The following is a 115343-nucleotide window of genomic DNA, read 5'->3' on the forward strand; positions in this document are numbered from 1 at the left end:
CGATTGTTGTGTAGAGGTAACTTGTTTAGCTGATAGAAATGGTGTTACACCTTGCTTTGTAGGAGATTTACCTATACAGCTTGCAGCACTTAATAGAACTAATATAAATGTACAACAACTTACAGTAGAAGCGGCATTAACAGGAAAGAAAGAATATATATATCATGCTGCAATGTTAGACCCACATACTTCATCAGAACTTAGCCTTGATGAGATAAGAAATTTAGTAGACGATTTAATAGAAGTACATGGAGATTGGATACCTAAGTTTAATTAAAACTAGAATATACAAGTTTTATACATGTAAATGGAGTTAAATCTACAAATAAATAGGTTTATTGGGGGGAGCTAAATGGCTTTAAAGAAAAAGTTAGTGTCAGCACTTATGGCAGTTACATTGTGTTTTGCAACGGGATGTAGTTCAACAGGTAAAGAGGAAGATGGAAAAGTAAGCTTAAGATATTCAATATGGGATACAGGGCATAAAGAAGCAATAGAGACATTAATACAAGACTATGAAAAAGAAAACCCTAATGTAGATATAAATTTAGAAATATATTCATGGGCAGATTATTGGACTAAATTAGAAACTGCAGCAGCAGGAGATTCAGCACCAGATATATTCTGGATTACATCAGGTTATTTTAGACAATATGCAAATGCAGATAAGTTAGTAGATTTAGAACCTTATATAAAAGAAAGTTCTATGGATATGAATAATTACCTACCTAGATTAGTGAATATGTATAACTATAAAAATATTCAATATGCTATACCGACATTTTGGGATGTCGGAGTAGTGTTAGTAAATGAAGAGTTGATAAAAGAACACGGATTAGAAATGCCACCCAAAGATTGGACTTGGGAAGAGATGCTAGCTTGGGCTGAAGATGCTAAAACGAAGCTTCCAGAAGGTGTATCACCTATAACGTCACCGCTTAATAGTGACTTACAGGTAGGATTTCATAATGCAATAGCATCATCAGGAACTCAAATGATAAGTGAGGACGGAAAAACAGCACTTATAGATACACCAGAAGCTAAAGATGGTATAAAGAAATTCTTTGAGTTAGGGCAAAGTGATTTACACACTTCACCAAATGAAACTATAGAAGTTGGAGCAGGGCCATTATTTAGATCAAGCAAAGCTGCTGCAGTTGAAACTATATCTTGCTATTTATTAATATATAATGATGAAGAACAATCTGATGTAGCAGGTAAATTTGCAGTATATCCATTCCCTAAAATGTCAGAAGTAGATAAGAGTAAAAGTGTTATAAGTGGATTAGGAAATGCTATAGCATCAAACTCTGAGCATAAAGAAGAAGCATGGGATTTTATAAACTATATGTCTAGTGAAGAAGCTATGAGAAAGTACACTGAAATAGCATTAGTTCCACAAGCGCATAAAAATGTTCAAGCAGATTACCCTAAGGTTGTTAAGGAAAAAATTGGCTTAGATGTATCTGTAATACCTGAACTTGCTAAAAATGCTGTACCTATACCATCAACTGTAAATACTATGGCTTGGGAAAGAGTTATATTTGACACATTAGATGAACATATGCAAGGAAAGATAACTTTTGATGAAGCTATAAAGAAGATGCAAGATGGAGTACAAGAAGTACTAGATAAGGAAAATAAATAAATCAAAAGGGAGTTTACTTTGAGTAAGCTCCCTTATTTAGCGTTATTAACAGATTTTAAATACTCCCTAGGAGAAAATCCATAGGTAGATTTAAATTTCTTTGAAAAGTAATGTATAGAATTAAAACCTAAAAGGTTAGATATTTCGCTAATTGTGTAATTAGATTCCATCATTAAATCCTTACTTTTTTTCAATTTCATATCATTTATATAAGCTTTAATAGTAGTATCAATATTTAACTTGAATAATTGTTGTAATTTAGAACTACTAATTCCAAATTCAATACAAATATCATTTATATCTATATACTCATAAATATTATCATCTATAAATTTTAATATATTATTTAGTATCGTATCGTCAAAGTATTGTTGAACTCTGTTTAAAGGCTTAGAAATATTTGAATCGGTACTAATAGTTTTTAGTATAAGCTCTTTTAAATAACAAATAGACAATTGTAAACTATAAGCATTATCGTTATTTAGTTCTTTTATAAGGTTTGACATTATATATAAAATATCTTTATTACAAGTAAACACCTTATTTTCAATAAGTGATGAATGCTTAAAATCAAGAGAAAAACATACAGTTAGATAAGAACAAGGCTTTTTATCATCTGTATATTGACTATGATATTGAAAAGGAGAGTAAAACATAAAATCTCCTTGAGTTAACTTATATTCAACACCATCAACATTAGTATATAATAATCCCCTATCTACAAATGTAAGCTCCCAAAAGTAATGCTTTTCACCATCAAAGTTATAATTGACACCTTTTTCCTGATACAATCTAATATACATAGTATCTATATTTATATTTGGAGTAATGTCTATATACTCATAAGGAGTATCAAGAACTATATATTTTTCAAAGTTTATTTCACCATATATATTCACCTGGCAACCATTTGATATAGGTATAAAATTAAAGTAAGTACCTTTATTTAACTTAACTTTTTCACTTATTAAAAAGGCATCTATATTATTAGAATCACTATCTTTAGAAACTATCAATAAAACAGATCCAGATTTACTAATATATAAATCTTCATTACAAATATATAATTTATCAATAGACTTATCTAAAGGACTAATTGAAGTTTTATTACTATTTAAAATTGAATCCACAGGCAATTTAGATATACTTAAACCATAACTTTTAAAATCTACACTAGTAGTTTGATTTAACACAGTTACTTCCCCCTTGTATATTAAATAAGTATACAAAGTAAATATAGCACACTGAAATATATGTAAACAACAAAGATAAAAAATTTATTGTGAAAATTTAATGTATATTAAAATAATTTAAGTATTTAATCAATACTACAACTAATCCAGATATAATTATTAAATATTCAGGGGTTATAAGTGGGAGATAAGTCAACTTAAATGGTCTATTATTAACTACGGCTATAATTCTAGTTAAAGCATAGGTAACAGTCAGTGCTATAAATATAAACAAAGCATTATTTCGATATTCATTTAAGAATAGAAAAGCCTATCAATGAAATTTTTATGAATGAACTGAATAAAATAATAAACATATATTAATTAATTTATATTATTTTATTTTAAATATAAAAAACATATTTATAATATAGCAAAAAAATAGAAAAGTTTAGGGTGTATTGGGAGGGGTTTTATGCATATAAAAAATAAGTTGAGTGTTCTAAGTAGTGTTTTAGTTATGGGAGTATTACTTACGACTGGGTGTGGGGGCTCAAGTGAGGGAGGATCTAACTCTAAAGGTGGTCAAGCTGAGCCTAGTGATGTTATGAAAAATCATAGTGCTAGAAAAGCTATAACTATGGCTATTGATAAAGAAAATTTTGTTGATGTAATTTTAAATAATGGTTCTGTGCCTGCGAATTATTTTGTGCCAAAAAATTTGGCACATGATGAAAGTAAGAAAGATTATAGAGATATAGTAGGAGATTTAGGTTATAGTCAGGATGATGAGAAGGCAGTTGAAGAATGGGAAAAAGCCAAAGAAGAGATCGGTTTTGATACGGTTACATTAGAGATGGTTTTATCAGATACGGAAAGTAATAGAAAGTTGGGTGAGTATGTTCAGTCAGAGCTTTCTATATTAGAAGGGTTAAACGTAGAGATAAAACAAATGCCATATAAACAAGTTACGCAAGCACATTCCAAAGGAGATTTTCATATAAGTTTTAATGGATGGGGACCGGATTATCCAGATCCACTAACTTATCTTGCTACTTTTACAGAAGGTCAAATGTATGCAGTTGCAACAGGATATGAAAGTGATGAGTACAATAATCTTATAAATAAAGCTAAAAATAGTAATTCAACGAAAGAAGCTTGGGATATATATAAAGAGGCTGAAAAGGTATTATTAGAAGATGCATATTTAGCTCCTATGTATCAAAGAGGAGTGTCATTTTTACAAAAGGATTATGTAAAAGATATAACTATTGCAAACTTTGGTCCTAAATATTCTTATAAATGGGCTGATATAGATAAGGCTGAAAAGGTATATAATACAGTAAATACAGCGGATATAACTAGTTTGGATGCTGCAAAAATAAGAGATACCTTATCTAGAGAAGTAACATTAAATGTTATGGAAGGTTTAGTTAGGATGGATAAAGATTTAAATACAGTACCTGGGGTTGCAACAGAGTGGGAAAGTTCAGAAGATGGCAAAACATGGACTTTTAAGTTAAGAGAAGATTCTTATTGGAATAATGGTAAAAGAGTCACTGCACATGACTTTGAATATTCATTCAAAAGAACTTTAACGCCTGCAACTGCTTGTGAAAATTCAAGTGTATTTTATGATATAGTAGGAGCACAAGATTATAATATGGGAAAAAATGATGATATGGATAGTGTAGGAGTTAAAGCACTAGACGATAATACTTTAGAGATAAAACTTGTAAGACCTGTTCCTTATTTTGATAAATTAATGTGTCATCCGATATTCTCTCCTCAAAATAAAGAGTTTGTAGAAGAAAAAGGAGATGCTTTTGGAACTAGCATAGAAGATACTTTGTTTAATGGTCCATTTATATTAGATACTTGGAAGTTAGAAGATCAATATAGCATGAGTAAAAATCCTAATTATTGGGATAAAGATGCTGTTAAGTTAGAAAAAGTTCATACTAAGATCGTAAAGGATAATAATACACTTTTAAATTTATATGAAACAGGAAACATAGATAGAGTAGGATTAACATCTGAAAATGTTGATAAGTATAAAGTCAGTAATGAGTTTGGGGTAGAGATGGATAGTATAACGTATTTCTTGATGTTAAATGGAAACAATTATGATGAATAAAATTTAAGAAAGAATAAAAAAGAGTAACATTTAGACTTTAAGCTAAATGTTACTCTTTTTTTATTTAAAGAACTGAGCTTAGAAAAAATTAAGAATAGTTGAAAAAATTTCTTGCAAAAAATTTGTTAGAAATTAAACTTAGCGGGTATATTTATGTACGTAAATATATAAATATTACAAATTTCGAATATATTTGACATAAATATTCAAATGTTGTAATATCTTATACTTGAAGAGAATATATAATGAAAAAGGTGGGATAATATGAATTTAGAAACAGTAGTTAACAATTTCATAACATGGATCACTACTAGTGGAGTAAGACTAGTAATCGGTTTAATCCTTCTGTGGATAGGGCTAAAATTAGTAAAGAAATTTGAAAAGCACTTTTCTAATTTTTTAGAAAATAAAAAAGTTGATACAACTTTAGTTAGATTTTTAGATTCACTTGTAGGTTATGGATTAAAAATACTTTTATTTATAACTGTATTAGGATACTGGAAGATAGAGTTAACAGGATTTGCGGCACTTGTAGCTTCAGGAGGGGTTGCGATTGGTTTAGCTCTTCAAGGAAGTTTATCTAACTTCGCAGGAGGATTCATAATATTATTACTTAGACCATTTAAAGTTGGAGACTATATAGAAACTGGTTCTTATCAAGGAACTGTTGAAGAGATAGGATTATTTTATACAAAATTAGCTACAGTAGATAATAAGTTAATACTTATACCAAATGGTGGATTATCAAATGGTAGTTTAGTAAATTATTCTGCTAAACCAAAGAGAAGAGTGGATTTAACATTTGGTGTAGGATATGAAAGTGACTTAACTCATGTAAAAGCTGTATTAACTGATATATTAAGTAAGCACAAGTTAATAATAGATGATCCAGCAGCACCGTTTGTTGGAGTAAGTGCTCACTCTGCAAGTTCAGTAGATTTTGTTGTTAGAGCATGGTGTAAGTCTGAGGATTACTTTACTATATACTTTGATTTATTAGAAGAAGTTAAGATAAGATTTGACCAAGAAGGAATTAGTATACCTTATCCTCAAATGGACCTTCATTTAAAGAAAGAAGATTTAAAATAATAATTTACAATTAATAATTTATAATATACAAAAACAAGCTATACCGATATGTCAAACTTTCACTAGACAGATAGGTATAGCTTATTTTTTATTAAAATAAATTATATACATAAAGTCTAAATCACATATAAGTCATAGCTATATATAATGTAGAGATCTTTATAAAAGTTTATACTTATGAAATAAGAATAAGTATCTAAGATGTTTTAAAGTTAAATAAAAATATAAATTTATATATTGATAAAGTATTTGATTATAGTAATACAGTGATTGAAAAATATGGATAAATATCAAAAAATACGAACTAAAATTAAATAAAAATTTAAAAAGTATTGAATATTACGAATTAATATGATATAAATATGAATATAACGTACGAAAAAATAAAAATTATAATAATCGTTCGTTAAATGACAGAAAAGGGTGGAATCATATTTATGAAAAAATTATTAGCGTTATTTTCAGTTTTAATATTATCCGTTACTATGCTAGTAGGATGTACTCAAACAAAGGCTGAAGAAAGTGACGAAAAGGTATTAGGTGTAATTGGGGCTATGGAAGAGGAAGTAGAAATTTTAAAGGGAAAAATGAACATACAAGAAACTAAGAAGAAAGCTGGTATGGAATTTTATAAAGGGGAAATGGACGGTAAAAATATAGTTTTAGTTCAATCTGGAGTTGGAAAGGTAAATATGGCAGCATGTACTCAGATTTTAATTGATGAGTTTGGTGTAGATGCACTTGTTAACTCTGGAGTTGCAGGAACTATGGATCCTAAGTTAAACCAAGGAGATATAGTTATATCAACAGATGCAGTACAACATGATTTTGATACAACAGTGTTTGGAGATCCATTAGGAGAGATATCAAGATTAGGAGTTACATTCTTTGAAGCTGATAAAGGTATGATAGATACTGCAAAGAAAGCAGCTGAGAATGTAGAAGGAATACATATAAAAGAAGGTCGTGTTGCCTCAGGAGATCAGTTTGTTGCTGGTGGAGAGGTAGCAAATAGAATAAAGGAAAACTTTGGGGAAGTAGCTGCGGTAGAGATGGAAGGTGCTTCAATGGCTCAAGTTGCTTATTTAAATGATGTGCCATTTGTAATACTTCGTTCTATATCAGATAAGGCAAATGGGGAAGCTGATTTATCATATGATGAATTTTTACCAATAGCTGCTAAGAATGCTAGTACGTTAGTTGAAGAGTTTATAAAGTTATATTAATCGGGAAATTGAATATATAAGGCTGTCTCTTGTGGGCGCTCGGATATCAGGATAAGTTTTACTCCATACAAGCTGAAAAGATGCTTGTAAATGTCGTTAAAACTTATCCTGATATCCTTCGCTAAGCATTAAGAGACAGCCTTTTTGTGAGTATCTTTAACAAATATATGTGAATAACTTATAGAGTATATTAATAGTAAAATCTTGTTGAAAGTAAAAAATAACATTTTGAGCAATGGATGAAGTCCTTGATGATATAAAGTAGTAGCTAAAGCAAAGTGAATTTTTTATATTTGAGGAAATCTATATATACAAAGATATGGTAAGGTTAAAATTCAAAAATATTTTAAGTAACATATTAATTTATTATGGACATGATTAGGTTGGATAAAAGAGTTTTTAGTTATAAAGTTTTTGTAAAAATATTTATATATGTTGAAACTATTTTGTTATAATATACATCTTATATATGTAATTAAAAATATTAAGGAGATTGAAATGATAAATGGAGATTTTATAAAAAGGGTCAGGGGATTTAATAAAAGTCAAAAGCTTTCTAATGAGGAAGTTTTGATAAGAAAATCTCAAGAGGGGGATGATGAGTCTTTTGAAAAGTTAATAGATATGTATGAGACTTATCTTTATAAAATGGCATTTTTACATGTTAAGAATGAACAAGACGCTATGGATATATATCAAGATACAGTATTAAAGGCGTATTTAAATATATCTAAATTGAAAAGCATAAGTTCATTTAAAACTTGGATAACAAAGATATTAGTAAATAATGTGTATGAAAGAGGTAGATATTTAAATAAATTTAGTGATGAAGAGACAAAAGATTATATAGGTGATTATTCATATCTAAAATTAGAAGAGAAGATAGATCTATATGATGCAATTGATGTATTAGAAGAAAAATATAGAACTCCTATTATACTACAGTACTTCTATGACTTAACTATTGCAGAAATTTCTAAAATAACAAACTGCAATGAAAATACGGTTAAAACAAATATAAGAAGAGCTAAGAAGAAAATGTACGATATATTGAAGGAGGAAGAACATGACTAAGTTTGAAGATATAAAAATACCTAAAAATATAAAAGAAGAAACTAAAAAAACTATTCAAAAAGGAAAGTTAATAAAAAGAAAAAATAAGAAAAAAACTTTAAAAATTGCATCCATATTAATAATATCATTTGGAATATGTTTAGGAAGTTTAAACTCTTCTGTAGCGGATAATATACCTTTTTTAAATAATCTATTTAGAGAGGGCAGTATTCCTGGTACAAAAAATGATTATACAAAATATATTCAAAAAATAAATGTATCAAAAGTTGTAAATGGAGTTAGTTTTACTATAAATGAAATTGTTTGTGATGGTCATAAATTGAAAATATCTTATACTATACACTCTGAAAATAAATTGCCTAGATATAATAAAGGATTTTATAAAGACAATTTAATTATGAATGAAAAACTTACTGTTAAAAATGGAACTGTAAAAAAGACTGGGAGCTTAATTGGTGGATATGAAGATGATTATACCTATACAGGTATAGAGTATTACAATTTATACTTTAAAGGTAAAAAAGCACCAGATAAAATTAAAATAAATTTTTCAGTAGAAAATATATACACTTATTCAGAATCTGAAGAAATTGTTGATAATATAGATGGACCATTTGATTTTAAATTTGAGGTTTTAAAAAGTAAAGATACCAGAGTGATAGATGTAAATGAATATAAAGATGGATTTACAGTTGATTCTATAGAAATAGGTACTTATAGCACAAGTGTAAATGTAAGATTTCCTAAAAAATTTATATTAAATAATAATCGTTCTAAATATCCGTCTATAAGTATTTCCACTCAATATGTAGATGATTTTTCAAGCATATATTATACAAGCGAATTAGATGAGAATCATTATAAAATAAAAGGAAACATGGTATATGATAGTGTAGTTGATGAAAATATATACAAGATAGGTTATCATGATGAAAATGAATATCTTATAGTTAAATTTGAAAATTTCAACAATGAAAGTGAAAATGATATTATAGAGTTTAAAATTAATATAAGTAATAGTCAGTAGTTTTAAACATGAATAATTAGTAGTGGTAGAGATATAATAATATTAACTATTAAAAAGACTAAAAGTAGGTGACTTGATGAAAAAGATAGTGATTTCGATACTTATATTAAGTTTTATGACATTATCTATTAATATTGATGATAGATATACTGTGTATGCGAACGTTAAGCCTAGTAACCAACAGAAAATGGAACAATATTATTTAAATCAGTTAAAAAGTATTTCGGACCAGTTGTATATATTGAGTTCGAATGTTTTAAAAAGTGTTATTGATAAATCTGATAAATCTAAATTATTTCAAGATATTGAGTATATAAAAACTCAGATAAAAAGTATGATAATGGAAGTACCTAAGTATTACAAGGAAAAAGATTCTGATATATATCAAAATATTGGATTGTTAGCTTTTTTAAATGCATTAAACTATTATAGCATGGCACTTACTTATTTAAATGAATTTTTAAATTCAGGTTCAGAGTCGGATCAGTCTATACTTTTAGAAAATTACTATTTTAATAAGTCAATGGGGGACCAGACGTATCTATGGCTAAAAGATAATCTAAAAGACAATTAATTATATCAATTGTCTTTTAGATTAATTTCTAATAAAGTTATAACTGGGACAATTAAAACTATATAAGTTTTATTACATTTTAATTAGCAAGTGTTTAGTTTATGTATAGTATACCTAATAACATAGTTAATGGAAATACAATATTAACAAACAAGCAAAACAATAATAAAAATTGTTAAAGTTATATTAATATCAAATTTAAAAGACTAAGATATATCTATTTTATATAAATTTATAATACTTATTTTATATAAAAACTAAAAAAGGAAGTAATATTAAATAGGTATGAATTATATATGTTATTTTTATGAAAGCTATTGAAGCTATAAATAAACCTTTATATAATTAATAAAAAATACAATATCATACATTCTATTCTAATAGGATTGGTAGGCTTGCCAATCCTTTTTACATTGTATAAAATTATTTTTAAAACTATTAACCAATTAATAAATCATAAAAATATAATTAGTCATAAATATATATTTACTTATTAAAGGTGAGTAAGCTAATTTCCAAGGAAATGTTTTTACATAATATGTTAAAATTATAAATAAAGCAACATAGATTTATTTATAAAGGGGTTTTAGAGATGAGATATTTTTCATAATGAATTAAAAAACAAGTACGGTGATGAAAAAGGAAGAAAAACTGTTTATAAATTACAAATATACAGAAGGGATTATCATACAATAGTGATAATCCTTTTTATGTTTAAAAAATTATAAATATTAAAAAGTAAATATACATTATAGTATATATAAATATGAATGACTTTAGTTTTGAGGAATATAAGGATCAGATTGCTTATAATTAGGATATGAAAATGATGATAAAAAAATAACATATATACCTTAATATAAAATAGAAAATCAAATATAAACTGAGTATTTGTTAAAAAAATGCACGAAATTTAAAAAAAATCAGATTTTTTGTACAAAAATGAATTTTTATGTATAAAAAATATTGAGTATAAATATATATTATGGTAACATTGTCCTAGGGAATAAATAAAGGCGCTCAGGAAACCGATATTTTGACCGTTTAATATTTATTATCATAATTAGGAGAGGGGAATAAATTTATGAGCACAATGGCAGAAAAGAAAAGCAAGAAATTCCCAATAGGGTTTTACTTCTGTGCTACAACTTTCTCATTTGAGAGAGCAGCATACTATGCTTCAAAATTCTTAATTTACGTATTCTTAAGTGCAAGTATAGTTACAGGTGGACTTGGGTTAGGAGCTGGAGAAGCAGCTATGATGCAAGCAAACCTTGTTGCATTTACTTATCTAGCACCAGTAATCGGGGGATATATATCTGATAGATACATAGGTGCAAGATATACAATTCCACTAGGAATGTTTATTATGGCAGCTGGATATTATTTAGGATCTATAGCTACAAATACTATGATGGTAAGCTTAATGATACTTTTAGTTTCAATAGGAACAGCTTTCTTCAAAGGAAATGTATCAGCTGTAGCAGGTCAATTATTTGACGACCAAGAAGAACTAGATTCAGCATTCTCGGTATTATATTCTTTTATAAACATAGGAGCATTTATAGGAACTACAGCAGTAGGTGTACTTTATGCTAAAACATTTGCACACAATGGTGTATTAGGATTCTCTCAATGTTTCTTAATAGCAGCAATATTATGTGCAATAGGTGGAGTATGGTTCATATTTGGATGGAGATTCTTAGGTGAAGCAGGAAAGAGACCATTCAAAGAAGGTTTAAATGAAGAAAAAACTGATGATTCAAAATCAAACGCACCTTTAGATAAGAAAGAGAAAAAGAGAGTATTAGCTATAGTACTAGTATCTTGTTTCTCAGTAATATTCTGGGTGTTCTGGTACTTATCATATCTAGCAGTTTATGATTATGGTGAAGTATTTGTTAACATGACTGTTGGTGGATTTGATGTACCATTATCATGGTTTGACTCTTTAAACTCTTTAACTTGTATAGCTTTAGGACCAGTTTTAGCTGCATTATGGTTAAAATTATCTAAGAGACCTCAAGGTGATTTAAGTTTATTTAAAAAGACTGGACTAGGATTAACATTTTTAGGACTTTCATTCTTAACACTTATAGGGGCTGAGTTATCAAGAGGAGTTGGAGCTCCTGAAACAGCTAAGGCAAGTTTACTTTGGATAGTAGCATTTGGAGTTTTACTAAGTTTAGGAGAGATGTGTTTCTCACCACTTGGAAACTCATTTGTAAGTAAGTATGCTCCTAAGAAAATGTTAGCAGTATTAATGGGAGTTTGGACTTTTGCAACTTTCGTTGCTGGTAAATCATATGGATATATATACAACTTTACTCTTCAATTTGATATGATGAAGGTATACACTATAATACCTGTTATATTATTTATTGCAGCAGTATTACTGTTTGTATTCGATAAGAAGTTAAACTCTCTTGTTGAAGATGAAAAAGAAGAGGCTAAAAAAGTTGCTTAATTAAATAAATGAAATTTAAAAGGCTGTCTATTTTAAGACAGCCTTTTTTTACGCTTAAGGAATGTATGTTTAACCAATATATGTTGATAACTTATATAGTATGGTTATATCAACACTTGCTGAAAGTAAAAAAGGACATTTTTGAGCAATGGACGAAGTCGTTGGCGATATGAAGTGATTCGCACACGTAGTGGCTCAAGCGAAGCGAATTTTTTATGCTTAAAGGAAATTGTAAAATATACATATGCTAATATATTGGATTTTGAATGAAGGTAATATATTATTAAAGTATAAATTATAGAAATTTATTAGGAGAAAAATATGAAATTTAATAAAATACATCATGTAGCTATAATAAGCTCAAATTATCAAGTATCTAAAGATTTTTACGTTAACAAACTAGGGTTAGAAGTAATAAATGAAACTTATAGAAAAGAAAGAGGTTCTTATAAGCTAGATTTAAAATTAGGAGATAGTCAAATAGAATTATTTTCATTTTTAAATCCACCTAAAAGAGTAACAAATCCAGAAGCTTGTGGACTAAGACATTTATGTATAGAAGTAGATTATATAGAAGAAGCAGTGAATGAATTAAATAGTATGGGAATAGATGTAGAGCCTATAAGAATAGATGAAATTACATCTAAAAGATATACTTTTTTTAGAGACCCAGATGATTTACCATTAGAATTATATGAAAAGTAAAATTTATTACAATTAATAAGTAATTAAAAGGGGGATACAATTATGAATTTGGCAACTCATGTAGTTGGAGCTGGAGGAGTTATTTTTAATGAAGAAGGTAAAGTTCTTTTAGTTAAAAATCCTAGAAAGGGATGGGAATATCCTGGTGGAATGGTAGAACAAGGAGAAACGGTAGCTCAAGGGCTTATTAGAGAGATCAAGGAAGAATCTGGAGTAGATGTAGATATTGTAAACCTTGTAGGTGTTTATTCTAATACAAAGAAGAAAAAAGGGTATAATGGGGTTAAAGAAATTCCTACAATTGTAACTATAGATTTTATTTGTAAATATATAGGTGGAAAATTAATTACAAGTGAAGAAAGCTTAGAAGTTAAGTGGTTTTCTATAGAAGAAGCATTAAAAATTATAAATCAAAAACAAATTTATAGATTTAAAAATGCTTTAGAATATAAAAAGCATTTATATTTAAGTGGATATGAAGTTAATTCAGATAATGAACTTGAAGTAAAAGAAGAATACATTTTTATTAGGTAGGATACTAACAGAATTTTAATTATGCAATTATTTCATAATTTTTATTTTAACTTAAAATAAAATTGCAAAATATGAAAAATAAGGTATAATTATAAACTAGTGTTAAAGGGTTGTAATTTGAGAGGACAAAAGGCGAATATAAAGGAGGAATTAAATTTTTATGAAAACTTGTATTTTGAAATTTTCTAATAAAATATTTCATCCTATATTTTTTTTAGACAGCGAAGGTAATACAAACTTTATGAATGAAACAGGGTCTAGATTTTTAAAACATATAAATGAAGAAAAAATTGAGACTATTATAAACACAAAAGACTTAATAGAAGAATGTGGGTATATAGAAAAAGATAAAGTTTACACTAAGACAATTACACTAGATAGATTAAAGTTAGATATCGAAATATATGTATTAAAGGTAAACTATATAGAGGGAGTATCACATATTATATATTTTGGAGAATCTATTTATACATCTGGTGCAGTAAAAGATATTTTAAATAGTATTGATAATGTAATAACTATATACGATAAGTATGGGAATTTACTAAATTATAATAATGCAGCAGAAATTATGGCATATAAAGAATTCAAACTTAATATAGAAAACTTTATAGGAACAAATTCAAACTACATAGTTGAATCTGGATTAAGTAAAGAAACTGTTGTAGGAAATGTAATTGAGTTAAAAGAAAAAGTAGTTAAAAACATAGAGTTTGCAAATGGAAAAGTTATGACTTATACAGGGTTACCGATATTTGACGAAGAGGGAGATGTAAAGAATGTAATGGTAACTGGAAGAGATGTAGAAAAGCTAGTTGAGATAAGAAATAAGCTATTTAATTTAAAAAAGGAAAAAAGCTTAATAAATATTTCTTATGAAAGTACTGGTGAAGAACATCCATTAGTATACTCTAGTAAAGAGATGAAAAAAGTTATGCAAATAGCTAAAAGAGTATCAAAAACAGAATCTCCAGTTTTTATTACAGGTTCATCAGGAGTTGGAAAAGAAGAAATTGCTAGATATATATATGCACATAGTGATAGATATAAAAAAACTTTTATAGCTATGAACTGTGCGGCTATACCATCAGATTTGTTAGAAATGGAATTGTTTGGATATGAAGAAGGTTCTTTTACAGGAGCTAAAAAAGGCGGAAAAAAAGGATTATTAGAAAAGGCAAATGGGGGAACTGTATTTTTAGATGAAATAGGAGAACTTCCTATGGATATGCAAAGTAAGTTACTTAGGGTAATACAAGAAAATAAGTTTATTAAAACAGGCGGAACTGAATATATAGAGGTTGATATTAGATATATAAGTGCGACTAATTTAAGTCAAAAAGATTTAATGGATAATTCTAAGTTTAGGCAAGATTTATATTATAGATTAAGCATTGTACCTATACACATACTAGATTTAAAAGATAGAAAGGAAGATATAATACCTCTTACTTTATATTTTATAGATCAATTTAATCAAAAATATAATAGAAAAACACAAATAAAAGATAGTGTACTTGAAATATTTAAACAATATGAATGGCCAGGTAATGTAAGAGAGTTAAAGAACGTTATAGAGAGAATAATGATACTTGGAGACGGAGAAGAAATAAAAAGTGGTGACTTTTATGACGCTATAAATTTAGATTTTGGACATGAAAAAGGGTTAAAAGAAAATGACTTAAATCTTCAAATTAAAGAAGAAATGACATTAGAAGAAGCTCACCTTATGCTAGACAAGCTTTTAATTGAAAATAGTATGAAGAAATATAAAGATGTAAAGAAAGTTTCACAAGTGTTAGGAGTAAATAAATCTACTATATATCGAAAATTAGAAAAAATAAAAGATAATACTGAATAGTTTAAAACTAATAAAAAAGATTATGATTTGAGTCATAATCTTTTTTATTATGGATGGAATTATTTGAGATATTATTACAAGAAAGTTTTATATCAAAAATTAAGTTGCAAAAATGAGAAAAAAACGCAAAAATGAGAAAAAAATGTCATTATATACATTTTTAAAATTATATAGAAACAAATTAATTATAAAATTAAATGTCTTTATTTCAACTAATACATAATGTTTTTTTAAAAAAATATATATGAAAAACAAACTTGGCATAAAAATTGCTATATATATCTTAGCAATAGATTTTGAAAAAGAAAATAAATTATAACAATTGGTTAGTTTGACATAGGAATAATACAAGAACTCATAATAATCAATAGGTGGTGAATAAAATGGAAGTTTTAGGAAGGGTGGTAAGTTTTACGATAGACTGTACTGATATAAATAAATTAAATAAGAGAATGTCATTAATGTAAAAGATGAAGGCTTATGTATTTATAAAGAATATTTAAAGGAGAATTAAATGAATAGGTTATTATTGACAACCATATTTTTTTTAGCAAATAACATACTATTTTCTAACCCCCCTATATCAGGTGCTCAAACAACAGGTAATGAGCTATTTAGTATTAGAAAAATAAATCTTAGAGATATTCCTCAAGAATACAATATTAATAATGATATTAATGTTGATTTGAAAACAGAAAATGGAATAGATATAGGTGATTTCAATATAAATAAAGATGGGGAAATAGAAGTGTACTTTAAGAGTGGAAAAGGGATAAGTACAGATATAGAAATTTAGGAAAACATGAAATAGAAAGAAAGAGGTTGATAATATGAATAAGAATTTATACTACAATGCATTTAATGATGATTTAACTATTAGAAATTATTTGGCACTAATGGCATGCATACTAAATCCGAGATTAAGAAAAACAGATGCCTTAAAGATTTTTGGAATTAAAGATAATGATAAATTAGAAATTGATCCTGCTGATGGAAAGCTAAAGAAGATGTCAGTTAGAAATAAAAGATATAAAAATAAAATTAGAGTTGTGGATGTTTTATCAGGTGAAGAAAAAATATGTGATTCTATAAGAGAAGCTGAAGTTTACACAAAAGTTGACAGAAATTATATATACACTTATATGAAAAAAGATATTGCTTATAAGAAAAGATATAAATTTTATGTTTACAAAGAGGCTTAAGATTTATATATAAATTAAGAAAGAAGTGGAAAATTGACATGAAGTTAATCGGGACATCAATAAGTTTAGCAATAGATTCTAAAGAAATTAAAAAATTAATATTAAAAGAAGATGGGACAAGCAGGCTTATCATAAAATCCAAAAAGATAGATGATAAGAAAGAATCAATTATAGCTATTGATTTTAATTACGATCATACAAATGATTTAATTACAAGAAGGTTTAATAAAGAGATTATATTTATTTATGGAATATATGAATCGATTAAAGCTAAAAATTATAAACCATTTATAGATATAAGTGTAAAAAAAATAATAATAAAAGATAAAAAAGAAATTATTAAAACTATGAACTATGAAGAAAATTCAGATGAAGAATTTGAGATAAATGATTTAAAATATCTAAGAGATAGGTATAAAGAAATATGTTCTCATGAAAGAAAAGCAGCTTATAAACAGTAGACTCTTATTAGAGAGATGCTGTTTATAGGCTTTCTTTTTATTTAAATTTAGAGAAAATGAATATCTGAGCATATATAGAAGAAAATATAACCAAACTATACATTTTGAAGGGAGTGTTTGTTATTAATAAGTTTAGAAAAATTATATTTATAAGTTTTATAATGATATTTATATCTACATTTTTAGTATGTGCAAGTTCCAAAGATAATAGTTGCTTGGTTATAACAGATAAGAAGATTCAATCAGAAAGTGAGTTTCTAAAAGTAAATATAAAATACCCTGTTTTAAGTTTAAAAGAGACTTGTAAAAATGATGTAGCCAGTGATAATATTGAAAAAATTAATAAAGATATAGCTAGCACAATAAATGATTTTAAAAACAATGTAGAAGTAGCTAGTAAAGAGTATGAAAAAAATAAAGATAATACAGGGATGAAGTATCAGTACGAAGCATTTGCTGATTATAATTATATATACAATAAAGATAATATAGTAAGCATTCCTATAACAATGTATGAATTTACAGGTGGAGCCCATGGGTTCACAACATTAAAGTCATTTAACTATGATATTAAAAATGGAGTTGAAATAAAATTAGGTGATTTATTTAGCGAAGATTGTAATTATACAGAGATAATAAACGGTTATATAGCAAAAGAAATAAGTAAGGATAAGAGTATATACTTTACTGGTGAAGAAGGATTTAAAGGAATAAGTGATAATCAAAACTTTTATATAGAAGAAGACGGAGTAGTTGTGTATTTTGGACTATATGAAATAGCACCGTATAGTAGTGGAATTCCTAAATTTAAGATTAGTTGGGATTTATTTGATGAATGTAGTAAAAAATAAAAATGTATCTCGTTATGGGGGGCGAGATACATAAAAGAACAACGAAAAAATTTATTAATTCTTACAAGTTAAGTATAGCTATATTAATACAGTTTCGCAACCAAAGTTTTAATATTCTACAGCAAATGATAAAATTTAAAGCAAATTTCGAGTTGAAATATTGACGATAGTTACAGTTAATACAAGTTTATTTTATTTATAGCTATTTATAAATTATCCTGATACTATATATTAAAGTACTTTAAAAAGGGAGATAGAAATGGATAAGTATGAAAAAATAGTATATGGAATTATAGTAGCTATGGGTATAGCTTTTATAGTATTTATAAATATGGATTTTACAGGACATAAGATGAAGTTTGAGGAAAATATTATAAAAATAGATGGAGAAGTTATAAAGGTTGAAGATATTGAAAGTATTGAACTTTTAGATGATGTTTATATAGGCAATAAAATAAGTGGAGCAAATACTTTTACTTATTCAAGAGGAAGTTTTAAAGTAGGTGGAAATAAAGAAGGCAGAGTTTATATTTACAATGATAGTAAACCCTATATACAAATAATAACTAAAGACAAACTTTATATATATAATGACAAAGAAGGTAGCGAGACTGAAAAAACTTATGGAGAATTGATTATTAGATACAATATAAAAAGTAATAGTAATGTTGAGATAGGTAAATTTGTAAAGTAATGTAAAATGCTCCCTATGTTTAATAGTTTTATTTGAGAAACTATTAAAATAGGGAGCATTTTATTTTGAGATTGGCAATAACTATTATAGCATATTTTAATATACTTGAGGTTGTAGTAAAAAAATTTAACAATTATAATGAAAATATATACATTAAGGGGATATCACAAGATGATGCTATATAGATTTATGATATAAGAGGGGTTAGCTGCAAGACGAGCTTGTCTTAATATAACTAGATTAGAAGATTAAATGAGATTATAGGTATAATGGAAGAGTGTATAAAAAGTGATGATTAAAAAGAAGCTGAGATAGTCGCTCGAGATCATGTAAAAAATGCAAAAGAGGCTTTTATTGAAGCTTATGAGTTGCCTAAACTTTAGTGGCTCGGTGGTTTAGTATATACGTCGCTGCAACGTATATACTAAACCACCTTCACTAACTAATTTTAGTAAATTTGGGGGGAATTATATATGAAGATTGGTTATGATGTGTTTGGAAAAGCTTATGGGGTGATGCTTAGAAATGATTTACATGAAATTGATTCTGTAGATCATAAGTTTTTAAAGGATATGATTTTAGTTGATGAAGAATCAGTAGAGATACTTTATGGGAATGATACTAAAATTTCTTATGATGTAAGTAAACATGAGATATTTGAATTTGCACAACAGTTTAAAGGAGATAATGATTTTGATACCATAAAGAATGTTTTGAAGTTTACATCTAATATTGCTTTAAACTATGATGTTGATTTTTCGGATATGATTTTTGGTGGAAGAGAAAAGGATATTATAGATAGAGGGACTGATTGGTGTGCAGATATGGCAAGGGTAGGTTGTGTGTTATTACAATGTAATAATATTCCTTGCAGGATAGTACATATTGTTAATACTGAAAAAGCATATTACGGGCATGTTGTTTGTGAAGCTTATTTTGAAGGTAAATATAGTATGTGTGATTTTATACATAATGCCTTTGGATATGATAAAGAACCTATATCTGCTTGGGAAATGAAAAATAATAAAGATTTAGTTACTAAAATTTACTCTAGAGATTGTAAAGATTATTCAAGGGATAATGATTTTGAAGGATTATTTTCAGAAATAGCTATAAATGAATATAATATTGTGGATGAAAATAATAAATATACAGAGTCAAAGCCAAATGAATATACTACAAGGATAATAAATGAAAACCATAGTGGAAGATGGTTTATGGGAGAAGATAATTAACTATAATAAAATGAACAATTATTATTAGAAGGAGAAACTATGAATATAACAATAAGAAATGAAAATAAACAAGATTATAGAAAAGTTGAAGAAGTTGCAAGAGAAGCATTTTGGAATTTGTATTTTCCAGGGTGCAGTGAACATATGGTAATTCATAATATGAGAAATCATCCAGATTTTATACCTGAACTTTCATTTGTAATAGAAGTAGATGGTGAAATCGTGGGAAGTATATTCTATACTCATTCAAAGGTAGTATCAAGTGATGGGACACAACATAAAACTATTACTTTTGGACCAGTAAGCATATTACCAAGTATGCATAGAAAAGGACTTGGGCGTAAGCTTATTACACATTCTATAGAGGAAGCAAAAAAGCTTGGTTATAATGCAATATTAACTTTAGGATACCCATATCACTATGAAACTTATGGATTTGTTGGAGGAAAAAAATATAAAATATCTATGCCTGATGGAAAGTATTATAAAGGATTATTAGTATTGCCTCTTTATGAAGGTGCACTTGATAACATTTCAGGTTATGCAGTTTTCTCAGATGCACTAGAGACTAATGAAGAGGAAGTTGAAATATTTGACAAGTCTTTTGAACCAAAGGAAAAAGGAATACAAGATAGTCAAAAAGAGTATGAAATTGCTTGTTGTATGCTTGATGAAGATTAATAAATAAATTAGGATAATTATTTTGAAGGGTAGCGTAAAAATGGCAGGATATGAGAATAGAAAAGAATTAATTTTAGAGATTTCTAAGAGAGCAAATTTATTTATAGAAGAGTTTAAAGATATTAATGAAGAAGATAAAGATAAATTAATTGATGGGGTTGATAGAACGCCTGATCAAATGATTGCCTACCAGTTAGGATGGATGAAGCTTATACTTGATTGGGAGAAGCAAGAACAAAATGGTAATAAGGTTATAACTCCAACACCAGATTATAAATGGAACAAGCTTGGTGGTTTATATGAAAGCTTTTACAAGGAGTATGAAAATTATAGCCTTGAAGAATTGAGTACTATGTTTATAGATACAAAAGAAGATATTATTGATTTGATTAATAGCTATACAGATAAAGAATTATTTGAAGTAGGTGGTAGAAAGTGGGCATCATCTACTCCATCTAATTGGGCTATATGGAAATGGATTCATATTAATACAGTTGCACCTTTTAAGTCATTTAGAACTAAGATACACAAGTGGAAAAAGTTAAAATAAATGAATGAGATTAAAATAAGATTAGATTGCTAAAAGGGGTATATTATGAAACATAATTTAGTTTTTTCGGATGGATTAGTAACTTTAAAACCTTTAAATATTGAAAGGGACTTCAGTGGTATTATGGATGTGTTTAAAGATGAGAAAATGCATTTATATATTGGGAATAACATTTTAAGAACATCGGATGAAGCAAAAAAACAATTAAAAATATATATTGAAAGCGAATTTATATATTCTTGGGGCATATTTTTAAATGATAAAGAATTTATAGGTACATACTGGATATGCATTCCATCAGAAAATGAAGATAAAAAATTAATAATTACAGATGAAGCACAACGTATATCTGTTAAATATTGGCGTAAAGGGATAACTAAAAGAGCTAGAAATTTAATTTATGATTATTGTTTTAACACATTAAATGTTTATGAAATAAGAGCTCATGCATTTAATAATAATAAAAATTCATGTATTTCTATGGAAAAGAGCGGATTTAAATTACTTGAACAATATAGAGAATACTTTAAAAAGCAAGAAAAAGAATTAACTATGAATCATTACTATTTAAATAAAGAAAATTGGATAAATCATAACAACTAAAAATATTAGTTAGAGGATTGAAGTTCATGGAATAATAAGAAAAGATTTTGGTTTGTAAATTATGGTAAAAATTGTATAAAATATATGTTAGTGGTATAATTTCTATAAAATTAAGTATTTAAGGGAGAAATTTATGGACAATATAGAAGAGTTAAAAAGTAAAAGTATAAAGAAAGATTTAATATTTTTAATTTTATTTACTTTACTTTTGATTGATAAGACAAGTGCTGTATATGAAAGTCATATGAGGATTAGTTTAAATATGTTTCTTTTTATTGTAGATTTGTTCGGAGTTATATTTTATACAAAAGAGATAGTGACTAAGATTAAGTTTAATAAAGAATTACAAAAAAATAATATTAATTAAAATATTAAGGCTAGGTAGATACCTAGTCTTTTTTACGCTTAAAATTATAAAAAAACTAGATAAAAAATAGATACAACTTAGTGATTATACGTTTTTTATACTAAATTGTATCTATTAATTAAATTTCTATATTCGAGTTTTATTATATATAATATATGTAACAATATTAAGCACAATAGTAGCTAAAACTAGTATTGTTGAAACGTTTGCTACTGTACCTAATAAATCCATAAGTGCTGACCAATCTTCTATATTTACTAGATGATTAGCATAATGTATTTGCATACACAAAGATATAGCACATGAACTAATACTAATTATTGAAAATAATCCTAAGTTGTTTTTAGAAGTATTATCTTTACACATAATAGCTATTATAGGCATTATAACTGAAATTAATCCAAATAATATACTTCCCTTATTCAACCAAACATAATCCATAATATCATTCTCCTTTCAAATTTCTAGATTAAAACAATATCTTTGATTATACCACATACTTTATGGAATAAATTTACAATTTTGTATTAGTATATAGCTGTATTAAATTACTTTAAAAAACTTTTCTAAGGTTAAAATTTCTAGTTAGTTATAAAATATACAGTCGAAAAAAGTAGGACGATTTTTAATACTTAATCATAATCTCTTTACTATAATTTAATTAAGAAAAGATGTTTTATTATAGTAAATGGAGGGAGTATATGAAGTTGTTTAAAAATTGGAATCTAAAAAAGCACTTATTTTACTCGTTGATAGCTAGTGTATTATTTGGAATAATAATTTATATTACAATGAGGGTAGAAGGTACATATTTACAAGCATTAGGAGGCTATTCAAGTAATGGCGGATTTTCTATATCATATACTTCAGGAACATACTCTATAGGGATAAGCTGTTTAAGTTTTATAGTTATGACAATACTTTATGCTCCTATAAATTATGTAGTTAATAAAAAGTAAATAAGAATATAAAAAATTCGCTTCGCTCATGTCGCCAACGACTTCGTCCGTTGCTCAAAAATGTCATTTTTTACTTTCAGCAAAATTTTGATATAACTATACTATATAAGTTATCAACATATATTTGTTAAGTATAAATTCCTTAAGCGTAAAAAAAGAGATATGTTAAACATATCTCTAGAAATTAGAATTTTTAAATTCTAGTCGAATATCACCATAATAATTTGCTGGAACCTCAAAAATAAGCTCTTGGGAAAAACTACTATGAGGGCTTAAATCACTTGAAGTACCTAACTGACTCTCTAAATTAATAGGCTTAAAAGTAGATCCATCATCGCACTTTAAAGTAAAGTATTTGCAATCTACATGCTGATTTATATTAGATAAATTCTCTAAAGTTGTATATACATAAAAAAACTTATTACCATCTTTAGGCTTAAGTTTGTCGTTTCCTAAATCATCTCTTGTGTTGTTTATAACTAGCTTAAAAGTTTGTAAATTACTATCAGAATTGATTAATGCTAGGCTATTGTTGTCAGGGTTTGATGTGAAATCTATAAACCATATTACAAAAAATACTGCAAATACACATAGCACATGAATAACCTTGACACTATATTGTTTTTTTACAGGTTTTCTTCTACGTAGTCGAGTATCTCCATTTAATCTTTTTTTCCATTCTTCACTAGATCCCTCAAATCTACGCTCAGGAGCTACACGGTAACTACCATTATACTTAGGCATTCCGTCTTTTCCTATTTTATAATTCTTATACATAAAATCCTCCCCTTGTATAAAAAAGAAATATACAAATGAATTTTACCACAAAAACAAGCTTAAATAAAATGAGAAAATATTTAAAAGTTTGTAATAAATAGAAAATATGCATAATTTCAATCTATAAACACTGTTTATAATTCTAAAAATTTAATATTTTGAAAATAACAAATAAAAAATAAATGAAAATAATTATCATTTTCTATAGACAAATAAGAAAACTTACTATATATTACAAATTAAGGAAAAAATAGAAATTATTACTGGGAGGGATTAATTTTGAATAAAAAAGTAGTAGGAATGGTTGTAACATCAGTGGTAGCAATTTCATCTATAACAATAATTCCAAGTCTTGCATCACAAGATGAAAATAATAAAGCCAAGGAAAATAATGTTTCGATAGAAGAAAGAGTAGAAACTGCAAATACAAAAGTAGATGCAAAAGATAAATCTGTTGAGGGTGAAAATTTAGAACTTGCAAAAGGAGAAACAACAAGTAGTGAAAGTAAAAGTACATATAAAAGTGCTAAAAGAGTAGAATCTAAAAATACTTCAGTAGCACAAAGTAAAAATAGGGTTGTAACAGAGTCGAGTAATACATCGAGTAATAAAAATACACAAAGTTATGTAGTTGAAAGTAAATATAAAAACGAAACAAATAAATCAAACATTACATCAAGTAAGAACATAGAAAGTAATAAAATAGAAAACAAAGATACAAACAAGCAAAATAATAAATTTATAGAATTAAATGAAGATACAAACAAAATAAATAATACACAAAGCAATAAAAGTAATGAAACTTCTAATATAGAAAAGCCTAAAACAGAAAACAAGGACACTAATGAAAATAATAATTTTATAGAATTAAATACAGATACAAATAAAACAAATAATACACAAAGTAATAAAAATAATGAAACTTCTAAAATGGAAGAGCCTAAAACAGAAGATAAAATTACAAATAAAAATGACAATAATACTTCAACTGATAAAAATAAACCTAACACAGGGAATAAAGATAAAATAGAAAAAAGAAGTAGTTTAAAAGCAAGTGATTTAAGAATCTCACCTGCAGAGTTTATTGAAAGTGAAAAAGAACCAGGAAAAGTAGAAAACAAAGTAAAAGTAACTATATCAAATGATACAAAAGCTACTTTTGCAAAAGACATAGATGGTGATGTGGATGCATTGGCATCAGCTAGTGCAATGGGGCTTAACAAAGGATACAAGCTTAATGTAAAAAGAGAGAATGACAAAAATATTACTTTATCGTTAATTGGAAAAGCAGAAAATCATAATGCTAATATAAACAAAGATAAGAGTAAAAATGACTATAATAAAAACGATATTTATGGAGACTTTAAACTTCTAATGCTACCAGAATTCTTTGAAAACAAGAGCGGTGTAGAAAATGGGGGATTATATGCAATTGCAGATATAATATATAAAGACTCAGAACAAGTAAAAGAAAACAATATAGTAAACTTAAGTAAAACTAAGCTAATAAAAGTAGAAGAAACAGGATATGCGGTAGTTACATTAGCTAAAGGAAATATTGACAATACTAAAATAACTATTAACTCTAAAGTGGTAAAACCAACAAGAGTAAATAGTGAAGGAACTATTGTTAAGTTTGAAGTTAACCCAAATGAAATAGCAAAAATAGAGGTAACACAAGGAAATAATAGTGAAGATTTTGTATTAAACGAAAAAGGAAAAGCATTTACTAGAGTTATTGAAAATGAAGCACCAGACAAAATATTAGTATCTGGTCCAATGAGTAAGTTTGATTATCATCAAGCTAACTTTGATTCAAAAGGTAATATAAGATTAAAACCAAACAAAACTACTTTCTCTACATCAAAAGAAGTTGTAGTTAAAGATGAGACATTACCTCAACTTGATATATCAAAAACTAAATTAGGTAATGATGTAGTTATAAATATAGATGAAAATACAGACAATGCTAAGAAGTGGCAAAAGAATATATACAGTATAGAAACTGTAGCAGATAATAATCCTAATATGGCTTCTAAATTACAATACTCTTTAGAAAATGGTAAGATAGTAATTGATAAAAACTCAGCAGCTATAAATGGCAGAAATGGAATACATAATATTAGAATCAAGTCAGAAGGATATAATGATTTAAATACTAAAATAGAAATTGTAAAATCTGCAGGAAAGATATTGTTATCAGGAGATTATAATTTCTATGCAAACAATGAATTACTATTTGAATTAGAAGGATTTAATTATGCAGTAGTAAATCCAATATATGAAGTAAGATTAGATGGAAAAGTACTAGAAGGTAATTGTGAAGATTATCATGTAGTATCTCATTTAATAAGACTGGAGAACAATTGCATAGATAAACTTACAAAAGGTAAACATGAATTAACAGTAAAAGCTCATGGATTTGAAGATTTTAATAGAACTTTCTACTTAGAAGAAGCGCCTAAAGGACTTGAAAATCCTTCAATGGGACATAATGAAAAAATTGAACTTGATAAAATAGAGAATATGCAAATGATAAGTTCAGGTAATAAAAAAGCTGAAAGTAAAGTAGAAGTAGATGCTATAGGAAGTGCAAGTGATAAAGGTAGTTCAAGTGAAACTCCAGATGCAGTAGGCGGAGCAAGTGGAGGTAGTACAATAATAAGAGGAAACATAGTTTATGATTTTGATCTATTATCAAATGCTATGATACTTAATAATTTAGGAATGTCGACTAAAAACTCTAGTGAAGTATTATCTTGGTGGCACGCTATGACTAAGGATGCAGTTTTAACAAACGAATCTACTAAAGTTATAGATTATAAGAAATATAAAAATGCAGTTAATGAAGCTAAGGGTAATGGAGAATATATAACATTTAAAAATTATTATGACAAGATTGAAAAGAGTGATTATTTAAATAAACCATATCAAGTTAAGTACATACTAGAAGATGGATTATTTGGAGTTGCACAAACATATTCTCAAGAAAACTTAAAAATAGCTCCTAAGATAGCTATTAGCGGAAATAAAGAAGATAAAATTTACCTAAGCGTTGAGAATGACACTCAATATCTAAAAGAGCTAGAGAATGTATCAATAGGAATGAATATACTACCTAAAGATGCTTATAAAGTAGAAGAAAATAAAATAACTATAACTGATACATCTTTATTAAAACATGGAGACAACACTATAAAACTACAAGCTAAGGGATATAAAGAAGCCAGTGTAGATATAAATCTATTAAAGAATAGTTCTAAGTTAGAGTTAAGTAAAGATGAAAACAACAACATTATTGTTAAATTAGATAAAAACTATAAAAATGAGATAGAATCTATAACATTAAATGGAAAAGCATTACTGGATGATACTCAACTTGGTGGAAATAGTGGAGATTACGAATATAAAGGTGATAGCCTAGTATTAAGAAGCAAACTATTTGATACTAATAAAGATAGTCAATACACATTAGTTATAAAAGCTAATGGATATAAAGATTCGAAAGCTATGTTTAACTTAAATGATTTAAGTACAAAGGAAGTTGATAAAATTAAAGTTCCAGACTATGTAAAATTAAGTAATGAAAACAAATACTACAAAAACGAAAGCGTTTTAGTTGATGTTGAAAGAATGTTTGATACTAAATACAGAGATGATATAAAAGAAGTATTACTAGATGGTAAAAAAGTAATGTATTCAAATCCAATTGGTAATTTTTATTCTATAGAATTAGGAAGTAAGAACTTTAAGGAAGAAAAAACTTACAAACTTACTATAAAAACAAATAAATATGAAGATTTTAATACTGATATAAAAATAGTAAATAAAGTTGAAAAGAAAGAAGCACCAAAATTAGAGGTTAAAACTGAAAATAATAAAACTATATTTACTTCAAAGGATGATAAATATATAGATACTGTATCAACAGTTAAGGTAGATTATAAAACTATTGATAAAAAAGACTATAGTGTAGAAAATAATAAGTTAACTATATTAGATAAATTATCAGAAGGAACTAAAGTCACTTTTGAATCTGATAAGTATGAAAACTATGTATATGTAGTTCCTAAAGCTGTAGATACATCAAAAGAAAATGATAAAAGTGGAAAAATAAATGTTCCAAATTATGTAGCATTAAATAACGGAAACACTTACAAAGTAAATAAAGATGTTGTAGTTGACCTTAAACATCCTTTTAATAATGAATACTTAAAAGATATAAAAGAAGTATTATTAGATGGCAAAAAGGTAGATTACAAAGAATCAAATAATTATTTTAACTCTATAGTATTAGGAAGTGAAAATTTCAAAGAAGAAAAAACTTATAAGCTTACTATAAAAACAAATAAATATAAAGATTTTAATGCTGATATAAAAATAGGGGAAAAAACTGGTGAAGTAGATAAAACAGAGAAAGAAGATAAAAATAAGCAAGAGCAAAATAAAAAAGATGAAGAAAAACAAGTTATAAAAAAACAAGTTCCGAATGTAGATGAAGATGTACAGGGTGGACTACTTAACAAAGCTAGGTTTACTGCAGACGCTGAGTATATAAAATCTATATCAAAAGTTAAATTAAACAATGAAAATCTTGAGAGAAAAGGTAGTTTAAGTCCAAATGAAGGTTACAATATGGAAAATGGTACTTTAACTATTTTAAATAAGTTAATAGGTGGAGATAAGATTACTTTTGAGTCTGATAAGTATGAGAATTATACATATGTAGTTCCTAAAAAGTCAGTAAATATAGATGTAAGTAGAAATTCAAATAATAAATTTGTATTTAATTCTAATGAGCAAGCTTGGACTAAGTCTGTAGAAGTTCTAGTTAATGGATCTAAGATTAATGCAGGAGAGTTTGAAGCTGATTTTGGAAAGGTAACTGTATTAAAGGATTTACAACCAGGTGATAAGGTGGTTATACAATCACAAGGATTTAATGATTTTGATTACGAAGTATCTTTATTAAAAGCAAATGTTAATGTTAAGAAGAATACTTGGTTTAATAAGAGCTATTCATTTACAACAATTGATAATAGTTGGAAGGAAAATATAACTTCTATTAAGGTAAATGGTGCTGAGATTAGTAAGACTAGTGATTATAGCCCAACTGAAGGATATAAGGAAAACTACAATGGTGGAGTTGATGTGTACAATTCTTTAAATAGTGGAGATACTGTGAGTATTGAAGCTAATGGATATGAAACATTTACTTATGTGGTAAGTTAGGTAACCAAGGTGGGGACGCGAAGGGGGTGTATACAAGTTTTGCTCCATACAAGCTGTAATTCATGCTTGTAAATGTCGCTGCAACTTATATACACCCCCTTCGCTAATTATTCTTGGTTATAATTTGAGGTAAGGATGAAGAGGAAGATATGAAAAAGAGTTTTTTTATAATACCAATTGTATTTGTACTTATGTTAGTTGGATGTAAGAAGAAGGAGTATGAGGCTTATAGTATGGATACTTATGCTATGGGGTCTTATATGAATGTAGTTATATATTCAGATGAGGTTGTTAAGGATGGTGTGTTTGATGAGATTGAGAGCACTATTCATGATATAGATAAGAGGATGTCTATTAATAGTAAGGATATTGTCAGTGAAGTTGATAAGGTTAATGATAGTGCTGGTAAGAGTTTTGAGAAGGTTAGTGAGGATACTTTTTATCTTATAAAGGAAGGTAAGAAGTATACTAAAGAAACTGATAATAATTTAGATATTGCTATAGGCTCTACTGTCAAGCTTTGGAATGTTGGGTTTGATAATGCAAGTGTTCCAAGTGATAAGGCGATTAAAGAGTCTTTAGATCATATAGATATAGATGGTGTTTTATTAGACGAGAAGAGTAGTTCTGTTAAGTTAGCAAAGGAAGGTATGATGATTGATTTAGGTTCTATTGCTAAGGGATATGTTGCAGATAAAGTTAAGGATATTATAGTTGATAATGGATATGAACATGCTGTTTTAAATATAGGTGGAAATATAATGTGTTTAGGAGAAAAGTATGATTTAAAGCCATATAAGATAGGTATTAGAGATGGTAATAAGTCTAGTAAGGACTATCTTGGCACTCTTGAGATTGTAGATAAGTCTGTTGTAACTTCAGGTATTTATGAGCGTAATTTTATTCAAGATGGTAAGTTATATCATCATATATTAGATAGTAAAACTGGATATCCAGTTGAGAATAATATTTTAGGAGTTTCTATAATTTCAGAAAACTCAACTAAGTGTGATGCATTATCAACTGCTGTATTTTCTATGGGATTAGAAGATGGACTTAAGTATGTAAATAATAAAGATGGTATAGAAGCTATTTTTGTAACTAAGGATAATAAGATTTATCTAAGTGATAATATAAAAAATGATTTTAACCTTACATCACAGGATTATGTTATTGCCAATTTATAAAAGAAATTTTATAGGATAAAAAAGCTTTAATAGAAGAAAATAATACCATGAGAATTATTAAAAATAATAAGGTGGTATTTAATATGAAATTAAAAAAATTAGCATCACTTGTTGTTATAGGTATGTTGAGTTTAAGCACGGTTGGTTGCTTTGATGAGCAAGAAGAGAAACAAGATGTTGAAAATGAAGATACTAAAATTAATCAAGGTGTAAGTAATATAGATTACCAGGTTGCATCTATTGATAACATGGAGGAAGACGGAATAGTCCAAGAAACTATAAATATAGTTGTTGAAAGTGAAGACTACAATAGTGGTCAGCTGTATCAAATTGCACAAACAGAAGTGTTAAAGTACACAGAGGATAATGATGTGAACTCTATAACTGTTGAATTTTACACAGATAAAGAACACATACATAAAGGGCATGATTTAGGTGAGGTTATATATGCGCCTAATGGGAAACTAGAAGACGCAGACAAAGTTAAATCAGGAGATTACACTAACTTTAAATTTGTTGATAATTTAAAAATTGTAAAACCTAGTAATTAAAATTAAAAAAACTATCTTGAAATATGTGGCGCTCATCGGCGAATATATAAGTTTTGCTCCATACAAGCTGAAAAGATGCTTGTAAATGTCGCTAAAACTTATATATTCACCATTCGCTAGCTATATTTTAAGATAGTTTTTTTGTGTAAATAATGAGCGACAAAACTTAGGGATAGCTTTTCATGTTACCAAATAGTTTGTTGATTTACCAAGTATTGTAAGGTAAGCTAAATATATATAATAAAAGATTAAGGGATGATTGGATGAAAAAATTATATTTACTGCTAACAATAATAATGTTTAGTTTGGTAGGGTGTTCTCAAGAAGATGATAGTATTCAGACCAAGAGTTACACATCTAAAGAACAAGTTAACTCTATTAAAATTAGTGAAGTAGATGCAAATACTAAACTAACAGTATCAAATGACAATGATATACATGTAAAATACTGGGAAGGAGATCATGATAAATATAAAATTGAAGTTGAAAATAATAAATTACTTGTTGAAAAAGTAGAGTCAAATAATGAAGATTTAAATTTAACTGATAAAACTACAGAAATACAAATTCCAAGCAAAATTTATAAAAATATAGATATAAAAAATTTAAATGGAGATATAGATGTAGAGTCAATTAAAGGGGAAAGTATGATTTTATATAGTACTAATGGAAATATAGAAGTTGAAAAAACAAATAATGATAAATTAGATATTAAAAGTGAAAATGGAGATATAAGTATAGATTCAATTGAAGGTAAAGATATTAATCTATACGATAATAATGGAAACATATCTGGAGATATAAATGCTAAAGAAGATGAATTTGATATACGAAGTAAAGTTGAAAATGGGGAGAATAACTTAGTTAATCAGATAAACAACAAAGATAAAAAATTAACTGTTCAAAATAACTGTGGGGATGTGGAAATACAATTTAATTTTTCTTAAATTATTAAATACAATTAATTAAATTTATTAAACAAGCACATGGGGAAAATGTTTTTGAAGTATAATTGTATATTTAAAAAAATATAATATTATAAAATTAAAATATATGCAATAAATTACAAAATTCGACAAGTAAAAAGTATATAATAAAAGTGCTTGATATATAAATCAAAGAAAAATTAAATAGCAACAAGGAGATAAGTAATGAAGTTAAATCAAAAAGTGTTATTAGTATTTTTTATAATACTTAGCATAGGGGTAATAGGGTGTTCAAAAAAAGTAGACGATGAAATTGGCAAAGTGGAATTTGGTAAATTAGCGCAAAAGTCAGAGGAACAAGATATTGATGTATATGAAGAAATTAACCAAGAAGATCATATAGATGAAAGTGAAATTATTGCAGACCTTAAGGCAAAAGAAGCTAATATAGATAATAAAGAGAATAGCAATGAGAGTAGTAAAAAAGAATATTTAGAAAATGATAAAAAATATAAAGAAGAAAACTATGAAGATAATAATGAAGATAATAATGAAGAAGAATATGTAGACGATCCAAAAGAAGAAGTGATAGACAATAATATAAGTCATAAAATTAAGCGTTTAAAAAATGTATATTATTATACAGAAGAAAATAAAAGTGAAAGTATTGGAAAGCAAGTATATGTAGCAGAAGGTAATAGTTATTACCATGCTATACCTAACTGTCAATACTTAGAAGGTGCAGAAACAAAATTAGTAACTCTTACAAAAAATACGGATAAATATGAATGTAATTGCTGTACTAATCCTGTTGAATATGATCCAAGCAGTAAAACAAGTTATGAAAAAAATATTGAAAAGAGTGAACCAACTAAAGGTCGTATCGTATATATAACTGATGGAAATAGTTATTATCATAGTTCACCAAGTTGTAAGTTTTTAGGTGGATCACATGCAAGAGCAGTTGGGATAAATGAAGTAGGTGAAAAATATCCTTGTAACTGTGTAGAATATTAATTAGTAGGGACTCGTATTTTAACGAGTCCCTTTATTTATGTAAAGATAGAAATTAAATCTTTTAGTGCTAAAAATAACCATCTTAGTCCAAGTTTATTGATTTTAGAAAACTAATATAGTATAGTTACAAAAAATATTCAAAATCAATAGCAATAGTAATAGGATTTATCGTAATAATTTTAAATGTAGTTATTAACTTGGATAATATATAAAGTAGATCATAGTTTTTTAGATAAGAAGAGTTATTATCAAAATAGTATAAACTATTCTTATCTAAAAAATAAATTATAGGTTGTATAATAACAGAGTAGTAAATTTTATATTTAAAAATATAAAGATTTTCAGGAGGAATTAATTAGTGAGTATTTTGAGAAGCATAAATGACATAAACTCTATAGTTCAATATATTGAAAGTAAAACTATAGAAGATATTATAATAGATTTATCTAATTTATATAATATGAAAACAGAAGAAGTAATAAATTGTCCTATGGGGTTATATTCAAAAGAAAAAACACAAGCAAACTATTACTTAGTAATATCAGATATAAAAAACAATATATATAAATATGAATGGCTATATCATCGATTAGGAGACATAGAATCAAAAAATGCACTTCTTAACTTATTGAGATATAGAATAGTTGCAAATATAGAGTTTTTAACAGAAATACATAATGAAAATAATGATAAAAACTTTGAAAATAATATAATAAACTGTGAGGCAAATGCAATAATTGAATCTCAAGACTATATAAAAAATGATTTTCCTAAACTTGCAATTAACATCGATAACATAGTATCAGATATATGGGAGATACCGTTAGTAATAGATTCGATAAATGATAACTATGAATTTTATATAAGAACTAATAAACAAACAAATTTCTTTGAATCAGTTCTATATACCTTACCCAAGGATACAAAAACAAATCATGAAAAAAACAAAGGACTTTATATGATACCTTATATAGATGATTACATAACTAACGTTCGATTAACAAAGGATGTTTGTTTAATACCTTATTTCATGCATAAATTAAGAGGATATAACTCTGTTATAGTATCTGAAAAAGAAGAAGAAAGACCGTATTTAGATAAATATCTAAAAGGGTTAAAAATAGAAGTAACTAATTCGAAACTACCATTTTATGATGGAATATTAAATTATATAGCTACTAACTATAAAAAAATGGATGTATTGATGCTGTTTGGAGCATACCATACTTACTTTGATAAATTAGATTTTTATAGAAAACTAAGACCAGATGGTAAAGTATATTTAAAACTTGATGCAAACTCTGGATGGATGGACTCTATGAACTTTGAAGATTATAAATTAAAAACTTTTTTAGAAAAAGTAGATGTAATCAGTGTTGAAAGTAAAGCAATGAAGAAATATTTAAGCACTAAAATACCATATAAAAAAATAGAGTATATTCCAAATGGATATTATGATTATTTAAAATGTGAAGAAGTAAAATACGAAGAAAAAGAAAATAACATTATAACTGTTGGGAGAATTGGAACAAAAGAAAAAAATAATGAAATTTTGCTAGAAGCCTTTAAATTAGTATCAGAGGAAATACCTAATTGGAATTTAAAACTTATAGGAGAGATAGAGCCAAGCTTTTATGAATATATAGAAAATTATTTTATAGAAAATCCAAACTTAAAAAATAGAGTAATATTTACTGGAAACATAGAATCTAAAGAAGAACTTTTTAATGAGTATAGAAAGTCTAAGATATTTGTACTAACTTCTCCTAAAGAAGGTGGAAGTCCGAATGTATATAGTGAAGCTGCGTTAAATGGAAACTATATAATTACGTCTAACATAGATGCAGCAATAGATATGACAGATAATCAAAATATAGGGGACATATTTAACCTAAATGACACTATGGAATTAAGCAGTATATTATTAAAAAGATGTAAAAATGAAAAATATATTGAATCTAAATGTTCATATATACAAAATTATATAAAAACATATTTTAATTATGAAAAAACAGTTTTAAAGATAGATTATTTACTTAATATGTAGGAGGCGTTATGGCAAACTTAAATTTTCAAAGATTAAAAGTTAAATTAGTAGAAATGTGTAAGACAGATGAGATATTAATAGATTTTCAAGATTATAAATCTAATATATCATCTATGTCTTTGACTAATAAAAATAATTCAAGCACAGTAATAGACAAATACATAGAAATATTTGGAAAAGTTAAATATGAAGGTGGAGAAGATGCGGATTCAATACTTTTTATATTAACCTTGATATTTAAAAACCTTATGAGTACTAATAAGCCAATAAAAGTACTTGAAGTTGGAAGTAGAGATGGATTCATAAGTAAATATATATTAGAAATATTAAATTATTTCAATGAAGAAAATGAATTGACTTGCATAGATACTTTTAATGAACCGGCAAATAATTATGGAATGTTTAACTGTACAAATTCATTTGAATTATATAGAAATAATATAGGTTCTGTTGGAACTGTAGAAAATATAAATACTATAATTGGTCACCCAATACGTGTTTGTGAACAACTTAAGAATGATTGTTACGATATTATATATATAAATTATAAATATAGTGATAGCATATTTATTGAAAAATATATAAATAAGTTAAAAGAAAATGGATTATTGCTAATAGGTTTAAATAATGATATGAACAAACTAAATGATTATAAATATAAGTATTCATGGAAAGATGTTAATATAAATCAAAACATTATTGTATATAACACTATTACAAAAAATGAAAAAGAATATTTTGAGATGGAGTCAGCGGATTATCAATATAAAGCAGTTTTTAAAAATATATATGAAGCTAAGAACTATTTAATAGATGATATAAAATACATAGTAAATAATATTGATGATTTATCTATAGAAAATAAGATTGATAGCTGTATAAATCTAGTTAATAATATGGAAGAAATACTTATACAAGTTAATGAAAAATTAATTAATATAGATTTAAAATATTTTGCTAATGAGGTTAAAAACTCATTATTAGATGTGAAAATTTCACTACAAGATAAAGGTTTAGTTCAAATATTTGAAAAAGACTTGATAGAAGCTACAAATGAACTAGATAATTTAATAGATATTGAATTTAAAAACAGATTTTAGACAAAGAGGGAAAATTTAAATGAGGTTAAAAGAAAAGAAAGATTTATTAAATATATTAGATGATATACTTAATAAAATTGAATATTACGGAGTAAATTATTTAAAAGAAAACATAGATTATATCAATCAAAATCTTAATAAGATTAATGTATTATCTAACAATAAAATAAATGCTGAGAATATAGATATACAAAAGTTTGAAAGTTTAAATATAGATGATGAACATAGTATTATAGAGCTTATAAATTGTATAGAAGAATTTAATTACAAATTAAAAGAATATGATGATATAAAAATAGAAATTGTATTTTTACCATACAAAGTATCTATGTGGGATTCTTTTGAAAGTGTATATAAAGCTGCAAAAAATGATAATAGATGTAATTGCAGTGTAGTTCCAATACCATATTATGAATTAGGTGAGAATAGAAAACCTATAAAACTTTGTTATGAAGGTAGTATGTTTCCTAAGGATGTAGAAATAACTCCTTATGAAATGTACAACATTGAAGAATTAAAACCAGATATAATATATATTCATAATCCATATGATGATCTAAATAAGTTAACATGTATTGATCCAAGATATTTTTCAGATAAACTTTGTAATTATACAGATATGCTAGTTTATATTCCTTATTATATAGATGGAAGCTACATAAATTCTGAAGAACATTTACATTTTTCATCAAATCCAGGACCTATAAATGCTACAAAAATTATAGCTCAATCTGAAGTTCATAGAAAGTTATTTATAGAAAATGGTTTTAGTGAATCTAAGGTACTTAACTTGGGAATTCCTAAATTTGATAAAATAATAGAAGTTTGCAAAAATGAGTGGCCTATTGATGATGAATGGGAAGAAAAATTAGAAAATAAAAAGGTGTTTTTATTAAACTTAACAATAGATGATGTTTTAAATAATGTTAACTGGGGGAATGAGTTAATAAATTTCATTAAAGAATTTGAAAATGATAATAGCATAGGTCTTATTTTAAGAAGCCATCCTCTTATGGAAGTTACTTTAAAAACAATGGTACCTGAGTATCATGATTTATATGAAAGAATTATAAATATTGCTAAGACGTTTGAAAATATAATAATAGATAATACCCCAGATACTTTTATGGCTATTAAAAAATCTGATGCATTGATAAGTGGATATAGTTCTATATTATTCCAATATTTAGCTACAGAAAAACCAATTTTATCATTTATGAAAGATGATAAGATAGATGAAAATAGAGAATACTGTCTAGATTATTTAGGTGTATATTTTGAAAATAAAGAAGTAACTGCAAAGAAGTTTATAGATATGGTAAAACAGGGGATAGACTATAAAAAAGAAATTAGAATGAATAAGTTTAAAAATAGTTCAACTAATATAGATGGAAGTTGTGGACAAAAGGTTCATGAATATATAAAAATGGAAGTATTAAATAAATAATGTTAAAACAAAAGGGACTTGTATTTACGAGTCCCTTATTTATTAGTAATTTATTAAGTTTTATTTAAAAAAATGAATTAGGTTCAGTTTCTGGAGCATCTTTAGGAAGACCTTGTTCTTTTTTAGGTGAACCATCTCTTAAATGCCACTCATACCAACCACCATCATAAACACATGTATCATCATAACCCATAGCTAAAGAATAAAAATATGTTTCACTAGCACGCCATCCTGTACCACAGTGGAAAGATATTTTCTTGTCTGGAGTAATACCCCATTTATCCCATCTAGCTTTCACAAGATTATAATTAAACATAGTATCATCTATATTTCTATAATCCTCCATATTATAAGGATCAGAACCTGCATAAGCAAATCTAGCATTTTTTATTTCACCAGCATCATTTATGTAAGTATATCCACTTTTTATACCTTTATATTCAATGAAACTTCTAACCGAAGCTACAACAGAATTCTTAGTATCATTAACATACTTTAACTCATCATCATAGTCTATTAAAACGTCTGGGTTTTGAGGAACACTAGCTTTAAAATCATCTACAGGAGAGTATTCAACAACACCTGTATCTAGTGGCATATTCATAGATTTAACCAAGTTTTTACCACCATTTAAAAGTCTAACATCTTCAACACCAGCATACTTTAAAACAGTACCAAGTCTAGCCGCAGCTGTTGTATTTGCACCATAAACAACAACAGTAGTATCCTTAGTAATTCCCATATCTTCTAATTTCTTCTTTATAACATCATCTTTAGGTTTATTCCAATAACTAAACTTTTCTTCATCGCTCATTTTATCGTAATTAGGAAAAATTCTTTCTCCTTCAACATGATTTAAACTATCATCTATAGTTATAGCTGATGGAATATGTCCTTTTTCATAATCACCTTTACTTTTTCCAAAATCTATTTCAATTACTTTAAAATCTCCACCTTTAAAGCTCTCAGGATTTTTATTATTTACCAAATCATAAACCCATTCTGGATGAACTAAAACTTCATAGTTTTTCATTTTCTCAATAGGTAAATTTTCGTTTGAATAACTACTAAAACCACCATCTAGTGAGTACAAATTAGTAAAGCCTAGTTCTGAAAACTTATCATAGGTAGCTTTATCAATATTACTATCTGAGTATATTATAGTTTTTTTTGACTTATCAATTTCTCGTCTTTTTAACTCAGTGTTTAACTTTACTGGATCTTCTTCAATATCAAGCCAAGTTACTGGAAAATCAATAGCACCTTTTATATGACCACCTGGACTATCATCAGTATCCCAACCAATATATTGATGTGACTGTCTTGTATCTATTATTTGAACATTACTATCAAGTTTAGACTTTAACTTTGCTACCTTAATACTTTGCATATCATTATCACTTACAGAATCCCCGTTAGAGCAAGCTACAAATAACATTGATATTGTAAGTATTGATAATAGTTTGATTGTTTTGACAAATTTATTCATATTAACCCCCTAATAATTTAAATATCCCCTAAGTCAAAATTATACCAAGGTTTATAATTGACTTCTAATATGTAAAAACTATAGTAATACTAACTGTTATAGAAAATATCTATAACAAGGAAATTAATGATTTTAGTGCGTGTAAAGCCTATGATAGTCCACTTTTATTGATTTTATAATTTATTTAATATACTATGTTTACAAATAATTTACTCAAGGGGAGATATAAATGAAAAAGGTTTTTAAGGAAATTATATTTTGTATGGTTTTTATAATAATGAGCATCCGGATAGTTATAATATCTGAAGATACAATAAGAACATTAATTGCCTTAATTTCAGGAATTGGATTTACATGTATTTTAATTAATAAGATAAAGCAAAGCAGAGTGGAAAATTAAAATAGTAATTTATAAATTCTAAATTTAGCAATTAGTAGCAAGGGGAGATATTATGGATAAAGCAATATGTATAAAAGACTTAAAGATGAGTTTTGAAGGAAAAGAAGTCTTAAAAGGAATAAACTTAGAAGTAGATAAGGGAAGTATAGTGGGGTACATAGGAGCAAATGGAGCTGGAAAAAGTACAACTGTAAAGATAATATTAGGATTAATTGAAGGCTATAGTGGAGTAGTTGAAATATTTGGTGAAGATATATCAAAAATAAATACTGAATATAAAAAGAGAATTGGATATGTTCCAGAAATAGCAGAAACTTATGAGAGTTTAACTGCTAGAGAATATTTGACATTTATAGGACAACTTTATGGACTAGAATATGATTTAGCTGATAAAAAAGCTTATGAACTAATGGAAGTTTTAGGGATAGAAGAAGCTTATGACTTAAGAATCGGTTCTTTTTCTAAAGGAATGAAACAAAAGACTGTTATAATATCTAGCTTAATGCACAATCCAGATATAATATTTTTAGATGAACCCCTAAGTGGATTAGATGCAAATAGTGTAATGATATTAAAAGAAATTATAACAAGTTTAAAAGAAGAAGGTAAAACTATTTTTTACTCATCACATATAATGGAAGTTGTTGAAAAAATAAGCGATAGAATAGTGCTTTTAAATGATGGGAATATAGTTGCAGATGGTAAGTTTGAGGATTTAAAAGAAAGTGTACATCAGAAATCTCTAGAGGAAATCTTTAACCAACTAACAGGATTTAGTGAACATAAAGAACTTGCTCAAAAGTTTATAGATGTAATAAAAGAGGTGTAGATTATGAATATTATCTCGCTAAAAACACTTGATAAAATTAGATTTTTATATGAAAAGTTAGGAATTGATTATGATACTTTAAGGCTGATAGTAAGCACAAAGTTAACTATGGATAGCAGAAAAGTTTCTAATTTATTAGGAAGTAACCAAGATGATGAATCTTCAAATCAATATAAAAAAATGATGATTCTATATTCAATAATAGGACTTTTAATGATAGTTATTATAGTATTAGGTAAAAATCTTTTTATATCAATGTCCATATATTTTGGGATGTTTATGTTTTTTATGATTACAATAGTTGTATCAGATTTCTCAACTGTAATACTAGATGTTAAAGATAAAGCTATACTAGCTACTAGAGGGATAGATTCAAAAACTTTGAATGCATCTAAAATAACACATGTTATGATATACATGATAAATATAAGTATAGCGTTAAGTGGATTTTCAGCAATTGCATCAATAGTAAAGTATGGAGTTATATTTTCAGTGGTATTCTTAATAGAAATATTTCTTATAGATATATTTATGATAGTTGTATCAGGTCTAGCTTACTTACTTATATTAAAACTATTTGATGGTGAAAAGTTAAAAGATGCAATAAGCACTATACAAATATTAGTGACAATATTATTTAGTATGGCGTATATGTTTATAATTAATATATCTGATAGTATGGATATGTTTAACAATATAGACTTAGGTATAGGAACTTACTTTTTACCACCTTTTTGGTTTTCAGCAGTACTTGAAATAATAGCTACAAGAAATGTAAGCAAAAACTTGATGATACTTTCGGCTTTAGCTTTAGTAGTACCTATAGTTTCAGTTTTAATATATATAAAACTTACTCCAGTGTTTGAAAAGAAACTTCAAAAACTTAATAATGAAGGTTCTAGCAAAAATGTTAAAAAGCACAATTTAACAATGAAGCTAAGTAAGATTGTGTGCAGAGATAAAGAAGAAAGAATCTTTTTTAATTTTGTTTCTAAAATAATAAGAAAAGATAGAGATTTTAAAACAACAGTATATACAACTATGGGAGCTAACATGGCACTTTCTATTTATGTTATTTTTGATAGAGACCCAGAGAATATTAGTGCTTATAGTTATTTATTCTTATACTTTTATGTGCTTTCAATACCTACAATAATAATAGCATTAAAAAATTCTAGAAATTTCAAAGCATCATATATATACACGACAACACCTATAAAAAATAAGATGAATGTACATAAAGCATCTATTAAAGCATGTTTAATTAATATAATAATACCTCTTTACTTAGTTCAAAGCCTAGTTTTTATATGTCTTTATAAGATGAGTATAATAAAACATATAGTAGTTATATTTTTAATTACTATTCTTATAACTATATCTACATTTAAGGTAATAGATAAAAGTATGCCTTTTTCTAAGCAAATTAATGTACTTAAGAAAAATGAATATATATCTGAAAATTATTTAATGATGTTTTTAATACTTATTGTTGGAGTAATTCACTTTGTTAGTTCCAGTATAGGTAATCAAGTTTTAGCTATTTATATAATAGTTTTATTAATAGCTAATATATATCTATTTAAAACAGCTTTTAAAGAAAAAATTTAAAAAATTATATATAAAATAAATAAGTAACTACCTTAGCTGTTTTATAATCTAAAGTAGTTACTTTTGGTGTGAAAATGATTATCAATAATGTTTTGGTGCCCAAAAAGCTTATCTTAGTCCAATTATATTGATTTTACAAGGTTATTGATATTTAATAAAAATATATCAGATATATATAAGGAGAGTTTTATATGAGTAGAATTTTAAAAACAGCAGGTTTATTATTTAAGTTATTAATATTAACCTTCTTAAGTGGGATTATTGCAAGTTTATTTACAATGATTTTACCTGGGGGATATGAACAAAATGAAATGTTAGCTTTAGTTTTATCATATTGTATTGCAATACCTATATTATACAAGTACTATGGGAAAGAAGATTGTTTAATGAGTAAGTGTAATTTTAAGAAAATAAGTTCTAAAGATTTATTTTATATAATATTGCTAGGAATAGGATTAAGTAGTGTTATATCTTTAATAATAGATCCATTAGTAAGCATATTTCCAAGTTATATAGAAGTATCAAATGAAATGTCGAGTAAAATAAATTCAGTTGTGAGTGTACTTTGCGTAGTAATATTAGTTCCTATATTTGAAGAAATAGTATTTAGAGGAATAATATTTGACCATTTAAAAAGAAATTATAGTCTTGTAACTGCAATAATTGTACAAGCATTATTATTTGGACTAGTTCATGGAAATATAGTTCAAGGTATATATACATTCCTAGCAGGTATAGTTTTTGTTTTAGCAAATATATACTGCGGATCAATACTTGGAAGCATAATTTTACATATAATATTTAATTCAGGAATTGAAGAATTATTAGGCTTTAATGATACAATATATAATATGGAATTAATTTTAGGAGTTATTCTATTTGTATATGCATCATATAAGATGATAAAAAATTATAAAAAACAAATTTATGATTGTAAGGTTAATTAAGCATATAGTTTAAATAATTAAGTATTGGAAAGATTTATATTGATTTTAATGGGATGAGGAGGAGAAACAATGATTCAGTCAGTTGTACATATTGCTTTAATTGTAGATGATTATGATGAGGCAATTGATTTTTATACAAAAAAACTTCACTTTACATTAGTAGAAGATACATATCAACCTGAACAAGATAAAAGATGGGTAGTGGTATCACCACCTGGTTCAAATGGAACAACGATATTACTTGCAAGAGCATCTAAGCTAGAACAAGAGCCTTTTATAGGAAATCAAGCAGGAGGAAGAGTTTTTCTTTTTCTAGGAACTGATGATTTTTGGCGTGATTATAACGAAATGAAAAGTATAGGGATAGAATTTGTTAGAGATCCTAAAGAGCAGGACTATGGAACAGTTGCTGTATTTAAAGATTTATACGGAAATTTATGGGACTTAGTTGAGTTTAAAGAAGGGCATCCAATGTCTAAAAGAGTAAAATAATTTGTTAAGTTTTTACATAAAAACACTAATATACTTAAATTATATTAAAAACAGAGGAGGCTAAAATTATAGCCTCCTTTAATTTTATTATTTAGTTTTAGATTAAACCTAAGTATGGTGCTATAGATAATATTAAAGCGCCTAATACGATTAAAGGAACAAGGCTCTTTAACATAAACTTAAGATATCTATCATAAGGAACATTTACAAGTTCTAATGTACCCATTACTGTAGCACCAGGATAAACCCCTGACATAAAGTTAAGTCCTAACGTAAAGGCAGAGATAAGAAGAATTTGTCCACCTTCAGCACCAATACTAGACGTTGCAAATAGTCCCATTGCAACAGAACCTAATATAGGCATTGTTATTCCAGAAACTCCACTTGTAGATTGAAGGAATAATCCGATTCCCATATAAGCTAAAATACATGCTATAGCAAATGCAAATGTAGGAACACCTTGTAGGGCTCCTTGAATCCAATAAACAAATGTAACACTCATTCCAGAAGTACTAGAACCCATTAAAACAGATATACCTTTAGCAATACTTAAAACTAAAACAACTCCTAAAAGATCAGCAGCTCCTTTAGAAAACTCAGAAACAAATTCATCTGACGAAAGCTTATTAATCCATGCTATAATAACGGCACCGATTAAGAATAAAATTGAAAACTCATCAAAATACCAATCACCAAAAGGAGTTATATTACCAGCTCCTATAAAATCACCTATAAATAGTATATTTGCTAAGAATGTAAATGGATAATTAATAATTTCATACATAGTAGTATCACCAATATTTATAGAATGCCATGGAACATATCCCATAACTAAAGCTAATATCATAATTATAAATACTACTAATGACCACATTCTTCTCTTTGTAAGTTCTTTTAATTCAGATGTACCATCTGTCAAAGTTTTTACATCACTTAAGTCACTTAATATAGATGAAGATCTATCATTTTTAACCTTAGTAGCATAGCGTATTACTTGAATTGTACCAACAGCATAAAGAACTATAAAAATTAATAATCTAAGTTCAATACCTGAACCTAAAGATAAAGCATCATTTCCAATTGCAGCTACTGCAGCTCCAGTAGAATAAGGATTAACAACACTAGCCATATTTCCAATACTAGCACCTACAAATAAAACTGCAAGCCCTGTCATAACATCGTAACCTGCTGTTACAAACAATGGAACTACAACAAGTGCATAAGCTGGGATTTCTTCCCAAGTACCATAAACAGTTCCCATAAGTGCAAACATCAACATTAGTAATGCTATTAATGATTTACCAGTAAACTTTTTTAATAGTCTACCAATTCCTGCATCAAGAGCACCTACATAACCCATAACCCCTAAAAATCCACCAGAAATAAGAATGGTAGCAGCTACATTACTAGCTTCAGCAAAACCTTTGATAGGAGCCATAAATACATCCCATATTCCAGCAGGATTTGTACCTGCATTTTCAACTAAATTTCCACTATCATCAAGAATAGCATTATAAACTACCTCGCTAACACCATTGTTTTCAACTACGGCAGATGTTGGAACTACCCACGTTAGACCAGCAACTATAACCAAACATATAAATACTATAACCATAGCTCCTGGAATTTTAAATTTTTTAAGCATAAAATAAGTCCCCCTAAAAAGTTGTTAGTTAATTTTTTATTTAAGTTAAAATTCTACATGAAAAACTTAAATCCTCCATAAAAAAATAAATATTTTGAAAAAAATAAATATTTTGTAAATATCATAGACATAAAAAAATTTTTAGATATAATAAATCTTAAATAGCTTTTTTAAGGGGGATTTTTGAGAATGAGAGAAAAAATATTAAATAGCATAGACAACTTACAAAGTTCTATGATTGAGTCTATAGTAGAAAGTATATCGATACCTAGTGTTATAGGAGAAGCTGAAGAAGGATGCCCATTTGGTAAAGATATAAATGATGTACTAGATCATACACTAAACTTATGTGAGAAATTAGGATTTAAAACATATAAAGATAAAGAAGGTTATTATGGATATGCAGAAATAGGGAATGGAGAAGAATTAGTTGGGATATTAGGACATTTAGATGTAGTACCAGCAGGGGATATTAATGCATGGAATACAGACCCATTTAAAGGAACAATAGATGATGGGAAGATATTTGGAAGAGGAACACAAGATGATAAAGGACCTATAATTTCTACTATATACGCAGTAAAAGCATTGATGGACTGTGGGATAGATTTAAATAAAAGAGTTAGATTTATATTTGGAACAGATGAAGAAACTTTATGGAGAGATATGGCTAAGTACAATGAAAATAACGAGGAAATACCTAGCTTTGGATTTACACCAGATAGTCAATTTCCATGTATAAATGCAGAAAAAGGATTATTACAATGTATATTAAGCTCAAGTGAAAGTTGTTCTATGGTTTTAAAAGGTGGGGATGCATTTAACGCTGTTCCAAGTAGTATAAAGTATAGCGGTGAAAAACAAGATGAGCTTAAAGTTGAACTTGATAGATTAGGATTTGAATACAAAGAAGAAGAAGGTTCTATAACAGTTATTGGTAAAAGTGTACATTCTCAAAAATGTAATGAAGGTGTAAATGCTATAGTTCGTTTATGTATAGCTTTAAATAATATAAATATAAAATCTCCTGCTATAGAGTTTATAGCAAAGGTTATCGGAGAAGACGCACACGCTAATAATATAATTGAAAATTGTGAAGATGTATCAGGAAAGTTAACATGCAATATTGGAAAGATAGATTTTAATTTAGATGAACAAAAAATATTCTTAGATGTTAGAATTCCTGTTACAGTTGAGAAAGAAGAGTTTGTAGGAAATTTACAAAAAGTAGCTAAGGAATACTCTTTAGGTTATGAAGAGTATGACTGGGCTAAGTCGATATATTTAAGTGAGGACCATTTCTTAATAAAAACATTGAGAAAAGTATATGAAGAAGAAACTAAATTAGATTCTAAGCCTTTATCATCTGGAGGAGCTACTTATGCAAGAGCAATAGACAACTGTGTTGCTTTTGGAATAGTATTTCCGTGGAGTAAAAAAACTGAGCATCAACCAAATGAGTATATATCAATTGATGACTTAGTTAAAGCTACACAAATATATGCTTTAACTATATATGAGTTAACTAGATAATAAAATAAATAAAAAGGGACTATCATAAAATGGTAGTCCTTTTTTATTTATAACTATTACCTAAATGAAACTTTTAAGGATAGTTATTCTTCATCTAAAAATTCAAATAAATCTTCGACCGTTACACAAAATACTTTGGCAATATCCATAGCTAGTTTTAAAGACGGATTGTATTTACCATTTTCTAAGTGAACGATAGTCTCACGTCTTACACCTACTAACTTTGCCAATTCATTTTGCTTCATAAGGGATTTTTCTCTGTATTCTTTAATGTTTGTTTTTAAAATAGTCAATGATTAATATATCCCCTTTCTTTCATAATGTATATATAGTATCACTCTTAAGACTGAAAGTATAAACATTGAGGCTATTATCATTATACCAATAACTGATCTAGAAAATAATATATTTTTTTGTATAGTAAATATTCCAATAATAGTTATTACAGGTATCATCCATTCTATACATACGCCATTTACTTTGGACATTATCTTTTCAGTTAATTCATCATTTATATCCTCAAATTTAGAGCTGAAAACGAAAAGTATCATTGAAGCTACTACAAATAAAAGTAGTACAATTTCTGAAATATCAGAGCTTATATAACTATCAATTATTGCTACAATTAAAACAAATAATAGATTGATTGTATCTAATATAAGCATAGACTTTTTCTTGTAATCATTTATTCCCAATAATCTAAACATTTTAAAACCCTCCTATAATAGTGATATATTTATAACTTTATATGTTATAAATATATCACTATTATAGTTTGAAGTCTAGTTAAATGTTAAATATTTATAACTTATTCCTAAAAACATGTTTCAAAATGTAGTAATAAAAATATATTTAAAAATTATTAATAATCATTTTTATAAATAAAAGTGATTATTAATAATATTTCAGTGCTAAAAAAGCCTATCTTGGTGCAAGTTTATTGATTTTATAAGATTATTGATATTTAATAAAACATATCAGATTTATAAGAAAGAAGGTACCACTATTGGAATTTTTAAGTATTTTTTAGTAAGGCATTAGCTAAAAATGTTATATTAATGGCTATAGATGTATTTAAATATACTAGGTAAAAAGGCGGGAGAAATTTATATGAACAGAATTTTAAAGACTATAGGTACGGTTTTTGGGTTACTTGCAGTTAATGTAATTTGTACTGGAATAGCAAGTATACTTACTGGTGCATTACCTGAAGAAAATATAATGTTAACTGTTACTATTGGTAACTGGCTTACGTTAGGCGTTTTATACATCTTTTTAAAAGATGAAAAACTTAGTTTTAAAAAAGAGCTGAACTTAAATAAAATAAGTGCTAAAGCTGTTTTATATAATATATTACTAGGTGTGGGACTTATTTGTGTTTCGCTTATAATAGCAAGAGTTTTAATAAATATATTCCCAGAATATAGTGAAATAGAGAAAGATATGGAGTATATGACGACTTCTATAATAGCTATAATTTGTGCGTCAGTATTTATTCCTATATTTGAAGAAATAATGTTTAGGGGAATAATCTTTAACCATTTAAAAGCAAATTATACTATTAAAACAGCTATTATAGTACAAGCTATATTATTTGGATTAGCACATGGAAATAGACTTCAAGGCGTTTATACATTTGTATCAGCTATAGTATTTGTATTAGTTAATATCTATTATGACTCAATAATACCTAGCATGATTTTACATATGGTACATAACTTTATTGGGATAACTGATATAGAGGACATATTATTTTTCAATGACTTTTTATATTCTATATTTATAGCAGGTGGGTTGGTAATTTTTGTATATATATCTTTTAAAATGATATCAAATTATAAAAAGCGAAATATTAAATGTAAATATAATTAAATAGATATAATGGACTATCTTAAAATAGATAGTTCTTTTTTATTTTTTTAAAAATTAGTGTAACGATATTAAAATGTTTATTTATAATTATAAAAAGAGTTTGAGGTGGGATATTCTGATTAAGTTAGTAATGGTTACACACTATGATTTATCAGTGATGGATATAAAATAGAATAGGAGTTTAAAGTAAGAAATATAGATGGAATTGAGTGCTGATAATATTTTAGTGCTAAAAAAGCCTATCTTAGTACATAGTTGTTGATTTTTGGATAGTATAGTTGTTCAATTATAGTAAACAGTGTCAAAGAGTATGTGAATTATATGTATTTATAGATACAAAACGACTCAAAAATAGAATATACACAAAAGGTGATTTTATTATTTAATTTACAACTCTATGATATTAAAAATATATAGATTGGAGATTGAAAATGGAATTTAAAATATTATTTCAAAAAAATTTTATTATTTTAATGATTGCAAAAGCTATTTCCTTTTTAGGAATAAATGTTTTAAACTTTGCATTATCTTTATATGTTTTGAATAAAACAGGATCAGCAACAGCCTTTGCAAGTGTAGTATCTATAGCAATACTTCCTAGAATATTTTTAGGACCTTTTGCAGGAGTCTTTATAGATATGTTTGACAAAAAAAGTATATTGATTTTTTTAGAAATAATTAATATTTGTATATTAATTGTAAGCCTGTTAGTTTACATAAAAACTGGTATGTTTAGTATGATTCATATTTTTTTATTAGTTATTTCAATTTCAAGCATAAATGTATTCATAGATCCATGTATTACATCGATAATTCCTCAAATAGTGAGCCAATCAGAAATTATTAACGCAAACGGAATAAATTCTTTACTTTCAAGCATTATGATTTTAATTTATCCATTAATAGGAAGTATCCTAATTAGTTTAGACGGATTATACATAGTATATTTATTAACTATTGCATTGATGATTGTATCATTGATTTTTAAATCAATAGTTAAAATCCCAAGACAAAAATCAAGTAAAATAAATAGTAGTAAATTTAAAAAAGAATTTATAGAAGGTATTACATTTATCAAAACAAATGATTTTATTAAGTTAACTTTATTTATTTTAGTTATAACAAATTTATTAATCAATCCTTTATTAACAGTTGGGTTGCCGTATATTATTAAAGAATTTTTTGAATTTAGTAATACTCAGTATGGAACTGTAGAATCTATAATAGGATTTAGTATGATAATAGCTCCATTTATAAGTTCATTTTTAATGCCTAAATGGAGTTTTGGAAAAAGTTTAAGTTACATATCTATTGGAATAGGATTAATTTGTATTACTTTATCAGGTGTATTATATTTTTATATAGAAAACAAAAATATAGTATATTATAGTATCATTTTTGCAGGATGTTTAATTACTGTTTTGGGAGTAGTAATTAATATTATTATACAGACATATGTCCAAAAAATCGTACCTTTTAATATGTTGGGAAGGGTTTACTCAACAAGTATGGCAATATGTTTGTCAATCACACCTATAGGGCAACTAATATTTGGATTAGCAGTAGATAAAATTAATCCTATTGTTTGTATGTGCATTACAGGTGGACTATTAATAATAAGTATTTTATCAGTAATGAAAAGTATATTTAGTGTTTTAAATGTTGAGTTAGAGGCTAATTAAAGTAAAAAAGAGTACAAAAAATTAAGAAGTAATACATGTAACTGAAAAAAATTATTATTAACATTTTAGTGCGTAAAAACTATATATTAGTCCAATTTTATTGGCTTTAAAAATATATTAAAAAGTTATAAGAAACGAATTAGAGATTGCAAAAGTAGACAAATAGAAATTTAAGAACTCTTACTATGAAAGCAAGGGGGAGGATATAAATGTATAAGATAAACATTAAAAGTAAAGATGATTATTATACAATAATAAATTATTTATTTGAAATATGTGATAAATTTAAAGTTGTAAGTATGTATGGTGATGCAAAAAATATTGAAAAATCAAAGTTTGATGATGAATTAAATTCATTTTGTATAGAAGAAAAGAAAGTTAAAAAATGGCCTGGTATGGCAAAATCACCTAAATCTAAAATGAGAGTATATTCATGCAATAAAACAACTTTGAAGCTATTTAAAAGACAGGAAAATTTCTTTGAATACAAACTAGATGATGGTATTGGATATTACAATACTTTTGATATTGATGAACAGTTTGATATATCATTTTACAATAATAATGAATGCCTTTTATATACAATAGGACATGAGGGACTTTGTCTTAGTGAAAATAGAAAACTTAAAGAATTTTTAATTGAAAAAAGTATAGACTTTGAAAAATAGGAAATAAGACGTATAAGCATAGAATTATATAGCTAATTTTTGATCTAAGTAAAAAGTTATTTACAAATGCCTATAAAACAATTACCATTAAATGGAAAATAATTTTATATATAAGGAGAAATTTATATGGGGATGAGGAAAAGAAATTTTAAAGTAGCTTTAACATTAAGTCTAGGACTAGCTTTATTAGCAGGGGGAACTAATACTACACTAGCTCTTGAAAAGAATAATTCAAAAACGTCATTAGAACAAAAGGCAACTAATGCCAATATAGAAAAGGTTCAATTAGACAATGGATTAATAATAAACTCAAAAGAAATGGGTAATGGTGAAGCTACAATTGTATTTGATACTGGATATGGAGAAAGCTTAGACAACTTTTCATATATACAAGAACAATTATCTAAAACAGCAAAAACTTTATCATATGATAGAGCTGGGTTAGGTGGAAGCAGTGATGCAGGAAACTTAGCACCATTAAGCGAGGAAAATAAAGAAATACTTATGAATGGTGGAACAATAGATTACAATGAGAATGACTTTAATGGGCTTACAAAAACAGCGAAAGATAAGGCTATAAATTTATATAAATTATTAAAAGCTAAAAATATTCCAGGACCTTATATACTAGTAGGGCATTCTTTAGGTGGGCATACGGCTATAGAATTTGCAAAAATGTACACTGAAGAAGTAGAAGGAGTAGTATTTTTAGATGGTTCTGCAAGAAGTGTAACAGGTGAAGGATATAGATTCTTTAATGAATTTGTACCAGGAATGGGAGATGACTTCATAGCAGGATATACAAAAGCAGATGGAACTCTAGATGATGTATTAATGAGTGAAAATCAAGTTAAAGACGATAAAAATGCATTAAGAAATACACCTTTATTTTATATAGAGTGTGATCCTTATGCTATGGCGCAAGGACCTATGGGAGATGCATTTGCAAAGTTAAAAACTAATCAAATTGCAGATATACTATCAATGTCTGATGATACACAACATATTCAACTTAAAGGTGCTACACATTATGTTCACATAGACAAGCCAGAAGAAACTCTAAAAGCAATAACAGAGTTTGTAGATTATTGTAAAGCTAAAAATTAATCTGAAAGTTTTAATAGATCTAGGATATATTCATATAAAAAAAGCCCTTAAAATCCAGTTATTTGGATTCTGAGGGTATCTTTTATTTTCTAAACATTTAATTGTAAAATCCCTTTCTATCATAATAAACAAATAAGCATAATCTAAAAATTGTAAGTAACAGTAAAGTTGATAGAATTACTACTCCAAGAATATTAGTAGATTTAAATATAAAAGAAGTAACAGGTGTTGTAGCAAGCATACCAACTGCGATTAAAGCTCCAACTATAACTTCTATACTTACTTTGTTTACTTTTGATAATATAGATTCGGATAATTCATCATTAAGTCCATTTAATTTAAAGTGATAAGTGATTGCAATGAAAATTATCCATGCCCAAAATGCTAATGATACATATTCTGTATATTGTCCTTTTGAGTAAAGGTCAAATGTTGAAATTAGCAAAATAAAAAGTGCATTGAAAATATTAGTGGTAAGTTGTGCCTTAATAGTAAATTGGCTATTAAACATATAGTTATCCCCCTTTGATAAGTGATATATTTATAACTTGTTGTGTTATAAATATATCACTTATCAAAGAGCTTTGCAAGCGTTTATGTTATAAATACTTCACATTTAAACTTTGTAATATAGACTATGGTAGATATTAAATAATGAAAATAAAAACAAAAAAATATATAAAATCAGAGGATTTTACAAAATAAGACAAAGCATATGTGTATAATGAGTAATGTAGGAATTCCAAATGGTAATAAAATGAAAATTATTATCAAAATAACGTTAATACATAATTGAAATTCAAATCAAAGGATAATAGTAAATAATTTAAAATTCTTAATGCATATAGTAGCTACATATTTTAATTAAAAATTTAAACAACATCTTAATATACAATTGGACTATTTAATAAATTATATATAAACAAGGAGATGCTTCATGGAAAAAATAAGTAGAGATACTGTATTTTGTTCAGCGTGTGGAACTAAAAATACCAGCATAAGCTCATTTTGCTCAAATTGCGGTAGTGAATTAGTTTCAAATAAACAAAATATAGACTACAAAAAAGACAACACCAACATACAAAGTAATGTAAGTAGCAACACAAACAATTATAGTGACTTAGACGATATAATGAAATTTGTAGGTAAGAATACTGGGTATTATCAAAACAAATTTGACACTATAACAAAAACAGGAAGCAAGACAACTTGGAACTGGGCAGCATTTTTCTTAAACATATACTGGTTACTTTATAGAAAAATGTACCTTCAAGCAGGTGGACTATTCTTAATAACAGTAGTATTAAACTGTATTCCTTATATAGGATGGATAGTATCTATAGGAGTATCAATAGCATTTGGTATGTACGCAAACTATATATACCTAGACCATATACAAAAGAAACTTAGCGAAATAAATATCTTAGATTATAGCCAAAGAGAATTTGCTATGCAAAAAAAAGGTGGAACAAACCTTGTTTTACCACTAGCAATAGTTATAGGTATGGCTGTACTTACACTTATAGCAATAGTAGGATTTATAATTTTATTCGGCATGGGTGCTATGTATTATTATTAAAAATATATATTAAATATATAAAAACAAAGAGGCTGACTCGAAATATGTATTTGTATACTTATATTTTGACAGTCTCTTTTTTCTGTGAGGAGGATTATATGCAAAATACAATAGAAAATGGAATATCTAAAATAGAAAAAGGATTTGAAAAGGGAAAAAATAAAATGGATTCAAGAAAAGAAATATCACAATTAAACAAAAAACTAAACGAATTAGACTCAAGAAAACAACAAAGCTTACAAGAACTAGGAAGCATGGTTTACAACTTAGTATCAAAAGGGCTTATCGAAAATGAAGAAATAAAGGAAAAATGCAACAACATAGCAGGATATCAACATTTAATATATGAAAACAAAAAGGAAGTAGAAGATATAAAAATACTAAAAGAAGGATTTAAATGTGGATGTGGAAACACTTTATACAGTGATGATAAGTTCTGTGGAAATTGTGGCAAGAAAGTTGAAATACAGGAAGAGGAAGTTACATATATAACATGTAGAAGATGTGAAACAGAAATTAATGAAGAAGCAAACTTCTGTCCATGTTGTGGAATAAAATTAAGCTTATTAGGGGAGTAGATATGAGTAAAAAAATCATATGCATAATTACAATATTATGTACCTTGTTAGTTTTAGGTGGTTGTAGTAACAAAGAAGAAAAAGATGTAAAAACTACAAAAGTAACTTTAAATACCATAGATGACGATGAAAAAACTATTGTTATAGATCCAGGACACTCATCTGTTGGAGATTTTGAAAAAGAGCCAATGGCACCAGGTTCCGATAAATTAAAATATAAAGATGTACTAGGTGCTAAAGGCGCATATACAAATATTTATGAAAATGAAACAACAGTATCTATAGGTAAACTTTTAAGAGATATACTAGCTGAAAAAGGATATAATGTCATTATGACAAAAGAAGATGTAGAGGATTCTATAAGTAATGTAGAAAGAGCTAAGGTAGGTAATGACAATAATGCCGATTTAGTGATAAGGATACATGCAGATTCAGCAGAAAGTAGTAGTGCAAAAGGCGCATCAGTACTTGTGCCTGCTAAAAATCAACACACAGAAGATATATACGAAACAAGTGCTACTTATGGAGAAAAATTAATAAATAATTATATTAAAGAATTAAACATACATAACAGGGGTGTTATAGAAAGAGATGATATGACTGGATTTAATTGGTCGGATGTTCCAGTTGTTTTAATAGAAATGGGATTTTTATCAAATAAAGAAGATGACAACTTTATAAGTGATGTATCTAATCATGAAAAAATAGCAAATGCTATAGCAAATGGTATAGATAATTGCTTTAGTGAGTAATTACGGAGGGGAAATTTAATGAACAAGTGCCAAAATTGTGGGAATCCACTAAAGCCAGGTATGACATTTTGCAACAACTGTGGAAGTAAAGTTGAGGTACAAAAAGAGACTAAACCTATAGATAATAACTATGGTAATGGAAATAATAATAAGAAAAAAGTATTTATAATAGCAGGGATAGTATGTGTATTAGTAGTTGTAGGGATTTTAATTGGTGGAAAAAGCTTAATGAATAAACCACAAGATGTTGAAGCTTATAATCAATCAGAAAAAGAAAATACTAATAAAGAAAATACTAATAACGATAGCAAAGATTACATAATAGAAGATAGTAGCACAAGATATTTAACAAAAGAAGATTTAAGTAAATATAGTAAAAAGCAATTAGCATACATAAGAAATGAGATATTTGCTAGAAATGGATATATATTTGATACAGAAGCATATTCTAATTATTTCTATGATAAGAGTTGGTATAAACCTAATCCAGAATTTAGTGGAAATGAATCAGAGTTAAACGATGTAGAAAAATCTAATGTAGCATTGATAAAAAAACTTGAAGGAAATAATAAAGATGAAAGTACTAGTACTAGCAGTAAAAGTAGTTCACAAGATAAAAAACAAATATATTTTGATAAACTAGCACAGTTAGAAAAGGAAGAAGAAAGTGTTCATAATGAATATAACTATGGTGAATTATGCGATGCTGATTATGTAACTGAAACTACTAAAGTTTATGAAGATTATGATAAAGTTTTAAATGAGATATATCAAGATTTAAATGCTACCTTACCTAGTGACACAATGAATGATTTAAGGGATATACAAAGAAACTGGGTAAAAGATAAGGAAGCTAAGCAAAAAGAGATTGAAAAAAATGAAACAGGAATGCATGTAAACTGGATGATAATAGGACGTAATGGAGCTTTAACACAAATGGTAAAAGAGCGTTGTTATGAACTGTTAAACTATTTCAATTAATATATGAATTATTAAAAAGACTATTGTGAAAACAATAGTCTCTTTTTATATAAATAACAAAGTCATTAGATTTATAAAGTGAATTTTATATGTTCGAAATAGTTAGAAAACATAATAATATAGAAAAATATGGTAAAATATAGGATAAGGATAATTTGAAAAAAGGGGTAAAATCATGTTAAATAGATTCATAAAAGTGGTAACAAACAAGCCAACAAACATAACTAAACCAGTATTTACAAAAGAATTTACTAAAAATAATAAACAAATAAAAGAACTTGAAAATTTATTGGACTCAGCTAATCAAAATTCGAAATCACTTATAGAAAATGATATAAAAAGATTAAAGTACGGATTAGTAGGAGAGAACAACATCTACTATGAACTAAAAAATAGCTTTATGCCAATGGTATGCCTACATGATATAAGAATAGAATACGATGGATTAACTGCACAAATAGACTTTATAGTAATAACTACTAAAAACATATTTGTAATAGAATGTAAAAACCTAATAGGAGATATATCTATAACTGATAAAGGTGAATTTATAAGATACAAGAAAAATAGCTACAAAAAACTAATATCTAAAGAGGGGATGTATAGCCCTATAGTTCAAAATGAAAGACATATAAATTTATTAAAAGAACTACTAAAAGATAAACTAGGCTATAAAAATAAATTAAAAAGAATAGAATCTTTAATCGTAACTGCAAATCCAAAAACTGTTATAAATAAAAAATATGCACCAAAAGATATAAAAGATAAAATAATAAGACACGACCAGCTAATAGAATATATATCAAATATAGAAAATAACAAAAAGATAGAATGGGTGTTTATAGAAGAAGATATGATGAATATATCAAATTGTTTAAAACAACAGCATAAAGAGTTAAACATAGATTACAAAGCTAAATACTCACTAGATAATGAAGTTCCTATCAAGGAAGTAACTATTAAAAAGGAAGCCCAAATTAATGAAAATATAAATTTAAAAACAGATGATGATATAAGAAATGATTTAAAAGAGTACAGATTATCAAAAAGCAAAGAAGAAGAAATAAAAGCTTATATGGTATTTAATAATGAAACTATGGAAGAATTAATAACTAATAAACCTAAGAATCTAAAAGAACTAGAAAATATAAAAGGATTTGGACCTGTTAAGATTCAAAAGTACGGAGAAGACTTAATAAATATTATAGGATAGTAATTTTCAAGGGGAGATATAATGAGCCGACAAAATAAATTAAAATACATAAGTGATAAAATAAAAGTAATAGAAGATGAAAGAACTAAACTTATAAATAACATTACAATAGGGGAACAATACCTAGACAAAAATTACAAAGACAAAATAGAAAACAACCTAAACAAAGATACAGGAAAAGTAATAGAATATAAAAATCAAATATCATTTATAGACAAGTTCTTAGATAAACTTATATATAGAAATAACTTGAACAAAAGAATAAAAAACTTAACAAGTGAAAATAACCATGAACTAGAAAATAAGCTACTAGAAAACAACAATATATTTATAAATAGAAAAAAAGAAGAATTAAAAGACTTTCTAGATAACGTAGAAGGTAAATGTCTAGATGAAAATCAAAGAGAAATAATCCTAAAAGATGAAATAAACAATTTAGTAGTAGCAGGAGCAGGGTCAGGAAAAACAACAGTAATAGTAGGTAAAGTTGAATACTTAATAAAACACTGTGGATATAACAGTAAAGATATATTAGTACTTTCGTTCACAAATAAATCAGCAAAAGAAATGCAAGAAAGAATAGTAAAAAGCTCTAACTGCCAAGTAGATGCAATGACATTTCATAAACTAGGCTTAAAGATAATAGAAGAAGTAGATAAAAAAGAACCAGAGATAACTGATAAAAACATAAATGATTCAATAGAAGAAATAATAAATGAACTACTTAAAGACAACAGTTATTTAAGCGTATTTAATAAATTCTTCTCAGAGCATATGCATGAATATAAAAGTAAATTTGACTTTAAAAACTTAAATGAATATGTAAATTACTTAAAAAGTTCTAATATAAAAAGTATAAAGGGAGAGAAATTAAAAAGCTTAGAAGAAGTATATATAGCAAACTTTTTCTATATGTACAATATAAACTACACATACGAAAGACAATACCCATACGTAAAAACTAAATACAAACCAGACTTTTATCTACCAGACTACAATATATACATAGAACACTTTGGTATAGATAAAAACGGAAATGTACCAGATTTCTTTGAAGGCAAAGATGGAAAAAGTGCAAAAGAAGTATATAACGAAGGGATAGCTTGGAAAAGAGAATTACACGAAGAAAAACACACTAAACTTATAGAAAGTTATTCTTATGAACAAAGAGATGGTGTTTTATTAGATAACCTTAAAAAGAAGCTTAGAAAAGAAGGGGTACAATTTAAACCTAGAGGGCAAAAAGAAATATTTGAAGATTTATTAAAACAAAATGACAACGAAATAAAATCTCTTATAAAATTAATAAGTGGATTTGTAAGTTATATGAGAGCCAACAACATAGAAATATCAACAGTACGTAAGAAAACTAAAGATGAAAGAAACAAAGCTAAAAGAGATAGAAAAATAGCTTTTGTAGAACTTATAATACCTATACTTGAAAGATATGAAAACTCTTTAAGAGAAAATAATAAGATAGACTTTTCAGATATGATAAACCTAGCTTTAAAATATGTAAAACAAAATAAATACACATCTGTATACAAATATATAATAGTTGATGAATATCAAGATATATCTTTAAATAGATTAAACTTGATAAAATCATTAAGAGATCAAAATAAAGCAAAACTATTTTGTGTAGGTGATGACTGGCAAAGCATATATAAATTTACTGGAAGTGAAGTAGCTTTATTTACAAACTTTAAAGATTATGTAGGATACACAGAATGTAGCAAGATTGAAAAAACTTATAGATACAATCAAAGTATAGTTGATATAAGTAGTAGATTTGTAGAGAAAAACCCAGAGCAGATAAAAAAAGATATACAAGGTAGAGGATATAAGCCTAATAGAAGTAAAACGGATATTATAAATGGAATAAAATCATCTGTATTTTTAAAATATGGATTTGATAATAAATCACTAAAAGCTAAATTAATAGATACACTTAGAAGTTTACCAAAGGATAGCGGTGTATTATTAATAGGAAGATACAATTTTGACATGAGAAACTTTTATGATGAAGTTGATATAATTCAAGTTGGAGAAAAAGTAATATTTAGAGAAAGAAGAGATTTAGATATAAAGTTTATGACAGTACACAAGTCTAAAGGTCTAGAAAGTGATAATGTAATTATAATAAATACGAGAAGTGGACAATTGGGATTCCCTAGTAATATAGAAGATGATTACGTTTATGAACTTTTAAATGATAATAAAAATGAATATGACTATGCAGAAGAAAGAAGACTGTTTTATGTAGCACTTACTAGAACTAAAAATAATGTGTATTTACTTGTAAATGATTTTGATAAATCCGATTTTATAGTTGAATTAGAAAAAGAGTATGGATATGCTAATGAAAAAAGGGATGTAGTATGTCCAAAGTGTTCTAGTAAATTAAAAGCAGATAAGTTTAATAATAAAGTTGTTATGAGATGTAGTAATGTTAATTGTGACTTCAAGGATTATAGTGTTAATGAGTATGATGTAGGTATTAATGGAAAATGTGAGATATGTGGCAGTGATACTGTTATAAGATCAGGGCCATATGGAATTTTTTATGGTTGTTCTAGTTATCCTTATTGTGATTGTACCAAACCTATAAGAGATTAAGTTAAACATAGACACATGCTATTTAAATCGATATAATGATTTATAAAGAAAAAACTAATATATAAAGGTGATTTGATGTTGGAAGAAAAATTAAAAAATGAACTTCAATTAATATTTTCTAAATACAAAGAGATAGAAAAAGTAATATTATTTGGATCAAGAGCAAGACAAGATAATAGATACAATTCAGATGTAGATATATGTTTATTTGGTAAAAACATAACACATTTGATACAAGCAAAGGTAAGTATGGACATAGATGAAATAAATACACCTTTAAGTTTCGATATATTAAACTTTAATGAGTTAAATAAAAAAGAACTTATAGACAATATATTAAGAGAAGGGATTGATATATATAATGGGTAAAAAATTAGATGAAAGAAAGCAAGATTTTTTCAAAGCTTTAAAGAGACTTGAAGAAGCATTAACAAAAGACTTAAGTGATGATATTATAGTTGATGGAATAATACAAAGATTTGAATTTACTTTTGAACAATCATGGAAAGTTATGAAATTATATTTAGAAGACCAAGGAATATTAGACGAAGCATTAGCACCAAGAAGTACTATAAGATGCGCATATAAACATAAACTAATAAGCGATGGAGATATATGGATTGAGATGATGTTGGATAGAAATAGAACATCGCATATGTATGATGAAACAACTGCACTTAACATAGTTAAATTAGTAAAAGAAAAGTATGTATATGAATTTAACAAATTAAAGGATTTTCTTGAACATTAAATTTGATTATAAGATAATGAAAAAATAAGTCTGTAGAAAATATTATATCTATAGACTTATTTTATATAATTTATTTTTCTAAAGATTTGAAAGGATTAAATTAAATGAAAAAACACATTAAAACTGCTATAAATGTAATATTAGTATTAATTTTGATATATAGCGGATATAAAATATATTCAAAATTAGCAGATTACAAAAAAGCTGATGAAACATATACTCAATTACAAGAAATACATAATAATCAAATTGCTAACAGCAATATTAATAACGAAGATAATAAGAAAAATGAACCTAGCGATGAAAATAAAGTAAATAATAAATCAAATGATGATAAAATTGGAAACAACGATAAAACTGAAAATAATAAGTCTTTAAGTGAAATAAATCCTGATTATAAATTTTGGTTAAACGTGGACAACACTAATATAAACTATCCTGTTGTTCAATGTGATAACAACAGTTTTTACTTAAAACACGACTTCTACAAACAAAATAGTAGCTCAGGAGCTATTTTTATGGACTACAGAGATAATCAAGAATCTCAAAATGTAATACTTTATGGACATAATATGAGAAACAAAACAATGTTTAACAACTTACTAAAATTTAAAGATGAAGCATTCTTTAATCAAAATAACAAAATAAAAGTTATGAAAGACAACCAAGAGTACATATATGAAGTATTTTCAGTTTATACAACAGAAGGTAATGATGATTACTTAACAACTAACTTTTCAAGTAATCAAGAATACCAAGACTATATAAATGATATTAAAAGTAAATCATTATTTAAATCTAATATAAACGTATCAGAAAAAGATAAAATAATTACATTATCTACTTGTAGTTATGAATTTGATGATGCTAGAACAGTAGTTCATGGAAAATTGGTTACACTATCTTAACTTGTACACTAACCCAAACTGGGTTACAATTGGATTGGGTGATTGTTATGGAAAATATAGGTATGAAAATAAAGACAGCTAGAAAAAAACATGGGTTAACTCAAGATGAGCTAGCAAAGCGGGTAGGTTTATCAAAATATGCAATAGCTAAGTATGAGCAAGGTCAAAGAGAACCAAATCTTGCTACATTAACTAAGATAATAGATGAATTAGAATTAGATTTTTGGGAAGTATGTTCTCATAAAAATTTAAATATAGAAGCAGCTAAGCCTTACGAAGAAGGTATAAAATTTGCAGAAGAAGTATGCTATAGAGTAAATAGAAAAAAACTTGCTAAAGAATGGTTAGATGTAACCCCAAAAGAAGAAATAATTTACGAACTTTTAAAAGAGAGTTCTGATTTGAATATACCTAAGAAATTAATGAAAATACAAAAGAAAGAATATGCTAAAAAACATGGTATAGTAGATCAAAATGAATGGCATAAAGTTCATTTGCACTATATGGAAATAAGAGAAGCTATATATATTGATATGGTAGAATCCATACTAGAAACTATAGAATTTAAAATGAAAGTTGCAGAGGAATTTATAAAAAGATATGAAGAGTAAAGTACTAAGTGAAATTAGTACTTTATTTTTATTGTAAAATAACTTTTAGTACATAAAAAATTTTCGAAATATATATAAAATATGTAAAAATACAAAAATTTACCTGATTGTACAAAATAAGAGTGTATAATAGAAAGTAATAAATATCTTAGTATAATTGAAAATGGAATTATTATTATATTTATAATTTGAAAGATATACTACAGATATGAAAATCAAACGGAGGAGATGAATTATGGATAAAAAGAAGATATTTGCAATGATAGGAATTGTTTGTTTAGTAGTTGTTATAGGTCTTATACTTGGAAGAAAAAGTTTAATGTATAATTATTATGTATTTAAAGGTGATAAACAAATACATATATCAAAAGCTATGGATTATTATGAAAAAGCTCTTAAAATAAAATATGATGAAGATGTAATAAATAAAATAGATGATAAAATTGTAAAGAACAAAGATTTTGAACATATATTATACGATTTACAAGATGTACTTAATGTAAAAGATTCAAATAAACTATATGCTAATGCTTATGCATTTAGAGCTAAAGAAAACTTTGAAAGTAACAATTATGAGACTGCTTTAAATTATTTGAAAAAAGCTGAGGAACATGATTATAATATAAAAGATTTTGAGTATTACAATGAAATAAAAGGTAATTACAAGGAAGATAGCAAAACAGATGATAAAATAGATAATAAAGATAAAGAAGAAAATAAAAAAGAAGATGAAAAAGATAAGGATGAGGATAAAAATAAAGACTCAGAAAAAACTGGAGGCTATATAATAGGTGATAGTAGTTCTAGAGCTTTAAATGAAGCTGAGTTAAGCAAATATAGTAAGAGTGAGTTAGCATATATAAGAAATGAGATCTTTGCAAGAAATGGATATGTGTTTAATAATCCAACGTACGCTAATTATTTCTCAGGAAAAAGTTGGTACAATCCAAATCCAAACTTTGGAGGCAATGAAGGTAATTTAAGTGCTGTAGAAAGATCTAATGTAGAGTTAATAAGAAAAGTTGAGGCTAGTAAGTAGATATATATTAGGATTTCAAAAATAATATGATGCTATTTTAAGAAAAAATGTGTATAATAGTAAAAAGACACTTGTAATTTAATGTTCAAGTGTCTTTTTTGTTAACACAAGAGATAAATACAAATCGAAGGAGCAAATATGTTATTTGAAAATTTAGATATAATAAAGCCTATACAAAAGGCATTAAAAGAAGAAGGGTATAAAAGTCCGACTCCAATACAAGAAAAATCAATCCCAGAATTATTAAAAGGAAAAGACTTATTTGGATGTGCTCAAACTGGTACAGGAAAAACTGCATCTTTTGCTATTCCAATACTTCAAAATATATATAATGAAAAAAGTAATTCAAAAGAAAGAAAAAGAAATATTAAAGCTGTAATATTAGCACCTACTAGAGAGTTAGCTATACAAATAGGTGAAAGTTTTGATAGTTACTCTAGACATATGAATATAAGAACTACAGTTATATTTGGAGGTGTATCACAAAATCCTCAAGTTTTGGCACTTCATGATGGTGTAGATATAGTAGTTGCAACTCCAGGTAGAATGCTTGATTTATACAAGCAAAAGTTTTTAAATTTAAAGAATGTAAAATATTTTGTATTAGACGAAGCTGATAGCATGTTAGATATGGGTATGATACATGATGTAAAAAGAATAATAGGATATCTTCCAAAAGTTCGTCAAAATATATTTTTCTCAGCAACTATGCCAAAAGAAATTTTAAAATTGGTAAACTCTATATGTAAGAATCCAACAAAAGTAGAAGTTGCACCAGTGTCATCTACAACAGAAACTGTTTCTCAGGGAATATATTTTGTAGGCAATAAAAAGCAGAAAATAGAACTACTTACACATGTTTTAAAAGATAAAGATATTAAGTCTTTATTAGTATTTTCAAGAACAAAGCATGGTGCTAACAAGATAGTAAAAGAGCTTGATAAGATAGGAATAGAATCTAGTGCAATACATGGAAACAAGTCACAAAATGCTAGACAAATGGCTTTAAATGATTTTAAACAAGGTAAGATTAAAATTTTAGTGGCTACAGATATTGCTGCTAGAGGTATTGATATAGATGGATTATCTCATGTAATAAACTTTGATTTACCTGAGTGTGCTGAAAACTATGTTCATAGAATCGGAAGAACTGGAAGAGCAGGACGTAGCGGAATAGCTATATCTTTCTGTGCACCAGATGAGCTAGATAGATATAAGAATATCGAGAAACTTATAAATAAAAAGATAGATGTTAAAGAGACACCTAAGTTAAAAGTTATTGAAGAAGTAGTTGTTAATAAACCTTCTAGAAATAATAATAGAAACAATAATAGAAATAATAATAGAAGAAGTAGGGAAGATAGATTTAGCAAAAATAATAAAAATAAATCTAATAATAGAAAAAAATCTAACAATAGAAATAAACCTAATAAAAAGTAAAATATTTATTATGATGCCGACGTATTTACAAAGCAAAGTTATTTTTATACGAATAATATAGATTGTATTTGTTTTGCCGAGGCTTAAGAGAAGGTGGATATATAGGTTTTGCTCCATACAAGCTGAGAAGAGCTTGTAAATGTCGCTGCAACCTATATATCCACCTTCTCTGTTTTTTATTTGTAAGTTTAAATATAGTATTATAGATATAGTATAGTTAATATAAATTACTACTAAATCCTATATCTATTTTTATATAGGCAAATTACTAAATATAGTCAGCATTAATCTTATATTAAGTATAGTATAATATGTGATAGATAAGTACAAACTAAGCAAGAATAAGGTGAACTAAAGACGAAAGTACAGGAAGTAAAATTGGACAATAACCAAAGAAGGTATTTATTACTTGATGATAACTATCTTAAGGAAGTTACTAAATCATATAACTTATAAAACTTTTCTTTAGGAACTTCATGAACCTCATTATAGTCAGGTGCTAGAAATATATGTGCAGTAGCACTATAAGAAGAATCTAAAAGCTCATTAATATCTGTCTTAGTAATAAAAGTATTAACTTGATTTTCATCACTAAATATAAACTCATTAGTTGTACCTAATAAAATAGAATGGTCAATACCTGAGCTAATAGCATTAAGTTGAAGATACATATCTATAACAACATCCTCATAAGCAGTAATAGTATATCCTTTTTCTTTATAAATTTTCCAGTATCCAAACTTGTAACTACCTGTCATATCTACTGTATCATCAATAGTATCCAGTTTTAAACCAAGTACATTTCTACAACTATCAAGGGTAAGATATCCATCGCTTTCTAATATTTCTAATAATAAAAGATAAGAATCAATAGTTTCCTTATTAAGTTCTATAAATTCAATATCAAAAGAAGAATCTATGGAGTTTAGTAGTTTTTTATGTGTATTTATAGAGCTGGATGTGACATGAGCACTAGCGCTATAAGTCTCATATAATTGTATTGATTTATTTAGATTATTAATATTTGTTTCTAATCTCAGGTCATGAAGAGAATTTTCAACAAAAGATATATCAAGTACCTTATCCTCATATTCAAAATCTAAAGATTGTACGCTAGAGGAATCGGTCTTATATGAGTCACGTCCAGTTAAATCTTTTACTATATCGTGAGTGGTTAGAGTTTCATCGCTGTATAAAATCTCAACATATTCTAAAAATGCACTTTCTAAATTATCATATTTAGATTTCGTGCTATCATACTTAGGCTCTGGATTTGGATTGATTGTAGCAATAAGGTATAATATAGGCAATATTATAATTAAAGGTATAATAAATTTTATTTTTTTCAAAATATCCTCCCTTAAAATTGAATATATTATATTTATATGATAGTAGATATATTTAGTTGATATTTTATCTTTTCCAATTAATTTTTCATCATTTGAATATGAGTACAAAGTATGTATAGTAGGAGAGGGAAGTGAAGTATCACAGAGGTTTTATTTAGAGGAGTCTGCTTATGGACCAAGAACAATAGAATATAGTTCAACATGGAATGAACGTGATTTTGAAATTTTGCAGGAGAATAATAATTATACTTTACGTATAACTGATAAAGACATGTTAGCTCCAGGAACTAAGATATATTTAGTAGCGATTTACGGATATGAAGCTAATGAGTTGCATCAAAAGTAACGATATAGATATGTATAATAGAGTAAATGAAAAAATCACATAAACTAATAGAAAACTCACTAAGTATAATAGACCCAATATAATTGCAAAGGTGAGGCACTTAAAGTTTGTTGAAGTAGCACTTAAAGTCTGCTTTTTAGACTTTGTGCGAATGAAACAACTTTAAGTACCTCACCGAAGCCTTGCCAAGTAAAACTATTTTGTATTTCTATTTCTTAAATAATCCTCAAACTTTTCTATAGCAATAATATCTTCCTTAGATAAATCTGAATATTTATTTTGATCAGCACAACTTAAATTATCACAAGTATTTTTAACATCTGAAAATCCAACTAAATAATCTACTGAAACATTAAAAAACTTTGCAAACTCCTTTAACCTATCAAAACTAGGCTCTTTCCCCTGAGACTCATATCCAGCAATAGTTGCTCTACTTATATCTAAAGTTTCAGCAAAATCCTTCTGAGTAAGTCCTTTTTCCTCTCTCAATTCCTTTAATCTATTACAAAAATCCATCACACAACACCTCCTACAAAAGTAATTATAGCAGAAGAGTTCTTAAAAGTAACAATTACAAATGAAATAGTTTTCTTTGATTTACAAAACTACACAAATATAAGCATTAAAATAAATGATAATTTATAATAAAAAATTCGAGTTCCTAAAGGTAACTTTTTTTAAAATTAATTGAATAAATTTAAAATGTAAAAAAGTGTTCGATTTAATTATGTTGAAAAATCAAATAAAAATAATTTATGTTCGATTAAAAAATAAATTTCGATACGAAACGTTGATAAATGAACGCTTTCCATAAAAAATAAATTTTATATAATAAAATGTTCTTTAAAAAAACGTTGACTATGCTATGAAAAATAAATAACATTTAAGTGTAATGATTCAAAAGTAAACTTAACTAGTTTAAGAATAACTTTTAAAAAGTAGGGGGATAGATATGAGAAAAAAATTAAAATCTATAAGAGTAGAAAAAGGATTAACACAAGAAGAATTAGCTTTAAAGGTAGGGATATCTAGAGCTCATTGTACAAAAATAGAAATAGGAATGAGCAATCCTTCACTAGCAGTAGCTATGAAACTTAAACAAGTACTAGAATATAGAAATGATGATTTGTTTACAGTAAGCTAATTTAAAATTAAGGAGAGAAAACCATGGATATAAAAATTGATGTTAACTTAAACTTAAATAATATAGAAAATATAATAGATAAAATATCTAACATGATAAATTTAAACAAAGCTATAAATATAGATAATAAAAATCAAAAAATAAAAGTAGAAGATAAACAAGAAAATAATGAAACTAAAGCTACTAAGCTTGATGAAAAAGAAGATATAAGTACAGATACGCTTAGATACTTATTAGTAGAGTTATCGAAACAAGGAAAAGCAGAAGATGCTAAAAATGTACTTAAAAAGTTCAACTGCACTAAAATACCACAGTTAAAACAAAGCGATTATAAAAAAGTATACGATGAACTTAAAAAAGTACTTAACTAAAAATTAGGGGAAATAGGGGGATAAAGATGACTAAGGTAATAACGGGAAAAGTAAGAATGAATTACACAAATCTATTCACACCAAAAGCACAAGAAATATTTGACGAACCAAAATATTCATTATCAATACTAATACCAAAAGAAGATAAAACTACAATAGAAAATATAAATGAAGCAATAGAAAAAGCAAAGAAAAAAGGTCAAAACATATGGGGCGAAAGTATACCAAATGATTTTAAAATTCCATTAAGAGATGGAGATATAGAACGCTCAGATTCAAAAGACTACGAAGATCACTTCTTTATAAATGCAAGCAGTAAATACAAACCAGGAGTAGTAGATAAAAAACTAAATGAAATAACAGATTCAAAAGAAATATACCCAGGCTGTTATGGAAGAGTAAGTTTAAACTTTTTTCCATTTAGTAAAAACGGACAAGTAGGAATAGGATGTGGAATAAATAACGTACAAAAAATATGTGATGGAGAAGTAATAGCTATAAACTCTAGACCAGAAGATGATTTTAGCGTAATAGATGACTTTGAGGAAATTTTATGATTTTGTCCATCGATATAGAGACCAGAAGTAATATAGACCTTACAAAATGTGGGGTCTATAAATATTGTGAAGACAAATCCTTTGAAATATTATTAATAGCCTACGCCTTTGATAATGAAGAAGTAAGTATAATAGATATGAAAAAAACAAAAGAAATACCCAGTAGGGTTAAAGTAGCAATCCTAAACCCAAAAATAACAAAAATTGCATTCAACGCAAACTTTGAAAGAATATGCTTATCAAAGCACCTAAACACCTACTTATCACCACAAAGCTTTGAATGTACCCAAGCAAAAGCACTAAGACTAGGACTAGTACCAGGCCTAGACAAACTAGGGCAAATACTAAACTTAGAAACTAAAAAAGATAAAGAAGGAAAAAGCTTAATAAAATACTTTCAAAACCACGAACCACAAGAAGACTTAAAAAAATGGGAAAGCTTTAAAAGCTACTGTAAAACAGATGTAATAGTAGAAAGAAACATAAGAAGAAAATTAGAAAAATACAAAACCACAGAATTTGAAAAACAAATCTATAACTTAGATCAAAAGATAAACGATACAGGAATAAAAGTAGAAAACTCTTTAATAGAAAGTGCAATAAAACTAGATTTACATTATGAAAATGAATTAAAAGAAAAAATAACAAAATTAACAAACATACAAAATATCAAAAGTCCAATACAAGTAAAAAAATATCTACAACAAGAATTCAATCTTCAAGTAGATAGCTTATCAAAAGAAAATGTATCAAAAATAATAAAAAACACAACCAATGAAAATCTAAAAGAAATACTATGTCTTAGACAAGAACTAAACAAAACCTCAATAAAAAAATACGAAGCAATGAAAAGAACAGCTTGTAGTGATAATCGTATAAAAGGATTATTTAGATACTATGGAGCAAACAAAACTGGAAGATGGGCTGGTAGATTAGTACAAGTACAAAACCTACCACAAAACAAAATAGATTTAAATCTACCAAGAGAAATTCTAATAAAAAGTCATATAAAAAACACACACCAAGAAAACATAAACTTATTAGAAATATTATATGAAAGTCCTAAAAACATACTATCCCAACTTATAAGAACAGCATTTATACCAGATAAAAATAAAAAGTTTATAATATCAGACTTTAGTGCAATAGAAGCAAGGATAATAGCATATATTTCCAAGGAAAAATGGCGTAATGAAGTATTTAATACACATGGAAAGATATATGAAGCAAGTGCAGCCAAGATGTTTAAAGTACCAATAGAAACTATAACAAAAGAAAGTGAACTAAGACAAAAAGGTAAAATAGCAGAACTAGCACTAGGTTATCAAGGTGGAAAAAATGCACTACTAAAAATGGGAGCAGAAAGTATGGGACTTTGTGATGAAGAGATATTAAATCTTGTTAAAGCTTTTAGAAGTTCTAATGCTAATATAGTTGATTTGTGGAGAAGTATTGAAAAAGGATGTATTAAAAGTGTACGAGATAAGGTTAGTGTGAAAGTTAATGAGTATGTTGAGGTTATAAGTGATAAGGATTTTATGTTTATAAAATTGCCTTCAAAAAGGAAGCTTGCATATTTTAATCCAGAGATAGAAATAGATAGTACTTATGGTAAAGAGGTACTTGTTTATAAGAGTTTGAACCAGACTACTAAAAATTTTGAGAAGACTTATACCTATGGAGGAAAGCTTACTGAAAATATAGTTCAGGCTATTGCAAGAGATGTGTTGGCTTTTAAGATGCTAGAACTAGATAGAGCTGGGTTTAAGATTGTTATGCATGTTCATGATGAGGTGGTTTTAGAGGTTGATGAAGATGTAGGTGAGTATAAGGTTACTGAAATTATGGAAAGGGAGATACCTTATCTTAAAAACTTAAGATTAAAATCAGACACATACACAAGTAAGTATTACAGGAAATGATGAAGCTTGGGGATTTGGGACATTTGTAGTTGTAAATGCCCCAAATCCCACTGAGTCTCATATATTTTTCTGAGGGGGAGGAGAGAAAGAGATGAGAGATCGATTATTTAATATATATGTAGCAAGTAGTAGAAAGGATGTTGTTTATAAGGGTTATGAGTTGCCTTTTTCTAAGTTTGTTAAGAGGTTAGAAAAGAGTAGTTATACTGATGAGTGTTATGAGGATTATTTGAAGATGGAGAAGAGTTTGCAGGATGATGTTAAGGATGTCGGTGGGTTTGTTGGCGGTAGTTTGAAGGATGGGAAGAGAAGGAAAGATTCAGTTTTGAGTAGGAGTTTGATTACTTTGGATGTGGATTTTGGTTATAGGGGTATGTGGGATTTTATTACTATGACTGCTGATTATTGTTTGGCTATGTATACTACTCATAAGCATAGTAAGGATAATGAGAGGTTTAGGTTGGTTATTCCAACTAGCAGGGATTTAAGTCCATTAGAGTATGAGGCTGTTGCTAGGATGGTTGCTAGTGATATCGGAATTGATTATTTTGATGATAGTACTTATGAGCCTTCAAGGCTTATGTATTTTCCTTCTACTAGTAAGGATGGAGAGTTTAGGTTTGATTATTTAAAGGATGATTTTTTAGATGTTGATGAGTATTTAGCTAGGTATGAGGATTATACTGATACTTCTTCTTGGCCCGTTTCAAGTAGGGTGGATAAGATTGAAGTGTGTGATAAGGATAAGCAGCAAAATCCTTTGGAGAAAGATGGTGTTATAGGAGCGTTTTGTAGGACTTATGATATTCATCAAGCTATAAATAAGTATTTAGGTGATGTTTATGAATCTACAACAGATCCTAATAGATATACATATATAAATGGTAGTACTTGTGGTGGGTTAGTTGTGTATGAGGATGGTTTGTTTGCATATTCACATCATAGTAGTGATCCTTGTTTTTCAAAGATGTGTAATGCTTATGATTTGGTTAAGAACCATAAGTTTAAGGATGTTGAGGAAGATAAAAGTTATGCTTTGATGTTAGAGATGTTAATAGAAGATGAAGAGGTTATGAAAAGATTAGGTGAAGAAAAGATAGAAACTGCTAAGAGTGAGTTTAGTGAAATTTATGAAGAAGTTGAAGTTGATAATAATGAAAATAAAAATACATCAGATAATGGATTTATAACTAGATTGGAAGTTGATAAAAACGGAAGATATAAAAACACTATAAATAATATAGTTATAATACTTGAAAATGATCCTATCTTAAAAGGAAAGATAGCTTTAAATGAGTTTTCACATCAAATAACTATAAAAGAAAATTTACCTTGGATAAAAATAAAGAACAAGAAATACGGAGATATATGGACAGATGCTGATGATAGTAATTTAAGGCATTATTTAGAAAAAGCTTATAATATAAAATCACAACAAGCTATATTTGATGCAATAACTGTAGTAGCTAGGAAAAATACCTTCCACCCAATAAAAGATTATTTAAACTCTACAACTTGGGACAAGACTCCTAGAGTAGATAAATTATTTATAAACTATCTAGGAGCAGAAAATAACGAATATACAAAAGCAGTATGTAGAAAAATGTTAACAGCAGCCGTAGCTAGGATATTTAATCCAGGAGTTAAGTTTGATTATATGGCTGTATTTGTAGGTCCTCAGGGTATTGGTAAAAGTCATCTTATAAACTTATTAGGTCGAGATTGGTATTCGGATTCTATAAATACGGTACAAGGTAAGGAAGCTTATGAACAGTTACAAGAAGCTTGGATAGTGGAAATGGCAGAGCTTACTGCTACTAAAAAAGCTGAATCAGAAGCTGTTAAACACTTTATATCTAAAAGAGAAGATATTTATAGGGTTGCTTATGGAAGAAGGGTAGAAAAGTTTCCAAGACAGTGTGTGTTCTTTGGGACTACTAATGAAGTTGAGTTTTTAAAAGATAGAACAGGTAATAGAAGATTTTGGCCTGTAAAAGTTGGAGTTTCAAAGATTAGAAAATCTATGTTTAAGGATTTGGATGAAAATGAGATAAAGCAAATCTGGGCAGAGGCAGTAGAGATATACAAAGGTGGAGAGAAATTAATATTAGAAGGAAAGATACTTAAAACGGCTGTAGAAAATCAAGAGATGCATTTAGATATAAGTCCAAAGGAAGGTATGATTAGAGAGTATCTAAAAGTATTATTACCGCCTTCTTGGGATGATATGGATATAAGTGCTAGAAGAAGATATATATCAGGAGGAGATTTTTCAGACTTTGAAAAAGGAACAGAAAAAAGAACAAGGATATGTGCTATGGAGATATGGGTGGAGCTGTTTAATGGAGATCCTAAGCAGTTAAGTCCTATGCAATCAAGGGAGATTAATGGCATACTTAGAAAAATTCCAAACTGGAATCCTCATCAAAAAGGATCTGGAAAATTAAAATTTGGTAAGTTATATGGCTATCAAAAAGCCTTTGTATTAACTGAAAATGATGAACTTGAAGTGTAAAATTGATGTCTGTGATGTCCTTGGAATGGTGTTAAATGTCTATGAAAGTGCTAAAAATGTCCTTGAAATAGCAAAAAAAGTTATAAAAATAGGTGTTAAAAATTTAAAGATGAAGCTATAAAAAGAGCAGAAAAATTAAAATTTAAGATATAAAAAGAAAAATGAGCAAAATTGATGTCTGTGATGTCCTTGGAAATTTCCCATAGACATCACCAAGGACATCGGCTTAAGGCAGTAGTGCCAAGGGTTATAATGCTATGATGTCTATGATGTCCTTGGAATTTACTATAAATATAAAAATAGAAAAACATAAAAAAAGTATACATATATAAATACATATACATGTATACGAGTAGGGGGAGTAAGAACATCATATAGTCGCTCTATGACATCCTTAAAATAATTATATTAACTTTGGACTTGTTTTGTGCAATAAACAAGTTAAAAAAAGGAGGAAACTTTTTATGGGGAAAAATATTTTAGATAGTGTTCAAAAAGAGGACTTGCCAGAGGGAGTAAAAGATTTAGCTGAGATTTTTGGAATAGATACGGTTATGGAGCTTATTGACTATTGTGGGGGTAGTTGTTTGTATTTTCCAAGTAAAGGATCGATTATAAAAAGTGCTAGAAATAGGGTTATAAAGCAAGAGTTTGATGGAGGTAATTATAAAGAGTTGGCTCGAAGATATGGAATTAGTGATATCCAGATACGAAAGATTATCAAATTTAAATAAGGGCGAGGCTTGGACGCGAAAGGGGCGATATATAAGTTTTGCTCCATACAAGCGGTAGATCATGCTTGTAAATGTCGCTGCTCCTTATATATCGCCCCTTTCGCTAAGCTATTGGTGGGATTATAATACTAAGTCGTATTCTTTTGTGTCTGTTGATACTACTTTGGCTTCTACAGCAGATGTGAAGTGACTTCCATGTGGAGCGAAGATGTTTTTTTCAACTATTAAGTTCATAGCATTTACTACTTCTTCCTCTGTAAGGTTTTCTCTTGGATCATCTATTGATATGGATACCTTTCTACCTACTGCTGTTAAGAATGTCATTACTAGTTTTTTAGTGAATATCATAATTTACTACCTCCTTTAAAATTAGTTAAGTATTGTGTTGTCTTGTTTTAAGACTTCTAAAGCTGGGTGTTCACAAAGACCTATTAAGGCATTGGCTACGTCTAATATGTTTTGTGATGAAGCATCACTTTTTACGTTTGATAGTGTACGGTTTTTAACTATTGTTTTTCCGTTTTCGTCAAGGCCACAGTCGAATTTGATTTTTAAAGCTGATGGGTTTTTAGTTTCTTGTACTGGCATTTTGTACCTCCTTAAGTTTTTTAGAGAAGTTGTTCTCTTTGATAATAATTGTATAAGGATTTTAGGGATGGTTATATTAAATTAGTTTTAGAATGTTTGTTGTAAAAGGATGAATGTAGAAATATGGAGATGATGCTGTAGTAAATAGTAACAATTTGGTTATAATTTAACAAATTTGTTAAAAAACTTACTAATATGAGTTAAGGTGTACTACAATATATATTGGCAGAGATAAATTACAAGGGGGAAAATTTTATGAAAATTTTAAAGGGTTATTATGAACATATGAGAGAGAGTTTAAGCGATAGAGAGTTAGTTTATGTTGAGGAGATTACTGATAATAGTATGAGTAGTATTGTTAGTAAGGAAGAGGCTGAGTTTGGGTGTTGTAGGTTTGATGAGAAAGAGCTTTTAGGTATGAGGGATGAGATGAGAATGTATGTTACTTATTTGATTTATAAAAAGGGTAGGGATATCAAGTAGGTAGAGTTTACCGAGGCTTAAGAGAAGGTGGGATATATAGGTTTTGCTCCATACAAGCTGAGAAGCGCTTGTAAATGTCGCTGCAACCTATATATCCCCCTTCACTGATTTGTAGAAAAATTTAAAGTGTTATAAAGTTCAACTATTTCTTTTTTTATTTTTTCCAATTTCAATACCTATAAACATACCGATAGGAGTATATATAAGTGCATTTAGTATATAATAACTAGAGATTACACCGATTATAAATCCAATTATCATACCTTCAGATTTGTAAGTTTTCTTGTCATTTTCTTTTATAACTTTGATCATTGTAAAAAGGATTATACATACCACTATAACTGTGAAGAGTATTTGTATTATGTGATTCATATCCATAAATCTAACTCCCAACCTAAATTTAAAAAACTATATTTAAAGAAAGAAAAAATTCGCTAATGATTTTTAAATGCTTTATACTATTATTATAATACATAACTTATGGAATAGAATTTTAATGGGGGGGATTTTATGGAACTGAGAGAAAAAACTAGACGTTATACACCAGTACTAGTTTCAATTGTATATATGGTGTATTTTTATGTTTTCTGTATTTTGAGCTATGAAAATGGATGGTTGATTTCAACTAAGGATATATCATTTTCAAATGTTGGAGTAGGTTTGATTAATGATTTAGGTAGTATGTGGGTTCTTCCTTTTATTTTACTTTTAGTATATCGTAAGAGGTTAGGGGAGCTTGGGTTTAGAAAGTCTAAGGTAAGTGTTGTTTTGTTGTTAATATATGTTTTGTTTTTTATGTTGCATGGAGATTATTCAATTAGAGGTTTTTATCGTGCGTTTTTTTATTTGTTTATTGTGGCATTGCCTGAGGAGATTATATATAGAGGGTATGTTTATAATGAATTGAAGAAGTATGGTCGTGTGAGTGCAGTTATAATAAGTGGAGTTGTGTTTGGTATTATACATGCTATATTGCCTAGTGTTATGGCAGGAGATGGTATTGGATTTCTGGTTATGGAGATGTTTAATAATATTGGCTTTGGTATAATGGCTAGTTTTATTTTTGTTTACTATTTGGATAAGGGTAAGAGTATATTTGTTCCAGTTATGGTGCATGCACTGTTAGATTATTCATATGGTGCATGGGGGATTATAGTTGCTGTTATTACTTTTGGATTTTTATTTGTTTCAAATAGGAACAATGAAGAAAGTGTTAGTGTTGATTGATAAATGGTATTTGTTTTACCGAAGCTTATGAGAAGGGGGATATATAGGTTTTGCTCCATACAAGCTAAAGTACGCGCTTGTAAATGTCGCTGCAACCTATATATCCCCCTTCTCTGTTTGTATAACTTTAAATAAATTTATTTTAACTATTTAGCTCTCCTAGTTACATACTAAGAAGCTTTTCTTCTATATATTCATTAAATGGTTTACCTGCTATTGTTACTGGGCCGTCACCAAATAAATCTACTGCAATATTAAAGAAATTGATTATTAATTTATTATCATCAATATAATATTCATCCATATGTCCTGGGATAAATACTACTTCATATTCTTCTTTACTTAATTTATCTTCCATATGGTCTAAATTAAGCTGCTTTACTGGTGCTATCATCATATTTGTGAATTGTAAATCTTCAAGCATCCACATATTTTTATTCCAGTATCTACTTTCCTTTTTTGTAGGCTTATTGATAAGCTCTCTATTTGACATTGCAGAAAGTACCTTTCGTACAGATTCTTCTGTAAAGTCTTCACCATATAGATATTTCATATTTGGGTTATCAGATAGTCCTATAAAAAATGAATCTGCTATCTTTTCTTTTTGATGTAGTGAATCCCAAACATAAAGCATCATTTCTAAGATTTCACTATTAATTGTAATTTTAGCCAAGTTAAATCCCCCTTTTGTCTTTAAATATTTTTTTATATGCGAACTACTCTCCACTTAAATTAACCTTCCGTTTCCGTTTCCAGCCCCCCTTAATTGGCTTGTGAATAGAAACAGCTATTCCTTAGTTTTAGCTTTACATACAGTTGTCGATTGGTTGAATATTTTACAGTTTTGAAAGTTCTACCACATTACCAGTATAACACAAAATCAAGAATATGTAGATAATAACCACCTTTGTTATATTGAATATCCTTATTCCTTCAAATATTTCTTTAATTTCCATTATTCTATATTTATCTGGTGTATAAGATACTTATATAGCCATTAGGAAATTATATATATAGGATATGGTTATAATGAATTGAAGAAGTATGGTCGTGTGAGTGCAATTATAATAGGTGGAGTTGTGTTTGTGATAATTGATAAATAGTATTTGTTTTACCGAGGATTAGGAGAAGGTGGATATATAGGTATATATCCACCTTCTCTGTTTATATCATTTGTTTATTTAATATGATAAAATATCCTATAGAAGTTATTTGGTGGAGGAATGTATATGCAATACATATGTACAGGGTGTAAAGAAGAGTTTGAAATAAATAAAAAGGATTTTATAATGTGCCCATATTGTAATTTCCCAATATTGGGTAAAGAAGAATACCTTAAGATACAAGAAGAAATAAACAACAGTAAATATACAGAAAAAGATTTAGAAGACTTATTAAAAAATGAAGAAAATATATATAAAAAAATGGATGGATCAACATTAGAAAAAGTAAAAAAATACATAGAAGCAATGTTTAAGCTTGTAAAAGATCCAAAAGCTCAATGGCAGCAAAAACTAATTTCGGCGGCAGCTTTAATTTATGTAATGAACCCATTAGATTTTATACCAGACCTTATCCCTATGCTTGGATATGTAGATGATGTAGGTGCAGTAATGGCAGCAATTACATCACTAGGAAGTGCCATTGGAAAGTGTAAAAATATTGTAAGTGAAAATAAAAAAGATAAAGCTAATAAAACTATAGTATATAAATTAAAAGATGAAAGCAATATATCGAAAACTAATGCTGTTCAAAAGAAGAACCTGTTAATGTGGAATATACCTGAAAATAAAAGAAGTGATATAGGTGTCGGATTAATAACTGGAAAGATAATGAATAGAAATGAAAGCTATGTTTTAAATAGACATATAGGAAATTTCTTGGTACCAGTTAATGATTTTGACCAATATATAACCGATAATATTTTTAATGAAGCCACTATAATACTAAAGGCATTAGGAGTAAAATCTATAAAATGTACTAAGCAAATGGCTACAACTAAAGATAAAAAAATAGTAACTAAAGGAAAATTCCAAGATATATTTAATATTGAAAATAACACAAATGTAAAAGGTATAAAAGTACAAAAGGATGAGTTCGAAAGCAATTTTGAAAAAGTTGATTTAAGAGAAAGTTTAAAAAATGTTGATTTTATAGATAAACTAATATGGTACTTTTCTGACAACTCAATTATAGGAGAAAACATATTTAATGAAAGATTTGAACAAGGTTTAATAGATACAAAGATTAAAAGAGATATAGAACTAAGCTCAGTTTTAGATGTAGAGAGTAGAGTAAATATAAAAAAATACTGTGATGCTAAACATGATGTTAATATAAGTGAGGGTTCTAAAGTACAGTGGAGTATAGATGTAAAATATCATTCTCTATCAGATATAGATAGAGAAACTTTAAAGGATATACATAAAAATATAACATCAAAAATTGAGGAAAGAAGATTACAGTTAGAGCAAAATTTATAAAAGTCACTATTAAAGTGGCTTTTTTATTAGATAAATTACTGAAGAACTTGGAATTGAACTTCCAAATATAAATTCTTTAAAGTGATTGTTTAAAGCACCTAAAATAATTTATGATAATTTTGGAGATTTATATGATATACAATTATTTGCTTACGAAGATTTAAAAGATGGACTTAGTAGTTAGGTTGGAATAATTATTGAAAGTGTTGATTGATAAATAGTATGTGCTTTACAAAGGGTTATAATTTAAAATAAATTTAAGAACTTAAAAACTCAATGTTAATATTCAATTTTTTAGATTTATAAAAGATAGTGCATAAGAGAACACAAAATAACAAAATTCGACGCAGGGTAATGATATAATGGGGAAGTAGTCAAAATAAAGACTAAAAATACAACTTTTAAGATCAAATATTTAAAACAATATCAGGGGTATAATTTAGGAGGAATTTTAATGAGGTTGAAATCAAAAATATTAGGATTAGTATTAATAAGTGCAATATCGATAGGGGTTTCAGGGTGTAATAACACAGGGAAAAATAATTCTCAAACACAAGAAACAGCTACAGATGAAGCTTTTATATCTGACTTCCAAAAATCTATAAATAAAAGATGGGATGAACAAGATAAATTAGAGAAAAAAATTACAAATAATGTAAATTACACAGATGAGCAGTACAAGGAAGATACTACTAAAGTTTTAGAAGAAGAAATAAATAATATAAAAAAGAATTTAGATGGAGTTAAAGATAAAGATTTAAAAAAATTAGGAACTGATTATATAGAAGGTGTAAAAAAACAAATAGAAGCAGGAAATACTGAAGATTATGAACTTATGGATAAATATATACAAGAGTCTGAAAAGTTAAGAAAGCCAGCACTAATATCTATGGTAGATGATTATGGAGTAAAAATAGATGAGGATCATAAGCAAACATATAAAGACTTTAAAGAGCAAGCAACAGTTATAAATAAAGAAAACGAAGCAAGATCATATGCAGATAAATTAGCTACTGAAATGACACTTGAAAGAACTACAGATGAATTTGGATCTGTAGAGTTTTCATGTATAGTTGAGAATAAGTCTAAAATAGATTTTAAGAGTCTATCTTACAAAGTTCAATATAAAGATAAAGAAGGTATTGTTGTAGGTGATGATATTATATATTTAGAAAATTTTGCTCCAGGGTCTAAGCAAAAGGTTACTTTAATGCCTATTGATGAAAGTGCAGAGAAAGTAGTCATAACTACTGATTGGTTTGAATCTAAATAATTTATAAACTAATAAGATGTATGGCTTCTTGATGAGAAAATTTTATGAAAAAATTATAACTAGGTATCGTAACTTACGATACCTTTTATTTATATAAAAAATTATAATTATGTGTTTGATATATTAGTTTTAAAAATAAACAAGTTATCAATTAAAATACTAACTAAAGATTTTTGCATATTAAACGAAAATAATTAAAGTTAAGTGAATTAATATATAAATTTACAACTAAATAGGTAAAACCACTATAAAAACTTATAAATATTGCAAATACAAGAAAAGGAAAGAAATAACTTCAAGATAATGGCAATAAATTACAAAATTCGACAAAGGATTGATGTATAATATCGTAGATCTATGTAAATTTTGAAAATGATATAATATTAATAATAGATAAATTAATCGTTAATAAAAGTTGAAAGAAGGAAGTGAAAAAGTGTTTAATGATATATTAGAATACTTTAATAATGATAGAGAATCTCTAAAAAAGACAGCAAATGAGATAAATGAAGCTTTATATGACTATCCTCATAGTGCCGTAGTAAAGGGAAGATTATTAGCAGAACAAATATCTAAAGAAATAGCTATCTTAGAAGGAGAAGATTATTTAAACTCTTTAACTCAAGTTGATAGAATAAAGAAATTGAATGAGGACGGATTAATAGATATAGAGATATACAAAGCATTTAATAGTGTAAGAAAACTTGGAAATATTGCAGCACATGATGAAATAGAAGGTGAATTAGAAGCAGCACTTTCTATACATAGAAATTTACACAAAATAATATGCTGGTTCATAGAAGTATATCTAGACCCAAACTTTGAATCTATACCATATAAAACTCCGAAACCTATAGTTAATGATAATAGCAATGAGAAAATAGAACATATGATAGGGCAATTAGAACAATTTATAAATTCAAGTAAAATTTCAGATACATCAGAACATATAACTAATGAAACTAAGGATATAAAAGAAGTAAATGACATCAAAGAAGAGGGAGAATTTGATGAAGTTAATAAAATAGAAGAAACTTCAATAGAAGAAATAGATGTAATAGAAGAAGCTTGCATAACTATAGAAAGTAGTAAAAATTGTTTGATAAATGATTTGAAGAGATTAAAAGAATCATCTAAAGAAGCTGTAGAAAATCTTTCTAGCTTTAGTAATTTTAAAAGCTATATGCACGTTAAAAGAGATGTTGAAAATGAACTATATGAGATAATAGAAAAGTCGAGTCAATCAAATAAAGGAGAACTTATTTTAGTATGTGGAGGGGTTGGAGACGGAAAATCCCACTTGATATCATACTTTAGAAATAAATATCCTGAAATGATGGATAAGTTTAATATGCATAATGATGCTACAGAAAGCTTTGAGCCAGGAAAAACATCAATAGATACACTAAATGATGTCTTAGATAGTTTTTCAGATGATAATATAGACACAACAAATGAAAAGTTTATACTAGCTATAAACTTAGGTGCATTAAGTAATTTTATAGATTCTAAATATGGAGATAGATTTACAAAACTAAAGGAATATGTAGAGGAAAAAGGCATATTAGATATTTCTATTTCAGATAGTTCTTATAATGAACAATCTAGTTTTCAATTTATAAATTTTAGTGATTATCATATATATTCACTAACAGACGAAAAACCGAGGTCTAAATATTTAGAAGATATAATAAAAAATATAACTCAAGAACATAAAAACAATGTGTTTAAAAATAGCTATAAAAACAACTGTAAAAATTGTGGTATAAATTATAAATGTCCAATAAAAGCAAATTATGAAATGCTAATGCAAGAATCGGTAAGAGAAGCCTTAATAGATATAGTTGTAGAATCAGTAGTAAAAGACAAGCTTATAGTATCCACTAGATCTTTACTAAACTTTATATATGACTTTATAGTAAACACAACTCTAGATAATAAAAATGATAAAGAACTTATCAAATATATTGAAAAAATAAATTGTGAAGAATTTATGGATTGTGTATTTACATCTAATTTATATGAACACAAAGAGCTATCGTATATATTATCATCTATAAGCAAAATAGATCCTATAAATGCTAAGTCAGAAAGTTTAGATAATGTAATTATAAAACTTAACACAACAGATGATATGACGAATGTATTTAATGAATATATAGAAATAAACAATGATAGTTATCTAAGTACTATTTTGAATAAAAACGAAGAAATACAAAATGTAATGAATAGGCAAAAAAATAAAGGTGATAAAGAACAAATACAAAATAAACTTATAGATATGTTTATAAGATTAAATCTATTTGTACCTAAAAAAGACTTAGACTTAAAAGATACAATATATGTAGACTATATGAAAAATGTATATTATTTTAATAAAGGCGAAAAGAAAAATTTAAGTAGTCTTTATAAAAATGTTAAAGAGGCTAGTTATAGATGGAACGGAGATAGTGAAGATGGAACAATAAATTTATCTATAGGTAGAAATCAAATTAGATATAAAATGAGTCAAAGATTAAATATTAAACCAGATTTATCTAATCTAAAAATAAATGACAGTAATGAATTATTTAAATTTAATCCTAACTTAACTTTAATATACAAAAGTGAAGAACAAGGAAAATCATATGGTATAGATATAGATTTTAACTTATATGAATTACTTATGAGAGTTAAAAATGGATACAGACCTAATAAAAATGATAAATATAACTATATAAACTTTGTTGAATTTATAAATAAAATTCAAAAACTGGGAAATCAAAATAAAGAAATTTATATAGAAGATAGGTCAGGCTCTAAAAATTCAAAATATAAATTAGTTTATGATGAAGACTTTGAAGAGTTTAAGTTTTATATAAATTAAGTTTGCAAATGAGGTGTGAAAATTGCAGTTTATTATAGATGAACAAAAATTTGAAAAAGACTATGTAGTGAAGGATGGTATTAAGCATAGTTCTTCTAAAAACATAAAGATACTTCCGTATAGTACGAAATACGAAAAAAAACATAATGAACAAATAAATAAATTTGAAACTTGTGTAGGTGAATTTTGTAGGAGTATTTACAATAAAAAATTAAATAGTGATGAAATAAACTTGAGTGATGTAGATGTTTTTATAGAAAATGTTGACGCAGGCGCAAGTGATAAAGTAGCTTTAAAAAGCATAATAAAAGAAATGTTTTTTGATGAAAATGGAAATTTACACACATTTCATCCAAAGCTTTTAAACTATATAAATATGCCTAAAAGTGATTATAATCAAGGATTAGCTATTTTTTTATATGATATATTATTAGGCGAATCTAACAACGGAGATATAAAAAATAAAATAATAGAGTGTTTTGATTATAAGCCAGAAAATATAATGGAATTTATGATATTAAAAAGCTTACCAGAACTTAATGATAATAAAGAAGTAAATAAAAACCATAAGTGTGTAGCGTTAAATGTATCTAATTTATTTAAACAAGATTTAGACTTCATATTAAATAAACCAGCTTTATTTATAGAAGAATTTGAAAATCTATTAAAATATTATTACTTCTTTTATGTTTCTCAATTATCAATTAAATTATCCAAGTTTTTTGATGCAAACAAAGGAGTTACAGAAGAATTATATTTTAATTTAGATTGGGAAACTGTATCAAAATCTAGAACCAGTTATACTTTAGGATGGAAAATGTTAGAAAGTAATTTAAAACCATTATTTAGTCATTCAAATTTACTAGGAATGTTAAACTCTAATAATGAATCAACTATATATGATTATGTGGAAATAAGTAACCTAATTAATCATATATCAGATGAAGATAGAAATGAATTATATCAAAATATAAAAATGATAAAAAACAAATATGTATCATTAATAGATGATGTCGATTGGGATGATTTTAATCCAGTAGAAAAATATAGTGATGATTTTCTTAAGCAAGAAATATTTGATTTCTTTAAAAGAATAGATTATCAATTTATAAATTCAAATACAAGAAAAAAACCATATGATGGATACAAAAGATGGTTTGAAGAATATTGTAAAATGAATTACTTAAGAAGAAGAGGTTCTCTTGGGTACACATTAAATATAACTCAAGAACAACTTTTATTTATAACAAAGTTATGTATAAAAGATAAAGATAAAATAAAGTTAAAAGATTTATTTGAAGAATACAAGGTAAGAGGTATTTATTTTGATAGAGACTCTCAAAGTAAAATAGTAGAGTTATTTGAAAAATTAAATATTATAGAAAAGAAAAGTGATAGTGGGGATGCACAATATGTTAAATCAATTTTATAGTTATTTAGCTAAAAATGTAATCGAATATTTTAAATATAGAAAAATAAAAAGCGGAGACAAGTTTAATATACAATTTGAAAAAGAAAATGAAGTTATAGAAATGTATGAAGCTTTGAAAAAAGAAAGTGAAAATAAAAAGTTTATATACAACATATCAGATGGTGTTGACTATGAAACTTTTAGTATCGATATAAATGGCACAGAAGTTATAGTATCAGCAACAGATGAAAATATAACAGCTGATTTTTTAATTAGATTAAGAAATCTAGTTGGAGATGAAACTAACGAATATTTTAAAGATAAAGCAATACTTTTTATTCATAATACAACTTTAGATAGTTTAGTAAAAGGTACTGAAAGTTTTCAAAAAGAAGGTATGCCATTTCATACTAAGAACCTAGTTGAAAACATAAAGAAAAATTTAGATAAAAGTAGTTTGAAAGAAGAAGATAAATATATATTAAAGTTTACCTTAGATAAGATGGGAAGTTCGGTTTTAGAGGATAATTCATCAATATTTCAATATGCCAATGTATTAAATGTATTAAATAAGGGTGTAATTTCAAAGAATGATTATAAAGAATTTGGATTGTTTTATGATGAAAATTTATTAGAAGATAAAACTCCTAAGATGATAAAATCAAGATTAAATGAAAATGCATCTATATTTTCTAAAATAGATTCTATACATAAGTATGGTAATCCAGAAATAGAACTAGAGAAAGATTTTGACCCAAAGGGAGTTGAATCTTTAAAAAGAGATAATTGGAAAGATGTATCATATAAAGATATAAAAATCTCAATAGAAAATATAAAAGGCACAAAAAAAGTAAAATTAGACAGTATAAAAGTTAGTGATAAATTAGTCTTTTGGGATAAGCCAGAAGGTGAATCAGAAGCTAGACAAAGAAAAAGAAATATAATTATTTTTAACAGAGATAAACTTAATACAGTATCTTTAGAGTTTAAATTTGATATACCTGTAAAAAGACCTGATTTTAAATTAGATAAAAAAACTCAAGAATATGTGAATATAGCTATAAGTAAAGAAAAAGTAAAAGTATCTATAGTTGTAGATGAAAGTACAAATACATTTGCAAAGATTAAGTATGATGATAAAAGAGTTAAGTTTGAGTTTAGAGTATGTGTAGTATCTTGTGAAGAAGATATACTTGAAAATATAAAAACTAATTTTGAAGTGCTTATGAAATCTAAAAAAAATATGATTGTAGCAAACACTGATGAAGAAAAAATAATACTTAATCCAAAAGGAAGTAGTAAAACCCAAGAATATATAACACAACTTGAGAACTCTGTAATATTAGATACGGATGAGAAAATGGAACTATTGTTTGATGTTAAAACAGAGGAAGAAACTGAGTTTGCAAAAGTAGATATAAAATATAATGATTCTGTTATAACAATAGCAAAAGAAGAAGAAAAAGAACGTCCAAGTATGATAAGTGGACTAAGGGTATGGAAGCAAAAAAGAGAAAAAGAAGAAAGCTTTAAGTACTTGTCAAATAATAAATTAGCACAAGGTACAAGCGAATATTTTGCAAAAGAAGATTTTAAAGATAACTTAGAAATAGAAAAAAATATTATACAAGAAAATGCAATGCACTACACTTGCGTAGGAGATATATATGAAAAAGAAGAACTATCGATAGATGAAAATATAAAGCAAGCTTATGAGAATTTAATAAATTATTATAAGGTTAATGAATTACTACCAAGTTTAGCTTATTATGATGAAGATTTATTAAATATATCTAAAGCTTACTTAAATAGTATAATTGAGACATTTAATAATATAGAAAATGATGAAGTATTATCGAAAGAACAAAGAAATCTATCTAAACTAGGAACAATACATAAACTAGACGGTGATAAAGAAATACTTTTAACTCCACTTCATCCTATAAATATAGCTTACCAAGTTATGATAAATGAAATGATAGATAAAGAAGAAGTAGAAGAAAATATATTAAAGTTATTAAGCTCAAGATATTTACTGCCTTATGTATATAAAAATAGAGATTTGCTTTACAAGGTTATTGATCAAAAACATTCACCAGAATGGACTTATTATGTTGACCATAAAATGAGTAGATATAAAGGATCTAGAGATTATGTTTCTAAGTTAACAAGAGAAAAATTAGAAGAGTTTATAGAACACTTTACATATTTATTCAGGGATATAAGTAAGTCTAAAATAAGTATAAAGCTTATAAACCTAGGTGATTGTAAAGAAGTTTTATTAGGTATATTTGACTACTACACAAAGAAATTAAATAAAGGTGAAGATATAAACAATTTAATATCATTAGATGTTTATATATATGGAGAGAAAAATACAATAAATGCATTTGAAGAGGTTGCATTTTACGATTCTATAGAAGATATAAAAAATCACTTTAATATAAATCTTAAAGCGGAAAATCATTCTGAAGAAGATGTATTAAATTTATTTAGAGAGAAAGTTAAGTTTTATAAAAAAGATAAAAGCGAAATGAGTTATGAGTATTCACATTTAACATTCTATGAAATGGATCAAGATGTAAGTATAACAAGTAGTTCTATGGATGATATAAACACAGGAATAGCTCTTAATGGATTAGTATCTGGAGTTCCATCTATGTACTTAAAGGATACTTATAGAACTGGATTTGGATCAAAATTTGCTAATAAAGAAGATGATCTTATAAATATATCTATGAGGTATAACTCACTTACAAAGTGTATAGGTACAGAAGATCCATTCAATGATAGTTTGAGTGTAACAACATCGATTGGAGAAAAGAATAAGGAATTCTTAAATAAAGTTTATGATACATCTCATTGGGTGACATTTATAGATCCAAAGGTAGATTTAAACTTCTTTAAAAATGATGAGAATGCCAAAGACTTACTTATAATTCACTATAGTGATCAATACACAACATCTAGTGGGTATGATGCTATAACAGTTACAAGAAGATCTAAACAATATCAAGTTATAGTTGAAGAATTTTTACGTAGTAAAAATGTAGAACCTAAGGAAGATACAGTAGCTACGCTTATAAATTACTTTAATGCGGTAAATGGAGATTGGCTACTAAGACTTATATCTAGTAGATCTCAATTCCCTAGAGAAAAGCTAAGTATATTATCAGCTATAAAAATAGGTTTAGCGTATTTCTATCATCCAGATATAACATGGATACCTATATCTTTAGAAGAAGTACTTAGAGTATCTGGAGGAGCAGGACTTAGCCAAAAGAACGGATTATTTACAATTAAAAATCTAACAGGCAAAACAGACTCTTACTCTGATGATTTGTTATTTGTTGGTATAGAAAATAAAGAAGAAAAATTAAAAGTTCATTTCTATCCAGTTGAAGTTAAAATAGGTGAAAATAGTGAAAATGTTATACAAAAAGCTATAGAACAAGCTAATAAAACTAGAAATTTAATAGAAGAACATTTAATAACTACAGAAGATGATGACAATAAGTTTGCAAAGCTTATGTATAGAAATTTTATGATGCAACTGGCTACAGTAAGTGCTGAAAAAATGAAGTTATACAATGTATGGAGTGAACAAAATTGGGATGAAGTCATAAACAGTGATATAAGAACTAAGTTATTAAATGATGATTACGAAATAAGTAGTGATTTAGATGAACTTATAGGAAGAGGATGTGTGATATCTTTCAAGAAAGATTCTTTCTTTAATAAAGATTTAGAAAAAAGAGAAGGTATAAATATAATAGAGCTTTCAGAACAAGAAGGATATAACAATATAGTAAAAGATCTAGAAGATATAAAAAATAGATATATAACTGGACATAGTGATTTTGATGTAGAAAAAATGCTTATAAAAACATATGGAAATTATGAAATTGAAGTTCTTGATACTAAGGTTGAATATGATGAAGCTCATGAAATAAATAAAGATAATAATTTACCTGATGTAGCTGCTGATAAAGAAGGATCATATGATCAATTAGTTAATAGTGATAATAATAGACCTATGGAGATTATGTTTGGAACTAGAAAAGATAATGATAAAGCACTTTTATGGTATCCAACAGATACGGAACAAACTCTTCATACAAATACAGGAATAATTGGGACTATGGGAACTGGTAAAACTCAGTTTACTAAATCATTGATAACTCAAATGTATAGAGAACAAAAGCATAATGTGGACTCTAAGCCAATTGGAATGCTTATATTTGACTATAAAAGTGACTATTGTAAGAAGGATGATGATTTTGTAAAAGCTACAGATGCTAATGTTTATAAACTATGTCATTTACCTTATAACCCTTTAGCTATAGTTATAACAGATGAAGATGCTAGTTTTTTACCTCTACACACAGCTAAAACTTTAACTGAAACAATATCAAAATCTTTTGGATTAGGTGTTAAACAAAAAGCTCTTTTAATGGATGTTATAATGGAAGCTTATGAGTTAAAAGGAATACTAAAGCATGATGAGGATACATGGACTAAGCCTGCGCCTACAATAAGTGATGTATGTTCAATATACTTTAATAGAGAAGATGTAAAAGAAGATAGTTTATATGCGGCACTTAGAACTTTATATGATTTTGAAATATTTGAACCAGATTCATCAAAGACTAAAAACTTATTTGAAATTATAGATGGAGTTACGGTAATAAAGTTATCTGGATATGATGAAGCTACACAAAACTTAGTAGTTGCGATAACGCTAGATATTTTCTATAATCAGATGTTTATTGAAGGTGAGAGTAAACAAGAAGGTCAATATAGACAGTTAAATAAACTAATACTTGTTGATGAAGCTGATAACTTTTTAAGTAAGAATTTTACGTCTATAAAGAAAATATTAAAAGAAGGTAGAATGTTTGGTGTTGGAACTATATTATCAACTCAATTACTAAGTCATTTTGCTACTTCAGAAAATGAGTACCAAAATTATATATTAACTTGGATTATTCATAATGTATCCGATTTAAATAATAAAGATGTTAGATATATATTCAACACTCAAAGTAAAGCTGAGGAAGATAGTATATACAATAAAATAAAGAGTTTAGCTAAGCATGAAAGTTTAGTTAAGATACCTAAAGAGAATGCACCTATATATATAAGAGATAAAGCATTCTGGGAATTAAATAGTTAAAGTAATATGTAAAAATTTACAACATAAAATAGGAGAAATAAATAATGCAATTAATTCAAACGAAAGATTACTTTGAGGCACATGAACATAATTTAAATGATATATTTTATGATACTAAAAAGTTTTATGTACCGGATTATCAAAGAAAATATGCATGGGGAAAAAATCAGTTGGAACAATTTTGGGATGACTTTATAAAAACCTACGAAAGTACTTATGATTCACGTAATAAATTAAGATCTATTAATACTCATGCACCTCATTTTTTTGGGGGAATAGTATTAACTATATTAGGTGATGGAAAATACGAGATAATAGATGGACAGCAAAGAATAACATCTACTACTATATTTATAAAAGTATTAACTGAATTGTCAAACAGGGTAACAGATATGAATAAATTAATACATATTAGGGACCTAACGGATCATTTTATAAAACAAAAAGATAATATATCTATGGATTTGGAGCCTAAGTTAGAGTTGGATTCTACAATAAATAGTTTTTTTAAAGAGTATATATTATTAAAGAATAATAAGAAAGAGAGAGAGCAATACTTAAATGGTAAAAATTATAAAAAAAATTCATCTGAACAATTACTAGCGGATGCATATGAATTTTTTTATGAAAAGATATATAATGAATTTCCAGAAACAATGACTTCCGAAGAAGTTTTTAACAAATTATGGGCATATGTAACTACAATTACAAGATATTTTTTAGTTCTTAAAATTGGGGTAAAAAAGAAAAATACAGCCTATACTATATTCGAAACTTTAAACAAAAGAGGAAAAGATTTATCTGAATCAGATATGATAAAAAATGAATTATTTAAAGCTATAAATAGTAAATCAGAAGATATAAAGTTTAAATGGGATAATATATGCGATAATATTGATAATGAAGACCTAACAGAATATATTAGATTTAACTATGCGTCAACTGAAGATAATGTTACACCTGCAAAGCTATATGATAAGGTGAAAAGATTAATAAATGATAAAAATGCATATGATTACTTATCATCATTAGAAAGTGAATCTGAAATATATGGGCATATAGTAAATATAAATTCTAATTATTGGATTAAGTATGCGGGAAAGTTAGTAGGACAAAATATAATAGATAATCTAAATGCTCTGAAGTCTATGGGAATAACAAATAGTACTCCGCTTATACTATCTGGAGCGGTTAGATATATAAATAAAAATGATAGTAAAGATGATTTTGATAAACTTTTACACAACATAGTTACATTTTGCTTTAGATATTTTACTATAGGTGGAAATACAGTATCTAATTTTGAAAAAGAAATAGGATGTATGGCTAGAGCTATTAGATATCCTGGAACTGTAATAAAAAAAGATAGCAAAGAGTATAAGATTGACTCGATAGATGATATAGTTGAATATATGAAAAAGTTAACTTCTGACATTTTATTCAAGAAAAATTTCAAAGAATTTTCTACTAAAAGTATGTCTTTAGCATCTTATATTTTATTTAATTTAGAGAAATACTTAAAACCAGGAGTTCAACCTTTGCCACATAGTCCTAAACAACATATAGAACATATAATGCCTAAAAAACCTTCAAATGCGAAGGCTAGAGTAAATGAATGGAGTCATGTTAGAGATAAAGCTGAGTATGTAGAATATATACATAGATTAGGTAATCTTATGATACTAGAAAGTGAAATTAATGTTAAAATAAATAATAAAGATTTCACAGATAAGTTAATAGAATATAGAAAATCTAATTTATATTATCCTGGAATTATAGTCCAAGACTATTCAACATGGGATTTTGAAAGTATTGAAGTTAGGCAACAACTAATGAGTAATACTGCTTTAAAAGTATGGAACTATATATAAAAATAAAATAGTTATAATGAGGTTATTGAAAAGTCTAAAAACAAAACTCTATGAATTTTTCAAAGTAAAAATGAACCCATAGAATTACATTTTATGGGTTCATTTTCTATTATATTTAAGATTTTTAAATTTTTCTTTAAAATAATAAAATCTACTTTTTAAGTGATTTAGTTGCAATTGTTATATTTTTATATACCAAGATCATTATTAGATATTTGTCTAATAAAATGTTCCAAATTACTAGAATAATTATATTTATTTTTAAGCATAACAGCTCCTCTATCTATATGAAGTTTAGCATGATTAGGGAAGTACTCATCATCGGTTAAACTTTTACCAGCATATTGTTCAAGTAAAGCTTTAAATAATCCATCATACTGAGCTGTTATAGTTTGTCTATTTAACTCAAGCCCATTATTATCAAAACTCTTATAATCCTCAATAGGTTCATCACTAGTTAAAGACATTGAAATTGCAAGTTTACAAAGTGCAAATGGCTTTAAATTCATTCTAGAACCTAACTCTTCAAATATTTCTTTTGTTTGCATTGATGTTTTTAATCTAAATCCCATAATTACACCTCGAAAAAGTATCCTTTAGACTGTATAGTCTTTCTATTTATATCATCATAATCAATTAAATACTCACCATTTAATCTAGGTTTAATATCTTTATATGATTTTTCATCTATCTCTGTATTAGTAGATAAAATAATAACCTGATCGCTTATAGTAGAGAAATACTCATTAGTAATATTATTTCTATGAGTTTCATCTATTCTTGCGTAAGGAGTATCTATTATAAATGGTATTTCTATATCAGAAGCTTTTAGTAAAGCCCAGTATAAGCAAAGAATATATATTTGTTTTTCTCCACTAGAGAATCCATTTATATCAACTTTTGTTCTTAAAGTTATAAAGGCTGATTGATTACCATTTTTTATCTTATTAAGTAACTCAGAACGATTTTTAACTTTATACTCAGTAAATAAATCCTCGAAGAATAAGTTACCTAATTTTTTCTCCATTTCATCGTAACCTATATTTTCTATAAGGTTTTCGATTTCAAGAGAGTTATACATTTTGTTTATATATAAAGATGTATTAAAATTACTATCTATATCTATGAAATCTATAAAGTTATCTTTACGTATAATTTTTTTGAATATATACATAAAATTATTTTGAATTTCTTTTGTTTTACTTTCAGTTAAAGTTGTAATCATATCATCTAACATAAGTATAAGGTCAGAAGACATATCTACAACTTTATTAGATTGAAGTAAATCTATATACTTTGATTTAGCTTTATCTTTAGCTGTTTCAGTATTTAAAACTAATAATTCTAAATCTTTTAACTTAATATCTAAATTATTCTTAATCTCAGATAAATGTCCGATTTTGTTAGATAAATCTGTTAGTTCATTTATATATTTATTTAAAGACTCATCTTCAAGACTATTATTTAATGTAGTTCTGATTGTTGCTAATTCTTCACCTATATTTCTATGTTCATCAAACAGTGAAAGTATATTGTTATTATCAATACTCAATTTGTTGTCTATTAAAGAAAGTATTGAATTACTTTCATCATTAGAAAGGTTATGAATAACCTTGAAGTCATCTGCTTGATTATTAGGTTTTATATCATCAATCAAAGCTTCTGAAACAGTCATAGCTATTTCATCTATACTAGAAGTATCTAATTTACTTAAAAGAAGATTTTTGAAATAATCTGCTGATAATTTATCCTTTAATTGGGAATATACAAGATTGTCACTTTCACTTTTAATTTGATTTTTCAAATTAAATATTTGATCTTTAACAATTAAAAATGGAAGAATATCATTACAAAAATCTTTTATAGATTGATTTATTACAGATCTTCTAGTTTCTAGCTCTATAGTTTTTTTATTAAGAATCTCTCTTTCTTCAGCAAGAACTCCACCTTTTTTTCTAAAATCACTTTCTAACTGTTTTTGTTTTTGATTCAAATCATCAAACTCAATTGAAATATTATCAAAATTATCAACTAAGCTAGATTTTTCTAAAGTGAGCTTAGTGAACTCATCCTCTAAAGCTAAATAATTTGCTTTAGCTAACTCTAATTCAGAATCGTCATTTTTACTATTTCTGATACTTGAAAGTATAGTGTTTTTTAAAACATCAAAAGTATCGAAATTACAAAGTGATAAAAGTGATTGCTTTAAGTGAGTATTAGAATTTTTACCTATGAAAAATTCTGAAAGATGTTCACCATCAAAGAAGAAAAATTCAAATATTTTTGGAGAAATTATTGATGTTATATAATTTTCAAAAAAGTTAAGTTCTTCATCTTTTAAAGGAATAGGTGAGTAGTTCTTATAAACTAAAAATATCTCATCTAATTTTTTATTTTTAAAAGTCCATTTTCTAGTCAATGTATATATGTTTATTTCTGTACCTTCGCTTAACTCTAAGTCAATAGAAACAAATGCATCTACTAAATCAGACTTAAGAGAGTTATTATTTATATTTGATTTCACTTTAGATATATAAGAAGCATTAAATCCTTGGTATTTATAAGCCATAGGTCCGTATATACAAAGTTTTATAGCTTCAAATATTGTAGATTTACCAGCTCCATTTTTACCACCAATAAGTATAATGTTTTTATCATCAGTAGTAGCAAAATCGAAGACAGTTTCCTCTTCATAAGATCTAAAGTTTTTAAGTTTAAGCTTATTAATTTTCATTGTCTAACTCCTTGCTACTTTCTTCTTCAATTTTTTCAACAATATCTTGATGAAGCCATTGTTGATTTAAAGTTTTATTTATTGAATTTTTAAGTTTAGTAGTATTACTAAAATGTTTATACTTATTAGTATCAATAATTAATTTATTAAATAAATCATGATTTATATTATACTCATTACATTTTTCATTTATTGCACATAGAGTAGAAGAATCAAATACTGGTTTTTTGTACTTAGACCAAGGAAGATCTTTACCAGTGATTTCTCTATATATGTCTACTAATGTTGTAGCTGTTAAGTCTTCTTCATCGTCCCATATTGCATCTATAGCTTTTAGTTCATCTAAAGTAATTAGTTCTATATCAGGATAAAACTCTTGCATTCTTATTTGAGTTTTTAATAATTCTCTAAGTATCATTTGTCTAGCTTCAAAAGTAAAAGGTCCAAACATTATACGCCCATCTCTTTTTATAACGGAACCATTTCTTTTATGTTTTTTACGATTTTCAGGAACATCTCTTTGAGATAATATCCATGTTCTAAAGTCAAGTAGAGGTTTGAGTTCTAAATGGCCAGATTTTATAAATCCATTTAAAGACTTGTCTTCTTTGACAACTGTGCAAATCCAACAACCAAATCTACTATTACCACAACTACTTTTAGCAGTGGATTCGTCTGCTATAAATGGACATTCTCCCGAATCACCAGAACCTTTAGTATACATATGGAATAATTCCATAGTATCAGTTCCCCATGATGTTGCAGTAGAACCAAATCCATCATTAGCTTCTTCAAGTATATTATCATTATTATTAACTAATACATCCCACACATCAGCAGTAGTAAAGTCTACTATAGGAGTGTAGACATAAGCTAAATGGTTTTTACTTTTTAGAGTTTGATGAGGAGTAAGAAGATATCCTTCTATTTCTCTTTTTTCAATTCTAGCTTTTCTAGCTATACTTTCATCTTTACGAACTCCAAGTAAGATAACAACATCTTCACTTTCTAATTGTTTTTGTATAAATTGATTAGAAGGTTTTATTTTTAATCTTTCCGTACACCAACGATATTGTATAGATTTAGGAGTAGGGTATCCTTTACCTATAACATTAGTCCAAAAGCTATCACCAGGATGTGGATTTACAACTGTAGCTTCTATAGGTAAATTATATTCTTTAGCACTTTCGTTCATTTTATTTATATTATCGTTAAGATAATTTAATATTACAGGGTTTTCTATAAGTGTGTCAGATGACACTATATAAACAGGTTTGTGTCTTTTTTCTTCAGGTAAATTTAGAAGCATTCTAAATGTAAGCTCTGCAACAACACTACTATCTTTTCCGCCACTGTACCCTATGATCCAAGGTCTATTATCGTTAAGATATACGGCTTGCATTTCATTATAAATGTCTTCTAGCGTATAATTGTCAAAATAATTAACAGCCATATATATTCATATCCTTTCTATAAGGTATTTCATTATTATTCAAACTATAATTATATCACACAAATGTTCTGATTGTAAGCTTAAAATAAGCATGTTAAGATAATTGCATTGTGGCTTACAACTATGAAATTGCATAATTTTAAAGGTTTAAGACAGATATGGGTTTCTGATATAATAAATATATAAATTATAAAACTTAAGGGGATAAAGAAAAACATGAGTAAAAAAACTTTTTTAGATACATTTAAAGATAAAGGGGAATTAAATTATGAAGATATAACGAATAAGTCTGTTGGATTTGTTATAAACAATGCAATAGACAAAGACAAAAGAGGGTTATATGATGCTACAATAGGATGCTGGAAATGTAGTATCGACAGAGTTAAAGAAGTGGAACTAGTGTTTAGCTTGTATAGAACATATATTGTAGGAATATGGATACCTAAAACTTGGGAGAGAACTAATGGAGGAACTCGTGTAAAATGGGAAGGTATTAAGTGTACAGATGAAAAAATTTTAGAAAAATACTTATATAAAAAAGCACCTAAATCTTATAGTGCAGTAAGATACTATGGAAATAAAAAAATATAATAATTAAAATAATTTAAGACTATTGAAAAGCGGTGTAACTAATAAACTAAAAGAATATTATATTTATATAGATAAACGAGGAGTAACGAAAAGTTACTCCTTATTTTTATGTAATTTAAAATATGTATACAAACTATAAATAACTAAACCAGTAATCAAAATGTATACAATCTATAAACAACATATGAAATTATTTAGAAAATTTAAAAAATTAAAAATATAACGCTTGATATAAGCATTACCATACACTATAATTAACTTAAATAACAAAAAACAAAACGTATACAATCCAAAACAACTAATCAACCAATCAAATAATCAAAATGTATACAATCTAAAATACATTAAATCTATATCAAAAATCACTTAAAAAATACTTTATTTATCAAATAAACAAATCACAATACAAAAATCAAAACGTATAACATGGATTTATTCCAAAAAATAAATATCTTAAATTGGGGGAGTCTTTTTTATGGAAAAAATGATTTTACACAAAGAAAGCTGTAAAAGCTGTGGCTATTGTAAAAATGTATGTGCCAAAGAAGCAATAATAATGGGAGATTACATCAATGACAAAGGATACCAAACTGTAGATGTAATCGAAGAAAAATGCGTAAAATGTGGACTTTGCTATGTAATGTGTCCAGAATATGTATTTGAAATATTGGAGGTGGAGTAAATGACTAAAATGTTAATGAAAGGTAATGATGCAATAGCAGAATCAGCAGTAAGAGCTGGTTGTAGATTATTTGCAGGATATCCAATAACACCTCAAAGTGAAATACTTGAATACCTAGCAAAAAGATTACCAGAAGTAGGGGGACACTTTGTTCAAACTGAATCTGAAATAGCTGGTATATCAGCAGTATATGGTGGAGCAGCTGCAGGATTTAGAGTATTAACAAGTTCTTCAGGACCAGGATACAGCTTACTTCAAGAAGGTATATCATACATAGCTTCAGCAGAACTACCATGTGTATTAGTAAATGTTATGAGATATGGTAGTGGACTAGGAGACATATTCCAAGCACAAGGAGATTACTGGCAAACAGTAAAAAACGGTGGTCATGGAGATTATAGATGTATAGTATTTGCTCCAAACTCTGTTCAAGAAGCAGCAGATTTAACATATATGGCTTATGACAAAGCTGAAGAATACAGAAACCCAGTAGTTATTTTATCAGACTCTTCAATAAGTCAAATGATGGAACCAGTAGAATTTAAAGATTTTAATGAACATGATCCAAATAAATTTGAATGGTCTTTAAAAGGTAAAGGCGATGGACCATTTAGAAGAACAACATCAGTAATGTACTACAAATCTGATTACGATAAGTATATAAAAGCTAAGTACGACAATATAGCAGAGAATGAACAAATGTGGGAGGAATATGAATTAGATGATGCAGAGATAGTATTAGTTGCATATGGAATTTCTTCAAGAGTTTGTAAAGAAGCTGTTAAGATAGCTAGAAAAAATGGAGAGAAGTTAGGATTATTAAGACCTGTATCTTTATTCCCATACCCAATTAAAGCATTTGAAAAAATTAATAGTGATAATGTTAAAGCATTGATATCTGTAGAGTTATCAGCACTTGGGCAAATGGTAGAAGATGTAAAACTAGCTTGTGAAATGAAGATACCAGTATTTACTCACTTATCGGGGTCAACTGTACCATTAGCAGAAGAAATATTAGCTACAGTTGAAGAAGTAGAAAACAAGGTAGCAGAGGGGGTTTGTTTATAATGATTAAGAAAAAACCTAGTTTATTAGTAGAAGATAACAAATTTTGTCCTGGATGTGGTCATGGGATTGTAAATAGATTAGTAGCAGAAGTATTAGAAGAAATGGAACTTGATAAAAAAGCTATAGGTTCAGTTGCTGTTGGATGTGCTTGTCTTATGATGGACACTTTTGGCGTGGATTGGGTTCAAGCTCAACATGGTAGAGCAGCTGCTGTAGCAACAGGTATAAAAAGAGTAAGACCAGAAAGTCCAGTGTTTACTTACCAAGGAGATGGTGATGCACTTGCAATAGGATTTTCTGAAACAATGTATGCTGCAATAAGAAACGAAAATATTACAGTAGTATTTGTAAACAATGGAGTATTTGGTATGACAGGTGGGCAAATGGCACCTACAACTTTAGAAGGACAAAAGACAACTACTTCTCCATTTGGTAGAGATGTTGATATAACAGGAAGACCAGTAAATGTAATTAAGTTTATGGAAAATTTAAATATAGGATATGCAGCAAGAGGATGTATAACAAATCCAAAGGAAATTAATCAAACTAAGAAATTTATAAGAAATGCTTTTGAAGCTCAAATGAATAATGAAGGATATTCATTTGTTGAAGTTGTATCTCCATGTCCAACAAACTGGGGATTAACACCAGAAAAATCTTTACAACATATAAGAGAGAATGTTTTAGTGGAATATCCAATAGGTGAATATGTAAAGAGAGGTGAAAAATAATGGCAGATATGATTTTTTCAGGTTTTGGTGGTCAAGGAGTATTAACAGCAGGATTAATAGCTGCAAATATAGGAATGTTAAATGATAAAAATGTTACATGGATTCCTTCTTATGGTTCGGAGATGAGAGGTGGAACTGCAAACTGTAACGTTAAAATAAGTGATGATGAAATATCAAGTCCATTTGTAAACAAGATAGATGTTTTAGTTGCTATGAACCAACCTTCAGTAGTTAAGTTTGAGAATATGATGAAACAAGGTGGAATTATAATAGCAAATAGTTCAATAATAAAAGATTATAAATTCAGAGATGATTTAAAAATATATGAAGTAGCAGCTACAAATATAGCTGAAGAGTGTGAAAATGCAAGGGGAGCAAATATAGTAATGCTAGGAGCATTAGCTAAAGCTACTGATTTGTTTGAAAAAGAAGTGTTTATGCAAGGTGTTGAAAAGTTCTTTTTAGATAAGGGAAAAAATAATCCAAAGAATAAAGCTTGTTTTGAAAAAGGATATGAAGCTTGTAAATAGTGGGGGGACATTATGAATTTAGAAAAATTATTAAATCCTAAAAACATATGTGTTGTAGGTGCAAGTGAGAAAGAAGGCTTTGGAGGAGACACTTGTAGAAATATTTTAAAGTATATGGATACAGATAGAGTATTTTTAGTTAATCCAAAGAGAGATGAGGTATTTGGTATACCTTGTTATAAGAGTATAGAGGATATAGATAATACTATAGATTTAGTTATAATATGTACACCTCAATTTACTGTAAATCAAATACTTAAAGATGCACATAAAAAAGGTGCAAGAGGTGCAGTAGTATATGCTAGTGGATATTCAGAACTAGGAACAGATGAAGGAAGAAAAAATGAAGAAGAGTTAGAGTCTTTATGTAGGGAGTTAGATATTGCTTTAATGGGACCTAACTGTGCAGGATATATAAACTACAACAGCAATACTCATGCCTTTGCTTTTATATCAAATGATAGAGAAAGAAAAGGTTCTGTAGGATTAGTATCTCAAAGTGGTCAGATAGCCCTATCTTTGATGGAAAGTCCTAATATGAGATTTTCCTATGCAATATCATCAGGAAATAGTTCTATAGTAAAAATGGAACAATACCTAGATTATTTAATAGATGATGAAGAAACTAAAGTTGTTGCAATGTATTTAGAAGGAATAAAAAATCCTAAGATGTTTGAAGAATGTTTAAGAAAAGCTGCAATAAAGAGAAAACCAATAGTAGTATTAAAGGTTGGTAAGTCTGAAAAAGCTTCTCAAATAGCATCTTCACATACAGGAAGTTTAGCTGGTTCTGATAGAGTATACGATGCAGTATTTAAAAAGTTTGGAGTAATAAGAGTAGATGATATAGAAGAGCTATTGGCAACATCTCAAATGTTATCAGTTCTTGATAAACTACCACAAAATCCTAACTTTGCATCAATGAACTTATCAGGAGGAGAAACTGGAGTATGTGCAGATTTAGGTGAAATAAATAATATAAAGTTCTGTGATTTTTCAAAGGAAACAATGGATAAGTTAAATAACTTACTTCCAAGTTATGCAACTCCAAATAACCCACTTGATATGACAGCTTCACTATCTTATGATATAGAGCTTTATGCAAGTGCCCTAAGAGCAGTAATGTATGACGAAAATGTAGGAACAGTATGTGTAGGATATACACTGCTTCAAGAAATAGCTGATAATGCAATATATTATATGGCTAAAGGAATTGAGTTGGTAAAACAAGAGCCAAATTCTAAGCCAGTTGTAATGATACCATTTTTAGAAAATACAAGAAATGAAGAATACTTAACACAGTTAGAAAATATTGGAGTTCCAGTAATGCCTCCAGCAGGATATGCATTTAAAATATTAAAGTATCTAGCTGACTTTATAAGCTATAACCCAGCAGATGTAGATTTAGAACTTGCTATACCTGATGTAGTAGGCGAAGGTAGTGTGGCACTTTCTGAATATGAAAGTAAAAAGTTATTAAAAGAATATAACATACCTGCTCCAAATGAAGAAGTTGCTAAAACTGTTGATGAAGCAGTAGAGTTAGCAAATAGCATTGGTTATCCTGTGGTTATGAAAATAGACTCTGTTGATATATTACATAAGTCAGATATTGGTGGAGTTAAGTTAAATATAACTACTGAAGAAGCTGTAAGAAAAGCATTTTATGAAATCTTAGAAAATGCTAAAACTCATGAGCCAGATGCTAGAGTAGGTGGAGTATTAGTTCAACAAATGGCAACTAAGGGAGTAGAAGTAATAGTTGGAGTAAATAACGATCCACAATTTGGACCGAGTATTCTTTGTGGATTAGGAGGAGTGTTTGTTGAAGTATTCAAAGATACATCACTATGCCCTGTTCCTGTTTCTAAAAAAGAAGCTATTAATATGATTAATGAACTTAAGTCATCTAAATTATTAAAAGGTTATAGAGGAAATCCAAAGTTAGATATAGATGCTTTAGCAGATGTAATAGTTAATATATCAAACTTTGCTAAGGATAATAAAAATACATTAAAAGAATTAGATATAAATCCAATATTTATATATGAAAACGGATTAAATGCAGTAGATGCATTAGTAATAAATTATGAGAATACAAAAAGTTTAAATAATGAATGTGAAAAATGTGTTGAATGTGAAATGAGTAGAGTATAAGTTTTTATAAATTATAAGGGGGAATAAAATATGTCTAATAAAAATCAAAAACCATATATAGTAGTAGAGTGGAACGATACTGAAACGGATGCAAAAGGGTGGTTATGTGCATATAACTTTGTAAATCATTACTGCGGTGGTGGAACAAGAATGCACCCAACTGTAAATAAAGAGGAAGTAATAAGACTTGCAACAGCAATGGGATATAAGTATAAAGCTATAGAGTCTAAAACAACTGGAGGGTGTAAAGGTGGTATAGCTTATGACTATAAAGCACCAGATGCACTTGATGTATTAAAAAGATATTTAACTGCTATGGCACCATATATAGGTTCTGGGGTTTCTATAGGTGGAGATTTAGGTGTTGATTATGGTGATGTTTTAAGAATATTAGATGAAATAGGAATAGGGCTTCCAACTACAAAAGAGATGAGAGCTAATCCTAAGTTTGCTCAGTATATAAAAGATCATGATGATGTATGTGCTAAAACATATGATGGATTCTTAATGTATGACATGATAACTGGATATGGTTGTGCATATTCATTAGATGAAGCTTGGAAAATAAAAGAAGGAAAAGAAGGCGCTAGTGTAGTTATACAAGGATTTGGATGCGTTGGAGCTTCAATGGCTTATTGTTTAGATAAGATGGGATACAAAGTTGTAGGTATAGCTGATGTTCAAGGTCTAGTTTACTGCAAAGATGGATTAGATGTTAAGAAATTAGTAGAAACAAGAAAGCCAAAGGGAGAAATGGATAGAGATGCATTTGAACCACATTATGAAATATTAGATAACTCTAAGTGGTTAGAAATGGATTGTGATATATTAGTTCCAGCAGCACTTGAAGATGTTATAAACAAAAACAATGCTCATTTAGTTAAAGCTAGCTTAATAGTAGAAGCAGCAAATATACCTGTAACTCCTGAAGCAGATGAAATATTAAAAGAAAAAGGTGTAGATATCTGTGTTGACTTTGTATGTAACATGGGTGGAATAAGAATATACGAAGTAGTGGTATTTGGTTTAGTTGAGCCAACTCCAGAAGCTATAGTAAATGATTTAGAAGAAATAGTAAGAAGACAAACAAGAGTTATGTTTGAAAAAGCTAAAGTAGATTGTAAAACTCAAAGAGAAGTAGCAAGAGAGTTATTTGCACCAGATAAATCTGATACACCAGATGTATTAGAGATAGCAAGTTGTACGGCAGAGTAATATATTTATAAAATTAGATTAATATGCATTCAAATAGGTTACTTATGTATAGTAACCTATTTGAGGCTATATCTATATTTAAATAATGAAATAGAAAATTTTTAAAAATAAAAATAAATACATGGTGGTGTTTTAATGAGTAATATAAAACAAAGTAAAGCACATAAATATTTGGCAATATTAGCATTGTCCTTGGCTGGAGGGTCGATTTATTTACTTCCTTATCTTAAATATATATTCTATGATCAAATGATGTCAGTAATGGAAATTACAAATACTCAAATGGGTTCAATGGTATCACTTTATTCAGTAGGATGTATGCTATTATATATTCCTGGTGGAATACTTGCAGATAAGTTGTCTACAAAGAAAAGTTTGATACTTTCATTAGTGGCAACTGCTATACTTACGGTATTATATGGTATTACATTAAACTATACATTATCTTTAATTATTTGGTTCTTACTTGCACTTTCTACTGCATTCATTTTCTGGAGTGCACTTATGAAAGTAGTTGGTCAGATAGGAACAGCAGAGGAACAAGGTAGAATGTATGGTTTATATTATGCTGGTAATGGACTTACACAAGCAATATGTAACTCTATTGCACTAGGAGTATATTCAAAGTTTGGTGACCCAGCAACAGGACTTAAAATGGCAGTGTTTGTAATGGCAATAGCAAATATAGTAGCAGCGGCTATGGTATATTTCTTTGTAACTGATTCTAAAAAAGAAGAAACTCAAGCTGCGAGTGAAGATAAATTTGATTTTAGCAAGGTAAAGGATGTATTAAAAAATCCTATAACATGGTTATTATCTTTAGCAATACTTTGTTCTTATTCTATATTTACAACAAGTACTTATTTTACTCCTTATTTAACAGAGGTTGTTGGAATATCAGAGCAAATGTCTAGTACAATAGCAATTATTAGATCTAATTTATTCTTGGTATTCTGTGCTCCACTGGGAGGATATATAGTAGATAAATTAAGATCAACAACAAAGTGGTTTATGATAGGTAATGCACTTACAGCATTGTTTTTCTTCTTGATAATAATAATGGCATCATCTGGTCAAATGGTATTAATAACACTTACTTTAATACCAAGTGCTCTAGGTTATATGGTTTATGGAGTAGCTTTCTCTATGGTAGGAGAATGTAAATTCCCTGTTAGTGTAACGGCTACAGTAATAGGAATTGCATCTATAATAGGATATTTACCTGATTTTTATATGCATAACATATGCGGTATGATATTAGATAATGTTGGTGCATCAGGATATAATTATATATTTGCAATGTTAGGTGGAATTTGTTTACTTGGAATATTACTACCATTTATGATAAGAAAAAGAGTGAAGAAGCAAGAAAAACTTGATGAAGTAAAATAAAATGTATAAAATAGTATTATAATAGTATGAAAACGGTGTGCTTTTAATTTTAAGCACGCCTTTTTTAAAATATGGGGGGGAATAAAAATCAAAGCAGATCCACTTACAATCAGAGTATACGAATATATATCACAAAAGATACAAATTGGTGAATATAAACCAAATCAACGAATTACAGAATCGGAGATTTGCAGTGCAATAGGAGTTAGTAGAACACCTGCACGAGAGGCTTTAACAAGATTAGCAGGGGAGAATTTATTAGAAAAGATTCCTAATAAGGGATTTATAGTAAAGGAGTTTCAAGAAAAAGAAAAACTTGATACTTATGCAGTTATTGGAGCATTGGATTCTTTGGCAGGAACATTAGTTATAGAGGATTTAACATCAGATGAAATAAGAAAAATGGAAGAATTATCAGAGATGATGGGAATAGCTATAAAATATAAAAACTATGAAAATTACTTAAGTATAAGTAATGAATTTCATAATATTTATCGAAATAAATGCGATAACCAAGTGCTACTAACAATGATAAATAGCCTAGTATATAACTTTATGCCTAAGTCTTATATTAGCGAAAATCAAGATGATCTTTTTGAAATGTTAGCTTTTAGCAATAAGCAACATGTAAATTTAGTAGAAGCTTTTAAGAAAAAAGATACTAGATTAGTAGAGGAAATATTAAAGATGCACTGGAGGATGTTTTCCTTAAGTGAAATAAGAGAATCGTAGTAATTAAAATTATTGGGGGGAAAATGAGAGAAGAGATGATATTAAAAAATAAGAATGGGAAAATATACAGGGGATTTATTAAAAAGCTAGAAATTAATGATATTGAAGATATTTTAGAATTTCAAAGTAAAATAATCAAAGGTATAGATGATAAATGTATATACTGTGAAACTAAAAGAGTAGAATTTGAAAACTATTTTAAAAATAAAGATACTCTTATAGGAGTATTTACTGATGAAAATATATTAATTGCTATGGGAGTATATGCTAGATACGGAGAAAGTGAAGACAATTATGGATTTGATTTAGGAATAAGAGGAAAAGAATTGTTAAAAGTTGGTCAAATTGATTCTGTTGCTGTATTAGAGGAATTTAGAGGAAATTCTCTTCAAAAAATAATATGTAATAAATTAGAGGAAATTAGTAAATCAGAAGGATACCACATATTATGTACTACAATATCTCCAAATAACCCCTATAGTATTAGAACGTTTGAAGGTTTAGGATATAGTATAATTAAAGAAAAAGAAAAGTATGGTGGAATGATAAGATACATATTAATGAAAAAGTTATAATAAAATAATTTTAATGACATATTAATTTATAGGGGTGAGACTATGGGAGAATTATTGAGTGGAATGTTTACAGGATTAATGGCTGGAGGTGCAGCAGGAGCTTTAGTCGGACTTATTCCTTATTTCCTAGGAAAATCCAAAGAAAGAAAAGATTTAGGTGCAACATGCTTAATAGTATGTATAATATGTGGAATGCTTTTAGGGCTAATCTTAGCTATACCTGTTGCAATTGTATGTTGTGGAGTAATAATGTATAAAGCAAAGAATACTGTTAAATGTCCTTATTGTGCAGAGCCAGTAAGAAAAGAAGCAACTATCTGTAAATATTGTAAACAAAAAATTAAGTAGGATGAATTTTTTGAATATTTAGTTGACCTTTTGCTCAAACTATCATACTATATATAGTAAATAATTATAAATGGAGGATATTAATATGATGTACTGTTGCTGTTGTTGTTTTAAAACTAATAAAAATTTAAAATTAACAACAGACTTATGCCCATTTTAATATCGTATAATTATTATAATAAATTGTAAATATATGAAATTAAGCTACAGGCAAGTCTGTAGTTTTTCTTTTTATACAAGGAAAACTACACTCTTTTTCTGTAGCTTTTTTAATACCCATAAACAATAAGGAGGATTTTTTATGAATTTAAAATTTTACAATACTTTATCAAATACTGAACAAGAATTTATATCTATAGAAGAAAATAAGGTTAAGCTATATACTTGTGGACCAACAGTATACAACTTTGCACACATAGGAAACTTAAGAACTTATATATTTGAAGATATCTTAAAAAAAGTACTAGAATACAATAACTATGAAGTTAATCACGTTATGAACATAACAGACGTAGGTCATTTACAATCAGATGCCGATGATGGGGAAGATAAAATGAAGCTAGGTGCAATACGTGAAAATAAAGATGTTCTAGAAATAGCAAGATTTTACGAAGATGCTTTTGTTTCAGACCTAGAAAAGCTAAATATTAAACTTCCAAACAAAATGCCAAGAGCAACAGAGCATGTAGACAGCATGATAAAAACTATAAAAAAATTAGAGGAAAATGGATACACATATATTGCAAACAACAACGTTTATTTTTCTATAGATAAATTCAAAGACTACTACAAACTAGCTAACTTAAGCATGGAAGAGCTTCAAGCAGGAAGTAGAATTGAAGTAGATAAATTCAAGAAAAACCCTCTAGATTTTGTGCTATGGTTTGGAAATTCTAAATACGAAGACCATATATTAAAATGGGATTCTCCTTGGGGAGTAGGTTTCCCTGGGTGGCATATAGAGTGTTCTGCTATGGCTATGGAGTACTTAGGTGACAGTTTAGACATTCACTGTGGAGGAATAGACCATATCCCTGTTCATCATACAAATGAGATAGCACAGTCTGAAGGAGCTATAGGTCATAAATGGGTAAATTACTGGATGCATGGTGAATTCTTAGTTGTGGATAATGGAAAGATGTCTAAATCAAGTGGTGAATTCTTAACGCTAAATAAGTTAATAAAAGATGGATTTGATCCTTTAGTATATAGGTACTATGTACTTCAATCAAAATATAGAAAACCTCTAGCATTTAGTTACGATAGATTAAAAGATGCAGGTAAAGCTTTAGATAGTTTAAAGAGTAAAATATCTAATATATTAAACAATATTGATAGTGATTTAATAGTTGATACAAACAAAGTTACTTTATATAAGGATAAATTTAAACAACATATAAATAATGATTTAAATTTATCAAATGCCTTTACCGTATTGTTTGATGTGATAAAAGATGATGCTTTAAATAATTTAGAAAAGAAAGTTTTAATAGAAGATTTCGATACAGTATTTTCATTAAATTTATTAGTGTCTGATTCTGAAATTCTTTCTGATGAAAAGATAAATTATATAGAGGCTTTAATTAAACAACGTAATGAACATAGAAAGAACAAAGAGTGGCAAAAGTCTGATGAAATTAGAGATTTGCTTTTAGAAGAAGGAGTAAAGATTGAAGATTCTAGAAATGGAACAACATGGACTTTGATATAATTATATATTTTGTTAAGAGAAAATTAAACTTCTTGGAATTTAGAAAATAAATTTCAAGAAGTTTTTTGATTTGATTGAAGATTTAGACAAACTAAGCTTTTCTTAATAGAATTAAATTGGTAAATATTATACAATAGACTTAAACAGAAACTTAGGGGGGGATTATATGACGGAAAGAGAAAAGATGCTAGCAGGAGAACTTTATGATTGTGGTGATAGTGAATTACTAAATCAATGGCATAAAGCAAAAAATTTAATTAGAGATTTTAATCAAATAGATTCACAAGATTTAAATAAAAAGGATAAGATTTTAAATGAATTATTAGGTGGACGTGGAGAAAACCTATGGATTACAGCTCCTTTTTATGTGGATTATGGCAATAATATTTACTTTGGTAATAACTGCGAAGTAAATATGAATTGTACTTTTTTAGATGATAATAAAATTGTAATAGGAGATAATGCTCTTATTGCACCTAATGTTCAAATATATACAGCATTTCACCCAACAAATTCAAAAGATAGATTTGGTGAAATGAAAGAAGATGGTTCATTTGAATTTTGTAAGACCCAAACAGCTCCTGTTATTGTTGGTGATAATGTTTGGATTGGGGGTGGAGCAATACTTATGCCTGGAGTAACTATAGGAGACAATGTTGTAATTGGAGCAGGTAGTGTAGTTACAAAGGATATACCATCAAATAAAATAGCTTATGGAAATCCATGCAAGTTTATAAGAGATAATATTTAAGTGAAGATACATCATAATTAATAGTGTTAATATAGATAAATTTAGATAAGTTACATACAACAGAATTAGGGGTTATTAGAATTAAGAAAAACCTATTTTTAGATGCAGAGAATGTGGTTGACTGGTGTAAAAACAAAATAAAATTACCTCATGCTACTATGACAAGAAAGGGTAAAAACTGGTATGTTAATGTGGATAAATTTATTATAACTGTAAATGGGTATAGTTACACAATCATTACTGCACATAAGGAAAAGAAATAATTTATATTACAATTCAAATCTAAATAAATTTTAATATTGAAAAGCAATTACTTAGTAGACTTACAAAACCGTATAGTAAGAAAGGGGGATTTAGTGAGAGTTAGCTCCTTATTAATAAGATACCTCACTAAAAATAACATATGATTAATATAGATTTCTTTAAATGGAATGAAGTAGACGATAGGGATTTACTATTTGCTGTAATAGTTTCAAGATTTCAAAATAAATGGATTTTAGCAAAGCATAAAGATAGAGATACCTGGGAAATTCCAGGTGGACATAGAGAAAAAGGGGAAGCGATAGATATTACAGCAGAAAGAGAACTACAAGAGGAAACAGGAGCAAAAGAATTTAAACTTGTACCTATTTGTATTTACTCAGTTACAAAAGAGGATAAGGACACAACTAAACACCCGGTATCTACATTTGGGGGATTATACTTTGCACAAGTAACCGAACTAGGAGATTTACCAAATCTTGAAATTGAAGAAATCAGACTCTTTGATAAATTACCAAGTCAATTAACTTACCCAGAAATTCAACCTCAATTACTAGATAAAGTAATTAAATATATTTCACACTAAAATACTTAATCAAACTGCTATACTTATATTAAAACAAGTTATAGGAGGGGGAAGTTTGGAAGAATTAATGAAGTTAGTAAATCGAAAATTCTTAAAAGACATAGAACTATTACAACTAGAAGATAATGAATATGTAATAGATTTAAAATACATAAAACCACACAATGCTCACTACAACGAATATATAGCAACTATTCAAAATAAAGATAAAATAGAAAAACACTTCGTATATTTAAAACATAGATAGTAATTTAAAATAAAAGGACTTAAAATCAAATTGAATTGGTTTTAAGTTTTTTTGATATTTAAAGTTTTAAACAATAAAATTAACATTAAAAAAGAAGGATATTAATCAAAAAAGTACAATAATAAATTGTTTAAGTAAATTTTATTAACAGGGGGATATCATGCAAATATTAGGAAGAGATATAATAATAAGTTTAGCTATAATTATAGCTATAATATTTACTAATACTAAAAAAAGAAATGAAAAGGTAGTTTCCTTATACAATATAGGAATTATATTATTTACAACAACTATTGTAATTATATATTCACTAACAGGAATATCACCGATAAGTGGATTTCACACAGAAATAAGAATAAATGAAATATCAGTTATTCCATTATCTACAATAACAGGCATGGTTCAAGGAGGATTAACATTTCATACAATTATAAACATACTTGGAAACATAATTATGTTTATGCCAATTGGATTTTTAACACCTTTATTATGGAATAACTTAAAAAGTTTCAAAAATACCTTAGCATTAGGTTTTTCTATATCATTACTTATAGAAATAACACAACTATTTTTAAGCAGAGCAAGTGATATAGACGATTTAATACTTAACACTTCAGGAGTAGTTTTAGGTTATTTAGTATTTATGGCATTTAACAAACTATTTCCTAAATTTAAAGAAAAAATATTACTTCAATCAAAAACTATGGAAAATAAATATATGTTAGCTATAGGAATATTCATTCCCTACATTGTGATTATTGTAGGTGGAATTTACGATAGAATTGTTTATTAAGTTTTCTAAATCAAAGATAGCTAAAGAAATAGAAAGAGATAAAAATGTAGAAAAAATAAAAAAATTCTGATAAAATTTTATAAAGAAACGTATTCAAAAGGAGTAAAGCTAAAATGGAATTTAGAAAAACAATAAAATCAGATGTAAATAACGTAATGAAAATTATAAAACAAGCACAAGACTATTTTAAATCACAAGGTGTTGATCAATGGCAAAATGGTTACCCAAACGAGGAAACTATAGAAAATGATATTAAAAATGATGAAAGTTATGTTTTAGAAAAAGATGGAGAAATTGTTGCAACTACAATGCTTACGTTTAACGGGGAACCAACATATACTTCAATACAAGGTAAATGGTTAAGCAATGATAAGTATGCAACTATACATAGAGTAGCAGTAGACAATACTCATAAAGGGAAGGGATTATCATCACAAATTATTAAATATGTAGAGAAGAATTGTTTAGATAAAGGAATACATAGTATAAAAGTTGATACACATGAAGATAATACATCAATGCAAAGATTACTTGAAAAAAATGATTTCAAGTACTGTGGAGTTATATACTTAGAAGATGATAGTAAAAGAATAGCTTTTGAAAAATTATTATAAATTATAATAAATGCCCTTGGAATTAAATTCTGAGGGCATTTATACATTTTAATCCCAAATAAGCCTATGATAGTCCAGTTTATACATTTTTACAATACTAAATGTTAAGATAATAACAGTGTTATTACTCTGCAAGACATCAATAGAAAAATCAAAAACTTAATGGAGTGAATTATAATATTAAAAAGTATTTAAAGTAAATTGCTATAAAATTCCAATGACAGTTATGGGTATATTTTTAACGTATAGTATTTTATCAGGAATATATTGGATAATAAATAAAAATATAAAGAATGTTTGTCATTATGAATTGATAGTATTAACTTATATAGGCGGATCAATTATATTATTAATTGTTGTTGCGTATAGAGGGTAAAATGTATTTTATAGAGGTGACCAAATGAGTATCGCAAAAGGGATTGTAATAATATTTTCTATTTTACTAAGTATATACAATGTATATACACTGTATCAAAAGGATAAAAAATAATAACTTCATTTAGGAAGTAGTAAAAATACATTTAGAATCTAATTTAATAGATTTTAAATGTATTTTTACTTTATACAATATATTTAAAAAATTATTATACAAATTGAAAATATTTACCAATTAATATAAAATAAAAATTGATTAATTGTATCATACAAATAATCTCAGTGAATACCTATACTATCATTTTGCAAACCTTGGAACTTATTAATAAATCCTCGAGGGTAAAGCAAATATTAAAAGCTACTAACAATAGTCGTTATTGTTAGTAGCTTTTCTTTTATTTATTATTAAAAATTTAAATTGTAAGTATTGATAATTACAATTTCAAATTTTTATGAATTGATGATAATATAATTATATAGAAAGCGCTTTCTAATCCTGAAGTATATTTCAAAGTGATAATTATTTATCAATAAAAACTCAGGAGAAGTATACAAAAATTTATGGGGTTTTTAATCATAAATTATTTTAATACTTGGAGGAAACTAATATGAGCTACAAATTAAAATTACAAGAAGTTAATGACTTATTTAATGAACTAAAAAAAGAGTACATAATTTATGCTCCTAAAAGATTCAAGAAGCAGGGAAGATACTCAGACACAGATATAATCAAGTATGATGAAATAAACTCAGTAGAAGAAATTGTATTTCAAGAAAAATCAACTTATCCTGCGAAGGAGGTAATTACTCCTATATCTCAAACTTTATATTATTTTATAGAAAATGATTTTAGAGAAAGTGATATGAAAAGTCAAAAAAAGATACTTATTTTCGCAAGACCTTGTGATATAAATGCTCAAAGAAGACAAGATAAAATATATCTTAAAAATGGAAACCTTGAAGATGTTTTCTATAAAAGAGTAAGAGAAAAAGTTAAGTTTATATGCATGGAGTGTACTGAGGGATGGGATACTTGTTTTTGTGTATCAATGAACAGTAACATAACAGATGATTATAGCTTAGCAGTAAGATTTAATGAGGATAACTTATTATTTAATGTTAAAGATGAGTCTTTTACAAAATACTTTAGAGATAAGAATAAAAGTGAATTTGAACTTCAATTTATTAAAGAAAATAAAACAAAAGTAGAAATTCCTCAAATAGATAATATTGAAATTTTAAATAGATTAAAAACTCATAAGATGTGGGAAGAGTACAATAAAAGATGTATTGAATGTGGAAGTTGTACTATAGCCTGTAGTACATGTACCTGCTTTACAACAATAGATATAGTTCATGATTCAGCTGGTAATATTGGTGAAAGAAAAAGAATTCAAGCATCTTGTCATATAGATGGATTTGATGAAATGGCAGGGGGCCATGTATTTAGAAAAACAGCTGGAGACAAAATGAGATATAAAGTGATGCATAAAATACATGATTACAAAGCACAATTTGGAGATGAACATATGTGTGTAGGATGTGGAAGATGTACAGATCGATGTCCAGAAAATATATCTATTACAGCTACTATAAACAAAGTTTCAAAAGCTATTAAAGAACTAAAGGAGGATATGTAAATGGGAGGAAATATTTTAACACCTAAATCATGCGAAATAATTGATCTATTTAAAGAAACTGATAAAGAATGGACATTTAGAATAGCAAGTGATGTAGTTGTTCAACATGGTCAGTTTTTACAATTATCCCTTCCTAAGGTTGGAGAAGCACCTATATCAGTGAGCGGATTTGACGATGGATATTTAGAATTTACTATAAGAGCAGTAGGAAAAGTAACAGATGAAATATTTAAGTTAAGACCTGGAGATAAAATAGCTCTTAGAGGTGCATATGGCAAAGGATGGCCAGTGGAGAAATTTAAAGGAAAGAATGTAATAATAGTAGCTGGAGGTACAGGAGTTGCACCAGTAAGAAGCTTAATAAATAAGTTCTATAGCGAACCTAACTTTACTGAAAGTGTAAATCTTATATTTGGATTTAAAAACTCAGACGGAATACTTTTTAAAAATGATTTAGAAAGATGGAGTGAAAAGTTTAATACTATATATACTTTAGACAATGATACAAAAGATGGATGGGAGAAAGGACTTGTAACTGCTCATCTAAATAAATTACCTTTAGAGAAATTTGAAGATAACTATGAAGTTATAATAGTTGGGCCGCCAATAATGATGCATTTTACAGCCTTAGAGTTCTTAAAACTTGGAGTTCCTGAAGAAAAAATATGGGTTTCTTTTGAAAGAAAAATGTCTTGTGCAGTTGGTAAATGTGGACACTGTAGAATAAATGAAACTTATGTATGTCTTGAAGGACCAGTATTTAACTATACAAAGGCTAAAACATTATTAGATTAGGAGGAGTTAGCTATGAACCATGATATAGATATAAAAAAAGTTAGATTAAATTGTTTTCGTCAATCAAAAGTTCCAGGTGAATTTATGCTTCAAATGCGTGTTCCAGGTGGAACTGTAAATGCTAAATATTTAAATGATGTTCAAGAGATTGCTCAAAGATGGGGAAATGGCACATTTCATATGGGAATGAGACAAACTTTTAATATACCAGGAATAAAATATGAAAGTATTAATGCAGTTAATGAATTTATTAAAGAATATCTAAAAGAAATTGAAGTTGATGAGTGTAATTGTGATATGGAAATTAATGAGAATGGATATCCAACAATAGGAGCTAGAAACATAATGGCTTGTATAGGTAATACTCATTGTATAAAAGGAAATGTTAATACTAAAGACATGGCTAATAAAATAGAGAAGATAGTATTTCCTTCTAATTATCATATAAAAGTGTCTGTAGCTGGATGTCCAAATGATTGTGCTAAAGGTCATTTTCAAGATTTTGGAGTTATAGGTCAAGCTAGAATGGAATATCATCCTGAAAGATGTATAGGATGTGGGGCTTGTGTTAGAGCTTGTGAACATCATGCAACAAGAGTTTTAAGCTTAAATAACAAAAATTTAGTAGATAAAGATATATGCTGTTGTGTTGGATGTGGAGAATGCGTGTTAGCATGTCCTACAAGCGCGTGGACAAGAAAACCTGAGAAGTTTTATCGAATAGTTATAGGTGGAAGAACAGGTAAACAAACTCCGAGAATGGGAAAAACTTTTATAAACTTTGCAACTGAAGATGTTGTTTTAGGAATTTTTGGGAATTGGCAAAAATTTTCTGCATGGGCTCTAGATTATAAACCACAGTATTTACATGGTGGACATTTAATTGATAGAGCTGGATATCATAAGTTTAAAGAGATAATTTTAGATGGAGTAAAATTAAATCCAGAGGCATTAGTTGCAGAGAATATATTCTGGGCGGAAACTGAATATAGATCAAACTTTAATGTTAAACCGATTAACAAACATAATGTAGTTGAGTCTAATAGAGAAATAAAAGAGAAATAAAGGATAAAAAAGACATGTATCAGATACATGTCTTTTTTACGATTAAGGAATTTATGCTTAACGAATAGTTATTGATAACTTATAGAGCATAGTTACACGAACATCTTGTTGAAAGTAAAAAAGGACATTTTTGAGCAACGGACGAAGTGGTTGGCGACATGAAGTAGTTCGCACACGTAGTGGCTCAAGCGAAGCGAATTTTTTTATTAAACATAGATATATCAACTGTTTAAGCTATACTTAAACTATAAAAAAATTAAATTATATTCATTAATAATTACAATTAGAAATTTGTAGAATAAGGTGATAAAATGTAATTAGAAAACGTTTTCTAATATTTTCAAGGGGGCTTTAATATGGAAAGTAAAAATTTTGGATTATTAGAAATAGCAAGAACTCAAATTAAAAATGCATGTGATAAGTTAGAACTAGATTCATCTGTATATGAGGTTTTAAAAAGTCCGATGAGGGTTTTAGAAGTATCATTTCCAGTAAGAATGGATGATGGAAGTATAAAACTATTTACAGGATATAGAGCTCAACATAATAATGCTTGCGGTCCTTTTAAAGGAGGATTAAGATTTCATCCTGCAGTATGCTTAGATGAGGTTAAAGCTTTATCTACTTGGATGACATTCAAATGTAGTGTAGTAGGATTACCTTATGGAGGAGGAAAAGGTGGAATTAATATTGATCCTAGAGACTATTCAAAGTCAGAGTTAGAAAGAATATCAAGAGGCTTTGCAAAATCTATAGCACCTATAGTTGGTGAATACGAAGATATTCCTGCTCCTGATCTTAATACAAATGGAGAAATTATGGTTTGGATGTTAGATGAACATACGAAGGTAACGGGTGAATTTTTACCAGGTACATACACAGGAAAACCAGTAGAATTTTATGGTTCACTAGCAAGAACAGAGGCCACAGGATTCGGAGTAGCTAACATGGCTATAGAAGCGGCTAAGAAAAAACATATGGATTTAAACAAATCTACTGTAGGTATACAAGGGTTTGGAAATGTAGGTAGTTACACTGCTAAATATATGGCTGAGGCTGGAGCAAAAATTATAGCTGTAGAAGATCATACAGGGTGTATATACAATAAAGATGGTATAGATGTAGAAGCACTTATTAAATATAATCTAGAAAATAGATGTATAAAAGGGTTCCCAGGAGCTATAAAAGTATCTGAAAGCATAATAACAATGGATATTGATATACTTTTCCCTTGTGCCCTAGAAAAACAGATTACAAAAGAAAATGCTAATGATGTAAAAGCTAAAATTATTTGTGAAGGAGGAAATGGACCAACTACTCCTGAAGCAGATGAGATTTTATATAAAAAAGATGTTGTAGTTATACCGGATATACTTGCAAATAGTGGTGGTGTAACAGTTTCATATTTTGAGTGGGTTCAAAATATAGAAAGAGTAATTTGGAGCTTTGAGAAAGTTCAATTAAAGCAAAAGGAAACAATGATAACAGCATTTGAAGAAATATGGAATATAATGGAACAATATTCTGTTGATATGAGAACTGCAACTTACATGAAATCTATAAAAAGAATTCAAGAAGTTATGAATCTAAGAGGAATGTTAATATAATTCTATAGTAAAGGTCTGGCTCTATATTAAGTTAGAGTCAGACCTTTTAGTTTTTATTAGAAAGATTATTTATAATGGAAAAAGTTTTGAATACATAGTTAGAATTATAGACAGAATTTTTAGAGAAATTAATATATAATTATAATAAAGTATTTAAAAGGGTGGGGAAAAAAATGGAGAATATAAAAGAACTTATACTGCAAAGATCAAATCAATTAAAACAAGAA

At 27.3% G+C, this 115343-nt stretch carries 107 protein-coding genes and 1 pseudogene (2 of these 108 running past the window's edge); 91 read left to right on the forward strand and 17 right to left on the reverse strand.

The annotated features are described in order from the left end of the window. Both ACEXNK_RS04640 and ACEXNK_RS04645 read left to right on the forward strand, forming a co-directional pair. A protein-coding gene (locus ACEXNK_RS04640; protein WP_373599274.1) for an alpha-glucosidase/alpha-galactosidase crosses the window boundary here: on the forward strand, positions 1-277 show its 3' end. Its footprint begins 1064 nt before the window's first position; the window shows 277 of its 1341 coding nt (coding positions 1065-1341); its start codon lies beyond the left edge, outside the window; its stop codon occupies positions 275-277. A 75-nt stretch (positions 278-352) separates the two neighbouring features. After that, positions 353-1648 carry an ABC transporter substrate-binding protein gene (locus ACEXNK_RS04645; RefSeq protein WP_373599273.1) on the forward strand — a complete coding sequence of 432 codons (1296 nt, stop codon included), beginning with the start codon at positions 353-355 and terminating at the stop codon, positions 1646-1648. Positions 1649-1680: 32 nt separating this feature from the next. Here ACEXNK_RS04645 and ACEXNK_RS04650 read toward each other — a convergent pair whose 3' ends face one another. Continuing rightward, positions 1681-2841: an AraC family transcriptional regulator gene (locus ACEXNK_RS04650; RefSeq protein ID WP_373599272.1), complete on the reverse strand. Its 1161-nt coding sequence runs from the start codon at positions 2839-2841 to the stop codon at positions 1681-1683. Between the two features lie 454 nt (positions 2842-3295). On the opposite strand from ACEXNK_RS04650, the gene ACEXNK_RS04655 reads away from it, so the two are divergent. The 20 genes from ACEXNK_RS04655 (at position 3296) to ACEXNK_RS04750 (ending at position 22158) form a co-directional block, all read left to right on the forward strand. Continuing rightward, positions 3296-4957, forward strand: a complete 1662-nt coding sequence (locus tag ACEXNK_RS04655) for an ABC transporter substrate-binding protein (RefSeq protein WP_373599271.1) — start codon at positions 3296-3298, stop codon at positions 4955-4957. A 264-nt stretch (positions 4958-5221) separates the two neighbouring features. Further along, complete coding sequence (locus tag ACEXNK_RS04660; RefSeq protein ID WP_373599270.1) at positions 5222-6046, forward strand: mechanosensitive ion channel family protein; 825 nt, start codon at positions 5222-5224, stop codon at positions 6044-6046. Between the two features lie 437 nt (positions 6047-6483). Continuing rightward, positions 6484-7272 (forward strand): 5'-methylthioadenosine/adenosylhomocysteine nucleosidase, encoded by a 789-nt coding sequence (locus tag ACEXNK_RS04665; RefSeq protein ID WP_373599269.1) that lies wholly within the window; start codon positions 6484-6486, stop codon positions 7270-7272. Positions 7273-7770: 498 nt separating this feature from the next. Next, positions 7771-8346 carry a sigma-70 family RNA polymerase sigma factor gene (locus ACEXNK_RS04670; protein WP_373599268.1) on the forward strand — a complete coding sequence of 192 codons (576 nt, stop codon included), beginning with the start codon at positions 7771-7773 and terminating at the stop codon, positions 8344-8346. Beyond that, the gene (locus tag ACEXNK_RS04675) at positions 8339-9373 is read left to right on the forward strand and encodes a DUF4179 domain-containing protein (protein WP_373599267.1); all 1035 of its coding nucleotides are present in this window, start codon (positions 8339-8341) and stop codon (positions 9371-9373) included. Before ACEXNK_RS04670 ends, ACEXNK_RS04675 begins: the two co-directional genes overlap by 8 nt. A gap of 76 nt (positions 9374-9449) precedes the next feature. After that, complete coding sequence (locus tag ACEXNK_RS04680) at positions 9450-9947, forward strand: hypothetical protein (protein WP_373599266.1); 498 nt, start codon at positions 9450-9452, stop codon at positions 9945-9947. A gap of 1084 nt (positions 9948-11031) precedes the next feature. Further along, positions 11032-12414 carry a peptide MFS transporter gene (locus ACEXNK_RS04685; RefSeq protein ID WP_373599265.1) on the forward strand — a complete coding sequence of 461 codons (1383 nt, stop codon included), beginning with the start codon at positions 11032-11034 and terminating at the stop codon, positions 12412-12414. 321 nt (positions 12415-12735) lie between these two features. Continuing rightward, entirely contained in the window at positions 12736-13119 is a 384-nt protein-coding gene (gene gloA2, locus ACEXNK_RS04690; RefSeq protein ID WP_373599264.1) for an SMU1112c/YaeR family gloxylase I-like metalloprotein, read from the forward strand. 42 nt (positions 13120-13161) lie between these two features. Then, the gene (locus ACEXNK_RS04695) at positions 13162-13653 is read left to right on the forward strand and encodes an NUDIX hydrolase (RefSeq protein ID WP_373599263.1); all 492 of its coding nucleotides are present in this window, start codon (positions 13162-13164) and stop codon (positions 13651-13653) included. A 160-nt stretch (positions 13654-13813) separates the two neighbouring features. Then, entirely contained in the window at positions 13814-15514 is a 1701-nt protein-coding gene (locus ACEXNK_RS04700; protein ID WP_373599262.1) for a sigma-54 interaction domain-containing protein, read from the forward strand. Positions 15515-16028: 514 nt separating this feature from the next. Next, positions 16029-16310 carry a hypothetical protein gene (locus ACEXNK_RS04705; protein ID WP_373599261.1) on the forward strand — a complete coding sequence of 94 codons (282 nt, stop codon included), beginning with the start codon at positions 16029-16031 and terminating at the stop codon, positions 16308-16310. A 34-nt stretch (positions 16311-16344) separates the two neighbouring features. Beyond that, on the forward strand, positions 16345-16716 hold the full coding sequence (locus ACEXNK_RS04710; protein WP_373599260.1) for a hypothetical protein: 372 nt from the start codon (positions 16345-16347) through the stop codon (positions 16714-16716). A 38-nt stretch (positions 16717-16754) separates the two neighbouring features. Further along, positions 16755-17177 (forward strand): hypothetical protein, encoded by a 423-nt coding sequence (locus ACEXNK_RS04715; RefSeq protein ID WP_373599259.1) that lies wholly within the window; start codon positions 16755-16757, stop codon positions 17175-17177. A gap of 113 nt (positions 17178-17290) precedes the next feature. Then, positions 17291-18028 (forward strand): DUF3298 and DUF4163 domain-containing protein, encoded by a 738-nt coding sequence (locus tag ACEXNK_RS04720; RefSeq protein ID WP_373599295.1) that lies wholly within the window; start codon positions 17291-17293, stop codon positions 18026-18028. 259 nt (positions 18029-18287) lie between these two features. Continuing rightward, complete coding sequence (locus ACEXNK_RS04725; protein ID WP_373599258.1) at positions 18288-18722, forward strand: hypothetical protein; 435 nt, start codon at positions 18288-18290, stop codon at positions 18720-18722. A 473-nt stretch (positions 18723-19195) separates the two neighbouring features. Continuing rightward, the gene (locus ACEXNK_RS04730; protein WP_373599257.1) at positions 19196-19957 is read left to right on the forward strand and encodes a transglutaminase-like domain-containing protein; all 762 of its coding nucleotides are present in this window, start codon (positions 19196-19198) and stop codon (positions 19955-19957) included. 39 nt (positions 19958-19996) lie between these two features. Beyond that, entirely contained in the window at positions 19997-20638 is a 642-nt protein-coding gene (locus ACEXNK_RS04735) for a GNAT family N-acetyltransferase (RefSeq protein WP_373599256.1), read from the forward strand. A gap of 22 nt (positions 20639-20660) precedes the next feature. After that, complete coding sequence (locus tag ACEXNK_RS04740; protein WP_373599255.1) at positions 20661-21188, forward strand: ClbS/DfsB family four-helix bundle protein; 528 nt, start codon at positions 20661-20663, stop codon at positions 21186-21188. Between the two features lie 45 nt (positions 21189-21233). Next, positions 21234-21791 (forward strand): GNAT family N-acetyltransferase, encoded by a 558-nt coding sequence (locus ACEXNK_RS04745; protein ID WP_373599254.1) that lies wholly within the window; start codon positions 21234-21236, stop codon positions 21789-21791. A gap of 133 nt (positions 21792-21924) precedes the next feature. Then, positions 21925-22158: a hypothetical protein gene (locus ACEXNK_RS04750; protein WP_373599253.1), complete on the forward strand. Its 234-nt coding sequence runs from the start codon at positions 21925-21927 to the stop codon at positions 22156-22158. 126 nt (positions 22159-22284) lie between these two features. On the opposite strand, the gene ACEXNK_RS04755 is transcribed toward ACEXNK_RS04750, so the two are convergent. Then, positions 22285-22599 (reverse strand): hypothetical protein, encoded by a 315-nt coding sequence (locus ACEXNK_RS04755; RefSeq protein ID WP_373599252.1) that lies wholly within the window; start codon positions 22597-22599, stop codon positions 22285-22287. Between the two features lie 260 nt (positions 22600-22859). Here ACEXNK_RS04755 and ACEXNK_RS04760 point away from each other — a divergent pair, with 260 nt between their 5' ends. After that, complete coding sequence (locus ACEXNK_RS04760; protein ID WP_373599251.1) at positions 22860-23117, forward strand: hypothetical protein; 258 nt, start codon at positions 22860-22862, stop codon at positions 23115-23117. Positions 23118-23294: 177 nt separating this feature from the next. Here ACEXNK_RS04760 and ACEXNK_RS04765 read toward each other — a convergent pair whose 3' ends face one another. Next, positions 23295-23894, reverse strand: coding sequence for a DUF4352 domain-containing protein (locus ACEXNK_RS04765; protein ID WP_373599250.1), 600 nt, complete (start codon positions 23892-23894; stop codon positions 23295-23297). Positions 23895-24173: 279 nt separating this feature from the next. Here ACEXNK_RS04765 and ACEXNK_RS04770 point away from each other — a divergent pair, with 279 nt between their 5' ends. The 8 genes from ACEXNK_RS04770 (at position 24174) to ACEXNK_RS04805 (ending at position 37401) form a co-directional block, all read left to right on the forward strand. After that, a complete protein-coding gene (locus tag ACEXNK_RS04770; RefSeq protein ID WP_373599249.1) occupies positions 24174-29126 on the forward strand; it encodes a hemoblobin-interacting domain-containing protein in 4953 nt (1650 codons plus the stop codon). A 149-nt stretch (positions 29127-29275) separates the two neighbouring features. Next, a complete protein-coding gene (locus tag ACEXNK_RS04775) occupies positions 29276-30313 on the forward strand; it encodes an FAD:protein FMN transferase (protein WP_373599248.1) in 1038 nt (345 codons plus the stop codon). Positions 30314-30396: 83 nt separating this feature from the next. Further along, on the forward strand, positions 30397-30864 hold the full coding sequence (locus tag ACEXNK_RS04780; RefSeq protein WP_373599247.1) for a hypothetical protein: 468 nt from the start codon (positions 30397-30399) through the stop codon (positions 30862-30864). Between the two features lie 263 nt (positions 30865-31127). Beyond that, complete coding sequence (locus ACEXNK_RS04785) at positions 31128-31811, forward strand: DUF4097 family beta strand repeat-containing protein (RefSeq protein ID WP_373599246.1); 684 nt, start codon at positions 31128-31130, stop codon at positions 31809-31811. Between the two features lie 204 nt (positions 31812-32015). Next, positions 32016-32807, forward strand: coding sequence for a hypothetical protein (locus ACEXNK_RS04790; RefSeq protein WP_373599245.1), 792 nt, complete (start codon positions 32016-32018; stop codon positions 32805-32807). Between the two features lie 358 nt (positions 32808-33165). Beyond that, positions 33166-34854 (forward strand): glycosyltransferase family 4 protein, encoded by a 1689-nt coding sequence (locus ACEXNK_RS04795; RefSeq protein WP_373599244.1) that lies wholly within the window; start codon positions 33166-33168, stop codon positions 34852-34854. An 8-nt stretch (positions 34855-34862) separates the two neighbouring features. Then, complete coding sequence (locus ACEXNK_RS04800) at positions 34863-35954, forward strand: hypothetical protein (protein ID WP_373599243.1); 1092 nt, start codon at positions 34863-34865, stop codon at positions 35952-35954. Between the two features lie 19 nt (positions 35955-35973). Continuing rightward, positions 35974-37401, forward strand: coding sequence for a CDP-glycerol glycerophosphotransferase family protein (locus ACEXNK_RS04805; RefSeq protein ID WP_373599242.1), 1428 nt, complete (start codon positions 35974-35976; stop codon positions 37399-37401). A gap of 64 nt (positions 37402-37465) precedes the next feature. On the opposite strand, the gene ACEXNK_RS04810 is transcribed toward ACEXNK_RS04805, so the two are convergent. Further along, positions 37466-38890, reverse strand: coding sequence for a rhodanese-like domain-containing protein (locus ACEXNK_RS04810; RefSeq protein WP_373599241.1), 1425 nt, complete (start codon positions 38888-38890; stop codon positions 37466-37468). A gap of 229 nt (positions 38891-39119) precedes the next feature. Between ACEXNK_RS04810 and ACEXNK_RS04815 the strand changes: the two genes are divergently transcribed. The 5 genes from ACEXNK_RS04815 to ACEXNK_RS04835 all read left to right on the forward strand — a co-directional run bounded on the left by ACEXNK_RS04815 (position 39120) and on the right by ACEXNK_RS04835 (position 43169). After that, positions 39120-39290, forward strand: coding sequence for a hypothetical protein (locus ACEXNK_RS04815; RefSeq protein ID WP_373599240.1), 171 nt, complete (start codon positions 39120-39122; stop codon positions 39288-39290). A 52-nt stretch (positions 39291-39342) separates the two neighbouring features. Further along, positions 39343-40119: an ABC transporter ATP-binding protein gene (locus ACEXNK_RS04820; protein ID WP_373599239.1), complete on the forward strand. Its 777-nt coding sequence runs from the start codon at positions 39343-39345 to the stop codon at positions 40117-40119. Between the two features lie 3 nt (positions 40120-40122). Continuing rightward, positions 40123-41730, forward strand: a complete 1608-nt coding sequence (locus ACEXNK_RS04825) for a hypothetical protein (RefSeq protein ID WP_373599238.1) — start codon at positions 40123-40125, stop codon at positions 41728-41730. Positions 41731-41921: 191 nt separating this feature from the next. Then, the gene (locus ACEXNK_RS04830; RefSeq protein WP_373599237.1) at positions 41922-42677 is read left to right on the forward strand and encodes a CPBP family intramembrane glutamic endopeptidase; all 756 of its coding nucleotides are present in this window, start codon (positions 41922-41924) and stop codon (positions 42675-42677) included. A 69-nt stretch (positions 42678-42746) separates the two neighbouring features. Then, on the forward strand, positions 42747-43169 hold the full coding sequence (locus ACEXNK_RS04835; protein ID WP_373599236.1) for a VOC family protein: 423 nt from the start codon (positions 42747-42749) through the stop codon (positions 43167-43169). A 97-nt stretch (positions 43170-43266) separates the two neighbouring features. Here ACEXNK_RS04835 and ACEXNK_RS04840 read toward each other — a convergent pair whose 3' ends face one another. After that, a complete protein-coding gene (locus ACEXNK_RS04840; RefSeq protein WP_373599235.1) occupies positions 43267-44814 on the reverse strand; it encodes a hypothetical protein in 1548 nt (515 codons plus the stop codon). Between the two features lie 189 nt (positions 44815-45003). On the opposite strand from ACEXNK_RS04840, the gene ACEXNK_RS04845 reads away from it, so the two are divergent. After that, complete coding sequence (locus tag ACEXNK_RS04845) at positions 45004-46347, forward strand: M20 family metallopeptidase (protein WP_373599234.1); 1344 nt, start codon at positions 45004-45006, stop codon at positions 46345-46347. Positions 46348-46430: 83 nt separating this feature from the next. Here ACEXNK_RS04845 and ACEXNK_RS04850 read toward each other — a convergent pair whose 3' ends face one another. Both ACEXNK_RS04850 and ACEXNK_RS04855 read right to left on the reverse strand, forming a co-directional pair. After that, entirely contained in the window at positions 46431-46640 is a 210-nt protein-coding gene (locus ACEXNK_RS04850) for a helix-turn-helix transcriptional regulator (protein WP_373599233.1), read from the reverse strand. Positions 46641-46643: 3 nt separating this feature from the next. Continuing rightward, on the reverse strand, positions 46644-47054 hold the full coding sequence (locus ACEXNK_RS04855) for a hypothetical protein (protein ID WP_373599232.1): 411 nt from the start codon (positions 47052-47054) through the stop codon (positions 46644-46646). A gap of 403 nt (positions 47055-47457) precedes the next feature. On the opposite strand from ACEXNK_RS04855, the gene ACEXNK_RS04860 reads away from it, so the two are divergent. The 4 genes from ACEXNK_RS04860 to ACEXNK_RS04875 all read left to right on the forward strand — a co-directional run bounded on the left by ACEXNK_RS04860 (position 47458) and on the right by ACEXNK_RS04875 (position 51676). Further along, positions 47458-48219, forward strand: coding sequence for a CPBP family intramembrane glutamic endopeptidase (locus tag ACEXNK_RS04860; protein WP_373599231.1), 762 nt, complete (start codon positions 47458-47460; stop codon positions 48217-48219). A 431-nt stretch (positions 48220-48650) separates the two neighbouring features. Continuing rightward, a complete protein-coding gene (locus ACEXNK_RS04865; protein ID WP_373599230.1) occupies positions 48651-49901 on the forward strand; it encodes an MFS transporter in 1251 nt (416 codons plus the stop codon). Between the two features lie 209 nt (positions 49902-50110). Continuing rightward, positions 50111-50569 carry a hypothetical protein gene (locus tag ACEXNK_RS04870; RefSeq protein WP_373599229.1) on the forward strand — a complete coding sequence of 153 codons (459 nt, stop codon included), beginning with the start codon at positions 50111-50113 and terminating at the stop codon, positions 50567-50569. 126 nt (positions 50570-50695) lie between these two features. Beyond that, positions 50696-51676 carry an alpha/beta fold hydrolase gene (locus ACEXNK_RS04875; protein WP_373599228.1) on the forward strand — a complete coding sequence of 327 codons (981 nt, stop codon included), beginning with the start codon at positions 50696-50698 and terminating at the stop codon, positions 51674-51676. 97 nt (positions 51677-51773) lie between these two features. Here the strand turns inward: ACEXNK_RS04875 and ACEXNK_RS04880 are convergent, their stop codons facing one another. Beyond that, positions 51774-52187, reverse strand: a complete 414-nt coding sequence (locus ACEXNK_RS04880; RefSeq protein WP_373599227.1) for a hypothetical protein — start codon at positions 52185-52187, stop codon at positions 51774-51776. 426 nt (positions 52188-52613) lie between these two features. On the opposite strand from ACEXNK_RS04880, the gene ACEXNK_RS04885 reads away from it, so the two are divergent. The 12 genes from ACEXNK_RS04885 to ACEXNK_RS04940 all read left to right on the forward strand — a co-directional run bounded on the left by ACEXNK_RS04885 (position 52614) and on the right by ACEXNK_RS04940 (position 64147). Next, complete coding sequence (locus tag ACEXNK_RS04885; RefSeq protein WP_373599226.1) at positions 52614-53255, forward strand: DUF2628 domain-containing protein; 642 nt, start codon at positions 52614-52616, stop codon at positions 53253-53255. A gap of 98 nt (positions 53256-53353) precedes the next feature. After that, complete coding sequence (locus tag ACEXNK_RS04890) at positions 53354-53833, forward strand: zinc ribbon domain-containing protein (protein ID WP_373599225.1); 480 nt, start codon at positions 53354-53356, stop codon at positions 53831-53833. A 2-nt stretch (positions 53834-53835) separates the two neighbouring features. Next, entirely contained in the window at positions 53836-54585 is a 750-nt protein-coding gene (locus ACEXNK_RS04895) for an N-acetylmuramoyl-L-alanine amidase family protein (RefSeq protein WP_373599224.1), read from the forward strand. An 18-nt stretch (positions 54586-54603) separates the two neighbouring features. Further along, the gene (locus ACEXNK_RS04900) at positions 54604-55566 is read left to right on the forward strand and encodes a YARHG domain-containing protein (protein WP_373599223.1); all 963 of its coding nucleotides are present in this window, start codon (positions 54604-54606) and stop codon (positions 55564-55566) included. Positions 55567-55741: 175 nt separating this feature from the next. Beyond that, complete coding sequence (locus ACEXNK_RS04905; protein ID WP_373599222.1) at positions 55742-56779, forward strand: NERD domain-containing protein; 1038 nt, start codon at positions 55742-55744, stop codon at positions 56777-56779. A 21-nt stretch (positions 56780-56800) separates the two neighbouring features. After that, positions 56801-59398 (forward strand): UvrD-helicase domain-containing protein, encoded by a 2598-nt coding sequence (locus ACEXNK_RS04910; RefSeq protein ID WP_373599221.1) that lies wholly within the window; start codon positions 56801-56803, stop codon positions 59396-59398. A gap of 78 nt (positions 59399-59476) precedes the next feature. After that, positions 59477-59767: a nucleotidyltransferase domain-containing protein gene (locus ACEXNK_RS04915; protein WP_373599220.1), complete on the forward strand. Its 291-nt coding sequence runs from the start codon at positions 59477-59479 to the stop codon at positions 59765-59767. Continuing rightward, entirely contained in the window at positions 59760-60149 is a 390-nt protein-coding gene (locus ACEXNK_RS04920; RefSeq protein ID WP_373599219.1) for a nucleotidyltransferase substrate binding protein, read from the forward strand. Before ACEXNK_RS04915 ends, ACEXNK_RS04920 begins: the two co-directional genes overlap by 8 nt. Positions 60150-60253: 104 nt before the next feature. Then, positions 60254-61057: a class B sortase gene (gene srtB, locus ACEXNK_RS04925; RefSeq protein WP_373599218.1), complete on the forward strand. Its 804-nt coding sequence runs from the start codon at positions 60254-60256 to the stop codon at positions 61055-61057. 47 nt (positions 61058-61104) lie between these two features. Further along, positions 61105-61668 (forward strand): helix-turn-helix domain-containing protein, encoded by a 564-nt coding sequence (locus tag ACEXNK_RS04930; protein ID WP_373599217.1) that lies wholly within the window; start codon positions 61105-61107, stop codon positions 61666-61668. A 235-nt stretch (positions 61669-61903) separates the two neighbouring features. Further along, on the forward strand, positions 61904-62707 hold the full coding sequence (locus tag ACEXNK_RS04935) for a YARHG domain-containing protein (RefSeq protein WP_373599216.1): 804 nt from the start codon (positions 61904-61906) through the stop codon (positions 62705-62707). Positions 62708-62845: 138 nt separating this feature from the next. Further along, positions 62846-64147, forward strand: coding sequence for a DEAD/DEAH box helicase (locus tag ACEXNK_RS04940; RefSeq protein ID WP_373599215.1), 1302 nt, complete (start codon positions 62846-62848; stop codon positions 64145-64147). Between the two features lie 419 nt (positions 64148-64566). Here ACEXNK_RS04940 and ACEXNK_RS04945 read toward each other — a convergent pair whose 3' ends face one another. Both ACEXNK_RS04945 and ACEXNK_RS04950 read right to left on the reverse strand, forming a co-directional pair. Further along, positions 64567-65496, reverse strand: a complete 930-nt coding sequence (locus tag ACEXNK_RS04945) for a hypothetical protein (RefSeq protein ID WP_373599214.1) — start codon at positions 65494-65496, stop codon at positions 64567-64569. Positions 65497-66037: 541 nt separating this feature from the next. Beyond that, a complete protein-coding gene (locus ACEXNK_RS04950) occupies positions 66038-66358 on the reverse strand; it encodes a helix-turn-helix domain-containing protein (protein WP_373599213.1) in 321 nt (106 codons plus the stop codon). 436 nt (positions 66359-66794) lie between these two features. On the opposite strand from ACEXNK_RS04950, the gene ACEXNK_RS04955 reads away from it, so the two are divergent. The 6 genes from ACEXNK_RS04955 (at position 66795) to ACEXNK_RS04980 (ending at position 73085) form a co-directional block, all read left to right on the forward strand. Beyond that, positions 66795-66986, forward strand: a complete 192-nt coding sequence (locus tag ACEXNK_RS04955) for a helix-turn-helix transcriptional regulator (protein ID WP_373599212.1) — start codon at positions 66795-66797, stop codon at positions 66984-66986. 23 nt (positions 66987-67009) lie between these two features. Then, entirely contained in the window at positions 67010-67357 is a 348-nt protein-coding gene (locus ACEXNK_RS04960; protein ID WP_373599211.1) for a hypothetical protein, read from the forward strand. A 26-nt stretch (positions 67358-67383) separates the two neighbouring features. After that, complete coding sequence (locus ACEXNK_RS04965) at positions 67384-67914, forward strand: DUF2815 family protein (RefSeq protein ID WP_373599210.1); 531 nt, start codon at positions 67384-67386, stop codon at positions 67912-67914. Next, positions 67911-69836, forward strand: coding sequence for a DNA polymerase (locus tag ACEXNK_RS04970; protein ID WP_373599209.1), 1926 nt, complete (start codon positions 67911-67913; stop codon positions 69834-69836). The genes ACEXNK_RS04965 and ACEXNK_RS04970 overlap by 4 nt, the downstream gene beginning before the upstream one ends. 91 nt (positions 69837-69927) lie before the next feature. Then, a complete protein-coding gene (locus tag ACEXNK_RS04975) occupies positions 69928-72351 on the forward strand; it encodes a VapE domain-containing protein (RefSeq protein WP_373599208.1) in 2424 nt (807 codons plus the stop codon). Positions 72352-72815: 464 nt separating this feature from the next. Next, on the forward strand, positions 72816-73085 hold the full coding sequence (locus ACEXNK_RS04980; RefSeq protein ID WP_373599206.1) for a Mor transcription activator family protein: 270 nt from the start codon (positions 72816-72818) through the stop codon (positions 73083-73085). A gap of 120 nt (positions 73086-73205) precedes the next feature. Here the strand turns inward: ACEXNK_RS04980 and ACEXNK_RS04985 are convergent, their stop codons facing one another. Further along, positions 73206-73433: a DUF2922 domain-containing protein gene (locus ACEXNK_RS04985; protein WP_373599205.1), complete on the reverse strand. Its 228-nt coding sequence runs from the start codon at positions 73431-73433 to the stop codon at positions 73206-73208. Between the two features lie 21 nt (positions 73434-73454). Then, positions 73455-73673 (reverse strand): DUF1659 domain-containing protein, encoded by a 219-nt coding sequence (locus ACEXNK_RS04990; protein WP_373599204.1) that lies wholly within the window; start codon positions 73671-73673, stop codon positions 73455-73457. Positions 73674-73928: 255 nt separating this feature from the next. Here ACEXNK_RS04990 and ACEXNK_RS04995 point away from each other — a divergent pair, with 255 nt between their 5' ends. Continuing rightward, on the forward strand, positions 73929-74156 hold the full coding sequence (locus tag ACEXNK_RS04995) for a hypothetical protein (RefSeq protein WP_373599203.1): 228 nt from the start codon (positions 73929-73931) through the stop codon (positions 74154-74156). A gap of 138 nt (positions 74157-74294) precedes the next feature. Here the strand turns inward: ACEXNK_RS04995 and ACEXNK_RS05000 are convergent, their stop codons facing one another. Next, positions 74295-74534 (reverse strand): hypothetical protein, encoded by a 240-nt coding sequence (locus ACEXNK_RS05000; RefSeq protein ID WP_373599202.1) that lies wholly within the window; start codon positions 74532-74534, stop codon positions 74295-74297. A 132-nt stretch (positions 74535-74666) separates the two neighbouring features. Between ACEXNK_RS05000 and ACEXNK_RS05005 the strand changes: the two genes are divergently transcribed. Then, positions 74667-75383, forward strand: a complete 717-nt coding sequence (locus ACEXNK_RS05005; RefSeq protein WP_373599201.1) for a CPBP family intramembrane glutamic endopeptidase — start codon at positions 74667-74669, stop codon at positions 75381-75383. A gap of 163 nt (positions 75384-75546) precedes the next feature. On the opposite strand, the gene ACEXNK_RS05010 is transcribed toward ACEXNK_RS05005, so the two are convergent. Further along, positions 75547-76056, reverse strand: a complete 510-nt coding sequence (locus ACEXNK_RS05010; RefSeq protein ID WP_373599200.1) for a TDE2712 family protein — start codon at positions 76054-76056, stop codon at positions 75547-75549. A gap of 556 nt (positions 76057-76612) precedes the next feature. On the opposite strand from ACEXNK_RS05010, the gene ACEXNK_RS05015 reads away from it, so the two are divergent. From ACEXNK_RS05015 to ACEXNK_RS05040, 6 genes are all read left to right on the forward strand, one after another. Continuing rightward, positions 76613-77866: a DUF1232 domain-containing protein gene (locus ACEXNK_RS05015; protein ID WP_373599199.1), complete on the forward strand. Its 1254-nt coding sequence runs from the start codon at positions 76613-76615 to the stop codon at positions 77864-77866. Between the two features lie 454 nt (positions 77867-78320). Further along, positions 78321-79139, forward strand: a complete 819-nt coding sequence (locus ACEXNK_RS05020) for a hypothetical protein (RefSeq protein ID WP_373599198.1) — start codon at positions 78321-78323, stop codon at positions 79137-79139. 436 nt (positions 79140-79575) lie between these two features. Continuing rightward, positions 79576-82005, forward strand: coding sequence for a DNA phosphorothioation-dependent restriction protein DptF (gene dptF, locus ACEXNK_RS05025; RefSeq protein ID WP_373599197.1), 2430 nt, complete (start codon positions 79576-79578; stop codon positions 82003-82005). Positions 82006-82027: 22 nt separating this feature from the next. Continuing rightward, positions 82028-83437, forward strand: coding sequence for a DNA phosphorothioation-dependent restriction protein DptG (gene dptG, locus ACEXNK_RS05030; protein WP_373599196.1), 1410 nt, complete (start codon positions 82028-82030; stop codon positions 83435-83437). Further along, positions 83418-88592 carry a DNA phosphorothioation-dependent restriction protein DptH gene (dptH, locus tag ACEXNK_RS05035; RefSeq protein WP_373599195.1) on the forward strand — a complete coding sequence of 1725 codons (5175 nt, stop codon included), beginning with the start codon at positions 83418-83420 and terminating at the stop codon, positions 88590-88592. Before dptG ends, dptH begins: the two co-directional genes overlap by 20 nt. Before the next feature lie 44 nt (positions 88593-88636). Continuing rightward, entirely contained in the window at positions 88637-90463 is a 1827-nt protein-coding gene (locus ACEXNK_RS05040; RefSeq protein ID WP_373599194.1) for a DUF262 domain-containing protein, read from the forward strand. Positions 90464-90651: 188 nt separating this feature from the next. Here the strand turns inward: ACEXNK_RS05040 and ACEXNK_RS05045 are convergent, their stop codons facing one another. The 3 genes from ACEXNK_RS05045 to dndC are packed head-to-tail and all read right to left on the reverse strand — an operon-like array spanning position 90652 to position 94650. Further along, entirely contained in the window at positions 90652-91035 is a 384-nt protein-coding gene (locus tag ACEXNK_RS05045; RefSeq protein ID WP_373599193.1) for a DndE family protein, read from the reverse strand. 2 nt (positions 91036-91037) lie between these two features. After that, the gene (locus ACEXNK_RS05050; RefSeq protein ID WP_373599192.1) at positions 91038-93197 is read right to left on the reverse strand and encodes an AAA family ATPase; all 2160 of its coding nucleotides are present in this window, start codon (positions 93195-93197) and stop codon (positions 91038-91040) included. After that, the gene (dndC, locus tag ACEXNK_RS05055; RefSeq protein ID WP_373599191.1) at positions 93187-94650 is read right to left on the reverse strand and encodes a DNA phosphorothioation system sulfurtransferase DndC; all 1464 of its coding nucleotides are present in this window, start codon (positions 94648-94650) and stop codon (positions 93187-93189) included. The genes ACEXNK_RS05050 and dndC overlap by 11 nt, the downstream gene beginning before the upstream one ends. A 216-nt stretch (positions 94651-94866) precedes the next feature. Here dndC and ACEXNK_RS05060 point away from each other — a divergent pair, with 216 nt between their 5' ends. The 24 genes and pseudogenes from ACEXNK_RS05060 to ACEXNK_RS05175 form a co-directional block, all read left to right on the forward strand. Continuing rightward, the gene (locus ACEXNK_RS05060; protein WP_373599190.1) at positions 94867-95241 is read left to right on the forward strand and encodes a hypothetical protein; all 375 of its coding nucleotides are present in this window, start codon (positions 94867-94869) and stop codon (positions 95239-95241) included. 475 nt (positions 95242-95716) lie between these two features. Then, positions 95717-95923, forward strand: coding sequence for a 4Fe-4S dicluster domain-containing protein (locus tag ACEXNK_RS05065; protein WP_373599189.1), 207 nt, complete (start codon positions 95717-95719; stop codon positions 95921-95923). Further along, entirely contained in the window at positions 95924-96991 is a 1068-nt protein-coding gene (gene vorB, locus ACEXNK_RS05070) for a 3-methyl-2-oxobutanoate dehydrogenase subunit VorB (RefSeq protein ID WP_373599188.1), read from the forward strand. Then, a complete protein-coding gene (locus ACEXNK_RS05075) occupies positions 96991-97722 on the forward strand; it encodes a thiamine pyrophosphate-dependent enzyme (RefSeq protein ID WP_373599187.1) in 732 nt (243 codons plus the stop codon). Before vorB ends, ACEXNK_RS05075 begins: the two co-directional genes overlap by 1 nt. Next, entirely contained in the window at positions 97722-98252 is a 531-nt protein-coding gene (locus tag ACEXNK_RS05080; protein ID WP_373599186.1) for a 2-oxoacid:acceptor oxidoreductase family protein, read from the forward strand. Before ACEXNK_RS05075 ends, ACEXNK_RS05080 begins: the two co-directional genes overlap by 1 nt. Before the next feature lie 12 nt (positions 98253-98264). Beyond that, positions 98265-100409 (forward strand): acetate--CoA ligase family protein, encoded by a 2145-nt coding sequence (locus tag ACEXNK_RS05085; RefSeq protein ID WP_373599185.1) that lies wholly within the window; start codon positions 98265-98267, stop codon positions 100407-100409. A 30-nt stretch (positions 100410-100439) separates the two neighbouring features. Further along, complete coding sequence (locus tag ACEXNK_RS05090; RefSeq protein WP_373599184.1) at positions 100440-101624, forward strand: Glu/Leu/Phe/Val family dehydrogenase; 1185 nt, start codon at positions 100440-100442, stop codon at positions 101622-101624. A 135-nt stretch (positions 101625-101759) separates the two neighbouring features. Then, a complete protein-coding gene (locus tag ACEXNK_RS05095) occupies positions 101760-103016 on the forward strand; it encodes an MFS transporter (RefSeq protein ID WP_373599183.1) in 1257 nt (418 codons plus the stop codon). Positions 103017-103187: 171 nt separating this feature from the next. Continuing rightward, positions 103188-103247, forward strand: a pseudogene (locus tag ACEXNK_RS05100) (hypothetical protein); the annotation flags it as partial. Positions 103248-103367: 120 nt separating this feature from the next. Continuing rightward, positions 103368-103748, forward strand: coding sequence for an FCD domain-containing protein (locus tag ACEXNK_RS05105; RefSeq protein WP_373601559.1), 381 nt, complete (start codon positions 103368-103370; stop codon positions 103746-103748). 23 nt (positions 103749-103771) lie between these two features. Then, complete coding sequence (locus tag ACEXNK_RS05110; protein WP_373599181.1) at positions 103772-104323, forward strand: GNAT family N-acetyltransferase; 552 nt, start codon at positions 103772-103774, stop codon at positions 104321-104323. 42 nt (positions 104324-104365) lie between these two features. Next, complete coding sequence (locus tag ACEXNK_RS05115) at positions 104366-104671, forward strand: zinc ribbon domain-containing protein (protein WP_373599180.1); 306 nt, start codon at positions 104366-104368, stop codon at positions 104669-104671. Between the two features lie 301 nt (positions 104672-104972). Next, positions 104973-106382: a cysteine--tRNA ligase gene (gene cysS, locus ACEXNK_RS05120; protein WP_373599179.1), complete on the forward strand. Its 1410-nt coding sequence runs from the start codon at positions 104973-104975 to the stop codon at positions 106380-106382. 166 nt (positions 106383-106548) lie between these two features. Next, positions 106549-107133, forward strand: coding sequence for a sugar O-acetyltransferase (locus tag ACEXNK_RS05125; RefSeq protein ID WP_373599178.1), 585 nt, complete (start codon positions 106549-106551; stop codon positions 107131-107133). 35 nt (positions 107134-107168) lie between these two features. Next, a complete protein-coding gene (locus ACEXNK_RS05130; protein ID WP_373599294.1) occupies positions 107169-107396 on the forward strand; it encodes a DUF3781 domain-containing protein in 228 nt (75 codons plus the stop codon). A 140-nt stretch (positions 107397-107536) separates the two neighbouring features. Then, on the forward strand, positions 107537-107980 hold the full coding sequence (locus ACEXNK_RS05135; RefSeq protein WP_373599177.1) for an NUDIX hydrolase: 444 nt from the start codon (positions 107537-107539) through the stop codon (positions 107978-107980). Positions 107981-108035: 55 nt separating this feature from the next. Continuing rightward, positions 108036-108227 carry a hypothetical protein gene (locus ACEXNK_RS05140; RefSeq protein ID WP_373599176.1) on the forward strand — a complete coding sequence of 64 codons (192 nt, stop codon included), beginning with the start codon at positions 108036-108038 and terminating at the stop codon, positions 108225-108227. A gap of 160 nt (positions 108228-108387) precedes the next feature. Then, complete coding sequence (locus ACEXNK_RS05145) at positions 108388-109020, forward strand: VanZ family protein (RefSeq protein ID WP_373599175.1); 633 nt, start codon at positions 108388-108390, stop codon at positions 109018-109020. A 113-nt stretch (positions 109021-109133) separates the two neighbouring features. Continuing rightward, positions 109134-109634, forward strand: a complete 501-nt coding sequence (locus ACEXNK_RS05150) for a GNAT family N-acetyltransferase (RefSeq protein WP_373599174.1) — start codon at positions 109134-109136, stop codon at positions 109632-109634. A 983-nt stretch (positions 109635-110617) separates the two neighbouring features. Next, positions 110618-111649 carry an anaerobic sulfite reductase subunit AsrA gene (gene asrA / locus ACEXNK_RS05155; protein ID WP_373599172.1) on the forward strand — a complete coding sequence of 344 codons (1032 nt, stop codon included), beginning with the start codon at positions 110618-110620 and terminating at the stop codon, positions 111647-111649. Further along, positions 111650-112444, forward strand: a complete 795-nt coding sequence (gene asrB, locus ACEXNK_RS05160) for an anaerobic sulfite reductase subunit AsrB (RefSeq protein ID WP_373599171.1) — start codon at positions 111650-111652, stop codon at positions 112442-112444. It begins immediately after the preceding gene. A 12-nt stretch (positions 112445-112456) separates the two neighbouring features. Further along, on the forward strand, positions 112457-113509 hold the full coding sequence (gene asrC / locus ACEXNK_RS05165; protein ID WP_373599170.1) for a sulfite reductase subunit C: 1053 nt from the start codon (positions 112457-112459) through the stop codon (positions 113507-113509). A gap of 356 nt (positions 113510-113865) precedes the next feature. Further along, positions 113866-115116, forward strand: a complete 1251-nt coding sequence (locus ACEXNK_RS05170; protein WP_373599169.1) for a Glu/Leu/Phe/Val family dehydrogenase — start codon at positions 113866-113868, stop codon at positions 115114-115116. Between the two features lie 173 nt (positions 115117-115289). Continuing rightward, positions 115290-115343: the beginning of a M20 metallopeptidase family protein gene (locus ACEXNK_RS05175; protein ID WP_373599168.1), read on the forward strand. 1161 nt of this gene lie beyond the right edge of the window; the window shows 54 of its 1215 coding nt (coding positions 1-54); it begins with the start codon at positions 115290-115292; its stop codon lies beyond the right edge, outside the window.

Source organism: Paraclostridium bifermentans (assembly GCF_964259345.1).
GTDB classification, from domain to species: Bacteria; Bacillota; Clostridia; order Peptostreptococcales; family Peptostreptococcaceae; genus Paraclostridium; species Paraclostridium bifermentans_B.

Excerpts from the sequence above, each read along its gene's own strand:
- ACEXNK_RS04645 (WP_373599273.1), top strand. The coding sequence starts at position 353 with ATGGCTTTAAAGAAAAAGTTAGTGTCAGCACTTATGGCAGTTACATTG.
- ACEXNK_RS04655 (WP_373599271.1), top strand. The coding sequence starts at position 3,296 with ATGCATATAAAAAATAAGTTGAGTGTTCTAAGTAGTGTTTTAGTTATG.
- ACEXNK_RS04660 (WP_373599270.1), top strand. The coding sequence starts at position 5,222 with ATGAATTTAGAAACAGTAGTTAACAATTTCATAACATGGATCACTACT.
- ACEXNK_RS04665 (WP_373599269.1), top strand. The coding sequence starts at position 6,484 with ATGAAAAAATTATTAGCGTTATTTTCAGTTTTAATATTATCCGTTACT.
- ACEXNK_RS04670 (WP_373599268.1), top strand. The coding sequence starts at position 7,771 with ATGATAAATGGAGATTTTATAAAAAGGGTCAGGGGATTTAATAAAAGT.
- ACEXNK_RS04675 (WP_373599267.1), top strand. The coding sequence starts at position 8,339 with ATGACTAAGTTTGAAGATATAAAAATACCTAAAAATATAAAAGAAGAA.
- ACEXNK_RS04680 (WP_373599266.1), top strand. The coding sequence starts at position 9,450 with ATGAAAAAGATAGTGATTTCGATACTTATATTAAGTTTTATGACATTA.
- ACEXNK_RS04685 (WP_373599265.1), top strand. The coding sequence starts at position 11,032 with ATGAGCACAATGGCAGAAAAGAAAAGCAAGAAATTCCCAATAGGGTTT.
- gloA2 (WP_373599264.1), top strand. The coding sequence starts at position 12,736 with ATGAAATTTAATAAAATACATCATGTAGCTATAATAAGCTCAAATTAT.
- ACEXNK_RS04695 (WP_373599263.1), top strand. The coding sequence starts at position 13,162 with ATGAATTTGGCAACTCATGTAGTTGGAGCTGGAGGAGTTATTTTTAAT.
- ACEXNK_RS04700 (WP_373599262.1), top strand. The coding sequence starts at position 13,814 with ATGAAAACTTGTATTTTGAAATTTTCTAATAAAATATTTCATCCTATA.
- ACEXNK_RS04705 (WP_373599261.1), top strand. The coding sequence starts at position 16,029 with ATGAATAGGTTATTATTGACAACCATATTTTTTTTAGCAAATAACATA.
- ACEXNK_RS04710 (WP_373599260.1), top strand. The coding sequence starts at position 16,345 with ATGAATAAGAATTTATACTACAATGCATTTAATGATGATTTAACTATT.
- ACEXNK_RS04715 (WP_373599259.1), top strand. The coding sequence starts at position 16,755 with ATGAAGTTAATCGGGACATCAATAAGTTTAGCAATAGATTCTAAAGAA.
- ACEXNK_RS04725 (WP_373599258.1), top strand. The coding sequence starts at position 18,288 with ATGGATAAGTATGAAAAAATAGTATATGGAATTATAGTAGCTATGGGT.
- ACEXNK_RS04730 (WP_373599257.1), top strand. The coding sequence starts at position 19,196 with ATGAAGATTGGTTATGATGTGTTTGGAAAAGCTTATGGGGTGATGCTT.
- ACEXNK_RS04735 (WP_373599256.1), top strand. The coding sequence starts at position 19,997 with ATGAATATAACAATAAGAAATGAAAATAAACAAGATTATAGAAAAGTT.
- ACEXNK_RS04745 (WP_373599254.1), top strand. The coding sequence starts at position 21,234 with ATGAAACATAATTTAGTTTTTTCGGATGGATTAGTAACTTTAAAACCT.
- ACEXNK_RS04750 (WP_373599253.1), top strand. The coding sequence starts at position 21,925 with ATGGACAATATAGAAGAGTTAAAAAGTAAAAGTATAAAGAAAGATTTA.
- ACEXNK_RS04755 (WP_373599252.1), bottom strand. The coding sequence starts at position 22,599 with ATGGATTATGTTTGGTTGAATAAGGGAAGTATATTATTTGGATTAATT.
- ACEXNK_RS04760 (WP_373599251.1), top strand. The coding sequence starts at position 22,860 with ATGAAGTTGTTTAAAAATTGGAATCTAAAAAAGCACTTATTTTACTCG.
- ACEXNK_RS04765 (WP_373599250.1), bottom strand. The coding sequence starts at position 23,894 with ATGTATAAGAATTATAAAATAGGAAAAGACGGAATGCCTAAGTATAAT.
- ACEXNK_RS04775 (WP_373599248.1), top strand. The coding sequence starts at position 29,276 with ATGAAAAAGAGTTTTTTTATAATACCAATTGTATTTGTACTTATGTTA.
- ACEXNK_RS04780 (WP_373599247.1), top strand. The coding sequence starts at position 30,397 with ATGAAATTAAAAAAATTAGCATCACTTGTTGTTATAGGTATGTTGAGT.
- ACEXNK_RS04785 (WP_373599246.1), top strand. The coding sequence starts at position 31,128 with ATGAAAAAATTATATTTACTGCTAACAATAATAATGTTTAGTTTGGTA.
- ACEXNK_RS04790 (WP_373599245.1), top strand. The coding sequence starts at position 32,016 with ATGAAGTTAAATCAAAAAGTGTTATTAGTATTTTTTATAATACTTAGC.
- ACEXNK_RS04800 (WP_373599243.1), top strand. The coding sequence starts at position 34,863 with ATGGCAAACTTAAATTTTCAAAGATTAAAAGTTAAATTAGTAGAAATG.
- ACEXNK_RS04805 (WP_373599242.1), top strand. The coding sequence starts at position 35,974 with ATGAGGTTAAAAGAAAAGAAAGATTTATTAAATATATTAGATGATATA.
- ACEXNK_RS04810 (WP_373599241.1), bottom strand. The coding sequence starts at position 38,890 with ATGAATAAATTTGTCAAAACAATCAAACTATTATCAATACTTACAATA.
- ACEXNK_RS04815 (WP_373599240.1), top strand. The coding sequence starts at position 39,120 with ATGAAAAAGGTTTTTAAGGAAATTATATTTTGTATGGTTTTTATAATA.
- ACEXNK_RS04820 (WP_373599239.1), top strand. The coding sequence starts at position 39,343 with ATGGATAAAGCAATATGTATAAAAGACTTAAAGATGAGTTTTGAAGGA.
- ACEXNK_RS04825 (WP_373599238.1), top strand. The coding sequence starts at position 40,123 with ATGAATATTATCTCGCTAAAAACACTTGATAAAATTAGATTTTTATAT.
- ACEXNK_RS04830 (WP_373599237.1), top strand. The coding sequence starts at position 41,922 with ATGAGTAGAATTTTAAAAACAGCAGGTTTATTATTTAAGTTATTAATA.
- ACEXNK_RS04835 (WP_373599236.1), top strand. The coding sequence starts at position 42,747 with ATGATTCAGTCAGTTGTACATATTGCTTTAATTGTAGATGATTATGAT.
- ACEXNK_RS04840 (WP_373599235.1), bottom strand. The coding sequence starts at position 44,814 with ATGCTTAAAAAATTTAAAATTCCAGGAGCTATGGTTATAGTATTTATA.
- ACEXNK_RS04845 (WP_373599234.1), top strand. The coding sequence starts at position 45,004 with ATGAGAGAAAAAATATTAAATAGCATAGACAACTTACAAAGTTCTATG.
- ACEXNK_RS04855 (WP_373599232.1), bottom strand. The coding sequence starts at position 47,054 with ATGTTTAGATTATTGGGAATAAATGATTACAAGAAAAAGTCTATGCTT.
- ACEXNK_RS04860 (WP_373599231.1), top strand. The coding sequence starts at position 47,458 with ATGAACAGAATTTTAAAGACTATAGGTACGGTTTTTGGGTTACTTGCA.
- ACEXNK_RS04865 (WP_373599230.1), top strand. The coding sequence starts at position 48,651 with ATGGAATTTAAAATATTATTTCAAAAAAATTTTATTATTTTAATGATT.
- ACEXNK_RS04870 (WP_373599229.1), top strand. The coding sequence starts at position 50,111 with ATGTATAAGATAAACATTAAAAGTAAAGATGATTATTATACAATAATA.
- ACEXNK_RS04875 (WP_373599228.1), top strand. The coding sequence starts at position 50,696 with ATGGGGATGAGGAAAAGAAATTTTAAAGTAGCTTTAACATTAAGTCTA.
- ACEXNK_RS04880 (WP_373599227.1), bottom strand. The coding sequence starts at position 52,187 with ATGTTTAATAGCCAATTTACTATTAAGGCACAACTTACCACTAATATT.
- ACEXNK_RS04885 (WP_373599226.1), top strand. The coding sequence starts at position 52,614 with ATGGAAAAAATAAGTAGAGATACTGTATTTTGTTCAGCGTGTGGAACT.
- ACEXNK_RS04890 (WP_373599225.1), top strand. The coding sequence starts at position 53,354 with ATGCAAAATACAATAGAAAATGGAATATCTAAAATAGAAAAAGGATTT.
- ACEXNK_RS04895 (WP_373599224.1), top strand. The coding sequence starts at position 53,836 with ATGAGTAAAAAAATCATATGCATAATTACAATATTATGTACCTTGTTA.
- ACEXNK_RS04900 (WP_373599223.1), top strand. The coding sequence starts at position 54,604 with ATGAACAAGTGCCAAAATTGTGGGAATCCACTAAAGCCAGGTATGACA.
- ACEXNK_RS04905 (WP_373599222.1), top strand. The coding sequence starts at position 55,742 with ATGTTAAATAGATTCATAAAAGTGGTAACAAACAAGCCAACAAACATA.
- ACEXNK_RS04910 (WP_373599221.1), top strand. The coding sequence starts at position 56,801 with ATGAGCCGACAAAATAAATTAAAATACATAAGTGATAAAATAAAAGTA.
- ACEXNK_RS04920 (WP_373599219.1), top strand. The coding sequence starts at position 59,760 with ATGGGTAAAAAATTAGATGAAAGAAAGCAAGATTTTTTCAAAGCTTTA.
- srtB (WP_373599218.1), top strand. The coding sequence starts at position 60,254 with ATGAAAAAACACATTAAAACTGCTATAAATGTAATATTAGTATTAATT.
- ACEXNK_RS04930 (WP_373599217.1), top strand. The coding sequence starts at position 61,105 with ATGGAAAATATAGGTATGAAAATAAAGACAGCTAGAAAAAAACATGGG.
- ACEXNK_RS04935 (WP_373599216.1), top strand. The coding sequence starts at position 61,904 with ATGGATAAAAAGAAGATATTTGCAATGATAGGAATTGTTTGTTTAGTA.
- ACEXNK_RS04940 (WP_373599215.1), top strand. The coding sequence starts at position 62,846 with ATGTTATTTGAAAATTTAGATATAATAAAGCCTATACAAAAGGCATTA.
- ACEXNK_RS04950 (WP_373599213.1), bottom strand. The coding sequence starts at position 66,358 with ATGGATTTTTGTAATAGATTAAAGGAATTGAGAGAGGAAAAAGGACTT.
- ACEXNK_RS04955 (WP_373599212.1), top strand. The coding sequence starts at position 66,795 with ATGAGAAAAAAATTAAAATCTATAAGAGTAGAAAAAGGATTAACACAA.
- ACEXNK_RS04960 (WP_373599211.1), top strand. The coding sequence starts at position 67,010 with ATGGATATAAAAATTGATGTTAACTTAAACTTAAATAATATAGAAAAT.
- ACEXNK_RS04965 (WP_373599210.1), top strand. The coding sequence starts at position 67,384 with ATGACTAAGGTAATAACGGGAAAAGTAAGAATGAATTACACAAATCTA.
- ACEXNK_RS04970 (WP_373599209.1), top strand. The coding sequence starts at position 67,911 with ATGATTTTGTCCATCGATATAGAGACCAGAAGTAATATAGACCTTACA.
- ACEXNK_RS04975 (WP_373599208.1), top strand. The coding sequence starts at position 69,928 with ATGAGAGATCGATTATTTAATATATATGTAGCAAGTAGTAGAAAGGAT.
- ACEXNK_RS04980 (WP_373599206.1), top strand. The coding sequence starts at position 72,816 with ATGGGGAAAAATATTTTAGATAGTGTTCAAAAAGAGGACTTGCCAGAG.
- ACEXNK_RS04985 (WP_373599205.1), bottom strand. The coding sequence starts at position 73,433 with ATGATATTCACTAAAAAACTAGTAATGACATTCTTAACAGCAGTAGGT.
- ACEXNK_RS04990 (WP_373599204.1), bottom strand. The coding sequence starts at position 73,673 with ATGCCAGTACAAGAAACTAAAAACCCATCAGCTTTAAAAATCAAATTC.
- ACEXNK_RS04995 (WP_373599203.1), top strand. The coding sequence starts at position 73,929 with ATGAAAATTTTAAAGGGTTATTATGAACATATGAGAGAGAGTTTAAGC.
- ACEXNK_RS05000 (WP_373599202.1), bottom strand. The coding sequence starts at position 74,534 with ATGGATATGAATCACATAATACAAATACTCTTCACAGTTATAGTGGTA.
- ACEXNK_RS05005 (WP_373599201.1), top strand. The coding sequence starts at position 74,667 with ATGGAACTGAGAGAAAAAACTAGACGTTATACACCAGTACTAGTTTCA.
- ACEXNK_RS05015 (WP_373599199.1), top strand. The coding sequence starts at position 76,613 with ATGCAATACATATGTACAGGGTGTAAAGAAGAGTTTGAAATAAATAAA.
- ACEXNK_RS05020 (WP_373599198.1), top strand. The coding sequence starts at position 78,321 with ATGAGGTTGAAATCAAAAATATTAGGATTAGTATTAATAAGTGCAATA.
- dptH (WP_373599195.1), top strand. The coding sequence starts at position 83,418 with ATGTTAAATCAATTTTATAGTTATTTAGCTAAAAATGTAATCGAATAT.
- ACEXNK_RS05040 (WP_373599194.1), top strand. The coding sequence starts at position 88,637 with ATGCAATTAATTCAAACGAAAGATTACTTTGAGGCACATGAACATAAT.
- ACEXNK_RS05045 (WP_373599193.1), bottom strand. The coding sequence starts at position 91,035 with ATGGGATTTAGATTAAAAACATCAATGCAAACAAAAGAAATATTTGAA.
- ACEXNK_RS05050 (WP_373599192.1), bottom strand. The coding sequence starts at position 93,197 with ATGAAAATTAATAAGCTTAAACTTAAAAACTTTAGATCTTATGAAGAG.
- dndC (WP_373599191.1), bottom strand. The coding sequence starts at position 94,650 with ATGGCTGTTAATTATTTTGACAATTATACGCTAGAAGACATTTATAAT.
- ACEXNK_RS05060 (WP_373599190.1), top strand. The coding sequence starts at position 94,867 with ATGAGTAAAAAAACTTTTTTAGATACATTTAAAGATAAAGGGGAATTA.
- ACEXNK_RS05065 (WP_373599189.1), top strand. The coding sequence starts at position 95,717 with ATGGAAAAAATGATTTTACACAAAGAAAGCTGTAAAAGCTGTGGCTAT.
- vorB (WP_373599188.1), top strand. The coding sequence starts at position 95,924 with ATGACTAAAATGTTAATGAAAGGTAATGATGCAATAGCAGAATCAGCA.
- ACEXNK_RS05075 (WP_373599187.1), top strand. The coding sequence starts at position 96,991 with ATGATTAAGAAAAAACCTAGTTTATTAGTAGAAGATAACAAATTTTGT.
- ACEXNK_RS05080 (WP_373599186.1), top strand. The coding sequence starts at position 97,722 with ATGGCAGATATGATTTTTTCAGGTTTTGGTGGTCAAGGAGTATTAACA.
- ACEXNK_RS05085 (WP_373599185.1), top strand. The coding sequence starts at position 98,265 with ATGAATTTAGAAAAATTATTAAATCCTAAAAACATATGTGTTGTAGGT.
- ACEXNK_RS05090 (WP_373599184.1), top strand. The coding sequence starts at position 100,440 with ATGTCTAATAAAAATCAAAAACCATATATAGTAGTAGAGTGGAACGAT.
- ACEXNK_RS05095 (WP_373599183.1), top strand. The coding sequence starts at position 101,760 with ATGAGTAATATAAAACAAAGTAAAGCACATAAATATTTGGCAATATTA.
- ACEXNK_RS05110 (WP_373599181.1), top strand. The coding sequence starts at position 103,772 with ATGAGAGAAGAGATGATATTAAAAAATAAGAATGGGAAAATATACAGG.
- ACEXNK_RS05115 (WP_373599180.1), top strand. The coding sequence starts at position 104,366 with ATGGGAGAATTATTGAGTGGAATGTTTACAGGATTAATGGCTGGAGGT.
- cysS (WP_373599179.1), top strand. The coding sequence starts at position 104,973 with ATGAATTTAAAATTTTACAATACTTTATCAAATACTGAACAAGAATTT.
- ACEXNK_RS05125 (WP_373599178.1), top strand. The coding sequence starts at position 106,549 with ATGACGGAAAGAGAAAAGATGCTAGCAGGAGAACTTTATGATTGTGGT.
- ACEXNK_RS05135 (WP_373599177.1), top strand. The coding sequence starts at position 107,537 with ATGATTAATATAGATTTCTTTAAATGGAATGAAGTAGACGATAGGGAT.
- ACEXNK_RS05145 (WP_373599175.1), top strand. The coding sequence starts at position 108,388 with ATGCAAATATTAGGAAGAGATATAATAATAAGTTTAGCTATAATTATA.
- ACEXNK_RS05150 (WP_373599174.1), top strand. The coding sequence starts at position 109,134 with ATGGAATTTAGAAAAACAATAAAATCAGATGTAAATAACGTAATGAAA.
- asrA (WP_373599172.1), top strand. The coding sequence starts at position 110,618 with ATGAGCTACAAATTAAAATTACAAGAAGTTAATGACTTATTTAATGAA.
- asrB (WP_373599171.1), top strand. The coding sequence starts at position 111,650 with ATGGGAGGAAATATTTTAACACCTAAATCATGCGAAATAATTGATCTA.
- asrC (WP_373599170.1), top strand. The coding sequence starts at position 112,457 with ATGAACCATGATATAGATATAAAAAAAGTTAGATTAAATTGTTTTCGT.
- ACEXNK_RS05170 (WP_373599169.1), top strand. The coding sequence starts at position 113,866 with ATGGAAAGTAAAAATTTTGGATTATTAGAAATAGCAAGAACTCAAATT.